The 115343-nt window shown below is 56.7% G+C and carries 96 protein-coding genes, 1 tRNA gene, 3 rRNA genes, 4 pseudogenes and 1 riboswitch (1 of these 105 running past the window's edge); of the genes and pseudogenes, 39 read left to right on the plus strand and 65 right to left on the minus strand.

Annotated elements, in window-relative coordinates; genetic code table 11:
* The first annotated feature begins 347 nt into the window (after positions 1 to 347).
* Complete coding sequence (locus B8P98_RS25820; RefSeq protein ID WP_025712555.1) at positions 348 to 1034, plus strand: tetratricopeptide repeat protein; 687 nt, start codon at positions 348 to 350, stop codon at positions 1032 to 1034.
* A gap of 36 nt (positions 1035 to 1070) precedes the next feature.
* On the opposite strand, the gene gltP is transcribed toward B8P98_RS25820, so the two are convergent.
* Complete coding sequence (gene gltP / locus B8P98_RS25825; protein ID WP_012543161.1) at positions 1071 to 2384, minus strand: glutamate/aspartate:proton symporter GltP; 1314 nt, start codon at positions 2382 to 2384, stop codon at positions 1071 to 1073.
* 111 nt (positions 2385 to 2495) lie between these two features.
* Positions 2496 to 2696: pseudogene (locus B8P98_RS31280) on the minus strand (hypothetical protein).
* A gap of 100 nt (positions 2697 to 2796) precedes the next feature.
* Between B8P98_RS31280 and acs the strand changes: the two are divergent.
* The 3 genes from acs to actP all read left to right on the plus strand — a co-directional run bounded on the left by acs (position 2797) and on the right by actP (position 6903).
* Positions 2797 to 4755: an acetate--CoA ligase gene (gene acs, locus B8P98_RS25835; RefSeq protein WP_095033556.1), complete on the plus strand. Its 1959-nt coding sequence runs from the start codon at positions 2797 to 2799 to the stop codon at positions 4753 to 4755.
* Between the two features lie 184 nt (positions 4756 to 4939).
* Positions 4940 to 5251, plus strand: a complete 312-nt coding sequence (locus tag B8P98_RS25845) for a DUF485 domain-containing protein (RefSeq protein ID WP_080924784.1) — start codon at positions 4940 to 4942, stop codon at positions 5249 to 5251.
* Complete coding sequence (gene actP, locus B8P98_RS25850; RefSeq protein WP_080924785.1) at positions 5248 to 6903, plus strand: cation/acetate symporter ActP; 1656 nt, start codon at positions 5248 to 5250, stop codon at positions 6901 to 6903. Before B8P98_RS25845 ends, actP begins: the two co-directional genes overlap by 4 nt.
* A gap of 54 nt (positions 6904 to 6957) precedes the next feature.
* On the opposite strand, the gene B8P98_RS25855 is transcribed toward actP, so the two are convergent.
* From B8P98_RS25855 to B8P98_RS25885, 7 genes are all read right to left on the minus strand, one after another.
* Positions 6958 to 8055: a type 1 fimbrial protein gene (locus tag B8P98_RS25855; RefSeq protein WP_095033558.1), complete on the minus strand. Its 1098-nt coding sequence runs from the start codon at positions 8053 to 8055 to the stop codon at positions 6958 to 6960.
* Between the two features lie 19 nt (positions 8056 to 8074).
* On the minus strand, positions 8075 to 8620 hold the full coding sequence (locus B8P98_RS25860) for a fimbrial protein (protein ID WP_370511766.1): 546 nt from the start codon (positions 8618 to 8620) through the stop codon (positions 8075 to 8077).
* A gap of 43 nt (positions 8621 to 8663) precedes the next feature.
* Entirely contained in the window at positions 8664 to 11243 is a 2580-nt protein-coding gene (locus B8P98_RS25865; protein ID WP_095033559.1) for a fimbria/pilus outer membrane usher protein, read from the minus strand.
* Positions 11197 to 11886, minus strand: a complete 690-nt coding sequence (locus B8P98_RS25870) for a fimbrial assembly chaperone (RefSeq protein ID WP_095033560.1) — start codon at positions 11884 to 11886, stop codon at positions 11197 to 11199. Before B8P98_RS25870 ends, B8P98_RS25865 begins: the two co-directional genes overlap by 47 nt.
* A gap of 60 nt (positions 11887 to 11946) precedes the next feature.
* Entirely contained in the window at positions 11947 to 12504 is a 558-nt protein-coding gene (locus B8P98_RS25875; RefSeq protein WP_167382685.1) for a fimbrial protein, read from the minus strand.
* Between the two features lie 509 nt (positions 12505 to 13013).
* Positions 13014 to 13703 (minus strand): LrgB family protein, encoded by a 690-nt coding sequence (locus tag B8P98_RS25880; RefSeq protein WP_095033562.1) that lies wholly within the window; start codon positions 13701 to 13703, stop codon positions 13014 to 13016.
* Positions 13700 to 14107, minus strand: coding sequence for a CidA/LrgA family protein (locus B8P98_RS25885; RefSeq protein ID WP_025713512.1), 408 nt, complete (start codon positions 14105 to 14107; stop codon positions 13700 to 13702). Before B8P98_RS25885 ends, B8P98_RS25880 begins: the two co-directional genes overlap by 4 nt.
* 104 nt (positions 14108 to 14211) lie before the next feature.
* On the opposite strand from B8P98_RS25885, the gene B8P98_RS25890 reads away from it, so the two are divergent.
* Positions 14212 to 15093, plus strand: coding sequence for a LysR family transcriptional regulator (locus tag B8P98_RS25890; RefSeq protein WP_025713513.1), 882 nt, complete (start codon positions 14212 to 14214; stop codon positions 15091 to 15093).
* 162 nt (positions 15094 to 15255) lie between these two features.
* Here B8P98_RS25890 and B8P98_RS25895 read toward each other — a convergent pair whose 3' ends face one another.
* From B8P98_RS25895 to soxR, 4 genes are all read right to left on the minus strand, one after another.
* Entirely contained in the window at positions 15256 to 16902 is a 1647-nt protein-coding gene (locus B8P98_RS25895; protein ID WP_004206334.1) for a Na+/H+ antiporter, read from the minus strand.
* 147 nt (positions 16903 to 17049) lie between these two features.
* On the minus strand, positions 17050 to 18399 hold the full coding sequence (locus tag B8P98_RS25900) for an NCS2 family permease (protein ID WP_025713514.1): 1350 nt from the start codon (positions 18397 to 18399) through the stop codon (positions 17050 to 17052).
* Positions 18400 to 18789: 390 nt separating this feature from the next.
* Positions 18790 to 19458, minus strand: coding sequence for a glutathione S-transferase family protein (locus B8P98_RS25905; RefSeq protein WP_025713515.1), 669 nt, complete (start codon positions 19456 to 19458; stop codon positions 18790 to 18792).
* A gap of 259 nt (positions 19459 to 19717) precedes the next feature.
* Positions 19718 to 20176 carry a redox-sensitive transcriptional activator SoxR gene (soxR, locus tag B8P98_RS25910; RefSeq protein WP_004206331.1) on the minus strand — a complete coding sequence of 153 codons (459 nt, stop codon included), beginning with the start codon at positions 20174 to 20176 and terminating at the stop codon, positions 19718 to 19720.
* A gap of 84 nt (positions 20177 to 20260) precedes the next feature.
* On the opposite strand from soxR, the gene soxS reads away from it, so the two are divergent.
* A complete protein-coding gene (soxS, locus tag B8P98_RS25915) occupies positions 20261 to 20590 on the plus strand; it encodes a superoxide response transcriptional regulator SoxS (RefSeq protein WP_004151738.1) in 330 nt (109 codons plus the stop codon).
* On the opposite strand, the gene B8P98_RS25920 is transcribed toward soxS, so the two are convergent.
* Positions 20575 to 22179, minus strand: coding sequence for an EAL domain-containing protein (locus B8P98_RS25920; protein WP_095033563.1), 1605 nt, complete (start codon positions 22177 to 22179; stop codon positions 20575 to 20577). The genes soxS and B8P98_RS25920 overlap by 16 nt on opposite strands.
* 506 nt (positions 22180 to 22685) lie before the next feature.
* On the opposite strand from B8P98_RS25920, the gene B8P98_RS25925 reads away from it, so the two are divergent.
* On the plus strand, positions 22686 to 22964 hold the full coding sequence (locus B8P98_RS25925) for a YjcB family protein (RefSeq protein ID WP_025713517.1): 279 nt from the start codon (positions 22686 to 22688) through the stop codon (positions 22962 to 22964).
* 46 nt (positions 22965 to 23010) lie between these two features.
* Here the strand turns inward: B8P98_RS25925 and B8P98_RS25930 are convergent, their stop codons facing one another.
* Genes B8P98_RS25930 through B8P98_RS25945 form a run of 4 tightly spaced genes read right to left on the minus strand, consistent with a single transcriptional unit; the run spans position 23011 to position 26959 of the window.
* Entirely contained in the window at positions 23011 to 23868 is an 858-nt protein-coding gene (locus tag B8P98_RS25930) for an ABC transporter permease (RefSeq protein ID WP_025713518.1), read from the minus strand.
* Positions 23865 to 24698, minus strand: a complete 834-nt coding sequence (locus tag B8P98_RS25935; RefSeq protein ID WP_025713519.1) for an ABC transporter permease — start codon at positions 24696 to 24698, stop codon at positions 23865 to 23867. The genes B8P98_RS25930 and B8P98_RS25935 overlap by 4 nt, the downstream gene beginning before the upstream one ends.
* A 60-nt stretch (positions 24699 to 24758) precedes the next feature.
* Positions 24759 to 25898 carry an ABC transporter substrate-binding protein gene (locus tag B8P98_RS25940; protein ID WP_025713520.1) on the minus strand — a complete coding sequence of 380 codons (1140 nt, stop codon included), beginning with the start codon at positions 25896 to 25898 and terminating at the stop codon, positions 24759 to 24761.
* A gap of 29 nt (positions 25899 to 25927) precedes the next feature.
* A complete protein-coding gene (locus tag B8P98_RS25945) occupies positions 25928 to 26959 on the minus strand; it encodes an ABC transporter ATP-binding protein (RefSeq protein WP_025713521.1) in 1032 nt (343 codons plus the stop codon).
* 162 nt (positions 26960 to 27121) lie between these two features.
* On the opposite strand from B8P98_RS25945, the gene B8P98_RS25950 reads away from it, so the two are divergent.
* Genes B8P98_RS25950 through B8P98_RS25960 form a run of 3 tightly spaced genes read left to right on the plus strand, consistent with a single transcriptional unit; the run spans position 27122 to position 29674 of the window.
* Entirely contained in the window at positions 27122 to 27892 is a 771-nt protein-coding gene (locus B8P98_RS25950) for an MBL fold metallo-hydrolase (protein WP_095033564.1), read from the plus strand.
* On the plus strand, positions 27889 to 28902 hold the full coding sequence (locus B8P98_RS25955) for a LacI family DNA-binding transcriptional regulator (RefSeq protein ID WP_080924789.1): 1014 nt from the start codon (positions 27889 to 27891) through the stop codon (positions 28900 to 28902). The genes B8P98_RS25950 and B8P98_RS25955 overlap by 4 nt, the downstream gene beginning before the upstream one ends.
* A gap of 10 nt (positions 28903 to 28912) precedes the next feature.
* Positions 28913 to 29674: an inositol monophosphatase family protein gene (locus tag B8P98_RS25960; RefSeq protein ID WP_025713524.1), complete on the plus strand. Its 762-nt coding sequence runs from the start codon at positions 28913 to 28915 to the stop codon at positions 29672 to 29674.
* A 38-nt stretch (positions 29675 to 29712) separates the two neighbouring features.
* Here B8P98_RS25960 and iraM read toward each other — a convergent pair whose 3' ends face one another.
* The gene (gene iraM / locus B8P98_RS25965) at positions 29713 to 30066 is read right to left on the minus strand and encodes an anti-adapter protein IraM (RefSeq protein ID WP_025713525.1); all 354 of its coding nucleotides are present in this window, start codon (positions 30064 to 30066) and stop codon (positions 29713 to 29715) included.
* A gap of 414 nt (positions 30067 to 30480) precedes the next feature.
* Positions 30481 to 32499 (minus strand): annotated as a pseudogene (bamA, locus tag B8P98_RS25970) (outer membrane protein assembly factor BamA); the annotation flags it as partial.
* Between the two features lie 57 nt (positions 32500 to 32556).
* Here bamA and B8P98_RS25975 point away from each other — a divergent pair.
* Positions 32557 to 33254 (plus strand): IS1 family transposase gene (locus tag B8P98_RS25975; RefSeq protein ID WP_223174630.1). Its coding sequence is split into 2 segments (ribosomal slippage): positions 32557 to 32806 and positions 32806 to 33254, totalling 699 coding nucleotides; the frame shifts between segments, so codons are not numbered across the junction.
* A gap of 15 nt (positions 33255 to 33269) precedes the next feature.
* On the opposite strand, the pseudogene B8P98_RS30565 reads toward B8P98_RS25975, so the two are convergent.
* Positions 33270 to 33680: pseudogene (locus B8P98_RS30565) on the minus strand (POTRA domain-containing protein); the annotation flags it as partial.
* Between the two features lie 626 nt (positions 33681 to 34306).
* Here B8P98_RS30565 and B8P98_RS25985 point away from each other — a divergent pair.
* Both B8P98_RS25985 and B8P98_RS25990 read left to right on the plus strand, forming a co-directional pair.
* Positions 34307 to 36067, plus strand: a complete 1761-nt coding sequence (locus tag B8P98_RS25985) for a tannase/feruloyl esterase family alpha/beta hydrolase (protein WP_095033565.1) — start codon at positions 34307 to 34309, stop codon at positions 36065 to 36067.
* Positions 36068 to 36100: 33 nt separating this feature from the next.
* Positions 36101 to 36469, plus strand: a complete 369-nt coding sequence (locus B8P98_RS25990) for a helix-turn-helix transcriptional regulator (protein WP_095033566.1) — start codon at positions 36101 to 36103, stop codon at positions 36467 to 36469.
* A gap of 264 nt (positions 36470 to 36733) precedes the next feature.
* Here B8P98_RS25990 and B8P98_RS25995 read toward each other — a convergent pair whose 3' ends face one another.
* Complete coding sequence (locus B8P98_RS25995) at positions 36734 to 38992, minus strand: TonB-dependent siderophore receptor (RefSeq protein ID WP_025713529.1); 2259 nt, start codon at positions 38990 to 38992, stop codon at positions 36734 to 36736.
* Between the two features lie 588 nt (positions 38993 to 39580).
* Between B8P98_RS25995 and B8P98_RS26000 the strand changes: the two genes are divergently transcribed.
* A complete protein-coding gene (locus B8P98_RS26000; protein WP_080897962.1) occupies positions 39581 to 41161 on the plus strand; it encodes an MltF family protein in 1581 nt (526 codons plus the stop codon).
* A 130-nt stretch (positions 41162 to 41291) separates the two neighbouring features.
* Here B8P98_RS26000 and ssb1 read toward each other — a convergent pair whose 3' ends face one another.
* Complete coding sequence (gene ssb1, locus B8P98_RS26005; RefSeq protein ID WP_025713817.1) at positions 41292 to 41816, minus strand: single-stranded DNA-binding protein SSB1; 525 nt, start codon at positions 41814 to 41816, stop codon at positions 41292 to 41294.
* A gap of 250 nt (positions 41817 to 42066) precedes the next feature.
* Here ssb1 and uvrA point away from each other — a divergent pair, with 250 nt between their 5' ends.
* Positions 42067 to 44892: an excinuclease ABC subunit UvrA gene (gene uvrA / locus B8P98_RS26010; RefSeq protein ID WP_025713816.1), complete on the plus strand. Its 2826-nt coding sequence runs from the start codon at positions 42067 to 42069 to the stop codon at positions 44890 to 44892.
* Here the strand turns inward: uvrA and B8P98_RS26015 are convergent, their stop codons facing one another.
* The 7 genes from B8P98_RS26015 to B8P98_RS30570 all read right to left on the minus strand — a co-directional run bounded on the left by B8P98_RS26015 (position 44893) and on the right by B8P98_RS30570 (position 50879).
* The gene (locus B8P98_RS26015) at positions 44893 to 45249 is read right to left on the minus strand and encodes an MmcQ/YjbR family DNA-binding protein (protein WP_025713815.1); all 357 of its coding nucleotides are present in this window, start codon (positions 45247 to 45249) and stop codon (positions 44893 to 44895) included.
* A 3-nt stretch (positions 45250 to 45252) separates the two neighbouring features.
* The gene (locus B8P98_RS26020; RefSeq protein WP_025713814.1) at positions 45253 to 45669 is read right to left on the minus strand and encodes a secondary thiamine-phosphate synthase enzyme YjbQ; all 417 of its coding nucleotides are present in this window, start codon (positions 45667 to 45669) and stop codon (positions 45253 to 45255) included.
* A 130-nt stretch (positions 45670 to 45799) separates the two neighbouring features.
* Entirely contained in the window at positions 45800 to 46513 is a 714-nt protein-coding gene (aphA, locus tag B8P98_RS26025; protein ID WP_025713813.1) for an acid phosphatase AphA, read from the minus strand.
* Positions 46514 to 46707: 194 nt separating this feature from the next.
* Positions 46708 to 47901 carry an aromatic amino acid transaminase gene (gene tyrB, locus B8P98_RS26030; RefSeq protein ID WP_095033567.1) on the minus strand — a complete coding sequence of 398 codons (1194 nt, stop codon included), beginning with the start codon at positions 47899 to 47901 and terminating at the stop codon, positions 46708 to 46710.
* Between the two features lie 177 nt (positions 47902 to 48078).
* On the minus strand, positions 48079 to 49158 hold the full coding sequence (alr, locus tag B8P98_RS26035) for an alanine racemase (RefSeq protein WP_087804917.1): 1080 nt from the start codon (positions 49156 to 49158) through the stop codon (positions 48079 to 48081).
* A 31-nt stretch (positions 49159 to 49189) separates the two neighbouring features.
* The gene (dnaB, locus tag B8P98_RS26040; protein WP_002884942.1) at positions 49190 to 50605 is read right to left on the minus strand and encodes a replicative DNA helicase; all 1416 of its coding nucleotides are present in this window, start codon (positions 50603 to 50605) and stop codon (positions 49190 to 49192) included.
* 97 nt (positions 50606 to 50702) lie between these two features.
* Entirely contained in the window at positions 50703 to 50879 is a 177-nt protein-coding gene (locus tag B8P98_RS30570; protein WP_157738380.1) for a hypothetical protein, read from the minus strand.
* Positions 50880 to 51021: 142 nt separating this feature from the next.
* On the opposite strand from B8P98_RS30570, the gene B8P98_RS26045 reads away from it, so the two are divergent.
* Positions 51022 to 52005 carry a quinone oxidoreductase gene (locus B8P98_RS26045; protein WP_025713810.1) on the plus strand — a complete coding sequence of 328 codons (984 nt, stop codon included), beginning with the start codon at positions 51022 to 51024 and terminating at the stop codon, positions 52003 to 52005.
* Positions 52006 to 52186: 181 nt separating this feature from the next.
* On the opposite strand, the gene pspG is transcribed toward B8P98_RS26045, so the two are convergent.
* The 3 genes from pspG to B8P98_RS26060 form a co-directional block, all read right to left on the minus strand.
* Complete coding sequence (gene pspG, locus B8P98_RS26050; RefSeq protein ID WP_012543188.1) at positions 52187 to 52429, minus strand: envelope stress response protein PspG; 243 nt, start codon at positions 52427 to 52429, stop codon at positions 52187 to 52189.
* A gap of 141 nt (positions 52430 to 52570) precedes the next feature.
* Positions 52571 to 53569, minus strand: a complete 999-nt coding sequence (gene dusA, locus B8P98_RS26055) for a tRNA dihydrouridine(20/20a) synthase DusA (protein WP_087804920.1) — start codon at positions 53567 to 53569, stop codon at positions 52571 to 52573.
* Positions 53570 to 53669: 100 nt separating this feature from the next.
* Positions 53670 to 54158 (minus strand): cupin domain-containing protein, encoded by a 489-nt coding sequence (locus B8P98_RS26060; RefSeq protein WP_002884935.1) that lies wholly within the window; start codon positions 54156 to 54158, stop codon positions 53670 to 53672.
* A gap of 250 nt (positions 54159 to 54408) precedes the next feature.
* Between B8P98_RS26060 and zur the strand changes: the two genes are divergently transcribed.
* Positions 54409 to 54924 carry a zinc uptake transcriptional repressor Zur gene (gene zur, locus B8P98_RS26065; protein ID WP_002884931.1) on the plus strand — a complete coding sequence of 172 codons (516 nt, stop codon included), beginning with the start codon at positions 54409 to 54411 and terminating at the stop codon, positions 54922 to 54924.
* A gap of 95 nt (positions 54925 to 55019) precedes the next feature.
* Here zur and B8P98_RS26070 read toward each other — a convergent pair whose 3' ends face one another.
* The 4 genes from B8P98_RS26070 to B8P98_RS26085 all read right to left on the minus strand — a co-directional run bounded on the left by B8P98_RS26070 (position 55020) and on the right by B8P98_RS26085 (position 57951).
* On the minus strand, positions 55020 to 55229 hold the full coding sequence (locus B8P98_RS26070; protein ID WP_004206293.1) for a CsbD family protein: 210 nt from the start codon (positions 55227 to 55229) through the stop codon (positions 55020 to 55022).
* Positions 55230 to 55464: 235 nt separating this feature from the next.
* A complete protein-coding gene (gene dinF / locus B8P98_RS26075; RefSeq protein ID WP_025713808.1) occupies positions 55465 to 56781 on the minus strand; it encodes an MATE family efflux transporter DinF in 1317 nt (438 codons plus the stop codon).
* Positions 56782 to 56851: 70 nt separating this feature from the next.
* Positions 56852 to 57460 carry a transcriptional repressor LexA gene (gene lexA, locus B8P98_RS26080; RefSeq protein WP_025713807.1) on the minus strand — a complete coding sequence of 203 codons (609 nt, stop codon included), beginning with the start codon at positions 57458 to 57460 and terminating at the stop codon, positions 56852 to 56854.
* A gap of 122 nt (positions 57461 to 57582) precedes the next feature.
* The gene (locus tag B8P98_RS26085) at positions 57583 to 57951 is read right to left on the minus strand and encodes a diacylglycerol kinase (protein WP_095033568.1); all 369 of its coding nucleotides are present in this window, start codon (positions 57949 to 57951) and stop codon (positions 57583 to 57585) included.
* A 129-nt stretch (positions 57952 to 58080) separates the two neighbouring features.
* Between B8P98_RS26085 and plsB the strand changes: the two genes are divergently transcribed.
* Positions 58081 to 60504 (plus strand): glycerol-3-phosphate 1-O-acyltransferase PlsB, encoded by a 2424-nt coding sequence (gene plsB, locus B8P98_RS26090; protein ID WP_025713805.1) that lies wholly within the window; start codon positions 58081 to 58083, stop codon positions 60502 to 60504.
* 57 nt (positions 60505 to 60561) lie between these two features.
* On the opposite strand, the gene ubiA is transcribed toward plsB, so the two are convergent.
* From ubiA to malK, 5 genes are all read right to left on the minus strand, one after another.
* Positions 60562 to 61428, minus strand: a complete 867-nt coding sequence (gene ubiA / locus B8P98_RS26095) for a 4-hydroxybenzoate octaprenyltransferase (RefSeq protein ID WP_025713804.1) — start codon at positions 61426 to 61428, stop codon at positions 60562 to 60564.
* Positions 61429 to 61441: 13 nt separating this feature from the next.
* The gene (ubiC, locus tag B8P98_RS26100) at positions 61442 to 61939 is read right to left on the minus strand and encodes a chorismate lyase (RefSeq protein WP_025713803.1); all 498 of its coding nucleotides are present in this window, start codon (positions 61937 to 61939) and stop codon (positions 61442 to 61444) included.
* 187 nt (positions 61940 to 62126) lie between these two features.
* A complete protein-coding gene (gene malM / locus B8P98_RS26105; protein WP_012543193.1) occupies positions 62127 to 63059 on the minus strand; it encodes a maltose operon protein MalM in 933 nt (310 codons plus the stop codon).
* A gap of 114 nt (positions 63060 to 63173) precedes the next feature.
* Positions 63174 to 64463, minus strand: coding sequence for a maltoporin (locus tag B8P98_RS26110; protein ID WP_002884747.1), 1290 nt, complete (start codon positions 64461 to 64463; stop codon positions 63174 to 63176).
* A gap of 85 nt (positions 64464 to 64548) precedes the next feature.
* A complete protein-coding gene (gene malK, locus B8P98_RS26115; RefSeq protein WP_025713802.1) occupies positions 64549 to 65658 on the minus strand; it encodes a maltose/maltodextrin ABC transporter ATP-binding protein MalK in 1110 nt (369 codons plus the stop codon).
* A 370-nt stretch (positions 65659 to 66028) separates the two neighbouring features.
* Between malK and malE the strand changes: the two genes are divergently transcribed.
* From malE to malG, 3 genes are all read left to right on the plus strand, one after another.
* On the plus strand, positions 66029 to 67219 hold the full coding sequence (gene malE / locus B8P98_RS26125) for a maltose/maltodextrin ABC transporter substrate-binding protein MalE (protein ID WP_002884740.1): 1191 nt from the start codon (positions 66029 to 66031) through the stop codon (positions 67217 to 67219).
* A 117-nt stretch (positions 67220 to 67336) separates the two neighbouring features.
* Positions 67337 to 68881, plus strand: a complete 1545-nt coding sequence (malF, locus tag B8P98_RS26130; RefSeq protein WP_095033570.1) for a maltose ABC transporter permease MalF — start codon at positions 67337 to 67339, stop codon at positions 68879 to 68881.
* A gap of 156 nt (positions 68882 to 69037) precedes the next feature.
* Entirely contained in the window at positions 69038 to 69928 is an 891-nt protein-coding gene (malG, locus tag B8P98_RS26140; protein ID WP_025713350.1) for a maltose ABC transporter permease MalG, read from the plus strand.
* A 192-nt stretch (positions 69929 to 70120) separates the two neighbouring features.
* Here the strand turns inward: malG and psiE are convergent, their stop codons facing one another.
* Positions 70121 to 70531 (minus strand): phosphate-starvation-inducible protein PsiE, encoded by a 411-nt coding sequence (psiE, locus tag B8P98_RS26145; protein WP_025713351.1) that lies wholly within the window; start codon positions 70529 to 70531, stop codon positions 70121 to 70123.
* Positions 70532 to 70675: 144 nt separating this feature from the next.
* On the opposite strand from psiE, the gene B8P98_RS26150 reads away from it, so the two are divergent.
* Both B8P98_RS26150 and B8P98_RS26155 read left to right on the plus strand, forming a co-directional pair.
* Positions 70676 to 71185 (plus strand): GNAT family N-acetyltransferase, encoded by a 510-nt coding sequence (locus B8P98_RS26150; protein ID WP_025713352.1) that lies wholly within the window; start codon positions 70676 to 70678, stop codon positions 71183 to 71185.
* 8 nt (positions 71186 to 71193) lie between these two features.
* A complete protein-coding gene (locus B8P98_RS26155; protein ID WP_025713353.1) occupies positions 71194 to 71649 on the plus strand; it encodes an acyltransferase in 456 nt (151 codons plus the stop codon).
* 49 nt (positions 71650 to 71698) lie between these two features.
* On the opposite strand, the gene pgi is transcribed toward B8P98_RS26155, so the two are convergent.
* A complete protein-coding gene (gene pgi, locus B8P98_RS26160; RefSeq protein ID WP_012543196.1) occupies positions 71699 to 73348 on the minus strand; it encodes a glucose-6-phosphate isomerase in 1650 nt (549 codons plus the stop codon).
* Between the two features lie 349 nt (positions 73349 to 73697).
* Positions 73698 to 73933, plus strand: a riboswitch (Lysine riboswitch).
* Between the two features lie 179 nt (positions 73934 to 74112).
* Between pgi and lysC the strand changes: the two genes are divergently transcribed.
* Both lysC and panS read left to right on the plus strand, forming a co-directional pair.
* Positions 74113 to 75462, plus strand: a complete 1350-nt coding sequence (lysC, locus tag B8P98_RS26170) for a lysine-sensitive aspartokinase 3 (RefSeq protein WP_025713354.1) — start codon at positions 74113 to 74115, stop codon at positions 75460 to 75462.
* A gap of 139 nt (positions 75463 to 75601) precedes the next feature.
* Complete coding sequence (gene panS / locus B8P98_RS26175; protein WP_002884627.1) at positions 75602 to 76531, plus strand: ketopantoate/pantoate/pantothenate transporter PanS; 930 nt, start codon at positions 75602 to 75604, stop codon at positions 76529 to 76531.
* A gap of 36 nt (positions 76532 to 76567) precedes the next feature.
* On the opposite strand, the gene B8P98_RS26180 is transcribed toward panS, so the two are convergent.
* Both B8P98_RS26180 and B8P98_RS26185 read right to left on the minus strand, forming a co-directional pair.
* Positions 76568 to 76906: a helix-turn-helix domain-containing protein gene (locus B8P98_RS26180; protein WP_025713355.1), complete on the minus strand. Its 339-nt coding sequence runs from the start codon at positions 76904 to 76906 to the stop codon at positions 76568 to 76570.
* Positions 76903 to 77258: pseudogene (locus tag B8P98_RS26185) on the minus strand (type II toxin-antitoxin system RelE/ParE family toxin). The gene B8P98_RS26180 and the pseudogene B8P98_RS26185 overlap by 4 nt, the downstream one beginning before the upstream one ends.
* Positions 77259 to 77457: 199 nt before the next feature.
* Here B8P98_RS26185 and B8P98_RS26190 point away from each other — a divergent pair.
* Positions 77458 to 77730, plus strand: coding sequence for a YjbD family protein (locus B8P98_RS26190; protein ID WP_002884625.1), 273 nt, complete (start codon positions 77458 to 77460; stop codon positions 77728 to 77730).
* Here B8P98_RS26190 and rluF read toward each other — a convergent pair.
* Complete coding sequence (rluF, locus tag B8P98_RS26195; RefSeq protein WP_002884619.1) at positions 77727 to 78602, minus strand: 23S rRNA pseudouridine(2604) synthase RluF; 876 nt, start codon at positions 78600 to 78602, stop codon at positions 77727 to 77729. The two genes, B8P98_RS26190 and rluF, sit on opposite strands and share 4 nt — an antisense overlap.
* Before the next feature lie 349 nt (positions 78603 to 78951).
* Between rluF and B8P98_RS26200 the strand changes: the two genes are divergently transcribed.
* The 8 genes from B8P98_RS26200 to B8P98_RS26235 all read left to right on the plus strand — a co-directional run bounded on the left by B8P98_RS26200 (position 78952) and on the right by B8P98_RS26235 (position 85492).
* Positions 78952 to 79899 (plus strand): sugar-binding transcriptional regulator, encoded by a 948-nt coding sequence (locus tag B8P98_RS26200; protein ID WP_095033671.1) that lies wholly within the window; start codon positions 78952 to 78954, stop codon positions 79897 to 79899.
* 70 nt (positions 79900 to 79969) lie between these two features.
* A complete protein-coding gene (locus tag B8P98_RS26205; protein WP_025713358.1) occupies positions 79970 to 80773 on the plus strand; it encodes an SDR family oxidoreductase in 804 nt (267 codons plus the stop codon).
* Between the two features lie 9 nt (positions 80774 to 80782).
* Positions 80783 to 81190: a mannose/fructose/sorbose PTS transporter subunit IIA gene (locus B8P98_RS26210; protein WP_025713359.1), complete on the plus strand. Its 408-nt coding sequence runs from the start codon at positions 80783 to 80785 to the stop codon at positions 81188 to 81190.
* A complete protein-coding gene (locus tag B8P98_RS26215; RefSeq protein ID WP_025713360.1) occupies positions 81190 to 81684 on the plus strand; it encodes a mannose/fructose/sorbose PTS transporter subunit IIB in 495 nt (164 codons plus the stop codon). Before B8P98_RS26210 ends, B8P98_RS26215 begins: the two co-directional genes overlap by 1 nt.
* Before the next feature lie 64 nt (positions 81685 to 81748).
* On the plus strand, positions 81749 to 82549 hold the full coding sequence (locus B8P98_RS26220; protein WP_025713361.1) for a PTS mannose/fructose/sorbose transporter subunit IIC: 801 nt from the start codon (positions 81749 to 81751) through the stop codon (positions 82547 to 82549).
* Positions 82550 to 82560: 11 nt separating this feature from the next.
* Positions 82561 to 83385, plus strand: a complete 825-nt coding sequence (locus B8P98_RS26225; protein ID WP_002884590.1) for a PTS system mannose/fructose/sorbose family transporter subunit IID — start codon at positions 82561 to 82563, stop codon at positions 83383 to 83385.
* Positions 83386 to 83457: 72 nt separating this feature from the next.
* Entirely contained in the window at positions 83458 to 84690 is a 1233-nt protein-coding gene (sorE, locus tag B8P98_RS26230) for an L-sorbose 1-phosphate reductase (protein ID WP_025713362.1), read from the plus strand.
* Positions 84683 to 85492 carry a shikimate 5-dehydrogenase gene (locus B8P98_RS26235; RefSeq protein WP_025713363.1) on the plus strand — a complete coding sequence of 270 codons (810 nt, stop codon included), beginning with the start codon at positions 84683 to 84685 and terminating at the stop codon, positions 85490 to 85492. Before sorE ends, B8P98_RS26235 begins: the two co-directional genes overlap by 8 nt.
* 78 nt (positions 85493 to 85570) lie before the next feature.
* Here B8P98_RS26235 and B8P98_RS26240 read toward each other — a convergent pair whose 3' ends face one another.
* Together B8P98_RS26240 and metH are read right to left on the minus strand one after the other, a co-directional pair.
* Complete coding sequence (locus tag B8P98_RS26240; protein ID WP_025713364.1) at positions 85571 to 87202, minus strand: Na/Pi cotransporter family protein; 1632 nt, start codon at positions 87200 to 87202, stop codon at positions 85571 to 85573.
* A gap of 130 nt (positions 87203 to 87332) precedes the next feature.
* Positions 87333 to 91016, minus strand: coding sequence for a methionine synthase (metH, locus tag B8P98_RS26245; RefSeq protein WP_095033571.1), 3684 nt, complete (start codon positions 91014 to 91016; stop codon positions 87333 to 87335).
* 194 nt (positions 91017 to 91210) lie between these two features.
* Between metH and iclR the strand changes: the two genes are divergently transcribed.
* Positions 91211 to 92041, plus strand: a complete 831-nt coding sequence (iclR, locus tag B8P98_RS26250) for a glyoxylate bypass operon transcriptional repressor IclR (RefSeq protein WP_042929560.1) — start codon at positions 91211 to 91213, stop codon at positions 92039 to 92041.
* Between the two features lie 51 nt (positions 92042 to 92092).
* On the opposite strand, the gene aceK is transcribed toward iclR, so the two are convergent.
* From aceK to metA, 4 genes are all read right to left on the minus strand, one after another.
* Positions 92093 to 93877, minus strand: a complete 1785-nt coding sequence (gene aceK / locus B8P98_RS26255; protein ID WP_095033572.1) for a bifunctional isocitrate dehydrogenase kinase/phosphatase — start codon at positions 93875 to 93877, stop codon at positions 92093 to 92095.
* Positions 93878 to 93979: 102 nt separating this feature from the next.
* On the minus strand, positions 93980 to 95284 hold the full coding sequence (aceA, locus tag B8P98_RS26260) for an isocitrate lyase (RefSeq protein WP_004206828.1): 1305 nt from the start codon (positions 95282 to 95284) through the stop codon (positions 93980 to 93982).
* A gap of 79 nt (positions 95285 to 95363) precedes the next feature.
* Positions 95364 to 96965 carry a malate synthase A gene (aceB, locus tag B8P98_RS26265; protein WP_080897967.1) on the minus strand — a complete coding sequence of 534 codons (1602 nt, stop codon included), beginning with the start codon at positions 96963 to 96965 and terminating at the stop codon, positions 95364 to 95366.
* Between the two features lie 260 nt (positions 96966 to 97225).
* Positions 97226 to 98155: a homoserine O-acetyltransferase MetA gene (metA, locus tag B8P98_RS26270; protein ID WP_004206830.1), complete on the minus strand. Its 930-nt coding sequence runs from the start codon at positions 98153 to 98155 to the stop codon at positions 97226 to 97228.
* 156 nt (positions 98156 to 98311) lie between these two features.
* On the opposite strand from metA, the gene B8P98_RS26275 reads away from it, so the two are divergent.
* On the plus strand, positions 98312 to 98767 hold the full coding sequence (locus B8P98_RS26275; protein ID WP_095033573.1) for an acetyltransferase: 456 nt from the start codon (positions 98312 to 98314) through the stop codon (positions 98765 to 98767).
* Positions 98768 to 98987: 220 nt separating this feature from the next.
* Here B8P98_RS26275 and rrf read toward each other — a convergent pair.
* The 4 genes from rrf to B8P98_RS26295 all read right to left on the minus strand — a co-directional run bounded on the left by rrf (position 98988) and on the right by B8P98_RS26295 (position 104079).
* Positions 98988 to 99103: ribosomal RNA gene (gene rrf, locus B8P98_RS26280) — 5S ribosomal RNA — on the minus strand.
* Between the two features lie 191 nt (positions 99104 to 99294).
* Positions 99295 to 102196 (minus strand): 23S ribosomal RNA (locus tag B8P98_RS26285).
* A 182-nt stretch (positions 102197 to 102378) separates the two neighbouring features.
* A tRNA-Glu gene (locus B8P98_RS26290) sits at positions 102379 to 102454 on the minus strand.
* Between the two features lie 85 nt (positions 102455 to 102539).
* Positions 102540 to 104079, minus strand: a 16S ribosomal RNA gene (locus B8P98_RS26295).
* Together the 16S, 23S and 5S rRNA genes with 1 tRNA gene alongside form the textbook arrangement of a ribosomal RNA operon.
* Before the next feature lie 628 nt (positions 104080 to 104707).
* Between B8P98_RS26295 and purH the strand changes: the two genes are divergently transcribed.
* Complete coding sequence (gene purH, locus B8P98_RS26300) at positions 104708 to 106297, plus strand: bifunctional phosphoribosylaminoimidazolecarboxamide formyltransferase/IMP cyclohydrolase (RefSeq protein WP_080924952.1); 1590 nt, start codon at positions 104708 to 104710, stop codon at positions 106295 to 106297.
* A 15-nt stretch (positions 106298 to 106312) separates the two neighbouring features.
* Complete coding sequence (gene purD / locus B8P98_RS26305) at positions 106313 to 107608, plus strand: phosphoribosylamine--glycine ligase (RefSeq protein WP_025713278.1); 1296 nt, start codon at positions 106313 to 106315, stop codon at positions 107606 to 107608.
* Here purD and zraR read toward each other — a convergent pair.
* Positions 107598 to 108929, minus strand: a complete 1332-nt coding sequence (gene zraR, locus B8P98_RS26310; protein WP_025713277.1) for a sigma-54-dependent response regulator transcription factor ZraR — start codon at positions 108927 to 108929, stop codon at positions 107598 to 107600. The two genes, purD and zraR, sit on opposite strands and share 11 nt — an antisense overlap.
* The gene (zraS, locus tag B8P98_RS26315; RefSeq protein WP_080924954.1) at positions 108916 to 110310 is read right to left on the minus strand and encodes a two-component system sensor histidine kinase ZraS; all 1395 of its coding nucleotides are present in this window, start codon (positions 110308 to 110310) and stop codon (positions 108916 to 108918) included. Before zraS ends, zraR begins: the two co-directional genes overlap by 14 nt.
* A 256-nt stretch (positions 110311 to 110566) precedes the next feature.
* Between zraS and zraP the strand changes: the two genes are divergently transcribed.
* Positions 110567 to 111004: a zinc resistance sensor/chaperone ZraP gene (gene zraP, locus B8P98_RS26320; RefSeq protein WP_025713275.1), complete on the plus strand. Its 438-nt coding sequence runs from the start codon at positions 110567 to 110569 to the stop codon at positions 111002 to 111004.
* Positions 111005 to 111007: 3 nt separating this feature from the next.
* Here the strand turns inward: zraP and B8P98_RS26325 are convergent, their stop codons facing one another.
* The 6 genes from B8P98_RS26325 to nudC form a co-directional block, all read right to left on the minus strand.
* The gene (locus tag B8P98_RS26325) at positions 111008 to 111703 is read right to left on the minus strand and encodes a DUF1481 domain-containing protein (RefSeq protein WP_042929528.1); all 696 of its coding nucleotides are present in this window, start codon (positions 111701 to 111703) and stop codon (positions 111008 to 111010) included.
* 12 nt (positions 111704 to 111715) lie between these two features.
* Entirely contained in the window at positions 111716 to 111988 is a 273-nt protein-coding gene (hupA, locus tag B8P98_RS26330) for a nucleoid-associated protein HU-alpha (RefSeq protein ID WP_002884342.1), read from the minus strand.
* A 186-nt stretch (positions 111989 to 112174) separates the two neighbouring features.
* Positions 112175 to 112765 (minus strand): YjaG family protein, encoded by a 591-nt coding sequence (locus B8P98_RS26335; RefSeq protein ID WP_025713273.1) that lies wholly within the window; start codon positions 112763 to 112765, stop codon positions 112175 to 112177.
* A gap of 42 nt (positions 112766 to 112807) precedes the next feature.
* Entirely contained in the window at positions 112808 to 113479 is a 672-nt protein-coding gene (nfi, locus tag B8P98_RS26340) for a deoxyribonuclease V (RefSeq protein ID WP_025713272.1), read from the minus strand.
* Between the two features lie 12 nt (positions 113480 to 113491).
* Positions 113492 to 114556 (minus strand): uroporphyrinogen decarboxylase, encoded by a 1065-nt coding sequence (gene hemE, locus B8P98_RS26345; RefSeq protein WP_025713271.1) that lies wholly within the window; start codon positions 114554 to 114556, stop codon positions 113492 to 113494.
* A 40-nt stretch (positions 114557 to 114596) separates the two neighbouring features.
* Positions 114597 to 115343, minus strand: partial view of an NAD(+) diphosphatase gene (gene nudC, locus B8P98_RS26350; RefSeq protein ID WP_080898035.1) — the 3' portion only. 27 nt of this gene lie beyond the right edge of the window; only the last 747 of its 774 coding nucleotides appear in the window; the start codon falls outside the window, past its right edge; the stop codon is at positions 114597 to 114599.

Below are 115343 nucleotides of genomic sequence, written 5' to 3' on the forward strand. Positions count from 1 at the left end.
CCAAATCACACAACGCTGTAGCCCCGGTAAGCGGTAGCGCTACCGGGGATTTTCCCCGGAGGCGGCGCATTGCGCCTTCTCCGGGCTACCAAATCACACAACGCTGTAGCCCCGGCAAGCGGTAGCGCTACCGGGGATTTTCCCGGGAGGCGGTGCGTTGCGCCTTCTCCGGGCTACCAAATCGCACAACGCTGTAGCCCCGGTAAGCGGTAGCGCTACCGGGGATTTTCCCCGGAGGCGGTGCGTTGCGCCTTCTCCGGGTATTCACACCGCTAATTCCTGCCATTTTCTTCTTTTTCGCCTCCCTTTATACTGCGCGCTATGTTCCTTACTGATAATAAATACAAATGAAATACCTCTTTTTATTTTTACTGGTTTTCACCAGCGGCGCAGCGGTGGCCACCGAACCCGGCAGTCAGTATCAACAGCAGGCGGAAGCCGGCGATCGACGCGCACAATATTATCTTGCCGATACCTGGGTCAGCTCCGGCGATTATCAGAAAGCCGAATACTGGGCACAGAAAGCGGCCGCCCAGGGCGATGGCGATGCGCTGGCGCTGCTGGCGCAGCTCAAAATTCGCAACCCCCAGCAGGCGGACTATCCGCAGGCCCGCCAGCTGGCGGAAAAAGCCGTCGAAGCCGGCAGTAAATCCGGGGAGATCGTCCTCGCGCGGGTGCTGGTCAACCGTCAGGCTGGCCCCACCGATGTGGCGCACGCCATCACGCTGCTGCAGGATGCCGCCCGGGATAGCGAAAGCGATGCGGCGGTCGACGCCCAGATGCTGCTGGGGCTGATCTACGCCAGCGGCGTGCACGGCCCGGAAGATGATGTGAAAGCGAGCGAATACTTCAAAGGCAGCTCGGCGCTCTCGCGGACCGGCTATGCCGAATACTGGGCCGGGATGATGTTCCAGCAGGGAGAGAAAGGCTTTATCGAGCCGAATAAACAGAAGGCGCTGCACTGGCTCAACGTCAGTTGTCTGGAGGGGTTTGATACCGGTTGCGAAGAGTTTGACCGGATCAGTAAAGGATAAGAAAAAGCCCGGCGTACCAGCGCCGGGCTTTGTGTTTTATTGGGCGGTTTTATCAAACTTGCCCAGCACTTCGCGTTCATACGCCAGCGCTTTTTTGCGGTCGAACTTATGCTCCCACTTGGCGATAACCAGCACCGCCAGCGCATTACCCACCACGTTCAGCGCAGTACGCGCCATGTCGAGAATACGGTCGACGCCGGCAATAAAGGCGAGGCCTTCCAGCGGGATCCCGACGCTACCCAGGGTGGCCAGCAGCACCACGAAGGAGACGCCCGGCACGCCGGCGATCCCTTTAGAGGTCACCATCAGGGTCAGCACCAGGGTGATCTCCTGCCAGATGGAGAGGTCGATACCATACAGCTGGGCGATAAAGATCGCCGCGATGCTCTGATACAGCGTTGAGCCATCGAGGTTAAAGGAGTAACCGGTCGGCACCACAAAGCTGGTGATCGACGCAGGTGCGCCATAGGCTTCCATCTTCTCGATAATACGCGGCAGCACGCTCTCTGAACTGGCGGTGGAGTAAGCCAGAATCAGCTCATCCTTCAGGATGCGGATCAGGATCCAGATGCTCAGACCGCACAGACGCGCGACAATCCCCAGCACCACCAGCGCGAAGAACAGGATCGCGAAGTAAACCAGCAGCACCAGCTTGGCCAACGGCCACAGCGAGGCGAAACCAAAGGTGGCGACGGTCACCGAAATCAGAGCGAACACCCCGATCGGCGCATAGCGCATCACCATGTGGGTGACTTTAAACATGGTTTCGGAGATGGAGCGGAAGACCGTCACCAGCGGCTCACGGTGGGTCGCCGGCAGCGAGGAGAGCCCCAGACCAAACAGCACCGAGAAGAAGATAATCGGCAGCATATCGCCTTTCGCCATCGACGCCACGATGTTGGTCGGCACCAGCGACAGGATAGTGCCCATCAGGCCATGCGCATGGCTCTGCACCTCGGCAGTGGTGCTTTGGTATTTCGAAATATCGACCGCCGCCAGCTGCGACATATCAATGCCCGTTCCCGGCTGGAAAACGTTGGCCAGGGTAATACCCAGCACAATCGCCACCGTGGTGATCACTTCGAAATAGATAATGGTTTTGGCACCGATCCGGCCTAACTGTTTGGCATCGCCAACGCCGGCAATCCCGACCACCAGGGTCGAAATGACAATCGGGACCACGATCATTTTAATCAGATGGATAAAGATATCGCCCGCCGGCGTCAGCAAATTGCTAATTAACCAATCGCGACTTTCGGCGTGGTAATGCAGATAACTGCCCAGAAGGATACCCAGCACCAGGGCTAGCAAAATTTGCCAGGCCAGACTGACTTTTTTTGTTTTCTTCACTACTGACTTCCTCAATGAAAGGCACCATTCCTTTTCGTCATGGTACCCACTGCAGGGGGTATGAATTGTGTTGCGTTGCTTTGTAGGGTTATTTAACGCGCAATATCAGTATCATTTGCACGGCATGCTGTGCAAGCCTTTAAGAACAGGGCTTTCCTCTGCTTTTATGCATAAAGCAGCGAATTTCCCCCAGTTACATTGCATAAGTATTTGTAATAAAAAATATTTCACACCATCAGTTTCTATAAATTCATTTCCGTAATTATTTCACTTCAAAGTTTCATTTGATGAAATTTCACTCAGTTTAATCATTGCGTGATCTGCCCCCCAATTAACAAACAAAGCTGTCAGAACCCCTACTATTAACGTTTGTTTGACATATATTTAACAAGTTCAAAGGAGAAAAAAAGCCATGAGCCAAATACACAAACACCCTATTCCCGCTAATATTGCGGAACGTTGCCTGATTAACCCGGATCAGTACAAGGCGCAATACCAACAATCCATAACCGACCCTGATACATTTTGGGGCGAGCAGGGCAAAATCCTCAACTGGATACGCCCCTATACCCGCGTGAAGAACACCTCCTTCGCACCGGGTAATATTTCCATCAAATGGTATGAAGACGGCACCCTGAACCTCGCCGCCAACTGCCTCGATCGCCATCTCGCCGAGCGCGGCGATCAAACCGCCATCATCTGGGAAGGTGACGACGCCAGCCAGAGCAAGCATATCACCTACCGTGAACTGCATGCGGACGTGTGCCGCTTCGCCAATGCCCTGCTCGACCTTGGGATTAAAAAAGGCGACGTAGTCGCCATCTATATGCCGATGGTGCCGGAAGCCGCGGTGGCGATGCTGGCCTGCGCCCGCATCGGGGCGATCCACTCGGTCATTTTCGGCGGCTTCTCGCCGGAGGCGGTGGCCGGACGCATTATCGACTCCAGCTCGCGCCTGGTGATCACCGCTGACGAAGGGCTACGCGCCGGTCGCGCCATCCCGCTGAAGAAAAACGTCGATGACGCGCTGAAAAACCCGAACGTCAAAAGCATTGAGCACGTGGTGGTCCTGAAACGCACCGGCGGTAACATCGACTGGCAGGAAGGCCGTGACCTGTGGTGGAGCGATCTGATGGCGAACGCCAGCGCCGAACACCGGCCCGTCGAAATGAACGCCGAAGATCCGTTGTTCATCCTCTATACCTCCGGCTCCACCGGAAAACCGAAAGGGGTGCTGCACACCACCGGCGGTTATCTGGTCTACGCGGCCACCACCTTTAAATACGTTTTCGACTACCATCCGGGCGATATTTACTGGTGCACCGCCGACGTGGGCTGGGTCACCGGCCATAGCTATCTGCTGTACGGCCCGCTGGCCTGCGGCGCCACTACCCTGATGTTCGAAGGGGTGCCGAACTGGCCAACGCCGGCGCGTATGTGTCAGGTCGTCGATAAGCATAAGGTCAACATTCTCTATACCGCCCCGACGGCTATCCGCGCCCTGATGGCGGAAGGCGACAAAGCGATCGAAGGCACAGACCGCTCCTCCCTGCGTATTCTCGGCTCGGTCGGCGAACCGATTAACCCGGAAGCCTGGGAGTGGTACTGGAAGAAGATCGGCAACGAGAAGTGCCCGGTGATGGACACCTGGTGGCAGACCGAAACCGGCGGCTTTATGATCACCCCGCTGCCGGGCGCGATCGAACTGAAGGCCGGCTCCGCGACGCGTCCGTTCTTCGGCGTCCAGCCGGTGCTGGTGGATAACGAAGGCCTGCCGCTGGATGGCGCCACCGAAGGCAATCTTGCCATCGCCGACTCCTGGCCTGGCCAGGCGCGTACCCTGTTCGGCGATCATGAACGCTTTGAGCAAACCTACTTCTCCACCTTCAAAAATATGTACTTTAGCGGCGACGGCGCGCGCCGTGATGAAGATGGTTACTACTGGATCACCGGCCGCGTGGATGACGTCCTGAACGTCTCCGGCCACCGCCTGGGTACCGCCGAGATCGAATCGGCGCTGGTCTCGCACCCGAAAATCGCCGAAGCGGCGGTGGTGGGGATCCCGCATAACATCAAAGGCCAGGCCATCTACGCTTACGTGACGCTCAATCACGGCGAAGAGCCTACCCCGGAGCTGTATGCCGAAGTGCGTAACTGGGTGCGCAAAGAGATCGGCCCGCTGGCGACGCCGGATGTGCTGCACTGGACCGATTCGCTACCGAAAACCCGCTCGGGCAAAATCATGCGCCGCATACTGCGCAAGATTGCCGCGGGCGACACCAGCAACCTCGGCGATACTTCGACCCTCGCCGATCCTGGCGTCGTGGAAAAACTGCTCGAAGAGAAGCAGGCCATCACCATGCCATCGTAAGTAAGGACCGATTCCCTACACCCTCTCCCCCTTCCGGGGAGGGGATAAAAATAAGTCCCTCCCCCAGGATTTCACTCGCAGGAACGCCGTCAGCAAACCCTGCCCCGGCTACGTCGCCGGAGGGGTTGCTGCCGCCAGCGTCCGCCGTGTGGGTGACGAAAGGGAGACCTCTGGAGACGCTAAGATGAATGAACAACTTTGTCAGCGGATAGAAAATAGTGCGCATTTCAGGGAGTTAGTTGCATCACGGCAACGGTTTGCCGCCATTCTGTCAGTGATTATGTTAGTGATCTATGTGGGCTTTATTTTGCTTATCGCCTTTGCACCCGGCTGGCTCGGCACCCCGCTGCACGCCGGAACCAGCGTCACCCGCGGGATCCCGATCGGCATTGGCGTGATCGTCATTTCGTTTATCCTGACCGGTATTTATGTCTGGCGGGCCAATGGTGAATTCGATCGTTTGACCAAGAGTGTTCTGAACGAGGTAAAAGCATGAGCAAGAGAGTCCTGACGGCGCTCGCCGCCACGCTACTGCCCCTTGGCGCTCACGCCGCAGACGCGATAACCGGCGCGGTACAGCGCCAGCCGACCAACTGGCAGGCGATAGTCATGTTCCTGATTTTCGTCGCTCTGACGCTGTACATCACCTACTGGGCCTCAAAACGGGTGCGTTCGCGCAGCGATTATTATACCGCCGGCGGCAATATTACCGGCTTCCAGAACGGGCTGGCGATTGCCGGTGACTTTATGTCGGCGGCGTCGTTCCTCGGCATTTCCGCGCTGGTGTATACCTCCGGCTACGACGGGCTGATCTACTCGCTGGGCTTTCTCGTCGGCTGGCCGATTATCCTGTTTCTGATTGCCGAACGTCTGCGTAACCTTGGCCGCTATACCTTTGCCGACGTCGCCTCGTACCGCCTGAAGCAGGGGCCGATCCGCACCCTCTCCGCCTGCGGTTCGCTGGTGGTGGTGGCCCTGTATCTGATTGCCCAGATGGTGGGCGCCGGCAAGCTGATCCAGCTGCTGTTCGGCCTCAACTACCACGTTGCGGTGGTGCTGGTTGGCGTGCTGATGGTGCTCTATGTCCTGTTCGGCGGCATGCTGGCGACCACCTGGGTGCAGATTATTAAAGCGGTTCTGCTGCTGTGCGGCGCCAGCTTTATGGCCTTTATGGTGATGAAGCACGTCGGCTTCAGCTTCAATAACCTGTTTACCGAGGCGATGGCCGTCCACCCGAAAGGGGCGGCGATTATGAGTCCCGGCGGACTGGTGAAAGATCCGATATCGGCGCTCTCTCTGGGTCTGGGCCTGATGTTTGGTACCGCCGGCCTGCCTCATATCCTGATGCGTTTCTTCACCGTGAGCGACGCCAAAGAAGCGCGTAAAAGCGTGTTCTACGCCACCGGTTTTATGGGCTACTTCTATATTCTGACCTTTATCATCGGCTTTGGCGCCATCATGCTGGTCGGCGCGAACCCAGTGTTCAAAGACGCAGCCGGGCAGCTTATCGGCGGCAATAATATGGCGGCGGTGCATCTGGCGGATGCCGTCGGCGGTAACCTGTTCCTCGGCTTTATCTCGGCGGTTGCTTTCGCCACGATTCTGGCGGTGGTGGCTGGCCTGACGCTCGCCGGCGCGTCAGCGGTGTCGCACGACCTGTACGCCAACGTCTTCCGCAAGGGCGCGACCGAGCGCCAGGAGCTGAAGGTGTCCAAGATCACCGTGCTGATCCTCGGGGTGGTGGCCATTCTGCTGGGTATTCTGTTTGAAAATCAGAACATCGCTTTCATGGTCGGCCTGGCCTTCTCCATCGCCGCCAGCTGTAACTTCCCGATTATTCTGCTGTCGATGTACTGGTCGAAGCTGACCACCCGCGGGGCGATGATCGGCGGCTGGCTGGGCCTGTTGACTGCAGTGATCCTGATGATCCTCGGACCCACCATTTGGGTGCAGATCCTCGGCCATGAGAAAGCGCTGTTCCCGTATGAATATCCGGCGCTGTTCTCCATCGCCATCGCGTTCATCGGTATCTGGGTCTTCTCCGCGACCGATAACTCACCGGAAGGGTTGCGCGAGCGCGAGCAGTTCCGCGCCCAGTTTATCCGTTCACAAACCGGGATCGGTATCGAACGCGGCCAGGCGCACTAAGCGTCGCCTCCCCTTCCCCGACATCATCCGGGGAAGGGGGGTATTCTGGCCGACTCAGTTATAGGTAAATGTGATCACCCCAGTGGCGTTTGCCGAACCAGCGGTCACCGCGCTGCCTGTTTTATAATAGTTGGTGGTAAAGGTGAGCGTTTGCATGGCTGCCGCGCCACCAGGATTGTCGGGATTAGTAAAATAGCTATAGCTGGCATCCGCGCCGCTGTTGGTCACCGTCGTGCGGCCCGAGGAATAAAGACTGAGGTCAGTATTCAACGGCATCGCTTTGCCATCCATATTTAACTGAACCCCCACCCCGGTGGCAACATTCTCCTCTGCCGTTAAGGCCATCACCGTGTTGCCAGGATTATTGCCGCTCGCTTGCGTCGCCGCCACCCGCATTAAAACATTGGTCCCAGGCTCGCAGGAGAGGGTCAGGGGCTGTTGCGCACTCCCCACCTTTGTCGCGGTGTTAAACTCGCTGGCATTGATGCTACCCATGGCAAAACTGAGACTGTTGCTACTGACGATGCATCCCATCGGGATCATCTGGATGCTGGTGGTGCCGCTGATATGTAGCCGGGAAATGGAGATTGTCCCCTTACTATCCTTCGCCGATACGGTAGCCACCGGATCGCTGAACGATAATTGACTGTTGCTGGCGATAGCGCCGCCGGTGGCCACCAGCTGCAGCTGATATGCCGGGGTGTAATGGGTCGAGGCATAATAATCAAACAGGCCGGTGGGCTTACCGAGATAGTAGTTCACATCGCCGATATAATGTACCTGCGAGTCGGGGCTGAAATCATCTGTATCGTTGTCATATTCACCGCTGATATTGAGCCACACCTTGACGCGGAGGCCGATCCCCTGCACCGAGGTGGCATAGATATTATCCCCTATCAGCGCCCCGGCATTGTTCGAGGACCAGGCAAACACCGCGTAGGTGCTTCCCTCGCAGTTAAGCAGCTCCGTTTGCGCGCGGGTAATTTTCCCCGAGTCATACAGCACGGTACCCGCGGTGTAGCTCCCGGCGTTGACCAGAATCTTTTCCGGCAGGTTGGTCATTGAGACATCGCCATAGTTGGTTCCCGTGCAGGCCGCCCAGCTATAGACGGGACACACTACCAGCATGAACAAGAAGATCAGTTTTTTCATACCCATCCCTGTCGAAACATTATTTGTAAGCCACATCAAACGTGGCGGTAAAGCCGACGATACCGGGGCTCACCTGGCCATAGGGTGAATACATGCGCGCCACCATATTGAACGTATGGATATCTGCATCGTCCCCAAAGGTATAGAGATACTGGTCACCGGGGCCAAGGGGCTGCTGGTCGGCCATGCTCTGCAGCTGCAAACCGACGCCGCTGGCCCCATTGCTGCCTGTCTGGAAGTTTTTATAAATTGAAGCGTGGGTGCTATCGAAGCTGGTACCGCTAAATGCGATGGTCACCGCCGACGCATCGGCGGAACAGCTGGAAAAGACCAGATTAACCGGTACGCTGGCTCCGCTCGCCCCGGCATGCCCGGAGAACGTCTGCAAGGAAACGGTGCCTAAATCGATACTGTTCGACGGTTCCACCGCCACCTCGCAGGAGGGCGCCTCGATGGTGCCCGTGACGTTAAAATTAACCGTGCTGCTGCCCTCATAAGCCAGCGCCTGAAGGGAGAGCAGCAAAAGGCTAACCAGTGCAACCCCTGTTGTTCCACACCCTTTCATGTTCATATCAGCCTCTACTTTCCATGTTGACATCGTGCCTCCCTTAGCGGCATTCGGCCTGATAAAACAGAATATCGTCGCTCAACGTGGTGCTGGAGAAATCATAATGAACGGTGCATTGCTCACTGCTTTTTTCTCCCCAGCGCGCTAACAGCTGGCCTTTTTTCTGCAGCCCCGTCAGATAGACCTGCCCCTCATCACCAACGATATTGCTGCGCGACGCGCTGCCGTGATCATTATCGAGGGTCACCAGCGCGCCGAAAGGCACCACGCCATTGCGGGTACGCAGGGTGAGCATCGCCTTATAGCCAATTCGCGTGTCGTACTTCACTTTGACGATCGCGTTACGCGTCGGTACCACCGTTCTGGCAACGTTATCCACTTCAGCGCCAGGGACTTCCTGTTCATCCAGCGCCAGGCTGTTACGATGGTACGGACGGACGTAAGGCACCACCGCATAGCCGGCGGCATCCGTCGTCACGTTGGTCTGGCCACGCACCGTCACATCGCTGACGCCGGGCGTTTCAACCAGCGCAGAACTCTCGCCCAGAAAACGTGACAGCGTGAGTCCCCCCGAATGAGCGACCATGCCGCCGCGCAGCGAATAGTTGTAGTGATTGCTGTAGCGGTCGTAGCCATAGCCGCCGGCCACATCCCCTTTCGAACCCTGGTAGTTGACGCTGAGGTTACCGGAGGTGCTTTTATCCTGGGTGTTATAACCCTCCTGGAGGCTCCAGTTGAGGGAACGATCCTCGAACGCTGAGCCGTTGAGCCCCACGCTGTGCGTGGTGTCGTTATGGCGGCCATGGTTCATGCTGTAATTCGCCGAGAGCGTCTCGCCGAGCGGGATGCTTACCGTCAGGGAGATTATCGTATCGCTGGCAGGCCGCTTATTATCGCTGTCATCGGTACTTTGCACATTACGGTTATAGGAATAGTTAATAAAGTAGGAGGCCCTGCCAATCGACCCGCTATAGCCCACGCCCACCGACTCCATGCGCGAACTGTCCCAGTAGGTTTCATTGACCAGCGAAAGCGAGAGCGAACCATAGCCGAACAGCGTCTGCGACACCGAGGCGTCAAAACGGCCTTTCGTTCTGCCGCTCTGCGTACAGCAACCATATTGTGTGGAAGAGTTATCGACAAAGTCCTGGAACGAATAGTATCCCGCCGTGGAGTAACGATAGCCGGCCACGGAAAAGTTGGTGCCCGTCTGCAGAAAGCTTTTACTGAAACGGACGCGATAAGATTGCCCCTGTTCTTTATTTGTCGAGGAGGCCGTTTCGCTCGCTTTGACATCAGCCCACGACTGAGAACCATCAAACGAGAGCGCGCCGATGGTTCCGAGGTTAAAACCGGCGCCTAACAGCAAATTGGTGTACTTATCTTCCGCCTGCTGAAAGCCGGTGTAAAAGGTAACGTTACTGGTCGCCCCATAGGCCAGAGAAGACTGAATGAAATTATATTCTTTATCGTTGGAGCTGCCCGATCGCGTCCTGCCGCTGCTCACTGCGTAGTCCAGCTGGCCCTCGCGCTGGAGGATCGCCAGCGACGCGAAAGGCACCACAAAGTTTTGCTCGCTGCCGTCAGACTCCTTAATGTTAACGTACAGGTCGCCGGCGCTGCCGGTGGCGTACAGATCGTTAATTTCAAAGGCGCCGGGAGCCACAGTGGTTTTATAGATGCTGTAACCATTCTGATAAACCGAGACTTCGGCAGTCGTGCGCGCGATACCTCTGATCGTAGGAGCAAAGCCATGCAGACTATCCGGCAGCATCTCTTTATCCGAACTGAGCTGTAAACCGGTAAAGCTTAAACTATCGAAGATGCTGGAAGAGGTATAGGTATTACCAACCACCAGCTGGCTGCGCAGGGTATGAATATCGCGGGCAAGATAGGAGTAAACCGACTCCCAGCGGGAGTTGTTGTCGCTGTGGCTATAGGTGCTGTAGTTACGCAGGCGCCATGGTCCCAGATTCACCCCAGGCTGCAGGCTGACAAACTGACTGTCGATAGTGGTGCCGTTATGTCGCGGCGCATTGCGCTGCCCGGTGACGCTATAGTTGAGAAGACCGGCGTTGATCCCCTGCTGCCACTGGCTCTCCGGTACAAAATCCCGCGGACGGTTTAGCATGGCAGCCTGCGGCACGGTGAAATCTATCCGCTGCTGGGCAAGCGCCACCGTAAACACCATGCCCGGAATCGCCGACAATCGCGCGCAGGTTTCTCCTGCCTCGAACAGTTTCGGATAGGCCGTGGTATTAATGAGCCATGAATTAAGCAGCTCCCCGGAAAGGCAGGGAGAAACGACCGCGCTGGCGTCCTTTTCATTTTTCTCAAACGTCAGCGATTCTGAGCCGACATATTTATCATTGATGTACACATCAAGATGATAGGTTCCAGGCGGTACGCCATCTTGCGAAAAATAGGACAGATCAACCGAAGTCGCAGTATCCTCAGCGACTTCGAGTAAATTCGGGTTGAAATATTCGCCGGCCTCAGCGTGGGGAGGTAGGGTACTCAGGCACAGAACAACAACGACGCAGATACTTTTGGCTGAAAAAAGCAGCTCAACGCTACTGAATGATAGCGGTATATTTCTTCCCTGACATACCATAATCATTAATCACGCTCCATGTGATTTCTTTTTTTCCTGTCGTGGACAGGTTACTCTGCACGGGTATTTTTAAAGTGGAAAATGGGGCCGCGAACCATGCGCCAGAAATATTTTTACCGTTAAGGCTAACCTGTGAGAAATTCATATACAGCGGTGAGCTGTTTTTTACAGTCACGGAGGTTCCGTCTTTTCCCCACTGTAATTTGTCGGCATAGGCATCCGGTGTATTACCTTTTAACGCAGCGGGCCGATAAATCAATTTTATCTTCGAGTTAATTGCAAACTGTACGACATTTTTATCAGGTACATATTCCGTGGCCGGGATCCCTTTAATATTGAGCCAAAACATGGACTCGCGATCGTCGGGTAATGTCTTTCCTGATCGAACCACGCGGACAAATCCTTTCTCCCCGGCTTTGAGACGAAACAGCGGCGGCGTAATAATAAATGCGTCTTTTGCTGGCGAGGCGGCATCGACCACCGACAGCCAGGACTGAACGATATTGCTGTTATGATCTTTATTTTCAACCGTTATTGCCGCGTTATTTTTCGCACCATCAAACACCAGACGCGTGCCGCCTACGACCACACTGGCCTGCGCGATAGAAGATGACAGCAATAAACCAACCACAAAGAAAGGATATCTCATACGTTTAATTAAAGGGGAATAGCAGGCGACTCCCCTTTCTCCATTCAACAAAAAGCCGAATTAATGATAGGTCACGTTATAAGTCACGGTTGTCTGAACGGCACCTTTTGTCGGATCGGCATCACCCGATTTCACCATTTTAACGGTGAACGGAATGGTTGCTGCACCCGAAGAGATATCAACATCAGAACCTTCTTCGTTATTCTTCATCACATTGCCCGCTTCGTCGAAAAGGGCTACAGCAACGCCGGTTGCCGGCTCATCAGTCGCCTGGTTTTTAAAATAATCGCTGTTCGCGGTATCGGAAACACCGCCAAAAGTGACGCGGGCGATGCTGTTACCACCTTCTTCCGCGGTCGGGCAATCGGCTAAGCTAAAGGAGAAGTTCTTGGCAGCGCCGAAGGTATACGCTTTCAGATCCGCCACTGAGGTGGTGCCCATATCAATAGCCGTTACGCCGCCATCAATGGTCGCCGTACAGGTCGTATCGGAAACAATACCATTAAAGGTAATGGTGTTATCAGCCTGCGCAACGGTAGACAGCACGCTGCAGGCAGAGAAAATCAGGGCACCCGCCAGAAATTTTTTACTCATCTTCATATTTATTCCCATATCCATTATAAACGACAATCAGTCCGTCAATTGCTTTATGCAGCGATATTAGAGAATGAAATTCAAGCAGCGCGGCGTCATGCATGTATTTACATGACATATGGTTTATGATAATTAATATTATTCATAAATAACGACCAGCATTTGAATCCATTCAATAATACAAGCTCGCGTGAAAATAATAACTAGCATGAGGTAAGAACTCAATTATTAATGTAAAAATTGATTTTTCACGGCATAGCATCGCAACGTGCACGTGCTTATATAAAAACTCCTAAAAATCATAGTGATATCAAATTATAAAATTCGTATGAGCAATTTGATATTTATATAGTATTTACCCCATAATTAAATGCGGCCTCACCGAGAAACATTTAGTTACAAAGTCAAGGCGGATATAAGAATTGGCTTAATCCTTTATGATGATGCGTTAAGCAAATCGATAACAAAAAAAGGGAATAGCCGATAGCTATTCCCCTCCTCAATATTTCTTAACATTCACTCTGGCGATAATGTTAAAACATCAGCCACCGCACTAACGGCGCGGCCAGCACCACCACTACGCCAGACAGCATCATCACCAGGCTGGCCACCACACCCTCTTGTTGACCAAGCTCATAAGAGCGCGCCGTCCCGGCGCCGTGGGAAGCCGCGCCGAAACCGGCTCCTTTCGCCATCCCTTCCCGGATAGCAAGACGTAAAAACAGCATATCCCCCACCGCCATGCCAAACACGCCGGTGATCACCACAAACAGCGCCACCAGATCGGGCTGGCCTCCCAGCGGTTTCGCCGCCGCCAGCGCAAAAGGCGTGGTCACCGAGCGCACCGCCAGGCTACGCTGAATTTCATCGGACAACATCAATCCGCGCGCCAGCCACACAGAACTGGTGACGGCCACCACCACCGCCGTCACCACCCCGGCGCTGAGCGACATCCAGTGGCGTTTTATCACCGCGACATTCTCATAAACCGGCACAGCAAAGGCGATGGTCGCCGGGCCCAACAGCCACAGCAGCCAGTGGGTCTCCCCCATATAGCTCTGATAAGAGATATGGCCCAGCACCAGGATCAGCACCAGCAGGATCGGTGTGAACACCAGCGGCATCAGCGGCAGTTTATGAAAACGGCGATACAACTTTTTATTTGCGTAATAGAGGCCCAGCGTCGCCACCAGACACAGGATACTCAGCAGGGCATCGCTCATTTTTTAATCCTGCTCACTTCGTAACGATAGACCTTGTCAACGACCCAGGCCGTGGTGCCGAGCACCATCAACGTGCTTAAGGCAATCACCAGAAAAATACGCCAGCCGTCAACCATCAACAACTGAGCATAATTGACCACCGCCACCACCGCCGGGACGAAGAACAGCAACATCTCCGCCAGCAGCCAGCGGGCACCGGCCCGCACCCAGTTCAGGGGGATCACCCGACACACGATCAGCAGCAAGAGCATCACCATGCCCACCAGGTTAGCCGGTAGCGGCACCTGCCACCTGTTGACCAGATATTGCGCGAAGATGAATAGCCCGACGTAAAGCAGCACCTGCAGCGGGATCTGAAGACGTTGCGCCACGGCGGGGGCAACGCGAGCTGGCGCGAAGGCCATGAGCGATAATCCTGAAAAAAGAAGTCAGGCGTGCAGTATAGAGAGCCGCCGAAGCGGACAGAAATGAATTAAAATCATCGCAGGTATAGTCTCAGGGAATAATTATGGATATCCGAACGCTGCGCTATTTTGTTGAAGTGGTTCGTCAGCAGAGTTTTACTCGCGCGGCGGAAAAGCTGTTTGTCACGCAGCCCACCATCAGCAAAATGCTCAAAAATCTCGAAGATGAGCTGAACTGCACGCTGCTGATCCGCGATGGCCGTAAACTGCTGCTCACCGATACTGGACGCGTGGTCTTTGAACGTGGCCAGGCGATCCTGGATGAGTTCAGTCAACTGGAGTCAGAGCTGAGCGATATCAACCATCTGCATAAAGGGGTGCTGCGGCTTGGCATTCCGCCGATGGTCGGGACGCTGATGGCCGAGCCAATCAGCCGCTTCCGCCAGCGCTACCCCGGCGTCGAGCTGAAGATCGCCGAGTTTGGCGGCCTGACGGTCCAGCAGGCGGTCAGCAATGGCGAGCTGGATATGGCAATGACCGCCCTGCCCATCGAAGAGGGTAGCCACCTCACCACACTGCCGTTATTCAACCACCCACTGTGCGTCCTGACGCCAAGGACCGCGTCATGGGAAGGAATAACCTCGCTTTCACCGGCTGCGCTGGCGGCGCATCCGCTGGTTATCTATAACGAAGAGTTTGCTCTTAGCCAGCAGTTGATGCGCCTGTTTGCCGAGCATGACGTGAAGCCACGTATCGCCGTGCGCAGCGGCCAGTGGGATTTTCTCGCCGCGATGGTGCAGGCCGGTATTGGCGTGGCAATCCTGCCGGAACCGATTTGCCAGCGTCTCGACCCGCAGAATTTTTGCTGGATCCCGTTGCAAAGCGAGCTGCGCTGGGAGCTGGGGATGATTTGGCGGGAAGGCGTGTATATGTCGCGCAGCGCTGAGGCCTGGCTGGCATGCAGCAAAGCGTTCTGGCTGGAATAATTCCCTGGTGACAACGCGTTCCGCAGAGGAATGGGTAGCCCGGGTCAGGCGCTTGCGCCGCTGCCCGGGTTTTCCCCGGTCGCGCTAACGCTTACCGGGGCTACACATTTACTGCGGTCTCGCCAGTAGTCCGAATAAGCGTCGCGCTATCCGGATTACAGGTTATTGATCTTCGATTAACAGCGCTTCCAGCAGGTCGAGGTCGTGCAGCAGCTTCTGCAGCGTCTCGTTGCTGATCTGCCGGGTGGCGCGCAGATGATACAGCTCGCCGCGCTCAGAGCGCAGGGCCGCCAGACGGAAGCGGCGCTCCAGGCTCTCTTCGAGCATAGAGGTCTCCACGTCGTTACGGCCATCGGCGCGCCGGCGCAGGTTACCAATCACCCGCGAACTGACTTCGGTCAGCAGCTGATTATCGATATTCTCTTTGGTATCCGCCGCCAGGCGCTCTTCCATCTTCTGGATCGCCACAATCGCCACGTCTGCCGTTGCCGCGCGCGCCAGCCGCTCCTCTTTCCGCTGCTGCACATTGTCGCTCGACTCAATGTGACGCAGCAGGATCGGCAGCGCTATCACCCCGACGAACAGCGAGAAGAGGATCACGCCGGCGGCGAGGAAAATCAGCTCATAGCGTGCCGGGAAGACATTTCCGTCCGGCAGCAGCAGCGGAATTGAGAGCACACCGGCGAGGGTAATCGCCCCGCGCACCCCGGCAACAGAGGAGATCAACAGCTCACGGGTAGTCCAGGAGCCAAACTCCATCGGCTTCTTCTTCAGGAAGCGCTGGCTGAGCTTACGCATCGACCACAGCCAGCCAAAACGCACCAGCATCAGCGCGGCATAGATCAGGATAATGTCGGTAAACAGCATCCAGGTCTCGACGTTGGGGTCGGCTTCCGCCGCCACCAGCGAGCTGGAGAGGATATCCGGCAGCTGCAGGCCCAACAGCAGGAAGACCATGCCGTTAAAGACAAACTCCAGCATCGCCCAGGTGCTGTTGGCACGCAGGCGCATCGCCAGCGGCGCGGTACGCATTACGCCGGAGCGGGTGATGGTCATCCCTGCCGCCACCGCCGCCAGGATGCCGGAGACGCCGATATGTTCGGCAATCAGATAGGAGGCAAACGGCAGCAGGAATAGCAGGACGATCTGCGTAGCCGGTTCATCCCCACCCCAGCGGCTGAGGAAACGCATCGAGCGGCCATACGACCAGCTCACCACAAACCCGGCCAGCACGCCGCCGATCGCCACCTTCAGAAACTCTACGGTCGCGCCGCCAACGGTGAAGACCATGGTGCCCATCGCCACCGCGACGGCAAACTTGAGTGAGACCAGGCCAGAGGCATCGTTCATTAACGCCTCGCCCTGCAGAATACCCATGATTTTTTTCGGTATCCGCCCTTCCCCGACGATGCCGGAGAGCGCCACGGCATCGGTCGGCGAGAGTACGGCCGCCAGCGCGAACGCCGGGATCAGCGGAATGCCAGGCACAATCCAGTAGATCAGAAAGCCGATGCCGACCACCGTCACGACCACCAGCGCCAGCGCCAGACCAAGGATCTCCCGCCCGTGTTCAATAAATTCACGGGTCGGCGTTTTCCAGCCGTCGGCGAACAGCAGCGGCGGGATAAACAGGACCAGAAACAGCTCTGGATCAAATTCAACGTGCAAACCGAAGGTCGGCCATGCCAGAAGCGCGCCAATGGCGATTTGCATCAGTGGGAGTGGAACCTGAAAGGGCAGTACACGTGTCACTACCCCGGACAGTGAGACCACGAGGGTCATGATGAGGATGGTAAAGAATATTTCCATGTGTTCCCTGTTTGCTGCGTTTTCTTTTATACCTGTGAGGCGTCGTGCCTGTGAATCATACGCTACCCAGATTAACGCAAATGGAAACAGGATGTGGCTTAAAAATAAAACGGGCGGCCTGAGCCGCCCGTGAGGAGCACGAAGGGTTTAAATCGCCCAACCGCCCGCGTAAAACGCCACCAGCGCCACGGCGATAATTACCGTACCGAGGTTCAGCTTGCGCCACTCGCCGGAGACCAGACGGCCAATCACCAGGGTAGCGAAACCGATCATGATGCCGGTCACGATGTTACAGGTCAGCACGATAAACACCGCGGTGATCAGGCCAGCCATCGCGTCAACGAAGTCGTTGAAATCGATTTTTGCCACGTTGCTCAACATCAGCAGGCCGACGTACATCAGCGCCGGCGCGGTCGCGTAGGCCGGTACCAGATAAGAGAGCGGGGAGAGGAACAGGATCAGCAGGAACAGGACACCGACCGTCACCGCGGTCAGACCGGTTTTACCGCCGGCCGCGGTACCCGCCGCCGATTCGATATACACCGCCGCTGGCGCCGCGCCAACTAAACCGGAGAAGACGCTGCTCAGGGAGTCGGTGGTCAACGCTTTACCGCCGTTGATGATCTGTCCGTCTTTGTCCAGCAGGTTCGCCTGGCCGGCCACCGCGCGGATGGTACCGGTGGCGTCAAAGACCGCCGTCATCACCAGCGCCAGCACGCTGGGCAGCACAACCGGATTCAGCGCGCCGACGATATCGAGGCTGCCAATCAGCGAGTTGCCTTTATCATCGCTCAGGGATGGCATGGCGAAAATACCGGAGAAATGGACGTTGGGATCGAAAATCAGGCCGACAATCGACACGCCGATAATGGTCAGCAGAATACCGCCTGGTACTTTCATTTTTTCCAGACCGATGATCACCGCGAGGCCAATCAGCGTCATCACCACCGGGAAGCTGGCAAATTTGCCCAGCGCCACCGGCAGACCGTCCAGCGGGTTTTTGATCACCAGGCCAACGCCGTTGGCGGCGATCAGCAGCAGAAACAGGCCAATCCCGATCCCGGTACCGTGGGCCACGCCCTGCGGCAGATTGCGCAAGATCCAGCTGCGGATGCCGGTTGCCGAGATCACCGTAAACAGGACACCCATCAGGAATACCGCGCCGAGGGCCACCGGAATACTGATGTGCTGCCCCAGCACCAGGCTGAAGGCGGTAAAGGCGGTCAACGAGATAGCGCAGCCAATGGCCATCGGCAGATTCGCCCACAGCCCCATCGCCAGCGAGCCAATGCCCGCCACCAGACAGGTGGAAACAAATACCGCGGCCGGCGGAAAGCCCGCTTTACCGAGCATTCCCGGCACCACGATGACGGAATACACCATCGCCAGAAAGGTAGTAAGACCTGCAACAATCTCCTGACGCACGGTGCTGCCGCGCGCAGAAATTTTAAACCAGGCGTCTAATGAACCGCCGGTACGCGCTGAAGGCGTAGACATAGAAAACTTCCCCTGAAAATTTTTATCGTTCGTGGGTATGCGTGGTGGACCCTCCACTGCCAGTTAAACGCGATCTCCTTGTACCGAATCGCAGCGCCAGGGGGGCTGCAAAAAAGCAAACGTTTAACTCCGCGCATACACTACGGTGTGTCAACCTTATCTCCTCCCTCTGGATAGCAGAAAAAAGAGGGAGCAAAACAGAAAGGCAAACGATTATCCGGCCTTTAGATAACCCTTTTCAACCGATGTTTATCGTATTTCGCTAAATTTCGCTTATGACGAACAGAAAATAACCAGCAGATGCGCAAACGTTATCGTCTATGCGCAATCCGCTAACAATTTTTTAGTGAGTTGCTTTCATTTAGCCGGGTCATCGGATCCGCTAATACCTCAGGCACCGGGTAAAGAAAAGGGGCCGCCACGCTCGATGGCCCGTTGCCAGGCAGGTCGCTGTTCCACTCGCTGTCGCCAGGCCTCGATATGCACAAGATCATGCATACCGCCGCGGGCTAACAGCGCCATCACCGGGAAGCTCATCTGAATATCGGCCATACTCAGGCGCTCGCCGGCAAACCATGGCCGCGTGGCAAGATGGTCGTCAATAAACCGCGCATGGGTGGCCAGCTGGGGATCCAGCCACGCTTTCTGAATGCCCTTGCCCAATAGCGAGCCTAGCGAGCGGACGCCAAAGGGCACAGGGGGTTTACCCAGACTGGCGAACACCAGCTTCATTAACAGCAGCGGCATCAGCGAGCCTTCGGCATAGTGCAACCAGAAGCGGTACTGCAGTTTGTCCTCTATCGCCTGCGGCTTGAGCAGCCCACCGCTGTCCCAGGTCTCCTGCAAATACTCGAGTATGGCCCCGGACTCCGCCAGCACATAGCCGTTGTCTTCCAGCACCGGCGATTTCCCCAACGGATGGATTTTCTTCAGCGCCGCCGGCGCCAGCATCGACTTTTCTCGCTGATAGCGGACTATCTGATAAGGCAGCTGCAGCTCTTCCAGTGCCCACAGGACGCGTTGCGATCGTGATTGATTAAGATGATGTACCGTCAGCATGGGCCTCTCCCGTGGTTTGTTCAAATTAACTATAGGAACAAGCGCTCATTGCCGGGAAAATTTCGGCAAAACAGGGAGGAAAAAATGGCAGCAGCTGCCATAGTTAAGGTGTCGACGCAAACCGGAACCTCCATCAACAGATTGCGCAATACTGAGGGACGTCGACGTCGGGGGAAACCCTCTCGTGAACCAGCGAGATAATGCGAAAGACCAAGACCGGAAAACAACTAAAGCGCCCAGTTGTGGCGCTTTAGTTTTATTACTCCTCTTCCAGCAGACGGGCGCCGGTCCCCTCTTCCCCCAGCTTATCGCCCGGGTTGCGCAGCGGGCAGTCGCGCCGTGATAAACAGCCGCAGCCGATGCAACCGTCAAGCTGATCGCGCAGCGCCGTCAGGGTGTGAATCCGCCGGTCCAGCTCCTCACGCCACTGCGATGACAGCATCTTCCACTCTTTTGCGCTGAGATTGTGCCCTTCCGGCAGTACGCCAAACGCGTCGCCGATGGTCGCCAGCGGGATGCCGATGCGTTGCGCAATTTTGATAATCGCCACCGCGCGCAGGACATCGCGCCGGTAGCGCCGCTGATTACCGGCATTGCGCTGACTGTGGATCAGCCCTTTACTCTCATAGAAATGGAGAGCCGAGACCGCCACGCCGGTTCGTTTTGCCACTTCCCCGGGCGTCAGTAGCATTTTGATGCGGGGTGATTTCTTTTCCATAAAGCGCTTTACCTCAAGTTAACTTGAGGAATTATACTCGCCCGCAGACAAAACGACGAATCGAGAATTGAGAGAGGCCGCTTTATGTCCCATCAGGATATTATTCAAACACTGATTGAATGGATTGATGAACATATCGATCAACCACTTAACATTGATATAGTCGCCAGAAAGTCAGGATACTCGAAGTGGTATCTGCAGCGGATGTTCCGCACCGTGATGCATCAGACGCTGGGGGATTACATTCGTCAGCGCCGCCTGCTGCTGGCGGCGGAAGCGCTGCGCACCACCCAGCGGCCGATCTTTGATATCGCGATGGATCTGGGCTATGTCTCGCAGCAAACCTTCTCCCGGGTGTTCCGCCGGGAATTCGACCGTACCCCCAGCGACTACCGTCATCAGATCTCCGCGTGACGCGGCGGCTGAGGCACGCTCATCGGCGTGGGAGCATTGGCTAACCAATGCATAAACTCCCGCGCCGGCATCGCTTTCGCAAACAGCCAGCCCTGGCAAAACTGCACGCCGCGCCTGGAGAGCCAGCTTACCTGTTCCGGCGTCTCCACCCCCTCCGCGATAGTCTTTAAACGCAGCCCGCGCGCCATCTCGATGATGTGTTCTGCGATCAGATGACTGGTGTTGTTGGTGGTCAGCGTATCCACGAAGGTTTTATCGATTTTGAGGATATCGACGTTCAGGGCATGCAGATTATGCAGATTGGAGTAGCCGGTGCCGAAATCATCGATCGCAATTTCGTAGCCAGCTTCGCGGAACGCCTGGATCACCGGCGTGGTTTTCGCCACGTCGATAAACCCGCGCTCGGTCACTTCGATTTTGATCTGCCCAATGCACACCGCATAGCTTTGCGCTTTCTCACTAATCTGTGAAATGAGCCGCGCCGAATGGAAATCTGAAGCAGAGAGATTGATCGCCACGTACAGCTGCGGATGGCTGGCCAGAAACTCCCCCATTTCATAAAACAGTTCGTCCACCACATAGTCCGTGATCTGGGCGATCATGCCTTCATTTTCCGCCAGCGGGATAAACTCCGCCGGATTCATCACCGGGCCGTCAAACCCCGGCCAGCGCAGCAGCGCTTCCGCGCCGACGCAGCGGTTATTTTTAATATCGATAATCGGCTGGTAGTGCAGGCGCAACTGGCGGCAGCTCAGGGCCCGCTGCAGCATATTGCGCGGCGAATGATATTGCCGACGGGTACGCGACCACACCAACACCAGCAAAATACTGCAAATGATCCCCAGCGGCAGCGTCAGGCTGACCTGGTTACAGAAGTTGTGGTAGTAGCTGGCCCGCGAGGTAGACATGATGACCGCGATCGGCCGGATAGCGGAGCGGGCAATCGTGTAAACCCGACCATGTTGATGAAAAAATGTATCGCCTTCGCGAATTAGCCTCTGGAGTTCCGCGGGCTCAACATTATTACTCAGCGAGAAAAAGAGGTTAGTTTTAGTATCGAAAACGCCATAGGCCAAATCGCGATCGCTGGCGATCACTGAGCTATACGAGTAGGGGTTGACCACCACCACATAGGGCCCCTTCTGCATATAGTTCATGGCAAAGCCCGGGTAAAACGGCGTATCCCGATAGTAATAAATCGCCACGTCCGGCTTTTTGGTGTAATTCGCTGCCGGCATCCGCCAGCCGGTCTCTGGATGAACGGACGTCGAGCAGATAAAGCGCTGGCCATTGGCGTAGATCAGATCTTCCACATACAGCAGACCGCGCACGATATGCAGTAAATAACGCTGGTGATCCGCTGAACACAGTTCACCACGATACTCGCTGGCTTTTGCCCGTGCCTGATCCGCTTCCCGGATGACCATTTCCGTTTTTTGCAGCGCCAGTTGCGAAAATGAGTGTAATTGATCAATGGTTTCGGCTTTCGCCCGGATCTGGGCAAACCACAGTGCCAGCACCACCGGCAATAAAATAACCAACCCCATTCCGACGAGTCTTAGCGCCTTATGCGGCGCACTGTCACCCATTTACGCTTACATCCATGCGATATGCCTTAATTAAGGTAGCCCGAACACGTTAGCAATCGCGACTGCGATAGACATCAGCAGATATCTGCCAGCCCTTCAGGGCGTCAGCTTTTCAGCTGGTGGTGTTGAATAATACTTATTTATCAGGTATTCGAAAGATATTCTCGTCAGATTAAGAATAGACGCGCATCTGACTCGGTTTCTCCGTGTAATAAACAGGAACTGGTAATAAAACCCGCAGAATAATAATCATTAGCAAGAGAAGAAAATAAGGATCCGGACTTTACGGAACGATATCCACACAAATAACAGGCTTATTAAGCGCAGCGAAAGCTCATTTTTTGGCTGGTGAATAAAGCGACAAGTGTGATATAGTTCACACAAGTTGATGAAACAGAAATGACGTTTCATCACTCTCTCGTTTGCCAGTTGAGACCAGAGCGCTATGCCATCGTCAGTCGCGCCAGGTCATCTATGGCTCCCCGACTTTCTTTGAGGATAGGTAAATGGCCATTACTACCAGTGTTGTTTTATTGCGCTGGCCCCTGGTGAGCGCAGTACTGATGTTTCTCGCCAGCTCACTGAATATTCAGCTTCGCAAAAGCGATTATGCCGGTCTGGCGGTGATCTGTAGCTGCCTCGGCCTGGCCGCCGCCTGCTGGTTCGCCACCGGTTTGCTGGGCATCACCCTGCTCGATATTGCCAAAATCTGGGGCAATATCAAAGATGTGATGATTGAAGTCATGAGTCAGACGCCGCCAGAATGGCCAATGATGATGACCTGAGCGTAAAAAGCTTCCCACCGGGAAGCTTTTTCGTTTTTTATACGCCCTACTTCCCCAGTTTTGCCATCATCTCCGGACGCATAAATTTATGGATCACCGCCATAAAGAGCAGCGACGGCACCAGCAAAATCAGCGCGGTAATCGACGATACCTGATAGTTACCCGACATGCTGGCGTTATAGAGCAGTAGCGGCAGCGTAGTGATATCCGGCGCGCCGACGAAAAAGGTGCCGGTAAACTCATCCAGCGACTCCAGAAAAACAAAGATGCTGGCGGCAACGATCCCCGGCGCCGCCTGCGGCAGCACAATGTGCCAGAAGGTATACACCGGCCCGGCGCCAAGGTTACGCGATGCCCGCGCCAACAGCGGGTCGATAGACGAAAAGGCTGCTACACAAATCCACACCGAGTACATCAGGCCGTGCACGCTATGCACCAAAACCACCCCCGCGATACTGCCGTTCAATCCCCACTGATAAAACAAACGGGCAATGTTCATGTATACCGTCAGATTGGGAAAGGCCTGCGGGATGAGAAACAACAGCATAAACAGCACCCGTAGCGGCATTTTCCGCCGGGAAAGCGCATAGCCGGCAGGTACGGAAATCAGCAAACAGACCCCCACCGATAGCAGAGCGATCAGCACGCTGGTTAACAGCGAGCTGGAGACATCGCTGTACGGATTGAAGACCTGATACCAGTACTTCAGACCCCACTGGCTGGGCAGAGAATGGGGAAAATACCAGCTTTCCGCTACGGTCCAGATCAACAGGTTCAGCAGCGGACCAAACATCGCCAGCAGCATAAACAACAGCAGCAGGGTCTGCAGCACCGGGCTGGCGCGCACTTTACGGCGTCCTTTCACCCACCATGTCGGGGAGAAGGCGAGGCTCAGCGCTTTCATGATTCACCGCCTTTTTGCTGCAGGCTGTGGCGCAGGTAAAACCACGACAGCGCACCGCAGATCGCCAGCGACACCACGCCAAGCGCATTCGCCACCGCGTAATCACCGTAGGAATTAACGCGAAACGCCATATCCACGGTTAGCATCGTCGGGGTGCCTACGCCGATCATCAACGGTACCGATAGCACCGACATCATGGTCACCGTCGACAGCACCAGCGCCACGCCGATGGTCGGCAGAACCTGCGGCAGCATGATATCGAACAGGATCCGCGGCCGGGAGGCGCCAAGATTCCGTGCGGCGAGGATCTGCGACGACTCCAGCGCCGCCATCGCCCCGCAGATCAGCAGCGTGGCAAAGGCCAGTTGTTTCCAGACAAAGGTGATCACTATTCCTTTCCATCCTAACCAGGAGAGCGTCTCCAGCGGCGCGACCAGATCGGCCGCCACCAGCGCATTGTTCATCAGGCCATTTTTGGCGAGAAAAGTGCGCATCATCTGGGCGACAACGATAAAGGGAATAAACAGCGGTAAGCGATACAAAAAACCCAGCAGGCGGACAACCGGCCGGCAAGGCGAGAGCGCAATAACGGCCGACAGGGTAATGGCGATCAGCGCTAACAGCGCCACCGAGATCAGCACGATAATCAGCGAAAAGAGCACATCGCTGGCGTAAAGCGCATAGACCTTGCGGAAGTGATCGAGCGTGAACGGCTGTCCCGGCGCGGTAAATGCTGAGACCAGCGAGAACCCCAGCGGATACAAAAACAGGATCGCGATCATCAGCGCCGCCGGAGCAACCAGCAGCAGATATTTTAATGAACTGGACATAATGCACCTGGCGTCAGTACAAGAAAGCGCCCGGGCCGACAACCCGGGCGGGAGAAGGCGTTAGTTGGCCACCTGGCTTTCGTAACCCTCTTTGATGTCGTCAAAATAGGGAGCGATCGGGAAGCTTTTGCCATACTTCGCCAGCGCTTCCGGCGAGATTTCGGCAAACAGCTTTTGCCAGGTCGCCGCATCCAGCTTCGGCTTCACCTGCCCGGCGTCGATGCCCGGATACCAGTTAAACTGCTTGACGATCCCCTGCGCCTGCACCTCCGGACTGGTGGCCAGCGCGATGAAGTCGCGCGCCAGCTGCGGGTTCGCCGCCTTCGCCGGGATGACGTAATACATCGGCTGACCCGGCATGCCCGGCGCCAGTAAAGCAAGCTTGATCGACGGCGGCAGCTTGCCCTGATCTTTCCAGCTATAGAACATATCGACCCACACCGGGCCCATGGCGATTTCGCCCCGGCTCAGCATGTCGAGCGTGCCGGCATTGCCCGGGGTGAAGGTGACGTTTTTATTGAACACCTTCAGCTTCTCATAGGCCTGCTGCCAGCTCTTTTCGACGCTTTTATCATAAGGCGCGGCCGAGAGACGCTGGGCGTCGGTCCCGTAGGCGTAGATCCAGCCCACCACAAAGCTGACGCCGGACATGCCGTTCTTAATGCCGTTATAGCCAAAAGCCTGCGGATGTTTCTGCGTCCAGGCCACCAGCTCGTCATACGACGCCGGCGGGGTACTGACCAGATCGCTGTTCCAGGCGATGGCGGTCTGGCTTAAAAACATCGGCATCACGTACCCGTCGACGTTAACCCCCAGCGCCTGGGTGGCGCTCGGCGAACTCACCATGCCGCCGGTCTGAATATCCTGACGGTATTTTTGCAGTAATCCCTTTTCCACCTGCTCACCGCCCGCCTTCTGGTGTACTACCGCGACGTCGATATCCCACTGCTGCGCACCGCTCTCCTGCTGGGCCGTTAGCTTCTCGCTAATTTTATTCGACCCGGCGTCGCCGGGGCCGGTACCGATCACCCGCACCTTGACGCCGGGATGAGCGGCTTCAAATTTTGGCCCCAGCCAGGTTTTTACATAATCCACCATATTCTGATCGCCCGCGGTGGCGACGTTGAGAATGGTGTCGGCCTGTGCGCCAACGCTCAGGAAGAGGGTCGTTACGATTGCTGCTTTCGTTTTAGTAAACATGGACTGTCCCCAGAATAAACATACTGATGTCACGGTGATGGTGGTAAAGGAAAAATATGCAGAGCCGGCGTTGGCACGTGGAGTCGGACGCGGCTTTTCGTCGGCCAGCACTGCCCGGCATCGGCCAGCAGCAGGCGGTCATGGCAGCGCACGCTGTGGCGATACAGATTGCCCAGAAACGCGCTTTGCTCCACCACGCCCTCCAGAGCGAGTCCTCCCTGCGGCGCGGGCTGCGTTAATTCAACGAGCGCGGCATCGGCGCTGCGAAAATAAATAACTTTTTCACCCTGCTGAGCGGCGGATAAACCGGATATTGCGGCAACGGATAATTCACCGGAGGTTATTTTATTATCGGCCCCCATAAAATCCGCGACAAAGGGCGTCGCGGGGCGCTGATATATTTGTTCCGGGGTGCCAGTTTGCTCAATTCGCCCCTGATTTAATACCGCAATACGATCCGCCATCACTAAGGCTTCCTGCTGATCGTGGGTAACAATTAATGACGTAAAGCCCAGTTTCTTTTGCAGGGATTTAATTTCATGGCGCACATTCAGGCGCACTTTGGCATCCAGATTAGATAACGGCTCATCCAGCACCAGTACCTGGGGCTCTATGGCCAGGGCTCTCGCCAGTGCCACCCGCTGCCGCTGGCCGCCCGACAGTTCGGTGACTTTCACTTCGCCAAGCCCTTCAAGGTTCACTATTCGCAACAGCTCCGCCACTCGCCGCGCGATATCTGCCCCGCGCCATTTGCGCAGCTTCAGGCCATAGCCGATATTGCGCGCTACCGTCAGGTGCGGCCACAGGGCGTAGCTTTGAAACACCATGGTGATATTGCGCTGCTCTGGCGCAAGGTGGGTGATCGTTCGACTGGCAATCGCTATCTCGCCGCTTTGCACTGGAATAAAGCCGCAGAGCGCGTTCAGCAGGGTGGTTTTTCCGCATCCCGACGGGCCCAGCAGGGCAATCATCTCCCCCTGTTCAACCGCCAGATCGATATTATGTAAAACTACATTATCGCCATAACTAATTTTAAGGCCGGAAATCTGTAAATAACTCATATTGGCTACCTGGAAGCGCTGCTGCAGATATTTTTTATCAGGATGAACACGTGTTCATTTAGCGGTAAAAAAAATGCAACGTTAACTCGACATGATGTGAGCCTACTTTGTCGGGTATTTATGACAATTTAATTAAGCGGCAAAAATTTTTGGCGAGGGTCAATGAAAATCGATGTGCTTGGCTGCGGGAGCGCCTTTTCCTGCACACAAAATACCTCCGCGCTGCGGGTGATCGACGCGGACAACAAACAGTGGTTAATCGACTGCGGTCCCACCGTTCCCCGCGCGCTGTGGCAGCGCGGCGGCGGAGTCGATGATATCGATGCAATCTACTTCACCCACGTTCATCCGGATCACTGTACCGGCCTGACGGCGCTGCTGAATTACTGGAAAAGTGGCTCCCGTCAGAAGCCGCTAATTATCTACTGCCAGCCCGCGCAGCAGCCGGTGCTCATGCAGCTGGCCGCGCTGGCGAACTGGCCTCAGGCGGACCTCGGATTCACCATCGACTGGCAGGCATGCCGTGACGCCTGGACGTGGCGGGACTGGCAGATCCGCACCGCTGCCACGCAGCACGAGCTGAGCAATCGCGCCATCCGCATCACTATTGCCGGACAGACCCTGTTTTACAGCGGCGACGGGCGGCCGACCGCCGACTCGATGGCGCTGATGGCCGGCGCCGGGCTGGCCTTTCAGGAGTGTGCCTCGGTGACAGTCCTGGACGACGATGCCTCGCATGGCGACTTTCCCTCCTGTCTGATGCTGTTCAGAACGCTGCAGCTCCCGGCACTGGGGCTCTATCACTGTGAGGATGCTTCTCTGGCGGCGCTGAAGCAGGCCTGTCAGCCATGGCAGGGATTATTTGTATCGCAGGATGAGGACCACTTTACGCTGCCGCGTCCCACGCTCACTGACAAGGCGCAGATCCTATGAGCCCACGTAAACCCAGCGTTACCGCTCAGGACGTTGCCCGGCGAGCGGGCGTCTCCCGGGCGGTGGTGTCCAGGGCGCTGAGCAACAACGGCAGCATCTCTTCCCACGCCCGGGAGCGGGTGCTACGCGCCGCCGAGGAGCTGGGCTACCAGGTTAACTTTCTTGCCCAGGGACTTAATCGCCAGCGCAGCCACTTAATCGGCGTGATCGTCTCGCGTATCAGCGATCCTTTTCGCAGCGCTCTGCTTGATGCGCTGCTCAATGAGATCCAGCGCCAGGGCTTTCAGGCGCTGGTGAGCGAGATCCGTAGCGAGCAGGATCTGGCACACACCCTGCGCCGTTTCACGCAGTTTCGCGTCTCCGGGGTTATCGTCACCTCCGGCCAGCCGCCAGAAGCGCTGGTGAACGAGTGCGTCCAGCAGCATATTCCGGTCGTGGGCATTAATCGCCAGCCGACAAGCCCCGGGGTGGACTACGTCTGTTCTGACAACGCCGCCGGCGCCGAACTGGCGGCCGACCAGCTGTTGCGCAGCGGCTGCCAGCGGTTTGGCTGGCTCAACCACTCTCCTTCCACCTGGGCCGGGCGCATGCGCGGGGAAGCGTTCAGCCAGGCGCTGCAGGCGCGCGGAGTGAACGTCGAACGCGATCTGGCGATCCTCGCCTGCCCGGAAGAAGGTTACGCGGGCGGGTTGCAGGCCGCGGCGCTCGCCGACGAGGCGCTGGAGGGGATCTTCTGCGCCAACGCCCAGCTTGCCTGCGGCTTTCTCGATGGGATGCGCCAGCGCGGCAGAGAGGCGCCTGAGGATTTCCAGCTGATTGGTTTTGATAACACGCCGCCAACCGCGCAATATAGCTACCAGCTCACCACGCTACATCAGGATGTCGCGGCGATCTCTCGCCAGGCGCTCGCCCGACTGCTGGAGCGCGCCGCCGATCCTTTACAGCCTTCACGCACCACCTGGGTGGAGGTGACGTTAATTCACCGGCGCACGTCGCCCTTTGTTATCTGAGAGCAGGACCATGACGGAAACACAACGAGAGTCATTATGCGCCTTGATTCGCCGGGCTGGCGCCCACGCCCAGGCGTTGCGCGATGCGGGATTGCAGGTCGATAAAAAATCGCGCCAGGACTTTGTGTCGCAAGCGGATCTCGCGGTAGAACAAGAGATTAAGGGCTGGCTGAAAGCGCACTTTCCGCAGGAGGGTTTCCTCGGTGAAGAGAGCGGTTTCGCAGGTGACGACCAGACCGTCTGGGTGCTGGATCCCGTCGATGGCACCACCAACTTTATCCTTGGCATGGATTACTGGTGTATCTCGCTGGCGCGAGTATGCCGGGGCGAACTGACGCTTGGCATCATCTACGCCCCCGATCGCGATGAATTTTTCTTCGCCGCCCGCGGCGAAGGCGCGTATCTCAACGGTCGGCGCCTGACGCTACGCGAGCCGGATCCCGACGCGGTGGTGATCGGCATGGGGCGCTCCAGCCGGGCCCCGGCCAGCGACTACGCCCGGGCCATCGACACCCTGCTCGACGCCGGCCTGGAGTATCGCCGTTTTGGCGCAGGCGCCCTGATGCTGGCGCATGTCGCCGCCGGTCAGCTCCATGCCTATTATGAAGCCCATATGAACAGCTGGGACGCGCTGGCGGGTATGTTGTTGATTGAGGAGGCGGGCGGAACATGCAATGCGTTTCTCGCCGATGAGGGCCTGCGGCAAGGCAACCTTGTGCTGGCTGGCTGCACAAGTGTTCAGCCGCGACTGGCCGCCCTGCTGGCGAAATAACGCCGCGCCGCCGGCGGCTGACCGGCGGCTTTCATCGGCTAACGCCAGGGCTCGCCGCGGGGAATATTATTCGGGCAACGCTTAATCGTGCAAAAGGACTGGTAAAAACAGGAGTCAGATCGCTCGCCGCCGGCATGATACGGACACGACGGCCGCTCGCGTAATTTTTCCCACTGCGCCTCGTCGTACACCGTAATATTGTAGATTTTTAATGAATGATACCGGTCATTAATTAAAACTCTCGAGGAATAGAGTCTTATCGACTCACCGGGCAGGAGGATCACATCTGCCTCGTACCACATGATAAATTTTAAGAAACGCAGACTGGAAATTGCCGAGAAGGCGATACCGGATTGCGGACAGATTAGAGTATTAAGTATCGTCCATTTCATATTCCTTCCTTATAACAGAGGCTACGAATTATTATCGCATATAGTGATAGCATTCATTATCATAAATCGCAAGCCTCCCTGATAATTATGTGATTTAAGACAATTCCTAACAGGATAATCCATTATTGGTAACCTTTTTTCTTACCCGGAAGATTAATGATTAGCACCTATAAAAAAATAAACAAATTAACCCATGAAAAGAAAATATAATAAAAAATAAGATAATATAAACATAATTGACAAAACGTCTTAGTCCCTCTGGATGAGACCTCAGACATTGGTATCAGATGATGTAGCACTGAGCGTGACCCGAGCTTTCGCAGGCAGAGAGGACGACGGCAGCCAGCTATTTATTGCGCGGTTGCCTCGTCGTACATCAATAGACCGACGAGGCCAGCAGGCCGCGCTGGGGCCCTACCAGGTTTTGCCGATATTAAACTGAAACTGTTCTGCTTTATCACCATCGTACTTTTTAAACGGCTCCGCCCACGAGAAGACCAGGGGACCGAGGGGAGACATCCACTGCACGGCAATCCCCGCGGAGAGACGAATATGACTCGGATCGCCGTAATCAGGGATCCCTGCCGCCAGCGTCTGCGCGGTATTCTGCCAGGATGTGCTCCAGACCGTTCCTGCATCAACAAACAGCGAGGTTCGCAGACTATCGGCATATTTGTCATTCACAAAGGGGGTTGGAATAATAAATTCGCTGTTCAGCACCGCCATGGCATTCCCACCGACCGCATCAGACGAGGCGTCCAGCGGGCAGGCGCTATAGCTGCTTTCGCTACCATTGCAGCGATAATAGGCCGCTTTAGGCCCAATGGTGTTAGAAGAGAAGCCGCGCACCGACGACGAACCGCCGGCGTAAAAGTTATCGTAGAACGGCACACTTTTACCGTCTAACCCGCCGGCATAGCCTGCGCGCAGGCGTTCCATCCAGACCCAGCGCTTGTTCTCGCTCAGCGGCAGATATTGGGCGGTGTCAAAGGAAAGTTTGTAGTAGCTATTATCCGAACCGGGGAGGGTCACTTTGCCGCTCAGGCTGCTCTTGTTTCCCGCGCGCGGGAAGAAGCCGCGATCGAGATCGTTGTAGCCCCATCCAAGACTCACAAAATAATCGTTGGCGCTATATTTTGCGCCGCTGTCGCCATCTTTCGTCACCACGCTGGGCTCGATTCCCCGTGAGCTGAGGTAGCGCCAGGTCGTCAGCTCCGGATCCATATTAGTCAGGCGATTATGAACATAATCCAGTCCCAGGTTCAGGGAGTTATTTTCACTAATGGGAAACCCCAGCGTACTGCCTAAGCCATAGCTCTGCTGGTTGTAGCTCCCGGCATCCGCGTCGGAAGCATCATAACTGTTATAAAAAATCTTTCCGCCCAGGCTGATGCCATCGACGGTAAACCACGGGTTCGTCGCCCCCAGTTCAAGATAAGACTGGTAGCTGTTGCGCGTCCCGTTGAAGCTGACGCTATTGCCCGTTCCCAGCCAGTTATCCTGCGTCACGCCGAGCTGATAGCTCACGCCGCTGTCCGTACCAAATCCCAGGCCCACGTTGAATGAGCCGGTGTTGCGCTCCTTCACCTTGTAGACCACATCGACCTGATCCGCCGTCCCATTGACCGGAACGATCTGCTGTTCAACGTTCTCAAAAAAACCCGTTCGATCAAGACGTACTTTCCCTTGCTCGACTTTTTCGTTGTTAAGCCACGCCCCTTCCATTTGGCGCATTTCGCGACGCAGCACCGCGTCCCGGGAGGTGTCGTTACCGGAAAAGCGGATCTGGCGTACCGAGTAGCGGCGGCCGGCGTTGACCTGAATATGCAGCGTCACGCGGTGATGCGCATCATCGATTTCCGGCGTGGTCGTCACCTGCGGCCAGGCATAACCATACTTACCGAAACGTTTTTTGATCTCATTTTCTACGGTGGTGATTTGCGCCCCGCTGTACCATGCCCCCGCCAGCGGCCGGGAAAGGGCCTCGATCTCCGGCCCATGCTGCGCCAGGTCGCCTGTCACCTGAGTTCGGTCAACCCGATAACGTTCGCCTTCATTGAGGGTAATGGTGATGTACAGGGATTTTTTATCGGGCGTCATACTGACCTGCGTGGACTGAATAGCAAAGCGCGCATAACCGCGATCGAGATAAAAACTGCGCAGCGTTTCCAGATCGGCTTCCAGCTTCTGTTTCTGGTATTTTTTATCCGCTACCACGTTCCACCACGGCACATTATCACGTAGCTGTAGCTGGTCCACGAGCGTCTCTTCCCGAAACGCCTGGTTGCCGATAATATTAATTTGTGCGATTTTCGCCGATACGCCTTCCTGAAAGACGAACGTTAAGTCAACACGATTACGCGGTAACGGCGTCACTACTGCGTGAACCTGCGCACTGTATTTCCCCGCGCTGTAATAGAAATCCTGCAAACCCGGGTGATGCTACCAACTTGCTGATTTAGTGTATAATGGTGTTTTTAAGGTGCTCCCGTGGCTTCAGTCTCCGTCTGCTGTCCCTCCTGTTCCGCTACTGAAGGCGTGATGCGTAATGGCAAAAGTACTGCCGGGCATCAACGTTATCTCTGCTCTCACTGCCGTAAAACATGGCAGCTCACCTTCACTTATGCCGCTTCTCAGCCCGGTACACACCAGAAAATCATTGATATGGCTATGAACGGCGTCGGTTGCCGTGCCACCGCACGACTAATGGGCGTGGGCCTCAACACCATTTTGCGCCATTTAAAAAACTCAGGCCGCAGTCAGTAACCTCCCGGATACAGCCGGGCAGTGATGTCATTGTCTGTGCGGAGATGGACGAGCAATGGGGCTACGTCGGTGCAAAATCACGTCAGCGCTGGCTGTTTTACGCGTATGACAGGATACGCAGGGCGGTGGTAGCCCACGTTTTCGGTGAACGCACTATGGCCACACTGGAGCGTCTTCTGAGCCTGCTGTCAGTTTTTGACGTGGTGGTATGGATGACGGACGGCTGGCCGATGTATGAGTCACGTCTGAAGGGAAAACTGCACGTCATCAGTAAGCGTTACACGCAGCGAATTGAGCGACACAACCTGAATCTGAGACAGCATCTGGCAAGGCTGGGCAGGAAGTCCCTGTCGTTCTCAAAATCGGTGGAGCTGCATGACAAAGTCATCGGGCACTATCTGAACATAAAACACTATCAGTAAATTGGAGTCATTACCCAAACCCGTTTCTATTTCGCTAAGCGAATTTCTATCCAGTGCGCTACCGACAGAAATACCGGTCGCGGCGAGATTTTCCTTTAGCGCATCATCCTTCACCGACTTATTTCCGGAAAAACTGACGCTGGCGATAGTGGGCCTCTCCTTAACCTGCACCACCAGCGTTTTACCATCGCGCAGGATCTGCACGTTCTCGAAATTGCCGCTCGCATACAGCGCGCGCACTGCCTCGCTGACGTCCTCTGGCGTCACCGCATCTCCCGCGTGCAACGGCATACTTAATAGCGCCGCCCCGACGGTCACGCGCTGCAGCCCTTCAAAGCGGATATCATCAACTTGATAAGATGTTGCGGCGTACAACGTTAAGGGGGCAATCAATAATCCGTTGATGATATGGGTCTTTTTTAACATGAATGTGTCGTCTACGAGAGAATGAGCAATAGCAGTGTTCTGCTGGCGTTGAGCTTATTTGTTCAGGGTGCATATCTAAAATATGCGACAGAAAATAACCTGAGCGAGGCGCAGAATTACATGCAATTATGGCGACAAAATGGAGAAAAAATGGATGTTAAAGCATCTTTAAAAATATATTTAATGATGGAACTTTTTCTGAAACCCATGGTTCTAATGGCCAACACCAGGACTATATTTAGATTTACCTGAACGTTTTTATTAATAAAAAGCCCCCTTTCTTATTAATGGAAAGGGGGAAGGATCTCGTTAGGAATGATGCTCTCTGGGATCACCAGGAACAGGGAGAAAAATAACCTGCAACCCAGCAGATTTAATGAAGAGAAATTGAATAAATTATGCAATCGACATCACAACATTTTATTAGGCATTCATCGCCAGACGCCGTTAACGACCATCTCCATATTTTCCTCAAAATAGCAGAATACAGTAGGGTCGCCTTATCAAGGCATCAAGGAAAGTCTATCGTTATCTACAATAGCCAAGCAGTGGCGCCTCGCCAGGGAAGGTGAGGCATAGGCTTCGCCATCCTGCCGCCTCCCATCATCAGCCACAGGGAACTGCGTATGACACGCTTACTCAAGACAATCTTACCCGTCATCCTCTGCGCCCTCTTCGGGTTATCGTTCGCCTCTCCAGCGCAGGCTGCCGCCAGTCTGCCGATTGTTCTCCCCGCGCTAACATGCGATGCGCTAAGCGCTACCGACTTCAGCGCCGCCGTTGGCGCAAAGGTCACTATCGACCACACTGAAATGCAGACCTCCGCGCAGGGAAGCTGGTGCAAGGTGAGCGCCACTATCGCCCCCCAGATTGGCGTGCAGATTGCCCTGCCGACCCAGCGCTGGAGTCAACGTTTCTTGCAGGTCGGCTGCGGCGGACTGTGCGGGAGTATTAACCTGAGTCTGTCGAATGCCAGCGGCTGCCTGCCGGCAATGAACGGCGAATTCGTGGTGGCAGCAACCGATATGGGGCACCATGGCAGTATGATGGATGCATCATGGGCCGAAGATCCGCAAAAGCGCATCGATTTTGCCTGGCGCGCCAACCACCTGACCGCAGTGCTGGCCAAAGCGGTGATGCAGACGCTTTATCGCCAGCCGCCAAAGTACGCGTACTTTATGGGCTGCTCAGACGGCGGTCGCGAAGCATTGATGGAAGCGCAGCGCTTTCCGCAGGATTTTGACGGTATCAGCGCTGGCGCGCCAGCGGCCTTTTTCCAGTTTCAGAACTCCTTCTTTCACGGCTGGAATGTGGCCGCCAATCAGCGTCCGGACGGTACCGCTATCCTGCTGAAAGATCGCCTGCCGCTGATTCACCAGGCCGTGCTGGCCCACTGCCCAACGCTTTCCGGCGTGCAGGATGGCATCCTGCAAAATCCCTATGCGTGTCAGTTCTCTGAGACATGGCTCCCCCGCTGTCCTGCCGATGCTCAGAACCGTTCTGCCTGCCTGACGCAGGAAGAGATCGAGGTGGTGAAAAAGCTCTATCGCGGCGCTTACGACAGCCACGGCGCCCAGTTTGTCGCTGGCGGTCTGCCGATGGGCTCCGAGCTACGCTGGCCGGTGCCCGAGACGCCGAACGGCCACTCGATGTCGGAAATGATGGTACTGCCGGCTCTGCAATCCGTGCTCCTGCCGGGAGGAAAACAGAAGATCCAATCGATGCGGGATTTCCCGCTTAATCAGCAGAATTTTGACGCCGTCGCCCAACTGGCACCGCTCTATAACGCGGCAAATACCAATCTTCATGCCTATCAACAGCGCGGCGGCAAGCTTATCCTGTGGCACGGCCTGGCCGATGACTCCGTTAGTCCGGCCTTTTCAATCGCCTATTTCCGCGGCGTAGAGGCAGAGATGGGCCATACCGCAACGGATACCTTCCTGCGGCTGTTTCTGCTGCCAGGGGTGGCCCATTGCGGTAATGGCGAAGGTTACGATCAAATTGATCTCCTGACTCCGCTGATGCGCTGGACCGAGGAAGGCATCGCGCCGCAGGAAATTATGGCCGGCAAACGGGCAACAGCCGCTGCCGACCTGCCGCCGATGACAGAAAAAACCGATGCGCAGACGCAGTTTCACGGCGTGCAGAAAGTCAGTCAGCCTTACGCTGACGCCGCTCCGGCCGTTATCGCGACTCGCCCGGTGTACCCCTTCCCGGCCATTGCCCGGTATAACGGGCGCGGCGACGTGAATGACGGCGAAAATTACCATGCAGAGCAATCAACCACGTTTGATAATCTGCCGCTGGCAAAACCCGCCAGCGACTATATTGGCCCTGATAACCAAAAAAATTATCAGGTTCGCCACGGCGAACTCACTGTTCAATAAACCCCAGGGCTCCTCGCTGAGGAGCCATTCATTATGGGATTAGCTTCACTCATGCGTAGCAAAACGCTCCAGCAATCGGTATTAAACGACCTGCTCCTGTGGATCGATAATAATCTGGATAAGAAACTGACCGTCGACGATCTGAGCGATATCTCGGGTTATTCTCCCTGGCATTTGTTTCGGCTCTTCCGTCATTATTTTGATCGTTCGCCGATGGAATATATCCGTCAGCAGCGCATGTCGCTGTGTTGCCGTTTATTGCTGACGACGCCCGGTTACCGGATTGTCGATATTTGTATGATGGTCGGTTATGACGATCTCAGTGCGTTTAATCGTACCTTCAAAAAATATCATGCGCTCACGCCCACTCAGTATCGCTATCAGGTCACGCGGCAAAAATAAGGAAGGTCCCCCTCCTCCGCATTGCTGCGGTTGGGAATGGAAGGGGGACAGGGGATATTACAGAAGGGAAATAGCAGGACGCTATTATCGAACCCGGTCGGGATCAACGACCTTGCGCGACGGAAATCAGTATAAAAGGATATGTTGAGCTAATAATGTAGAGGGCGTGAAGATTTTGTCACCATTTATAACCGCCTCCTCCGCTTTCATCTGAAATAAAAAAACCGGGTCGCGCTGCACCCGGTTTACTCCTCATCAGCCCCATCAGAAGTGAGTATTAACGCTCACAAAGAAGGTCCGCCCCGATTCGTTATAGGTCTCCGCACCCGCGCCATACAGATAAGCTCCCGTCGTCGCGTTGCCGGTCGTTTGCGCATTCCCTGCCCGGTAGTGGCGGATATCAAACAGGTTATCTATCCCGCTGGTGAAGCTTAGATTTTTGTTCACGTCCCAGGTCGCACTGAAACCGACAATGCTGTATGGGCTGACTTCGTTTAGTTCACTGCCGCTAACCGCCTCGCCTTTGTAATTAAAGCGTTTTGGTTTCTGTCGGCCATACCAGGTAAAGGTGCTCTGCAGGGAGAGATCTTCACGAACCTGCCAGCTCAGCGTCGAGTTCAGGGTAAATTGCGGGATCACTGACAGTCGGTCGCCGGTCGTCTTATTCTTGCTCTGCAGCATCCATGTCAGGTTATTGCTCCAGTTAACCGTCTCCCCCACCGGAAGATTCAGCGTTCCTTCCAGGCCTTCCACTAACGCCTTTGGTACGTTTTCCCACTGATAGATATTGGTGGTACCGTTGCTGGCAGTACCCACCGCCGCATACCCTGACTCAATCTTGTTGTGATAGTCGTTACGGAACCAGGTGATCCCCGCCTGATAGCCATCATGCTTGTATTCAAGACCAATCTCTTTATTAACGCTGGTCTCCGCTTTCAGGTCGCTATTCCCCATCAGATAGCAGGCGGAACTACTGGCGTAACAACCCTGACCGTTGCTATAGAGAATATAGTTCGGGTTCAACTGGTAGAGGTTGGGTGCCTTGTAAGCGCGGGCAATGCCCAGCTTCAGCGTCCAGTCGTCCGTCAGTTCCTGGGACAGGTTCAGTGACGGGCTCCAGTTATTGCCGACGATGCTGTGATGATCGAAGCGCAGCGCGGGGGTCAGCATGGTACTGTCCGTTAGCGCCATGTTATCTTCGGTAAACAGCGAGAAGATCTCGGCGCTGGAGTACGGGCTACGACCAGTAGCCGACACACCGTCGATAGTCCCGTAAGAGAGCGCCTGGGTTGTCGATACGCCATCTTTCATCCGCTGCTGATTCCATTCGGTGCCCAGCGTCAGATTCTGATCGACCCCCAGCGTAAACGGAATATTCACTTCGCTATGTAGCAGGACATCGGCCAGATCGATATCTGAAAACTCGCTACTGGAGAAGATCCCTTCCGTACCGCCCGCCAGCCCTTCATCCATTCGCGAGTTACGGGTGTGTTCGTACTGGGCATAGCTGTTGCTGGTCACGCCATTATCCCAGCCGCCGGTCCATGTTACGCCGTAAGTTTGCCGGTAGAGACGGTTGGTCTCTTTCCCGTACATACTCTTCACCAGCGTACTGGTATTGGTGTTTTGCGTGTCGCCGGCATAGAGATTACCCTGGCGGCTGTAACCGGCCTCAAACTCCAGGGCCTGCATCGGGGCGAACGCCCAGCGCAGCTTACTGTGAATATCTTTGTTCACCACCCCTTCACGTCCGGCGGGATAAGAACCGGCGTAGGAACCGGTACGTTCCGCTTCATGCCCGGCGTTAATATCCTGAGCATCGGCCTGGGTTTTACTCAGATTCCCCCAAAGATTGAAGCTGACACTGTCCGACAGCGGACCATTGAGGCTAAAGTTGGTACGTTTCGTCGCCCCTTCTTTCCGGTGCTGCGGCGCATTCATATAGGTATTCCACGAACCGTGCCATTCAGGCGTGGTCGGCCTGGTCACGATGTTGACAACCCCGCCCATCGCGCCATTACCATAGCGCGCCGCCGCCGGGCCGCGGATCACATCGATATGATCGATCATCTCCGCTGGCACCCAACTGGTATCGCCACGGGAGTCACGATCGCCGCGCCAGCCATACCGCACCGAGTTACGGCTGGTGACCGGTTTACCATCGACCAGCACCAGCGTATTCTCGGGCCCCATGCCACGGATATCAATTTGCCGGTTATTGCCGCGCTGACCGCTGGTGGAGTTGCCGGTCAGGTTTACCCCTGGCTGTGTGCGAATTAACTCCGACACATCGCGGGCGGGGGGATGTTTGCGGATCTCCTCTGCGGTAATGGTCGACACGCCCGGTGCCTGCAGGTTCTGCCTGGCGGCGGTTATGACCATCGTCTCCTCGTGGTTTTCGGCAGTGCTTGCGCTTTCGTCAGGCGTCGATTGTTCGGTCACGTTCTCCGCCGCCTGCAGCGGCACGCTACAGGCGAGCAAAGGAATGACGATCCCCAGCGGGAAGTGAGATGTGTATTTCATAGAATATGCCCTGTTTTCTGATGCTGTCGGGCATAACGCCTTCCCCAATCGAAAAAACAATGGGATAAAACACTCGCCTCAGCGCCGCGCCAGATTTTGGCGCAGGTCAGCCCCTTCCCGGCATTAATGGGAATAAGAAAACAGCGTGAGGCAGAATAAAATTAAGTGCCCTGTTTCATCATTAGAGAAAAAGCGCTGCGCGCTATTCTTTGATAGCGTAATCCAGACAGCGAATAATAAGAGTTATGTGCCGTGTTACGGTAATAAAAATGAGATTCATTATCAAGATGATAATAAGCAATATCACAGAAAAATAAAACACACCTTAACAATCATAAAGTTACCAAAAAGAAAATAGAGAAGAAGAAAGTAAAAATATCATCATTCATTTCTACTTATCATAAAAAAACCACATTTCCGCCATATTATCTCCATAGTTAAATTAAAGATAAAAGCACATTAATAGTAAGCGCTAATATTGGAGAAAACTATTTGTCGGTATCGTTATGTTTTTTCATCCCTTGTCGTGCCCGGCTAACGGCGGCCGTTCTGCTAAAATAATCACATCCCCCTGCGGAGTGTTCCTCCATGAACGCAAACTTGCTATCACGCCGGTTTATCGCCAGGCTTATCTGCCTCGCGACGCTGTTATTCGCCCCTTTCCTGCTTGCGGCGGAGGCGGAAAAAACGCCGCCGTTAGCAAGCGAAGACAATACGCTGTCGATTCACATCGACGATATGCTGCAGCCATGGAAAGGCGATCTGCCCGGCATGACCGAGCGGCGTACCATTCGGGTATTAACCACCTACAGCAAAACCTTCTTTTTTATTGATAAAGGCACTCAGCGCGGAGCAACGCACGACATCTTTATCGCGCTGGAAAACGATCTGAATAAACAGCTGGCGAAGGATAAAAAGCTCAAACAGCGCCACCTGAAGCTGCATATCGTTTTTGTGCCGGTCAGCCGGGATAATCTCTTTATCGCGCTTAATGAAGGTAAAGGCGATATTGCGGCTGCCAATCTGACCATCACGCCCTCGCGGGAAGCCGTGGTCGATTTCGCCCAGCCGCTCTACAGCAACGTGAAAGAATTACTGATCTCCGGGCCGGCATCGCCGAAGGTCGACAGCCTGGAGCTGCTCTCCGGCCAAACCGTCTTTGTTCGCCGCTCCTCCAGCTATTATGACAGCCTGCAGGCGCTGAACGCCCGATTTGCCCGTGAGTCGCGCCCACCGGTGATACTGGAGGCGGCGCCGGAAGCGCTGGAGGATGAAGATCTGCTGGAAATGCTCAACGCCGGACTGGTGCCATTGATCGTCGTCGATCAGCATAAAGCGATGTTCTGGAAACAGGTGTTTCCAAAAATTCAGATCCATGACAACGTGGTGCTGCGCGACGGCGGTAACATTGCGTGGGCGGTACGCAAAGACAGCCCGCAGCTGCTGGCGGTGCTGAACAACTTCGTCAAAAAGAATCGTCAGGGCACCACGCTGGGCAATACCCTCCTGCTGCGTTACCTGAAAAATGCCAGCTATGTCAAAAATGCCGCGGCGAGTAAGGAGCGGCGCAAGTTCCTCGCCATGGTGGAAGTCTTCCGCAAATATGGCGATCGCTACGATGTCGACTGGCTGCTGATGGCGGCCCAGGGATACCAGGAGTCGCGGCTGAACCAGTCGGTGCGAAGCCACGTCGGGGCCGTCGGGGTGATGCAGGTGATGCCCAGCACCGGAAAAGAGCTGAAAGTGGGCGATATTAAACAGCTGGATCCCAACATCCATGCTGGCGTGAAATACATGCGCTGGATGATAGATCGCTACTATGCCGATGAGCCCATGACCCGGCTCGATAAGGCGCTGTTTGCCTTTGCCTCCTATAACGCGGGTCCGGCACGTATCGCCCGCCTGCGCACCATGACTAAACAGCGAGGATTTGACCCGAACGTCTGGTTCGGTAATGTCGAAAATCTGGCGGCAGAAAAAATTGGCGCCGAGACGGTCACCTACGTCAGTAATATCTATAAGTATTACATCGCCTATCGGCTGATCGTCGATGATATGGCCCGCAAACAGCAAGCGACGGCCGTACCGCGGCAGGAGCCGGTGGCGCAGCCAGCCAAACCACAGCCCGGCGTGGCGACGCCCGCCACCGCTAAGGTGCCCGTCATCTGAATCGCTCGTCACCGCTGGTCACCCCCCCCCCCCCCCCTGAAATGACGGTGCAGGAATGAGAAAGAAAAAGCCCCGGCGAAACCGGGGCTTTCTGTTTTTAGCTGCGCAGACAATGCGCTTAAGGCAAGCCTTAGAACGGAATGTCGTCGTCGAAGTCCATCGGCGGTTCGTTAGAAGGCGCTGCCGGCGCCTGCTGCTGCGGACGAGACTGTGCGCCGCCGCTGAACTGGCTGCCGCCCTGCGGCTGCTGAGGCTGACCCCAACCGCCCTGCTGCTGGCCGCCGCCTGCCGGTGCGCCGCCGCCCTGACGGCCGCCCAGCATCTGCATGGTGCCGCCCACGTTCACCACGACTTCGGTGGTGTATTTGTCCTGACCGGATTGATCGGTCCACTTGCGGGTACGCAGCTGGCCTTCAATGTACACCTGAGAGCCTTTGCGCAGATACTCTCCAGCGACTTCTGCCAGTTTGCCGAACAGCACAACGCGGTGCCACTCGGTCTGCTCTTTCATTTCGCCGGTCTGCTTGTCACGCCAGGATTCGGAAGTTGCCAGCGTGAAGTTGGCGACAGCGCCGCCACTTGGCATGTAGCGTACTTCCGGGTCCTGCCCCAGATTACCGACGAGAATCACCTTGTTTACGCCTCTGCTGGCCATGTTCGTGTCTCCTGAATACGTTTCTTAATAGTGTAAACGCGCGAGTGTACCATTTCCACGTAGCATTTTGATAGCTGCGAGGCTGATTCCAGAGATAGCACCCGATAAGACATTGTTGCACACTCCCCCTGAATTTGCATTCCGATACTGTATATTCATTCAGGTTAAATTGTGTCATAATTAGCCGTTTCTGCCGTTTGTCCTTCAAGCAAACCAGGCAATCCGTGTATCTACCTACCGGGAAAGGTGAATGGATAAGATCGAAGTTCGGGGCGCCCGCACCCATAATCTCAAAAACATCAACCTCGTCATCCCGCGCGACAAACTCATTGTCGTCACCGGGCTGTCCGGGTCTGGCAAATCTTCACTCGCTTTCGACACCCTGTATGCCGAAGGCCAGCGTCGCTACGTCGAATCGCTCTCCGCCTATGCGCGACAGTTCCTGTCGCTGATGGAGAAGCCGGACGTCGACCATATCGAAGGGCTGTCGCCGGCGATTTCCATCGAACAGAAATCAACCTCTCACAACCCCCGCTCGACGGTGGGTACCATTACCGAAATTCACGACTACCTGCGTCTGCTGTACGCCCGCGTCGGCGAGCCGCGCTGTCCGGATCACGATGTGCCGCTGGCGGCGCAAACCGTCAGCCAGATGGTCGATAACGTCCTCGCGCAGCCGGAAGGCCTGCGCCTGATGCTGCTGGCGCCTATTATTAAAGAGCGCAAGGGCGAGCACACCAAAACCCTGGAAAACCTCGCCAGTCAGGGCTACATCCGCGCGCGGATCGACGGCGAAGTCTGCGATCTTTCGGATCCGCCGAAGCTGGAGTTGCAGAAGAAGCACACCATTGAGGTGGTGATTGACCGCTTTAAGGTGCGCGACGATCTGGCGCAGCGCCTGGCGGAGTCGTTTGAAACCGCGCTGGAACTCTCCGGCGGGACCGCCGTCGTGGCCAATATGGATGATGAAAAAGCGGAAGAACTGCTGTTTTCCGCTAACTTCGCCTGCCCGATCTGCGGCTACAGCATGCGCGAGCTGGAGCCGCGTCTCTTCTCCTTCAACAACCCGGCGGGCGCCTGCCCGACCTGCGACGGTCTCGGCGTTCAGCAATATTTCGATCCCGACCGCGTGGTGCAGAATCCGGAGCTGTCGCTGGCGGGCGGCGCCATCCGCGGCTGGGATCGGCGTAACTTCTATTACTTCCAGATGCTGAAGTCGCTGGCGGAGCACTATAAATTCGACGTCGAAGCGCCGTGGGGCACCCTCAGCGCCAGCGTGCAGAAAGTGGTGCTGTACGGTTCCGGTAAAGAGAATATTGAATTCAAATACATGAACGACCGCGGCGACACCTCGGTACGCCGCCATCCGTTCGAAGGCGTGCTGCATAACATGGAACGCCGTTACAAAGAGACAGAATCCAGCGCGGTGCGCGAAGAGCTGGCGAAGTTCATCAGCAACCGTCCGTGCGCCAGCTGCGACGGCACGCGTCTGCGTCGCGAAGCGCGCCACGTGTTTGTGGAAAACACGCCGCTGCCGACCATTTCCGATATGAGCATCGGCCACGCGATGGATTTCTTCAACAATCTGAAGCTCTCCGGCCAGCGGGCGAAAATCGCCGAAAAAGTGCTGAAAGAGATTGGCGATCGCCTGAAGTTCCTCGTTAACGTCGGCCTCAACTACCTGACGCTCTCCCGTTCAGCGGAAACGCTTTCCGGCGGCGAAGCCCAGCGTATCCGTCTGGCGAGCCAGATTGGCGCCGGGCTGGTTGGCGTGATGTACGTCCTGGATGAGCCCTCCATCGGCCTGCACCAGCGCGATAACGAACGCCTGCTGGGTACCCTTATCCATCTGCGTAATTTAGGCAACACCGTGATCGTCGTTGAGCATGACGAAGACGCGATTCGCGCCGCCGACCATGTGATCGATATCGGCCCTGGCGCCGGGGTCCACGGCGGCCAGGTGGTAGCGGAAGGGCCGCTGGAGGCCATTATGGCGGTCCCGGAATCCCTGACCGGCCAGTTCATGAGCGGTAAACGCAAAATTGAAGTACCGAAGCAGCGCGTGCCCGCCAACCCGGAGAAAGTCCTCAAGCTGACCGGCGCGCGTGGCAACAACCTGAAAGACGTGACGCTGACCCTGCCTGTCGGCCTGTTTACCTGCATCACCGGCGTCTCCGGCTCGGGTAAATCGACGCTGATCAACGACACCCTGTTCCCGATTGCCCAGCGCCAGCTCAACGGCGCAACCATCGCCGAACCGGCGCCGTATCGCGACATCCAGGGGCTGGAACACTTCGATAAAGTGATTGATATCGACCAGAGCCCGATCGGCCGCACGCCGCGCTCCAACCCGGCAACCTATACCGGGGTGTTTACCCCCGTGCGCGAGCTGTTCGCCGGCGTGCCGGAGTCCCGCTCCCGCGGTTATACGCCGGGGCGCTTTAGCTTTAACGTCCGCGGCGGACGCTGCGAAGCCTGCCAGGGCGACGGAGTGATCAAGGTTGAAATGCACTTCCTGCCGGATATCTACGTGCCGTGCGACCAGTGCAAAGGCAAACGCTATAACCGCGAAACGCTGGAGATTAAGTACAAGGGTAAGACCATCCACGAAGTGCTGGATATGACCATTGAAGAGGCGCGTGAATTCTTTGATGCCGTACCGGCGCTGGCGCGTAAGCTGCAAACCCTGATGGACGTCGGCCTGACCTATATTCGTCTCGGCCAGTCGGCAACCACGCTCTCCGGCGGTGAAGCCCAGCGCGTGAAGCTGGCGCGCGAACTCTCCAAACGCGGAACCGGCCAGACGCTGTATATCCTCGATGAGCCGACCACCGGTCTGCACTTCGCCGATATCCAGCAGTTGCTGGAGGTGCTGCACCAGCTGCGCGATCAGGGCAATACCATCGTGGTGATTGAGCACAACCTTGATGTGATTAAAACCGCGGACTGGATTGTCGATCTCGGCCCGGAAGGCGGCAGCGGCGGCGGCGAAATACTGGTCTCCGGTACACCGGAAACCGTCGCCGAGTGCGAAGCCTCGCACACCGCGCGCTTCCTGAAGCCCATGCTGAAATAATTAGCGGGTAAGCTGCTGCCGGACCGGCTCCGGCAGCATTTTCACCGCCTGCTGGTAAGACGCATCGACCAGGTAATAGATTTGCGAATCCGGCAACGAGCCATCCAGATAGACCGTGCTCCAGTGCGCTTTATTAAGATGCTGGCTGGGCCGGACATCGCGGTGCTGCTGTCGCAGCAGCTCCGCCAGATCCGGGCTCGCCTTCAGCGCGACCGCCGGCCGCTGGTCCTCAACCTCCTTCACCATGGCAAACAGCACGTCTGAGACCTTAATCTGCGTGGCTTTCCAGTCGCTGTGGACGCTCTGCTCTGCTCCCGGTTTCGCCATGCAGTACTGCAATAACTCCGAAATTGTCATCTTTTATTCCCCCATGAGCGTCGCAACGATGCGCCGCGACCCGCCGTGTATCCGATGCTCCCCCAGCCAGATGCCCTGCCAGGTCCCCAGTTTGACGCGCCCGTCCTCGACCGGCAGCATCAGCGACGCGCCAAGCATCGATGATTTGATGTGCGAAGGCATATCATCAGGGCCTTCATAATCATGTTCGTACGGCGCGTTATCCGGCACGGCGTTGAGAAAATACTGCTCCATGTCATACCGAACGGTGGGATCGCAGTTTTCGTTGAGCGTCAGAGAAGCAGAAGTATGCTGGAGCAGGAGGTGCAGCAGGCCGACCTTCACCCCGGCCAACCCGCGGATCTGGCCGAGGATTTCGTCGGTGACCAGATGAAAACCACGGGATTTGGGCCCAAGCGTCAGGGTTTGCTGATACCACATCATCGACTCCTTTTGCGAATGAATCTCTCTAAGTGTGCAGCAATACGTGAAAAGGTAAAACCTTCCCCCCCTGATTTTGCATAAAAAAACGGCAGCGCTGCCGCTGCCGTTTATCCCGTTCAGGCGATCGTCAGTATTCAGAATTGACGATCACTTCTTCACCCAGCGCCCCGGCCATCGGCAGCGGCTTATAAGAGGAGTTGGCGGCCCGCAGCACGCGGATCCCGCGGGCGCCGGCCTCACGGGCGGCGGTGATGTCGTTATCCGAATCGCCGTAGAAAACCTTTATCTGCTTCGCCTGCAGCCACTGGGTCTTGGTGTTCTGGCCCGGCTTATCGCCGGCGAAAATCACCGGATTCATGCTGGCGGCCGGAATGAGGAAATCATCCTGCAGAGTCTTAGAAACGGTTTCTGTTGGGGTCTGGCTGCGGCCGGTGACGAACCAAATGCTATCGCCACGTTTTACATGCATTGCAATCAGCTGGCGCGCGACCTCTTTCGGCATGCTGAATTCATCCCAGCCGTTGTTCATTTTTTCCCAGAACTGCGGGTTTTTCAGGTAATCCTCACTGCCGGGGGAGAAGGTTTTTTGCCCGCGCCAGAAGCCCGGACTGGAGAAGAGGACGGTGTCATCGATATCAAAGCCGACGGCCATCGGCGGCCGCCCCAGCAGGCTGTTCTCGATTTGCGCCACCGAAACCCAGTGGATCGGCGCCTGCTCGGCCAGCTGGGCCACGTTGGTGCCCACCCACAGTGGCTGAGGCGTGGAGGCGCGCGCCACAACGGCGCTGTTCAGCGTGAACAGGAGAGAAGCCGCCGCAAGGGCGAGAGTAAGTTTGCGCATATTTATCCCTAAATCTATCAATCATTATTATTTTTAATAATGTGCATGCTTAGCAACGCCCGGACCTTACCCGCAGGTGGCATGGATGAAAAGCCTTTTTCGCGCAGATGTCATAGAAAAAGAGGATGATCACACTCAGAGGACGCGGTTGCCGCTGCCAGTTGACCGGCAGCGACAATCCACTGGAGAGCGGCTTACATCACCGCAGCAAAGGCTTTCGCCACTTGCTGAACATTACGTGAGTTTAACCCCGCCACGCACATGCGACCGCTGGCGATCAGGTAGACACCAAACTCGTCGCGCAGACGATCCACCTGCGCCGCACTGAAGCCGGTATAGCTGAACATCCCGCGCTGCTTAAGCAGATAATCGACTTTGCTGCCGGGAGCTACCTGCAGCAGTGCGTCGACCAGCGCCTGACGCATAGTCAGAATATGCGCGCGCATGGCGTCCACTTCCGCCTGCCAGGTGGCTTTCAGATCTGCATCGTTCAGCACCGTCGCCACCACCTGCGCGCCAAAGCTCGGCGGGCTGGAGTAGTTACGGCGCACGGTAGCCTTCAGCTGCCCCAGCACGCGGCCTGCGGTTTCGCTGTCTTCACAAACCACTGACAGGCCGCCGACGCGCTCCCCGTACAAGGAGAAAATTTTGGAGAACGAGTTGCTGACCAGCATCGGCATCCCGGCGCTGGCGATGGCGCGAATGGCGTACGCATCCTCTTCCAGCCCGGCGCCAAAGCCCTGGTAGGCGATATCGAGGAACGGGATCAGTTGACGCGCTTGCAGGATCTCCACCACCTGGTCCCATTGCTCCGGCGTCAGGTCGGCGCCGGTCGGGTTGTGGCAGCAGGGGTGCAGCAGCACGATGTCGCGTGCCGGCAGCGTTTGCAGTCTCGCCAGCAGGTCCGCAAAGCGCACGCCGTTGGTCGCTTCATCAAACCAGGGGTAAGTACTTACTTCGAAGCCAGCCCCTTCAAAGATGGCGATGTGGTTTTCCCAGGTCGGATCGCTGACCCAGACATGAGACTCCGGAAAGTAGCGTTTGAGGAAGTCGGCCCCGACCTTCAGCGCGCCCGAACCGCCGACCGTCTGAATGGAGGCAATGCGATTTTGCTTAAGCGCGGAATGCTCTGCGCCAAACAGCAGCGGCGCAATCGCCTGACGGTAGCCGCTCAACCCTTCCATCGGCAGATACAGCGAGGCGCCATGCGGTCCGGCGTTCAGGCGTGCTTCCGCTTCCGCCACCGCCTGCAGCTGCGGGATAATGCCGTCATCGTTGTAGTACAGCCCGATACTCAGGTTGACTTTGTCGCTTCGCGGATCTTCTTTGAAGCGTTCCATCAGAGAAAGAATAGGGTCGCCGGCGTAGGCGTCAACTTTTTGAAACACGCGATGTATCTCCAGGTTTACATAGGGCAGGTTCTTACACAATAAACCGGATATGACGGCAGGTCGAGAGGATGTTGAGGGGAAAATGACCGCAAGGTGGCATAACCCGCTTTTTCGCTCGCGGCTGTGCCGATGGCGTCCCGGATAACCATCAGGGTTATCCGGGACGGCTGGTGCTTAGTCGAGGTATTTCATGGCGACGCGGGAAGTCAGTCGCGTAATAAGTTCGTAAGCACTCACTTTCGTTATCTCGGCGATGCGCTCTACCGGAAGTTCCTCTCCCCACAGCACCACAGCGTCGCCGGCTTTATCCTGGGCCTGCGGTCCGAGGTCAACGCAGATCATATCCATCGCCACCCGACCGACAATCGGCACTTCGCGGCCATTGACTAGCACCGGCGTGCCCGACGGCGCGGCGCGCGGATAACCGTCGCCATAGCCCATCGCCACCACGCCGAGACGGGTGTCGCGTTCGCTGATCCAGGTGCCGCCGTAGCCGACCGGTTCCCCTGCTTTATGCTCGCGTACCGCAATCAGGCTGGACGTCAGGGTCATCACCGGCTGGCAGCCAAAATCTTTCCCGGTGGAACGATCGTCCAGCGGCGACACGCCGTACAGGATAATCCCCGGACGCACCCAGTCGTAATGCGACTGCGGCCACAGCAGAATGCCGCCCGAGGCGGCGATAGAGCGCAGCCCCGGCTTGCCTTCGGTAAAGGTGGTGAAGATATCCAGCTGGCGTTCGGTGGCGCCGCAGGTCGGCTCATCGGCGCGGGCGAAATGGCTCACCACGTTCACCGGCTGGCGGACGTTTTTACACTGGCTCAGACGCTGATAAAACGCCTCGGCTTCCTCCGGGCGCACCCCTAAGCGATGCATGCCGGTATCCAGCTTCATCCACACGGTCACCGGCTCGGGGAGGTCGGCTTGTTCCAGCGCCGCCAGCTGCTCGGGGCTATGCACCGCCGTATGCAGGCGCTGGGCAGCGATCACTGCCAGGTCTTCCGCCGCAAAAAAGCCTTCCAGCAGAAGAATAGGCTGGGCGATGCCGCCCGCTCGCAGGCGCAGCGCCTCTTCCAGGCGAGCGACGCCAAAGGCGTCGGCGTCGGTCAGCGTTCGCGCGGTCTCAAGAAGACCGTGTCCGTAGGCGTTCGCTTTCACCACCGCAACCAGTTTGCTGGCAGGCGCCAGTTCACGCAGACGTTGCAGGTTGTGTCGCAGAGCGCGGCGGTTGATAACTACAGTTGCCGCTTGCATTTGAATTCCTTAAAAAAAGACTGACAGAGGTTTACTCATCGTCATACTGAGGGCCGGCATAATTATCGAAACGCGACCACTGGCCGTTAAAGGTCAGTCGCACGGTGCCGATCGGGCCGTTACGTTGTTTACCAATGATAATTTCCGCGATGCCTTTTAAATCGCTGTTCTCGTGATATACCTCATCACGGTAAATGAACATGATCAAGTCGGCATCCTGTTCGATAGAGCCGGACTCACGCAGGTCGGAGTTGACCGGGCGCTTATCGGCACGCTGCTCAAGGGAGCGGTTCAGCTGCGAAAGCGCCACCACCGGCACCTGCAGCTCTTTCGCCAGCGCCTTCAGCGAGCGGGAGATTTCGGCGATCTCAAGGGTACGGTTGTCGGAGAGCGACGGCACGCGCATCAGCTGCAGGTAGTCGATCATAATCAGCCCGATACCGCCGTGTTCGCGGGCGATACGCCGGGCCCGAGAGCGCACCTCTGTCGGCGTCAGGCCGGAGGAGTCATCGATATAGATATTGCGTTTTTCCAGCAGGATCCCCATGGTGCCGGAGATCCGCGCCCAGTCTTCGTCATCCAGCTGGCCGGTACGAATGCGGGTCTGATCGACGCGCGACAGCGAGGCCAGAGAACGCATCATGATCTGTTCCGAGGGCATCTCGAGACTGAAGATTAATACCGGCTTATCCTGCAGCATCGCCGCGTTTTCCACGAGGTTCATCGCGAAGGTCGTTTTACCCATCGACGGACGGGCGGCGACGATGATCAGATCCGACGGCTGCAGGCCAGCGGTCTTTTTATTGAGGTCGTCATAGCCGGTATTCACCCCGGTGACGCCGTCATGCGGCTGCTGGAACAGCTGTTCGATACGGGCGACGGTGGCGTCGAGCACATCGGCGATGTTTTTCGGCCCTTCGTCTTTATTGGCCCGGCTTTCAGCGATTTTGAAAACCCGGGACTCGGCGAGGTCGAGCAGATCTTCGCTGGTTCGCCCCTGCGGGTCGAAACCGGCTTCGGCGATCTCGTTGGCCACCGAAATCATCTCGCGCACCACCGCGCGTTCGCGCACGATGTCGGCATAGGCGCTGATATTCGCCGCGCTGGGGGTGTTTTTGGAGAGTTCGGCCAGGTAGGCGAAGCCGCCGACGCTATCCAGTTGCCCCTGACGCTCCAGCGACTCGGCGAGCGTAATCAGGTCAATCGGGCTGCCGGACTCCTGCAGGCGCGCCATCTCGGTAAAAATATGACGGTGCGGACGGGTATAAAAGTCGTCGGCAACGACGCGTTCGGCGACATCGTCCCAGCGCTCGTTATCCAGCATTAAACCGCCCAACACCGACTGCTCCGCTTCAATCGAGTGCGGCGGGACTTTCAGCCCGGCGAGCTGCGGATCGCGTTCGCGGGTTTCTGTCTGTGGTTTGTTGAAGGGTTTATTTCCTGCCATAGCCTAACATTTCACCGATACGGAAAAGAGCGTGACAGTATAGCGAGAAACCCATTGCCGCTAAAGAACCGGACCGGGCAATACGTTCAATCTCGCCTCATCCACCGATGACGGCCAACGCCAGGAACATAAGCATTATCATGCAGATAAATATAAAAAATTTTCTGCCTGACCCTGCTTTCAACGAAAAAAATAACAGACAAATCAGGCCTGCCAGTGCCAGGCCTACCGCAATGGCCAGAATGACCAGGCCATCATACTGAAAATTCGTCATCCACTCTCCCTGTCCGCCCTACGGCGGCCCTCTCCTTTTTCCTTTCTATACGATCTGGCCCTGAGGCAGGTAAGAAAATCCGTCACCGCCGGCGCAGGCTGTTAAGCTTACTGGATAATCTCAGAACAACACAGGAGCGAACATGGCAACACGCATCGAATTTTCGAAACACGGGGGGCCTGAGGTGCTTCAGGCGGTCGAGTTTACCCCTCGCGATCCTGCGGAACATGAAATTCAGGTCGAAAACAAAGCCATCGGCATCAACTATATCGACACCTATGTTCGCAGCGGCCTCTATCCGCCGCCGTCGCTACCGAGCGGTCTGGGCACCGAGGCGGCCGGCATTGTCAGTAAAATTGGCCACGGGGTGACGCACATTAAAGTTGGCGATCGGGTGGTGTACGCCCAGTCGGCGCTCGGCGCCTACAGCACGGTGCACAATGTGCTGGCCGACAAAGCCGCAGTCCTGCCGGATGCTATCTCTTTCGAACAGGCCGCGGCATCGTTTCTTAAAGGGCTAACGGTCTGGTATCTGCTGCGCAAAACCTATGAAATTAAGCCTAATGAGGTGTTCCTGTTTCACGCAGCCGCTGGCGGCGTAGGGCTGATTGCCTGTCAGTGGGCGAAAGCGCTGGGCGCTAAACTTATCGGCACCGTCGGCAGCGCGCAGAAAGCGCAGCGTGCCAAGGAAGCTGGCGCCTGGCAGGTGATTAACTATCGCGAGGAGTCTATCGTGGAGCGGCTCAAGGCGCTCACCGACGGTAACAAAGTGGCCGTGGTTTACGATTCGGTGGGGAAAGATACCTGGGAGGCCTCTCTGGACTGCCTGCAGCGGCGTGGGCTGATGGTCAGCTTCGGCAATTCATCGGGCCCGGTCACCGGCGTCAATCTGGGGATCCTGAATCAAAAAGGCTCCCTGTACGTCACCCGCCCATCGCTACAGGGCTATATCACCAACCGGGAAGAGCTGGCGGAAGCCTGCAGTGAACTGTTTTCGCTGATCGCCAGCGGGGTGATCAAAGTGGACGTCCCCGAGAATCAGACCTACCCGTTGAGCGAGGCCCGTCGGGCGCATGAAGTTCTGGAAAGCCGGGTGACTCAGGGGTCCAGTCTGCTGCTGCCGTAAGAGGACAAAGGGACAAAAGTTTAGGGCTTCCACCTGGGAAGCCCTTACTTTTTTTTAGTTCGGCTGTATGTAGGGTACAGCGCGATGAATTCGTTAACGCGCTAATAGTGACAGATTTGCTCAGTAATGCCTACGCGGTTGTCAGCAAAATTGTTCAGGTTGTGACACACCCCTCAATACCTTAGTAACGCCAGCGGTTATTGTCGCGAAAAGCGTTTCCGTTCGGGGATTTCAGCGCCCGAATAATCCACACCACCACCACGGCGAGCAGCAGCCACGGCAGTAATTTGATCATCAAGGCGAACAACCCGCCGACGAACATCAGCGCCGTCGCCACAACGATAGCCGCGATAATCCCCAGCAGCGATACGCCGGTGACCAACAGCATGACAAAAAATCCAATAACAAATAATAGTTCCAGCATGGTTCTCTCCCCACAGTCATAAATCTTTCTCTACTGCAGGTATTACAAAAAACATGCCAACTCTAACAGACTGAATACAAAAGAAAACGCCCCTCGACGGTGCGCGGGGCGTGGTCAATTTCACCAGGTTTTCGTCAGAAATTAACGTTTATCGGCTACCAGCTTAAGCGCATGCTCCAGCACCGCAATATCGGCGCCAGCTTTATGCGCATTCTCGCTCAGGTAACGACGCCACTGGCGGGCGCCGGGGATCCCCTGAAACAGCCCCAGCATATGGCGGGTGATATGACCCAGATAGGTGCCCTTGCTGAGCTCACGCTCAATATAAGGATACATGGCCCGCACCACCGCCACCGGATCGGCATCCGCACCGGCGACGCCGAAAATTTCTCGGTCGACCGAAGCCAGAATGCCCGGGTTCTGATAGGCCTCGCGCCCGACCATCACCCCATCCATATGCTCAAGCTGCAGTCTGGCTTCGTCCAGCGATTTGATCCCGCCGTTAATCGCCATCGTCAGGTGGGGAAAGTCGCGCTTCAGCTGCCAGACGCGGGGGTAATCCAGCGGCGGGATCTCGCGGTTCTCTTTCGGGCTCAGCCCGGAGAGCCAGGCTTTGCGGGCGTGAATAATAAACATCTCACACTCGCCCTTGCCGGAGACCGTCTCAATGAAATCGCACAGAAACTCATAGCTATCCTGGTCGTCGATACCGATACGGGTTTTTACCGTGACCGGAATCGACACCACATCGCGCATCGCCTTGATACAGTCGGCCACCAGCTGCGCATTGCCCATCAGGCAAGCACCAAACATACCGTTCTGCACGCGGTCGGAGGGGCAGCCAACGTTGAGATTGATCTCATCATAGCCGCGCGCTTCGGCCAGCTTCGCGCACTGCGCCAGGGCCTGCGGATCGCTGCCGCCGAGCTGCAAAGCAACCGGGTGCTCTTCTTCGCTATAGGCCAGATAATCGCCTTTACCGTGAATAATCGCCCCAGTGGTCACCATTTCGGTATACAGCAGCGTATGCCGCGACAGCAGCCGCAGGAAGTAGCGGCAGTGTCTGTCGGTCCAGTCGAGCATCGGCGCGATGGAGAAACGGTGAGCCGGGAAAACGGAAGAGGTTGATTCAGGCATCATGGTGAATAAATAAGCATCCGGGTAAAAAGGGGCGCTACTATAGCATAAAGATACACCACAGGCGCATACTGCGCCGCGCTTCGCCCCTCACCTGCAACGACTACTTTTTCCGCGGCTTGCCGTCGTGTGGTCCGAAGAACTGCGGCGGATGGTCAACCCAACGATCCTGGCGCGTCGCGGCATAGCCGGGATTGAGCGGGTAATAAATGCGGTTGTACTTCTTGTTGGCTTCGCCCACCACCAGCAGGCGAACTTCCTGCTCGGTGTTATTGAGAAAGGTGTGGCAGATGCCGGTGCCGGCAGGAAACCCAACGCTGTCGCCCGGCTCCAGCTTCCAGAGATAGCCGTTTATCCACACTTCCGGATAACCCTCCAGCACATAGATGAACTCTTCTTCATCGCTCTCCGCATGCGGATAAGAGGTGCGCCGCCCCGGCGGCAGCCGCTCGTGGTGGATCCCCAGCCGGTTGAGCCGTAAACCGCGCCCCAGCGGCGCGCCTATGGAAAAACGCTCCGGGCTGTCGGGATAAGTGGCATCGTCGGGCCCTTCCAGTTCGCGCCAGTGGCGAATGCAATCAGGTCGTTTCATCGTTTTCTTCCGAAAATGAGACACTTCAGATATAGCATACCCCGGGCTATACGTGTTGCGTTTAAGTTCGGCATGGCGGTTTTAGGCAGCCTGCTAAAGCGCGTACTGAGCGGGTGTAAGCGGCCAGCGCCCGTGCCTGGCGCACGTTCCGACAATCTGAAGTATGACCTGTATCACCCGCCGGCTCTCGGTGTTTTACGCGGAACGTGATAAAGTAACAGATTCAAATTCACGCAACCTGAGGATGCTCATGGATAAGACCCCTTCGCAAGAGATGTTAGCGCATGCTGAAAAGCTTTGTGCGCAGCGCGGCGTACGCCTGACTCCACAGCGTCTGGAAGTGTTGCGCCTGATGAGCCTGCAGCAAGGGGCGATAAGCGCCTACGATCTGCTGGACCTGCTACGTGAGAAAGAGCCACAGGCTAAGCCGCCAACGGTCTACCGTGCGCTGGAGTTTTTACTTGAACAGGGCTTTGTTCACAAGGTGGAATCGACCAACAGCTATGTGCTGTGCCATCTGTTTGACCAGCCGACTCACAGCTCGGCCATGTTTATCTGCGACCGCTGTGGCGTGGTAAAAGAGGAAGCGGCGGAAGGGGTGGAAGATATCATGCATACGCTGGCGGCCCGCATGGGTTTTGCCCTGCGCCACAACGTGATTGAAGCCCACGGTCTCTGTGCGGGTTGTGTGGAAGTGGAAGCCTGCAGCACACCGGGACACTGCCAGCACGATCATACCATCCAGCTCAAAAAGAAAGCCCGCTGAGCGTGAGCCGCAGCGGGAAAAAGGGTTAACGGCGCGTCCCTGCGCCATTCAGACAGGCACTAACACAAATGCTTCACTCTTCGGGTCAGGGAACGCTACCAGCGGTAGTCGTTCTTATGCTCCCAGTCTGAGACTTCTTTCTCAGCCTGATCCTTCGCATAGCCGTAACGCTCCTGAATTTTGCCGACCAGCTGGTCGCGCTTCCCTTCGATTACGGTCATATCATCATCGGTAAGTTTGCCCCACTGTTCCTTGGCTTTACCTTTCAACTGTTTCCAGTTACCGCCGATTTCGTCTTTATTCATGATAACGTCCTCATCATTCGGTGGGTTTACAGCCCGTTTTGTGCCGGACATGGTATTAACTATAGATGAGAATGCTGGGGTGGATTCGTTATTCGGAATTTTTAACCATCCTACCGATTGATAAGGCTGAGGGGATTTTCCCGGCTTACGCTACCCTGAGCCGGGCCACTGAGCTGCCCCGGTAAGCGGCGCGCAACCGCGGGAATTCACGGCTAGCCGCGATGAACGGAAATGATTAGTTAAACCAGGTGCCGCGCCGCCAGTGGCGACGCCAGATCAGCGCCAGCGACAGGCCGCGCAGGGCGAGGAACACCGCCAGCGCCAGCCACAGACCATGGTTACCGAGCAGTGGGACCGAAAGCAGCGTTACAGCAAACCCCGCCGCGGCTACCGCCATACTGTTACGCATCTCTGCGCCGCGCGTGGCGCCGATAAACATGCCGTCCAGCAGATAGCACCAGACGCCGACCACCGGCAGGATGGCCTGCCAGATCAGATAGCGATCGGCCAGCTGCTGCAGAGAAGGCAGCGAGGTTAGCAGAGCGATGATGTACTCCCCCGCCAGGCTGTAAATCAGGGCAAACGCCAGCGCCACCATGCCAGACTGCCGGCAGGCCGCCCGCCAGACTTCCAGCAGCTGGCTACCGTCGCGGGCGCCGTAGGCCTGGCCGGAGTGGGCCTCCACGGCATAGGCAAAGCCATCCAGCGCATAGGCGGTAAAGGTCAGCATGGTCATCAGTACCGCGTTAACCGCCACAATGTCGCTGCCCAGACGGGCGCCGAACACGGTCAGTGCGCCAAAACAGAGCTGCAGCAGCAGAGAGCGCAGCATGATATCCCGATTCAACGCCAGCAGCCGGCGCAGATCCCCGCGCCAGGCATTTTTTAACATCAGCAGCGACACGCCGCGCAGCGTCAGCACTCGCTTCGCCATCACCAGGCCAATGATCAGGGTTGCGTACTCGGCGGTAACCGTGGCCAGCGCCGCCCCCTGGACGTTCATCCGCAGGCCCATCACCAGCCACAGGTCGAGCACAATATTGAGCAGATTACCCACCACCAGCAGAATCACCGGCGCCCGGGCGTACTGGACGCCCAGCAGCCAGCCGAGCAGCACCAGATTGGCCAGCGAGGCGGGTGCGCTGAGCCAGCGGATTTCGAGAAACCGTCTCGCCTGCTCAAGCACCGCCTCACTGCCGCCGACAATATGCAGGGCAAGGTTAATCAGCGGCAGGCGTAGCGCAATAATCAGCACCCCGGCACCCAGCGCCAGCGCCAGCGGCTGCACCAGCGCCCGCGCCAGGCGCTGCGGATCTTTGGCGCCCCAGGCCTGCGCGGTCAGCCCGGTGGTGCTCATACGCAGAAACAGCAGCAGCATGAAAAGGAAACTGGTGGCCGTCGCCCCGACCGCCACGCCGCCGAGGTATACCGGGCTGTCCAGGTGGCCAATCACGGCCGTATCCACCAACCCCAGCAGCGGAACGGTGATATTGGAGAAAATCATGGGTAGCGCGAGGCGCCACAGTGCTTTATCGGCGGCGTTGAGCAGCATGAAGAGGGACCAGACAGAGGAGAAACATCGCAGCGTCATGCATCATGATGACGCTGCGTTAAGACGGGAGTTACAGCCACTCCCCGTTACGGATCACGCCGACGGCCAGGCCTTCAATGGTGAAGCTCTGCTGGCGCAGATCGACGACGATCGGAGAAAACTCGCTGTTTTCCGGCAGCAGTTCGACGACGTTACCCTGTTTTTTCAGGCGTTTCACCGTCACTTCCTCGTCAATGCGCGCGACGACGACCTGGCCATTACGCACGTCCTGGGTTTTATGGACTGCCAGCAGATCGCCATCCAGAATGCCGATGTCTTTCATCGACATCCCGCTGACGCGCAGCAGGAAATCGGCGTTGGGTTTAAACATCGACGGGTCGACCTGATAGTGGCCTTCAATATGCTGCTGCGCCAGCAGCGGTTCACCGGCGGCAACGCGGCCGATCAGCGGCAGGCCGTGCTCTTCTTCCGTCAACAGACGAATACCGCGAGAGGCACCGGAGACGATCTCGATCGCGCCTTTACGCGCCAGCGCTTTCAGGTGTTCTTCCGCCGCGTTTGGGGAACGGAACCCCAAGCGCTGAGCAATTTCCGCACGCGTCGGCGGCATGCCCGTCTGGCTGATATGATCCCGAATGAGATCAAACACCTCTTGCTGCCTGGTCGTTAACGCTTTCATTCCGCCCCCTGGGTGTATATACAGTTATGCTGTGAGTATATACAGCTAACGGTGATTTTGGAACCACATGGCACACAAAAATCGGCAGATTGTTTAGATTTTGCGAGGGTTAGCGAAGAACGTTAGTGATAATGGCTCCACAGCAGCATCCCCCAGGTGATCAGCGCGATGATAATCGCCAGCAGAACCGCCGCCGACCCCATATCTTTGGCGCGCCCTGAAAGCTCGTGAAAATCCGAGCCGATACGATCCACAACCGCCTCAATCGCGCTGTTGAGAATTTCGACTATCATCACTAGCAGGACCGAGCCAATCAGCAATACGCGGGTGATGGCGTCGACGTCCAGCCAGCAGGCGATCGCGACGGCCACGATGGCGGCGACGCCCTCCTGACGAAACGCGGCCTCGTTGACCCACGCCGCGCGAAATCCTTTCCAGGAGTAACCTGCCGCTTTAATGATTCGGGTTAACCCGGTGGTATTATTGGCCATCACAAAACCTTTTTTATGTAAATGACGTCGATGAGTGTACGCGTTTGCCGCGCGGTAACGGAAATTTTGCCCGCTTTCTGTTATTCTTGCCGCGCATTTGCATGATTAACCAGAGGCTTCACATCGTTTATGTCCGGCTGGCAACGAATTTACTATAAATTACTGAATTTACCATTACGGGTGCTGGTAAAAAGCAAGTCTATTCCGGCAGAACCCGCCCAGGAATTAGGACTCGATACCTCGCGTCCGATCATGTACGTCCTGCCCTATAACTCGAAGGCGGACCTGCTGACGCTGCGCGCCCAATGCCTGGCGCATGATTTACCTGACCCGTTTGAACCGCTGGAGATCGACGGCACGCTGCTGCCGCGTTACGTATTCATCCACGGCGGGCCACGCGTGTTTACCTATTACACGCCAAAAGAAGAGTCCATCAAGCTGTTCCACGACTACCTCGATCTGCACCGCAACCATCCGGATCTCGATGTGCAAATGGTGCCGGTCTCGGTGATGTTTGGCCGCTCGCCGGGTCGCGAGAAAGGGGAAGTTAATCCGCCGCTGCGGATGCTCAACGGTATCCAGAAATTTTTCGCCGTCTCCTGGCTCGGCCGCGACAGCTTCGTGCGTTTCTCGCCTTCCGTGTCGCTGCGCCGCATGGCCGATGAGCATGGTACCGATAAGATCATCGCTCAGAAGCTGGCTCGCGTCGCCCGCATGCACTTTGCCCGCCAGCGCCTGGCCGCCGTCGGCCCGCGTCTGCCAGCCCGCCAGGATCTGTTTAATAAACTGCTGGCCTCGAAAGCGATCGCCCGCGCGGTAGAAGACGAAGCGCGCAGTAAGAAGATTTCCCACGAGAAGGCCCAGCAGAACGCTATCGCGCTGATGGAAGAGATTGCGGCGAACTTCTCATACGAGATGATCCGCCTGACCGATCGCATTCTCGGCTTCACCTGGAACCGTCTGTACCAGGGTATCAACGTGCATAACGCCGAGCGCGTACGCCAGCTGGCGCACGACGGCCATGAAATTGTCTATGTCCCCTGCCACCGCAGCCACATGGACTATCTGCTGCTCTCCTATGTCCTGTACCATCAGGGACTGGTCCCCCCACATATCGCGGCGGGCATCAACCTCAACTTCTGGCCAGCCGGGCCGATCTTCCGTCGCCTCGGCGCCTTCTTTATTCGCCGTACCTTTAAGGGCAACAAGCTCTATTCCACCGTGTTCCGCGAATACCTTGGCGAACTGTTCAGCCGTGGTTATTCGGTGGAGTACTTTGTGGAAGGCGGCCGCTCCCGTACTGGCCGGCTGCTCGATCCGAAGACCGGTACGCTGTCGATGACCATCCAGGCGATGCTGCGCGGCGGCACCCGACCGATCACTCTGGTACCGATTTACATCGGCTATGAGCACGTGATGGAGGTCGGAACCTATGCCAAGGAGCTGCGCGGCGCCACCAAAGAGAAAGAGAGTCTGCCGCAGATGGTGCGTGGCTTAAGTAAGCTGCGCAATCTTGGCCAGGGTTACGTTAACTTCGGCGAACCGCTGCCGCTGATGACCTACCTGAACCACCATGTGCCGGAGTGGCGGGAAGCAATCGACCCGATCGAAGCGGTCCGCCCTTCCTGGCTGACGCCGACGGTAAATAACATTGCCGCTGACCTGATGGTGCGCATCAACAACGCTGGCGCGGCCAACGCCATGAACCTGTGCTGTACGGCGCTGCTGGCCTCGCGTCAGCGTTCGCTGACCCGGGAGCAACTGACCCAACAGCTGGAGTGCTACCTCGCGCTGCTGCGCAATGTGCCCTATGCGCCAGATGCCACCGCGCCGTCCGCTTCGGCCAGTGAGCTCATCGACCACGCGCTGCAGATGAACAAGTTCGAGGTCGAGAAGGACACCATCGGCGATATCATCATTCTGCCGCGCGAGCAGGCGGTACTGATGACCTACTATCGCAACAACATCGCCCATATGCTGGTGATGCCGTCGCTGTTAGCCGCCCTGGTAACTCAGCATCGCCACCTCAGCCGCGCCGAAGTGCTGCGCCATGTCGAAACGCTCTATCCGTTCCTCAAAGCCGAGCTGTTCCTGCGCTGGGAAAAAGCGGAGCTGGCCGGAGTGGTGGATGCGCTGATTGCCGAGATGCTGCGTCAGGAGCTGATCGTCGTCGATGGCGATGTGATGAGCCTCAACCCGTCTCATTCGCGCTCCCTGCAGCTGCTGGCCGCCGGCGCGCGCGAGACGCTGCAGCGCTATGCCATCACCTTCTGGCTGCTGAGCGCCAACCCGTCGATCAACCGCAGTTCGCTGGAAAAAGAGAGTCGTACCGTGGCCCAGCGTCTGTCGGTACTGCACGGTATCAATGCGCCGGAGTTCTTCGACAAAGCGGTGTTCAGCACCCTGGTGTTGACCCTGCGTGATGAAGGCTATATCAGCGACACTGGCGACGCCGAGCCGGAAGAGACCCTGAAGGTCTACCGGATGCTGGCGGATTTGATTACATCGGATGTGCGTCTGACCATTGAAAGCGTCACGCAGGACGACGCGTAACGCGGCGGTTGCTGCCCTCACTTCCCCCCGCGATGCCGGGGGGAAGTAGACAGGGAGTTACAGGTAGCTCATCGCCAGGCCCAGGAACAGCACCAGCCCGACGTAGTTATTGTTCATAAACGCTTTAAAGCAGTTATCGCGGTCGCGATTGAAGATAAGCTTCTGCTGCCAGCCAAACAGGCCCGCCGCCACGAACAGCGACCAGTAATATTCCCAGCCCAGCCCATTCAGCCAACCCACCGCGCCCATCAGCGCCAGCACGGCTACCTGCAGAATACCGATAATCAGTCGATCGTTTTCGCCGAACAGGATCGCCGTCGATTTAATGCCGATCTTGAGGTCGTCATCGCGATCCACCATCGCATACTGGGTATCGTAGGCTACCGCCCACAGAATGTTGGCGAGGAACATCAGCCAGCAGCTCAGCGGCAGTGATTCACTGACGGCCGAGAAGGCCATCGGGATCGACCAGCCAAAGGCGGCCCCCAGCACCACCTGCGGCAGATGGGTGTAGCGCTTCATAAACGGGTAGACCCATGCCAGCGCCAGCGCCGCCACTGACAGCAGAATGGTCATGGTGTTGAGGGTGAGTACCAGCAGAAAGGAGAGCAGCACCAGCACGATAAACAGCGTTCGCGCCTCTTTCTCGGTGACATCGCCGCTCGGCAGCGGACGACGGGCGGTACGCTTCACGTGACCATCAAATTTTCGATCGGCATAGTCATTCACCACGCAGCCGGCAGCGCGCATCAGCCAGACGCCAGCGATAAATACCGCCAGGATCCACAGCGGCGGGACGCCCGGCGAGGCCACCCACAGCGCCCACAGCGTCGGCCACAGCAGCAGCAAGGCGCCGATCGGTTTGTCAGTGCGCATCAGGCGATGAAACGCCAACAGCTTATTCTGCGACAGACTCCACTCCATTTTTTTCTTCCTCTCAGTACAACGGCGACGCAGGCAAAAACAGCTCGGTCAGCAACAGGGGTTTGCCGCTCAGCCGCAGGCGGGAACGACGTCCCCACAGCGCTGCATCGCGACCAATTTCAATAAAATCGCGGGTTAACGTCGACGACGTGAACAGGTATCGGCCCAGCGGGGTCTGCCCGAGCTGCTGTAGCGCCAGCTCCGGACCACACAGCGTCGACTCCGGCACCACCGTGCGCCCGGCCAGCCAGGGCTCACCATCGGCATTGAGTATAATCTCCCGCAGCCAGTAGCGCGGCTCGGCGGGCAGCAGCGCCGCTTCATCAGCCAGCGCCTCACGTCCGATATACCCTTCGTTAACCAGGGTCACGGTGACCTGCTTTCCTTGTTGTTCAAAGCGCTGGGTCATTGAGTCCTCCAGCAGCAGCCAGTCACTCAGCGGCGGCGCCAGGGGGGGCATAACGGCAAAATAGCGCAGCGCACGCAGTCGCGTAAGCGCAGGATGGGACATGCCTGATTCTCCGGTACATAACGTGAAAGCATTGTATCGCAGAATAGGCGGTTGGTGGCGGGCAAACGTCAATATACGATCATTCACGCAACAGCCATGCAACAGGCTGCCGCGCGTGCAAAAAAAGGTGCATCCCGCGGGATGCACCTAAAGGCTGTGCCTAAACATCAGCATTGTGGGGAGACGATTACCCCTTGCCTTTTACACTGCTGATAAAGGTGGAACGAGCGGATTTCGAGCCGAGGCGCTCAGCTTCGTTCATCAATTTCAGGGCTTTGTCGATGTCACCTTGTTTCACCGCCTGCTTAATACCATTGTTGAAGTAGGTTTCGGTGTCGCTGAGCATCGGTTCGCTTTTGGCTGCCGGCGCCGCAGCGGCGGCTGCAGCGGCTGGCGCGGCTACCGGCGCCGCGGTGTTGCCGACGGTCACCGGCCCCGGGCCGGAGGAACCAAACAGCGGGCCCACCAGCACGCTGGAGGTACTGTTGGTTTTCACTTTCAGCTTCAGCACACCATCGGTGGTATGTTTGGCGATCGGGTCCGGGATATCCGGCGCCGCATTGCCTGCGCCTTTGGCATAGGCTTTCGCCGGATCCAGCAAGGTCGTGGTCTGCTGGAGATCTTTTTCAGTGGTAAATACCAGCACGTAGAGCTTCTGCTGGCCCAGCGCCGGGGTCAGGCGCATCACGCCGCCCAGGCGATCGGCGGTCATCACGCCCGGCTGCTGATAGGTAAAGTAGTTGCTGGGGAAGAACGCCGCGGGCGTCATGTTCTGATCGAGAATCAGCACGTTCGGCGCAAAAATCTGCTTGTGTTTGTTCAGTTCGCTGTCGAGGGTCAGAGTCAGCTCACCGATATTGGCCGGCACGCTCCAGGCGGCGACCGGCCCGACGATCCCCGGGACATCCAGGCGTTGACCGCCAGTGGTTAAATCAACGCTCTGCGTCTTTGATTGATCGGCAGGCGTCCAGATCAGCTGCTGCAGCGCACTGGCTGGAATAGACGGCGCAGCGCTGGTGTTCTGCGGTACAAAGTTAACATCGGCAAGGCTCATCCCCGGCACGCATGCCAACATCCCTGCGGATAAACACAGAGCGACGAGAGTTTTCTTCATTTTCATTCTTCTCACCTTGGATAGCATCGGTTTAGCGGTAGCCAGGCAATAGCGCGCTAACCCTGAATAATCAGGAGGGGCTGACGCCCCTCCCAGGTTACACTCGTCCTGCGGACGGTATTACCACCACACTTCCATCTGGGCACCGAAGGTAACTTCGCTGTCGTCACCACGGCTGGAGGTGAAAGCGCCGCTTCCGCTGCTGTCTTTTGTCTGCAGACCGGAGGTGTTGCTGTAACCCCAGTTTTCATCCCACTTCGCGTAGGTTGCGAAGATACGGATAGCCGGACGGGACCAGACGCTGTTACCTGCCTGCCATTGCTGAGCCAGGGTAATTTTGTACTGGTTGTTGTTTTCGCTGGTACGCTGGGATTTGACGTTATCGTAACCGATTTCCAGCTGGGTGCTCATGATCGGCGTCCATTTGTACATCGGACGGACACCCACGGTGTACCAGGTAGAACCGTTCTTGCTGTCCAGATCCACGTCCTGGTACATCGCCACGTACATCAGGCCCCAGTCATCGTTGAAGTCCATCGCGCCGTGATCCAGAACGCGGATCATGCTGCCGTTGTTATCAATGCTGGTCCCCTGAGAGTGACCGCTGTTCCAGGAGGTCATAGCGTCAGTGGCGTACTGAACGACAAATTTGTTGAAGCCGCCCCAGATAGACTGAGTATGTTCACCAGTCCACATCCAGCCGTCTTTCGACGCGCCGTCTTCCAGACGGTAATCATCCTGCGGGTTCGCACGGCCGTAATCGACACCTAACTCCAGCACGCCGCCCGGGTTGGTTTCCAGGCCCGCCAGACGGATGTCAAAGACGTCGTTGGCAGTTTTCGCGGCATATTTTTTGGTGTCATCACTGGAGAAGGTATAAGAACCGCCGCTTTCTGAGTTACGGGTAGCGGCCAGAGAGAGCTTACCGAAGCCAAGGTCAACGTTTTCCAGACCAGCACCCGGGCCGGAGATATCCCAGTAGTAGAAGTCGATCATGTGAACGTCATGACGCTGATAGAAGCGTTTACCCGCCCACAGCGTAGAGCCCGGCAGCCAGTCGATCAGGTTTTTACCCTGGATGTTGGCTTCACGGAACGCCGGAGAGGTGCTTTCCCAGTCATCTTCCTGATTCACGGAATAGGCAACGTTAGTATCGAAATAAAAACTCTTATCCCCTTCCTTCCACAGCTCCTGGCCCAGCTTCAGTTCCGCATAGGTTTCACATTCGTTACCAAGACGGTATTTACTTTGAGCACCGGTCGCTTTGAAGCACTGTTGCTCGCCGCCGCTACCGGTCCAGCCAATGCCGGAACGTGCGTAGCCATGGAAATCGACAGCCAGCGCCTGAGCAGACATCACGCCTGCTGCGACGGCGACCGCCAGAGGAAGTTTGCGCAGAGTAATCATCATTCTATCTCCTGAGATCATTGCTTTTCTTTGCACGCTTCGCCGGTGTACCGCCAGCCGGGTTCGCGCCTTTTTTTAATGGGAAGCCTTACACGCCCGGCTCTTTATGCAGCCGACGACAAGCGGTGCCATCCTCACGGAATAAGTGGCAACGTTCTGGCGGCAAACCGATGGCGAATGTGGCTCCCTCTTCTACCAACACCACGTCGTTCTGGCGGTAAACCAGGTTTTGACGGATGGCGGGGATCTGGATATGAATTTGCGTTTCGTGACCGAGCTGTTCGACGACCTGGACCTCACCTTCGAGGGTCACATCGGCGATGTCGCTGGGCAGTAAATGCTCCGGGCGGATACCTAAGGACATGTTGGCGCCCACCTGCACGTTGGCGCTGTCCACCGGCAGCCAGATTTGCTGACGGTTCGGCAGTTCAACCTGCACCTGATCGATAGCCGTTGCGGTAACTTTGACCGGCAGGAAATTCATCTTCGGTGAGCCAATGAAGCCTGCAACGAAGCGGTCAGCCGGATAGTGATAGAGCTCCAACGGTTTCCCAACCTGCGCCACCCGGCCGGCGTCGAGAACCACGATCTTGTCGGCGAGGGTCATCGCCTCCACCTGATCGTGGGTGACATAAATCATGGTGCGGCCCAGTCGCTTATGCAGACGCGAGATCTCAATACGCATCTGGACGCGCAGCGCGGCGTCGAGGTTGGAGAGCGGCTCATCCAGCAGGAAGACGCTTGGCTCTGCCACCAGCGTACGGCCAATCGCTACACGCTGGCGCTGACCGCCGGAGAGGGCTTTCGGTTTACGCTCCAGCAGATGGGCCAGCTGCAGCACTTCCGCAACCTGGGTCACCCGCTGGTTAATCAGATCTTTTTTCGCACCGGCCAGCTTCAGGCCAAACGACATATTTTCCGCAACGGAAAGGTGGGGATAGAGTGCATAAGACTGGAATACCATCCCAACGCCGCGTTCTGCCGGTGGGATTTCATTCATGCGGGTGTCACCGATAAACAGGTCCCCGCTGGTAATAGTTTCTAACCCGGCAATCATACGCAGCAGGGTAGATTTGCCGCAGCCCGATGGCCCGACAAACACGACGAATTCCCCTTCGTGGATATCGAGATTGATATCTTTCGATACCACCACGTCACCCCAGGCTTTCGTTACATTTCGCAGCTGTACGCTCGCCATGCCCTTCTCCCTTCGTTACAACCTGTCACTAACAGTCACATTCAAGATGGGTCGACTATGCGGCATTCATTGACCAGGCAAATCCTCCACCCCCCGGCTTTTTTATGGGGGAGGAGATGGGAGGATGAGAGATTGGCTCTCGCCACGGGGGATGGCGGCTGGCGGGTGATTTCGTGATGGAGGCAACAAAATTGGGCACTTTTTTCTGTGCTCCAGGACGCAATACGGCCGTTTTTGCAATGGAGATCACACAACCAGCGGGTGGGGCGTAGACCCGGGGAGGATGGAAAGGGGTTGTTAAAAAAGGAAACTCATCATCGTTAAGCCACCGAAGTGTATCCACGAGTACATCACCAAAAAGGACGGGTATATGAAAATCAAAACTGGCGCTCGCATCCTCGCGCTGTCGGCACTGACCACGATGATGTTTTCCGCCTCTGCCCTCGCGAAAATTGAAGAAGGTAAGCTGGTTATCTGGATTAACGGCGATAAAGGCTACAACGGCCTCGCTGAAGTGGGTAAAAAGTTTGAAAAAGACACCGGCATTAAAGTTTCCGTAGAACACCCGGACAAGCTGGAAGAAAAATTCCCGCAGGTTGCGGCAACCGGCGACGGCCCGGACATCATCTTCTGGGCACATGACCGTTTTGGCGGCTACGCGCAGTCCGGCCTGCTGGCGGAAATCACCCCGGACAAAGCGTTCCAGGACAAACTCTACCCGTTCACCTGGGATGCGGTTCGCTATAACGGCAAACTGATCGCCTACCCGATCGCGGTCGAAGCCCTGTCCCTGATTTACAACAAAGATCTGGTGCCGAACCCACCGAAGACCTGGGAAGAGATCCCGGCTCTGGATAAAGAACTGAAAGCGAAAGGTAAGAGCGCGCTGATGTTCAACCTGCAGGAACCGTACTTCACCTGGCCGCTGATCGCTGCCGACGGTGGATACGCGTTCAAGTTTGAAAACGGCAAGTACGATGTGAAAGACGTCGGCGTGGACAGCGCAGGCGCGAAAGCGGGCCTGACCTTCCTGGTTGACCTGATCAAGAACAAGCACATGAATGCCGATACCGACTACTCCATCGCCGAAGCGGCCTTCAACAAAGGCGAAACCGCGATGACCATCAACGGTCCATGGGCGTGGTCTAACATCGATAAGAGCAAGGTTAACTACGGTGTAACCCTGCTGCCAACCTTTAAAGGCAAACCATCTAAACCGTTCGTTGGCGTGCTGAGCGCGGGGATCAACGCCGCCAGCCCGAACAAAGAGCTGGCGAAAGAGTTCCTCGAAAACTACCTGATGACCGATCAGGGTCTGGAAGCCGTTAACAACGACAAACCGTTGGGTGCGGTAGCGCTGAAATCCTTCCAGGAAAAACTGGAAAAAGATCCGCGCATCGCTGCCACCATGGCGAACGCCCAGAAAGGCGAGATTATGCCTAACATCCCGCAGATGTCTGCCTTCTGGTATGCCGTTCGTACCGCGGTTATCAACGCCGCCAGCGGTCGTCAGACTGTCGATGCTGCACTGAAAGATGCACAGAGCCGTATCACTAAGTAAGAAAACGGCGGGTGGCGCTTGCGCTTACCCGCCCTACCACTACGGCTCGGACCGTAGGTCAGGTAAGCAAAACGCCACCTGACAAATAAGTTTTCACCGCTGTAGAGGATGATCCCCATGGATGCCGTTAAAAAGAGACACTGGTGGCAAAGTCCGCAACTCACATGGTCTGTGATTGGCTTACTGTGCCTGCTGGTGGGTTACCTTGTTGTTTTGATGTACGCCCAGGGGGAGTACCTGTTCGCCATCATGACGCTGATTTTAAGCTCAGTTGGCCTGTATATTTTCGCTAATCGCAAGGCGTATGCCTGGCGCTATGTCTATCCCGGCCTCGCCGGTATGGGCCTGTTTGTCCTGTTTCCGCTGATTTGTACTATCGCTATCGCGTTTACCAACTACAGCAGCACCAACCAGCTGACCTTTGAGCGCGCACAGCAAGTGCTGATAGATCGCTCCTTCCAGGCTGGCAAAGCCTATAATTTCACGCTGATCCCGGCGGGTGACGACTGGAAACTGGCGCTGATCGACGGCGAAAGCGGTAAAAATTACCTTTCTGACGCCTTTAAATTCGGCGGTGAGCAGAAGCTGACGTTAAAAGAAACCGACGCCCTGCCGGAAGGCGAGCGCGCCAACCTGCGCGTGATTACCCAGAATCGCACCGCGCTGAACCAGCTGACCGCGGTGTTGCCTGATGACAGCAAAGTCATCATGAGTTCGCTGCGCCAGTTCTCCGGTACCCAGCCGCTGTATACGCTGGGCGAAGATGGGGTACTGACCAACAATCAGACCCACGTCAAATACCGTCCGAACAACGATGTCGGCTTCTACCAGTCAATTAACGCCGACGGTAGCTGGGGCAATGAGAAGCTGAGTCCGGGCTACACTGTGACTATCGGCTGGGACAACTTTACCCGCGTCTTCCACGATGAAGGCATTCAGAAACCGTTCTTCGCGATTTTCGTCTGGACGGTGGTGTTCTCGGTCCTGACCGTAGTGCTGACCGTGGCAGTGGGGATGATCCTCGCCTGCCTGGTACAATGGGAAGCGCTGAAAGGCAAAGCGATTTATCGCGTCCTGCTGATTCTGCCGTACGCCGTACCGTCGTTTATTTCGATTCTGATTTTCAAAGGGCTGTTCAACCAGAGCTTTGGTGAAATCAACATGATGCTCAGCACCCTGTTCGGCATTAAGCCGGCCTGGTTTAGCGACCCGACCACCGCGCGCACCATGATCATCATCGTCAACACCTGGCTGGGCTACCCGTACATGATGATCCTGTGCATGGGGCTGCTGAAGGCGATTCCGGACGATCTGTACGAAGCGTCGGCAATGGATGGCGCCGGCCCGTTCCAGAACTTCTTTAAAATTACCTTCCCGCTGCTGATTAAGCCGCTGACGCCGCTGATGATCGCCAGCTTTGCCTTTAACTTTAACAACTTCGTCCTGATTCAGTTGTTGACCAACGGTGGTCCGGACCGTCTCGGCACCACCACCCCGGCCGGTTATACCGACCTGCTGGTGAGCTACACCTATCGCATCGCCTTTGAAGGCGGCGGCGGTCAGGACTTCGGCCTGGCGGCGGCTATCGCAACGCTTATCTTCCTGCTGGTTGGCGCGTTAGCGATTGTGAATCTGAAAGCCACGCGCATGAAGTTTGATTAATTGGAATTACCAGGCGTTATTGGCGCGGACAGTTTGGACTCGGCCAGCGCGGAAGAACCGGAGCGTACACGTAGTACGTGAGGATTCTGAGCACTGCCCGAGTTCAAAATGGCAAGCAAAATAGCCTGGAGCGAAGTCAAGGGGAGTAAAATTACAATGGCTATGGTCCAACCCAAATCTCAAAAGCTGCGTCTCTTTACCACGCATCTTCTGTTACTGATTTTCATCGCCGCGATTATGTTTCCGCTGCTGATGGTTATCGCTATCTCGCTGCGCGAAGGCAACTTCGCCACCGGCAGCCTGATCCCGGAGACCATCTCCTGGGAACACTGGCGCCTGGCGTTAGGCTTCAGCGTGGAGCATGCGGATGGCCGCGTCACGCCGCCGCCGTTCCCGGTGCTACTGTGGCTGTGGAACTCGATTAAGGTCGCCGGGATCACCGCGATCGGTATCGTCGCCCTCTCCACCACCTGCGCTTACGCTTTCGCCCGTATGCGCTTCCCGGGGAAAGCGACCCTGCTGAAAGGGATGCTGATTTTCCAGATGTTCCCGGCAGTGCTGTCGCTGGTAGCCCTGTACGCGTTGTTTGACCGCCTGGGCCAGTACATCCCGTTTGTCGGCCTTAACACCCACGGCGGCGTGATCTTCGCTTATATGGGCGGTATCGCGCTGCACGTCTGGACGATTAAAGGCTACTTCGAAACCATCGATGGTTCGCTGGAAGAAGCGGCGGCGCTGGATGGCGCGACCCCATGGCAGGCCTTCCGCCTCGTGCTGCTGCCGCTGTCGGTGCCGATTCTGGCGGTGGTGTTTATTCTGTCGTTCATCGCAGCCATCACCGAAGTGCCCGTCGCCTCGCTGCTGCTGCGCGATGTGAACAGCTATACCCTGGCGGTAGGTATGCAACAGTATCTCAACCCGCAGAACTATCTGTGGGGCGACTTCGCCGCCGCGGCGGTGCTCTCCGCCATCCCGATCACGGTGGTCTTCCTGCTGGCGCAGCGCTGGCTGGTTAACGGCCTGACGGCGGGCGGGGTGAAAGGTTAAGTTTTTTTGTAACACCGGCCCCAAATTTCAGAGGAGGGCCGACGGTCTAGCCGCAATACACGACCCCAACCGGGTATTGTTGCCGTCGCCCTCAGCTGAAAAAGTAAGGTCAATGCCACTGCTATCCTCAACTGGACCCTACATAAATTCTATTTGTGACTGTTGGTCAGCGGCCCTGGAGGCCGCTTTTTTTTATTCGCGTTTCAGGCGATTGGAGTTACACAGCCAGAGCGTAATCACCAGGATCAGGATCGCCGCGGAGTAAATGAGCACCGCCAGCGGCGATTCATGATCGATGATGATCAGACGCACAATCGCGGTGATACCGATATAGACGAAATAGCGCAGCGGAAAGTGGAACCCCGACTGAAAATACTTGACGATCAGCGCGATAAACTCGAAGTAGAGGAAGTAAACCACCAGACCTTCCACCAGCCGGTATTTACTGGTTGGCTCCGGGGTAAAGAGGACATCGGCCAGATGCAGCGTCTCTTTACCGAGGAAGACGATCAAAATAATCCCCAGACACAACAGCCCAAGATTTAAAACCGTTTGCATCGCAGTGGCGATAAAATTCACCAGAGGGCGATAAACCGACGACATACATTCACCTCATCATTATGATTCTTTGAGACCTGTATAACGCAAAAATGTGATCCAGATCGATATTATTCGCTAACTTTTTGCCACCCTCGGCCAGGATGTAACAATCACAGGCCAGACGGACGGGGTAAAAAGGAAACAACCATGCTAAAAATTCGTACCGCACTGGCAGAGGATGCGGCTTTGCTCAACGAAATGGGTAATGCCAGCTATCGCCATCACTTTGCTCACCACTGGCATAACGCCGATGAGCTGGCGCATTACCTGCAACAAGAGTATTCCCTGGCCTCTTTGCAACGTAGCCTGACCGATTCGCAGTGCTGTTGGTTGATTGCTGAAGCCCCCCACCCTGTCGGCTTTGCTAAGTACACCTGTTGTCAGGCGTTGAGTGCCGAAGGTCCGTCCGGCACGCTGCTGCACAAGCTCTATCTGCTGCCGGGTGAGACCGGCCACCGCTACGGCGAGCAGATATTTCACGCCGTCGAGACGCGAGCAAAAACGGCCGGTGAAAGCTGGCTGTGGCTGGAGGTACTCGCTGATAATCCCGCCGCGCGCCGTTTTTACCAACGCCAGGGGATGCAGCACGTGAAAGATGTCACCTTTCATTCCGCCAGCCAGCAAAGCACCTTACATATTCTGGCCAAACCAATCTGAGAGGCAGTATGCATACCCTTCGGGAAACGGCGATCCGCAACGTCACCAGCGGCGAAAACGTGGTGATCTACCAGCCCGCCAACCTCTACGACTGTATCCTTGGCGATAACGTGTTCGTCGGGCCATTCGTTGAGATCCAGGGCAATACCCGCATCGGCGCAAACAGTAAAATTCAATCCCACACCTTTATCTGCGAGTACGTCACCATCGGCCAGCGCTGCTTTATCGGTCACGGCGTGATGTTTGCCAACGACCTTTTCCGCGATGGCAAACCAAACGCCGACCGCGCCAGCTGGGGGCGGATCGAGATTGGCGATGACGTGTCGATCGGCAGCGGCGCCACGATTCTGGCCGTCAGCATCTGCGATGGGGTGGTGATTGGCGCGGGCAGTGTGGTCACAAAGTCCATTACCGAGAAAGGGGTGTGGGCAGGGAATCCGGCAAGGCTGTTGCGGCGGCTATAAATAAGAATGCCGACCAAAGGGTCGGCATTCCGTCTTAGCTGCGCATGCGTTATGCGCGCCAGGCTTTATAACGGTTAATCAGGCCGTTAGTAGAGCTGTCGTGGCTGCTAACTTCGCTGCCGTCTTTCAGCTCCGGCAGGATGCGGTTAGCCAGCTGTTTGCCGAGCTCAACGCCCCACTGGTCAAAGGTGAAGATGTTGAGGATCGCGCCCTGGGTGAAGATTTTGTGCTCGTACAGGGCAATCAGCGCCCCGAGGCTGAACGGGGTGATCTCACGCAGCAGGATGGAGTTGGTCGGGCGGTTGCCTTCGAACACTTTGAACGGCACCACGTGCTCCAGAGTCGCCGGATCTTTACCCTGATCGCGATATTCCTGCTCGACCACTTCACGGGATTTACCGAAGGCCAGGGCCTCGGTCTGGGCGAAGAAGTTGGACAGTAGCTTCGGATGATGGTCGGACAGCGGGTTGTGGGTGATAGCCGGAGCGATGAAATCGCACGGTACCATTTTGGTCCCCTGGTGGATCAGCTGATAGAACGCGTGCTGGCCGTTGGTGCCCGGCTCGCCCCAGATGATCGGGCCAGTCTGGTAGTCCACCGCGTGGCCGTTACGATCAACATACTTACCGTTGGACTCCATGTTGCCCTGCTGGAAGTAAGCGGCAAAGCGGTGCATGTACTGGTCGTACGGCAGAATCGCTTCGGTTTCTGCACCGAAGAAGTTGTTGTACCAGATACCGATCAGCGCCAGCAGTACCGGCAGGTTTTTTTCCGCCGGGGTGGTGGAGAAGTGCTTATCCATTGCATGCGCGCCGGACAGCAGCTCAACGAAGTTGTCGAAGCCCACGGAGAGAATAATGGACAGGCCAATCGCTGACCACAGGGAGTAACGGCCACCCACCCAGTCCCAGAATTCGAACATGTTGGCGGTGTCGATACCGAATTCGCCAACCGCTTTCGCGTTGGTGGAGAGCGCGGCGAAGTGTTTTGCCACGTGCTTGTCGTCGCCCGCGGTCGCCAGGAACCAGTCGCGCGCGCTGTGGGCGTTGGTCATGGTCTCCTGAGTGGTGAAAGTCTTGGACGCCACCAGGAACAGGGTGGTTTCCGGGTTGACGTTCTTCAGCACTTCGGCGATGTGGGTGCCATCGACGTTAGAGACAAAGTGCATGTTGAGGTGGTTTTTGTACGGACGCAGCGCTTCGGTCACCATAAACGGACCAAGATCGGAGCCGCCGATACCGATATTCACCACGTCGGTGATCGGTTTGCCGGTATAGCCTTTCCAGCTACCGGAGATAATCGCTTCGGAGAAGGTTTTCATCTTCTCCAGCACGGCGTTCACTTCCGGCATCACATCTTTACCATCAACCACAATCGGCGTATTGCTGCGGTTGCGCAGCGCGACGTGCAGTACCGCACGGTCTTCCGTACGGTTGATCTTCTCGCCAGAGAACATCGATTTAATGGCGCCTGCCAGGTCAGTCTCTTTCGCCAGGTCCTGCAGTTTAGCCAGCGTCTCTTCGGTGATGCGGTTTTTGGAGAAATCCACCAGCATCAGATCGTCGAACGTCGCGGAAAACTTGGAAAAACGGTCGCTATCTTTAGCGAACAGCTCGCTGATAGTGACATCTTTCATTTCGTCGAAGTGTTTCTGTAATGCCTGCCAGGCAGAGGTCTGCGTTGGGTTGATGTTTTTCATTAGCAATACTCTTCTGATTTGAGATTGTGACTTCGGTCGATTGTAGCGCCGGTGACGGAAAATTGTGATGATTTTTGTGACTTGTCCCTGACGCGGGTCAGGAATCGGGTCAAAACGGAGTAAAAAGCCCCATTAGTATAGCTATCATAAGGCTTTTTTCTGTTAGCCGCAGGGGCATGAAAAATCCGCATAACCGCAGCGTTGACATAGCTGGTGTTAAGCCTTTATATATCCGCAGTGCCTACGTATTAGTAGGTATCTATTGCTCGCGCATTTCACGCTACAGCGAAAGGGTATTCGTGGGGGATATAATGTCCCGGCTCCCCCGGCCAGGTGAAAGACGTCGGTAATTGCCAGAAGAGGTGCGTTGCCCAGGTAACCGTATTGGAGGAACCAGTCCGGGGAAAATACGTGAGGGGGAGCAACGCCGAGGTGAAAGAGCGTCTGGTCGCGCTCCTCACCGGCCACAGGGGCTGAATCCCCTGGGTTGTCACCAGAAACGTTCGCAGTCGGGCGTTTCATACCCGAACACCTCAGCGCCCAGAGCGGTGAGTCGGGTCTACAAGGTGGAGCACTTCTGGGTGACATCGTAGTTGTTTATCACTCTGCGCCACCCTGTTTATCGCTCTTCCCTTGTGCCATGGCTGAATAATTTGGCCTGGCTTATTAAGACATTTTGTTGCGATCCGGCGGCGTCCAGCCCCTGCCAGGATCGGTGGTCAGGAATCGTTTTAATAAGTCAGGCCCCCTGACACGAGGTTGTTATGACAGATCTAGTCGTCGCCAAATTTGGCGGCACCAGCGTTGCTGATTTTGACGCGATGAACCGCAGCATTGATGTGGCGCTGCTCGATGCCAATACCCGTATTGTTGTGCTCTCCGCCTCTGCCGGCGTGACCAACATTCTGGTGGCCTTAGCGGGCGGGCTGGAACCCACCGAACGTTTTTCCCAGCTGGATGCCCTGCGCCAGATCCAGTTCAATATTCTGGAGCGTTTGCGCTATCCCAACGTGATCCGCGAAGAGATTGAGCGCCTGCTGGAAAATATCACCACGCTGGCAGAAGCCGCCGCGCTCGCCTCCTCCACCGCCCTGACCGACGAACTGGTCAGCCATGGCGAACTGATGTCCACCCTGCTGTTTGTGGAAATTCTGCGTGAGCGCGGTATCCAGGCGCAGTGGTTTGACGCCCGTAAGGTGCTGCGTACCAACGATCGTTTTGGCCGCGCCGAACCGGATATCGCCGCCGTCGCCGAACTGACCCAGCAGCAGCTGGCGCCACGCCTGGCGGAAGGCCTGGTGGTAACCCAGGGCTTTATCGGCAGCGAAGCGAAAGGCCGCACCACCACTCTCGGCCGCGGCGGCAGCGATTATACCGCCGCTCTGCTCGGCGAAGCGCTGCATGCCACCCGTGTCGATATCTGGACCGATGTCCCGGGGATCTATACGACCGACCCGCGCGTCGCGCCAGCGGCGAAACGCATCGACGTCATCGCCTTTGAAGAGGCGGCGGAAATGGCCACCTTTGGCGCCAAAGTGCTGCACCCGGCGACCCTGCTGCCTGCCGTGCGCAGCGATATCCCGGTGTTTGTCGGCTCCAGTAAAGAGCCTAAAGCGGGCGGTACGCTGGTATGTAAAACCACCGAGAACCCGCCGCTGTTCCGCGCGCTGGCGCTGCGTCGCCGCCAGACGTTACTGACGCTGCACAGCCTGAATATGCTGCACTCCCGCGGCTTCCTCGCCGAAGTGTTCGGTATTCTGGCGCGCCATAACATCTCCGTCGATTTGATCACCACCTCCGAAGTGAGCGTGGCCCTGACCATGGACACCACCGGCTCAACCTCTGCGGGCGATACCCTGCTGACCCAGGCGCTGCTGACCGAGCTCTCCTCGCTGTGTCGCGTGGAAGTGGAGGAAGACCTGGCGCTGGTGGCCCTGATTGGCAATGAGCTGTCGAAAGCCTGCGGCGTAGGCAAAGAGGTCTTTGGCGTCCTCGAGCCGTTTAACATCCGCATGATTTGCTATGGCGCCTCCAGCCACAACCTCTGCTTCCTGGTGCCTGGCGCCGATGCGGAGAAAGTTGTGCAGAAGCTGCATCATAATTTGTTTGAATAAAATTCATTAGCACGATAAACAATACCTATAGCCGGGCTCGAACCCGGCTTTTTTATAACAACATCAACACAACCAGCTGACCTGCTCGCCGCCCCATCGGGATGGCGCGGCCCGGTTCGCGTATCGCAAGGAACACAACATGCTCGCAACTTTGACGCGGCTGTTCCCGTTATGGGCACTGCTGCTCTCCGTTCTGGCCTATTACACCCCCACCACCTTCACCCCGATTGGCCCATGGGTCACCACCCTGCTGATGCTGATCATGTTCGGTATGGGCGTCCATCTGAAGCTGGAAGATTTCAAACGCGTCCTGTCGCGCCCGGCGCCGGTCGCTGCGGGGATCTTTCTCCATTATCTGGTGATGCCGCTCGCCGCCTGGCTGCTGGCGCTGCTGTTTCATATGCCGCCGGAGCTTTCCGCCGGGATGGTGCTGGTCGGCAGCGTCGCCAGCGGAACCGCCTCCAACGTCATGATCTTTCTGGCAAAAGGGGATGTGGCGCTGTCGGTAACCATCTCCTCAGTTTCCACGCTGGTTGGCGTGGTCGCGACACCGCTGCTCACCCGTCTGTACGTCGACGCGCATATTCAGGTCGACGTCATGGGCATGTTGCTCAGCATTCTGCAGATTGTGGTCATCCCCATCGCGCTGGGACTGATTGTCCATCATCTGCTGCCGAAGGTGGTGAAAGCGGTGGAGCCGTTCCTGCCCGCCTTCTCGATGGTGTGCATTCTGGCGATCATCAGCGCGGTGGTGGCGGGTTCCGCCGCCCATATTGCCTCCGTCGGCCTGGTGGTGATTATCGCGGTGATCCTGCATAACACTATTGGTCTGCTTGGCGGGTACTGGGGCGGACGTCTGTTTGGTTTTGATGAATCCACCTGCCGTACGCTGGCGATCGAGGTGGGGATGCAGAACTCCGGCCTGGCGGCCGCGCTGGGTAAAATTTACTTCGGCCCGCTGGCGGCGCTGCCGGGCGCGCTGTTCTCCGTCTGGCATAACCTGTCCGGTTCGCTGCTGGCCGGGTACTGGTCAGGAAAGCCCATCGCCAAAAAAGCCGACAAGCGCTGAGCGTGATACGTCCGGGCGCAGGCCCGGACGTGTGCGTTATCCAATCTGCAAACGTACTGGTTTACCTAACTTCATTAACATCATGACTAACGCATCCAGGGTAAACTTACTGGTTTTCTGGTTGACCACATCTGAAATACGCGGGCGCGAAATGCTCAACTTCGCGGCAGCATCGGCCTGCTTCAATTGATGTTCATCTATCCACTCAGCGATTTCCTGCATTAACTGTCGTTTAAGCGCTATCAACTGCTCAACTTCTTTTTCCGCTTGTCCCCGAAGCTGCTCTGCGTCAGCATCATCAAAGCCCAGTTCACTGAATATATTGCTCTCTTCAGAGGTCACATGACGGATACCATCCACACTCTTACGATTCATTTATGACTCCTGTGTTCCTGCTGTATAACCTGCAAACGGCTTCTGACAATCTGTTTTCGTGTTCGGCGGTACGCCGCGTCTTTTTGTTAAAACAGTGCAGGACATATATCGCCTCTGCAAAACGGGCCAGATAAATTACCCGATATGCACCGGAAAAGTGGCGCAGGCGGATTTCTTCAACGCCCCGCCCCAGTTGAGGCATCGCTTTCCAGTCCGCAGCCTCTAAACCCGACTGTAAACGATAAAGCTGGAATCCGGCATCTCTGCGGACATCCTCAGGAAACTGGCGCAGATCGTCAAAGGAAGAGCCCATCCAGACGATACGCCTTAATCTCTGTTGCTGATTGAGCATACCACATCCTTGTATAAAATTTTATACATCACCCGCCCAAAATTTGTCGTCGTTGGACGGGAGACGTGCCATTACCCTAAGCCAGACCCGTTCACTGGTCACGAACGAGGGAAATATTCTGCGAGGCGCTTTCCGGATGCGTTCTATTTTGCGCTGATTGCCGTACACTGGGTGCTCTGGTCTGACTGAGGGCACCACCATGGCACTCCCCCGTATTACACAAAAAGAGATGACCGAGCGCGAACAGCGCGAATTGAAAACGCTGCTTGACCGCGCGCGTATTGCGCATGGCCGCCCGCTGAGCAATGCGGAAACGAACAGCGTGAAAAAGGAATATATCGATAAGCTGATGGCGCAGCGTGAAGCGGAAGCGAAGAAAGCCCGCCAGGTGAGAAAACAGCAGGCTTACAAAACGGACAAGGAAGCGACCTTTTCCTGGTCGGCGAATACGCCGACCCGCGGCAGGCGTTAACGCCCTTTCTTTTTACGTCCCGGCTGGGTGAAACGTTTCCCGTTACCAGCCGGGCGACCCTTATCGTTGCTATTTTCCATCTTCACCACCGGGCGCTTGATCCCGGGAGTCGCCGCTTTGGCCTTCGGCCTGGCTTTCGGCTTCGCTTCGGAAGAGGAATTTTCAATCAGCTTGAACAGGTCGATCAGCTCGTCATCGGTTAGATCACGCCATTCACCCAAGGGGATCCCCGTCAGGCTCACGTTCATGATCCGCGTACGCTCAAGCTTCGTCACTTCATAGCCAAAGTGCTCGCACATACGCCGGATCTGGCGATTCAGCCCCTGCACCAGAGTGATGCGGAAAACGAACGGCGCCTCTTTCTTCACCTTACATTTTTTCGTCACCGTCCCGAGAATCGGCACCCCTGCGCCCATGCCGCGAATAAACTCATCAGTCACCGGCTTATCGACCGTCACCAGATACTCTTTTTCATGGTCGTTGCCGGCGCGCAGGATCTTGTTCACCAGATCGCCGTGGTTGGTGAGGAAGATCAGCCCCTGAGAATCTTTATCCAGACGGCCGATAGGGAAGATACGCTTGCTGTGGTTGACGAAGTCGACAATGTTGTCACGCTCGCCATCTTCGGTGGTGCTCACAATACCGACCGGCTTATTCAGCGCAATCAGCACCAGATCATCCGCTTCACGCGGCTCAATCAACCGTCCGTTCACTTTGACCAGGTCACCAGGCTTCACCTGATCGCCAATAGTGGCGCGCTTGCCATTGATAAAGACGTTGCCTTGTTCAATAAAGCGGTCCGCTTCGCGACGCGAGCAGATGCCGCTTTCACTGATGTATTTATTTAATCGGGTTGATGAGTCGGGCAGCATAGATTCTCCTGTAAAAGCGAAATATACCCTACCTTGTGGGCGAGAAAAAAGATGTGCCTTTGCGCCCTCCGGCGCAAGGTGTGATCGACTACGCCTTTTTTCACAAAAGTGTCCCGCTCAACGTCTGGCAACTTTGCGTAATGAAATATCACAGAATCAGCGGCTTAGCGCGCAATGCACAAAGGTGCCAACAACCCACTATTGATAACGCAAATGTGCAAGATTATTCGCCAGATTAGGGTGATGAAATAAAAGAAAATCCCTTTAAACGGCGGCTCTAATAGGGTTATATCAGATCAACAGCACAAACCCGCGATTTGCACAAATGTGCAGGAGCCAGCAGATGACTATGGAAAATAGCGATGATATCCGGTTGATTGTCAAAATCGCCCAGCTCTATTACGAGCAGGATATGACCCAGGCGCAAATCGCTCGCGAGCTGGGGATCTATCGCACCACCATTAGTCGCCTGCTGAAGCGCGGCCGCGAGCAGGGCATTGTCACCATTGCCATCAACTATGACTACAACGAGAACCTGTGGCTCGAACAACAGCTCAAGCAAAAATTTGGTCTGAAAGAGGCGGTGGTTGCCAGTAGCGATGGGCTGCTGGAAGAAGAACAGCTGAGCGCGATGGGCCAGCATGGCGCCCTGCTTGTCGATCGGTTGCTGGAACCCGGCGATATTATCGGTTTTTCATGGGGCCGCGCCGTGCGTTCGCTGGTGGAGAACCTGCCGCAGGCCAGCCACTCACGCCAGGTGATCTGCGTCCCCATCATCGGCGGGCCTTCCGGTAAACTGGAGAGCCGCTACCATGTGAACACGTTAACCTACGGTGCGGCAGCCAGGCTGAAAGCGGAATCCCACCTTGCCGATTTTCCAGCCCTGCTGGATAACCCGCTGATCCGCAACGGCATCATGCAGTCCCAGCACTTTAAAACCATCTCATCCTACTGGGACAGTCTGGATGTCGCGCTGGTGGGTATTGGTTCACCGGCCATTCGCGACGGCGCAAACTGGCACGCCTTCTACGGCAGCGAAGAGAGCGACGATCTCAACGCCCGCCACGTCGCCGGGGATATCTGCTCGCGTTTCTACGATATTAACGGCGGGTTAGTCGATACCAATATGAGCGAAAAAACGCTGTCGATCGAAATGGCGAAGCTGCGCCAGGCGCGTTATTCCATCGGCATCGCCATGGGGCAAGAGAAATACTCGGGCATTCTTGGCGCATTGCACGGACGCTATATTAATTGTCTGGTGACAAACAGAGAAACAGCTGAATTATTACTGAAATAACACACAGGATATGATTTCACGCAGCACGCGCTGCGGGGGATCCCTTTATCTAAAGAAATGGGAGAGCATAATGAATACCTGGTTAAATTTAAAAGATAACGTCATTATCGTAACCGGTGGCGCCTCAGGAATTGGGCTGGCCATTGTCGATGAATTATTATCCCAAGGCGCTCATGTCCAGATGATTGATATTCACGGCGGCGATCGCCATCACAATGGCGATAATTATCATTTCTGGCCGACGGATATTTCCAGCGCGACAGAGGTACAGCAGACTATCGATGCCATTATTCAGCGCTGGTCGCGTATTGATGGCCTGGTCAATAACGCCGGCGTGAATTTCCCACGTTTATTAGTCGACGAAAAAGCACCGGCCGGCCGCTATGAATTAAACGAAGCCGCTTTTGAAAAAATGGTCAATATCAACCAGAAAGGGGTGTTTTTCATGTCGCAGGCGGTGGCACGTCAAATGGTCAAACAGCGCGCCGGGGTGATTGTCAATGTTTCGTCGGAGAGCGGTCTGGAAGGCTCTGAAGGTCAAAGCTGCTACGCCGCCACCAAGGCCGCGCTCAATAGCTTTACCCGCTCCTGGTCTAAAGAATTGGGTAAATATGGGATCCGTGTGGTCGGCGTTGCGCCGGGGATCCTCGAAAAAACCGGCCTGCGGACGCCGGAATATGAAGAGGCGCTGGCCTGGACGCGCAATATCACCGTCGAGCAACTTCGCGAGGGATATACCAAAAACGCCATTCCCATCGGGCGGGCGGGAAAACTCTCGGAAGTCGCTGATTTTGTTTGCTATCTCTTGTCATCACGCGCCAGCTACATCACCGGAGTCACCACTAACATTGCCGGCGGAAAAACGCGCGGTTAAGGAGGCAGTATGGTTCACGCTATCTTCTGCGCCCACGGCCAGCTGGCCGGGGCCATGCTTGATTCGGTACGCATGGTCTACGGCGAGGTTAACGTCAGCGCCGTCGCGTTTGTCCCCGGCGAAAACGCGGCGGATATCGCCATTAACCTGGAAAAGTTAGTAAGCGCACACATCGATGAGGAGTGGGTCATCGCGGTAGATTTGCAGTGCGGAAGCCCATGGAATGCCGCAGCCGGTCTGGCAATGCGTCACCCGCAGATCCGGGTGATTAGCGGCCTGTCGCTGCCGCTGGCGCTTGAGCTGGTGGATAACCAGCATACCCTGAGCGCCGATGACTTATGTCAGCATCTGCAAACCATTGCCAGCCAGTGCTGTGTGGTCTGGCAGCAGCCAGAAACCGTTGAGGAGGAGTTCTGATGCATATTACGCTCGCCCGTATTGATGACCGACTCATTCATGGGCAGGTCACCACCGTCTGGTCAAAAGTCGCTAACGCCCAGCGGATAATTATCTGCAATGACGAGGTATTTAACGATGAAGTTCGCCGGACCCTGTTGCGCCAGGCGGCACCGCCAGGCATGAAGGTAAATGTTGTCAGTCTGGAAAAGGCGGTAGCGGTCTATCATAACCCGCAATATCAGGATGAGACCGTCTTTTATTTATTTACCAATCCACACGATGTTTTAACGATGGTGCGCCAGGGCGTGCAGATCGCCACGTTAAATATTGGTGGTATGGCCTGGCGCCCCGGAAAAAAACAGCTAACCAAAGCCGTTTCTTTGGATCCGCAGGATATTCAGGCATTCCGTGAACTCGATAAACTGGGCGTAAAACTCGATTTACGCGTGGTCGCATCAGACCCGTCAGTTAATATTCTCGACAAAATTAACGAAACGACTTTCTGCGAATAAAAAATAGCGCCTGTTGTGATATGCCGTAGCAGGCAGGATAACTCACACCTTAAAGGTCAAAATTATGGAAATTAGTACCCTACAAATAATAGCCATATTTATTTTTTCCTGTATTGCCGGAATGGGCAGCGTGCTGGACGAATTTCAGACCCATCGACCCCTTATCGCCTGTACCGTAATTGGCCTCATCCTGGGTGATTTAAAAACCGGGGTTATGCTCGGCGGCACGCTGGAGTTGATCGCCCTCGGCTGGATGAACGTGGGGGCTGCACAGTCACCAGATTCGGCGCTGGCCAGCATTATCTCCGCCATTCTGGTGATTGTGGGCCACCAGAGCATTGCCACCGGCATCGCCATTGCCCTGCCGGTGGCCGCCGCCGGGCAGGTGCTGACCGTTTTCGCTCGCACCATTACCGTGGTGTTCCAGCACGCCGCGGACAAAGCGGCCGAGGAGGCGCGCTTTCGCACCATCGACCTGCTGCATGTCTCCGCGCTGGGGGTGCAGGCGCTGCGCGTGGCAATTCCGGCGCTGGTGGTCTCTCTGTTCGTTAGCGCGGACATGGTCAGCAGTATGCTTAGCGCGATCCCGGAATTCGTCACCCGCGGTCTGCAGATTGCCGGCGGTTTTATTGTCGTCGTGGGCTACGCGATGGTGCTGCGAATGATGGGCGTGAAGTACCTGATGCCCTTCTTTTTCCTCGGTTTTCTCGCTGGTGGTTATCTCGACCTCAGCCTGCTGGCTTTCGGCGGCGTGGGCGTCATCATCGCGCTGATCTACCTCCAGCTCAATCCGCAGTGGCGTAAGGCTGAACCCGCCGCCTCCACCGCCCCCTCTGCACCCGCCCTTGACCAGCTTGACGACTAACGGAGCCGAAAATGGAACAGAAAAAAATCACGCAAGGCGACCTGGTGAGCATGTTTCTCCGCTCCAACCTCCAGCAGGCCTCCTTTAACTTCGAACGTATTCATGGCCTGGGATTTTGCTACGACATGATCCCGGCGATCAAACGCCTGTATCCGCTCAAAGCCGATCAGGTCGCGGCGCTGAAGCGTCATCTGGTGTTCTTTAATACCACGCCGGCGGTATGCGGCCCGGTGATCGGCGTCACCGCCGCCATGGAGGAGGCTCGGGCCAACGGCGCGGCCATTGACGATGGCGCTATTAACGGCATCAAGGTGGGTCTGATGGGCCCGCTGGCAGGCGTCGGCGACCCGCTGGTCTGGGGCACGCTGCGGCCGATTACCGCGGCCCTCGGCGCCTCGCTGGCCCTCTCCGGCAATATTCTGGGGCCTTTGTTATTTTTCTTTATTTTCAACGCGGTGCGATTGGCAATGAAGTGGTACGGCCTGCAGCTGGGCTTCCGTAAGGGGGTCAATATCGTCAGCGATATGGGCGGTAACCTGCTGCAGAAGCTGACCGAAGGCGCCTCCATTCTCGGCCTGTTTGTCATGGGGGTGCTGGTGACCAAATGGACCACCATCAATGTGCCGCTGGTGGTCTCCCAAACGCCCGGTGCTGACGGCGCCACCGTCACCATGACCGTCCAGAACATCCTCGATCAGCTCTGCCCCGGCCTGCTGGCGCTGGGCCTGACGCTACTGATGGTGCGTCTGCTGAATAAGAAAGTGAATCCAGTCTGGCTGATTTTCGCCCTGTTCGGCTTAGGCATTATCGGCAACGCTCTCGGCTTTCTGTCCTGATTATTCCGCCCCGGCGATGCCGGGGTGACGTCAACAACATAGCCCCGAAAGATGAAGGGGATGAGGTGGTTTATGCAAACAACAACGGCCCTGCGCCTGTATGGCAAACGTGACCTGCGCCTGGAAACCTTTACCCTCCCGGCGATGCAGGACGATGAGATCCTCGCCCGGGTGGTCACTGACAGCCTGTGCCTTTCTTCATGGAAAGAGGCCAATCAGGGTGCCGCTCATAAAAAGGTGCCAGATGATGTGGCCACCAGGCCCATTATTATCGGCCATGAATTCTGCGGCGAAATCCTCGCCGTCGGTAAAAAGTGGCAGCATAAGTTTCAGCCTGGGCAGCGCTACGTGATCCAGGCCAACCTGCAGTTGCCCGACCGGCCCGACTGCCCCGGCTACTCATTCCCATGGATCGGTGGCGAAGCCACCCATGTGGTGATCCCCAATGAGGTGATGGCGCAGGATTGCCTGCTCACCTGGGAGGGGGATACCTGGTTTGAAGGATCGCTGGTCGAGCCGCTCTCCTGCGTCATTGGCGCCTTCAACGCCAACTATCATCTGCAGGAGGGGAGTTACAACCACGTGATGGGGATCCGTCCGCAGGGGCGCACCCTGATCCTGGGCGGGACGGGGCCAATGGGGCTGCTGGCCATCGACTATGCGCTACACGGCCCCATCAATCCTTCACTACTGGTAGTGACCGATACCAATAAGCCGAAGCTCAGCTACGCCCGCCGTCATTACCCCTCTGAGCCGCAGACGCTGATCCACTATCTCGACGGCCATGAGGCCAGTCGCGATACGCTGCTGGCGCTCAGCGGCGGCCATGGCTTCGACGATATCTTCGTGTTTGTGCCAAACGAACAGCTGATCACTCTGGCCTCCTCGTTGCTGGCCCCGGACGGCTGCCTGAATTTCTTTGCTGGCCCCCAGGATAAGCAATTCAGCGCCCCGATCAACTTCTACGACGTGCACTACGCCTTTACCCACTACGTCGGCACCTCCGGCGGCAATACTGACGATATGCGCGCCGCGGTGGCGCTGATGCAGGCGAAAAAGGTCCAGACGGCGAAAGTGGTCACCCATATTCTCGGCCTGAACGCCGCGGGCGAAACCACCCTCGATCTGCCTGCCGTCGGCGGGGGGAAAAAGCTGGTATATACCGGAAAAGCCTTCCCGCTCACGCCGCTTGGCGAGATCGCCGATCCCGAACTGGCAGCGATTGTGGCACGTCACCATGGGATCTGGTCCCAGGAGGCTGAAGCGTATCTGCTGGCCCACGCGGAGGATATTACGCATGATTAACCGCGATACGCTGCTGTGTATCTCTCTGGCGGGTCGCCCCGGCAACTTCGGCACCCGCTTTCATAACTATCTGTATGAAAAGCTGGGGTTGAACTATCTCTACAAAGCCTTTACGACAACGGATATTGAGGCGGCGGTAAAAGGGGTTCGCGCATTGGGTATCCGCGGCTGTGCGGTCTCCATGCCGTTTAAAGAGAGCTGCATACCGTTTCTTGACGCGATCGACCCGTCGGCAAAAGCCATCGACTCCGTCAACACCATCGTCAATGACGACGGGAAGTTAACCGGGCTAAACACCGATTACATCGCGGTTAAAAGCCTGATCGCCAGCCATCGGCTCGATACCAACGCCAGAGTGATGATTCAGGGTAGCGGCGGCATGGGGAAAGCCGTCATTGCCGCCTTCCGTGATGCCGGTTTTCGCGATGTGATCATTGCGGCCCGCAATCGCCAGCGCGGCCTGGCGCTGGCAAAACAGTATGGCTTTCAGTGGCAGCCCCTGCCGGAAGGGATCGCAGCTGAGATTCTGGTCAATGTTACACCGCTGGGCATGGCAGGGGGAGCGGAAAGCAACACGCTGGCGTTCAGCGAGGCCATGGTGGCCCAGGCCAGCGTCGTGTTTGACGTGGTCGCGTTGCCGGCGGAAACTCCGCTGATTCGCCTGGCGCAGCAACGGGGTAAGCAGACCATCAGCGGTGCGGAAGTTATTGCCCTGCAAGCCGTCGAGCAGTTTGCCCTTTATACCGGCGTACGGCCGGATAGCGCGCTGGTGGCAGAGGCCTCGGCGTTTGCCAGAAGCTAGTATGTCCCTCCCGGGAAGGCGTCAGCCACGTCCCGGGAGGGCTACCTCGCCAGAAAAGAAGCGACATAAACGGAAATCTCAGTAGTCATCTCGTTCGTCGTCTTCATCCGGCTGCTCCATCACGCTGTAGGCCACCGAGCAGAACAGGCTGTTCAGACGCTTCATATCCCCCAGCAGCGCCAGGTGCAACGTACTGGTTTCGATACTCTGCACGTTCTGCTGATGCAGACGGTCAACGTGCGCATGCGAGTAACGGCGGTTAAGAATGCGGAACCGGTGTTTGCTGCGCCGCAGACGGCGGGCGCTGGGTACATCGCTGGAGAAGAAGACCGACATCGCCAGCTGCAGATTGCTGAGCAGCAGATCGTACAGCGCATCCAGCTCCTTTAACCCTTCCACCGAGAAGGCGCGTCGTGCCGCCAGTGATTTATCGGCGATCTCGCTGCCCATCCGCTCGACGATATCGGACGCCTGCTCGAGGTTTAACGACATTTCAATGATTTCCGCCCAGCGCCGGGATTCCTCTTCCGCCAGCTCATCCTTTGGCATTCGCGCCAGATAGAGCTTAATGGCGGTGTAGAGTACGTTGATATCGTCCGCCATGCGGCGCAGCTCTTTCTCCTGACGCGGTTCGCCATGCATCACCTTATGCAGGCTCTCCAGCATCTGCTCCATCGCATCACCAATGCGCAGGGTCTCACGCGCGGCATTGGCCAGCGCCAGCGCCGGGGTGTCCAGCGCCGACGGGTCGAGATGCTTGGGTTTGAGATGGTTATCCAGCTCGGGCTCATCGTGAATCAGACGCTGGCACAGCTTCGCCATCGGCCCGGCGAAGGGCACCATCGCGATGCAGCGCAGCAGGTTGTAAAAGACGTGGAAGTAGATGACCAGTTCAGACTCCGCCAACGGCAGCTTGTGCATCACCGCGGCCAGCGGATGGACAAACGGCAGAATAATCAGGCTCCCCACCAGCTTAAACAGCAGGCTACCCAACGCCACGCGGCGCGCTGCCGCGTTCGCCGCGCTGTTGTTGAGCATCGCCAACAGCCCCGATCCCAGGTTGGCGCCAATCACCAGGCACAGCGCCACCGGGAAAGAGATCGCTCCCGCCGCGGTCAGCGTCGCGGTCAACAGCACTGCCGCCAGACTGGAGTAGCTGATGATCGCGAATACGGCGCCAATCAAGGCATCCAGCATGATATCGCCGGTCAGCGAGGCAAAAATCACCTGCACGCCGTTGGCCTGAGTAATGGGGTGGACGGCCTGAACAATCAGCTCCAGGGCCAGCAGGATCAGCCCCAGGCCGATCCCCACCCGCCCCAGCTGCCCGGCACGGGTTTGCTTGCGGCCAAGGAAGAAGATCACCCCGATAAATATCAGCAGCGGCGACAGCCACGACAGGTCGAAGGTCAGCACCCTCGCCATCAGCGCCGTCCCGACGTCAGCCCCCAGCACCATCACCAGCGCCGGCGTCAGGCCCACTAAATCCTGGGCAACAAACGAGGTCACCAGCATGGTGGTGGCATTGCTGCTTTGCACCAGCGCAGTGACGCCAAGACCCGCGCAGAAGGCGAGCGGCTTTTTCTCTACGCTGCTACTGAGAACGGTACGCAGGCGAGCGCCATAGACGCGCATCACCCCGGTACGCACGATATGCGTGCCCCACACCAGCAGAGCAACCGCGGACAACAGGTGTAGCAGAGTTAACACGGAATCAGCTTCTCCTTATCGTTATAGGTGTTCCGACGTTCTGGAACCTCTCTCAGTATAAGGGGTTAACCTCAATAAAGAGACAAGGCGCTCACAGAGCGCCTTGTTTGTTGTAAGGAAAGGTGACGATTTAGTCGGCATCATAGCCCAGATTAGGCGCTAACCAGCGTTCGACTTCCGCCGGGGTCATCCCTTTACGCAGCGCGTAGTCTTCGACCTGGTCGCGCTGGATCTGCGCCACGGCGAAGTACTTGCTGTCCGGATGGCTGAAATACCAGCCGGAAACCGATGCGCCCGGCCACATGGCGAACGATTCGGTGAGCTTCATGCCGGTATGGGCTTCCACGTCCAGCAGTTGCCAGATGGTGCCTTTTTCGGTGTGCTCCGGACAGGCCGGATACCCCGGCGCAGGGCGGATCCCCTGGTAGTTCTCACGGATAAGCTCCTCATTGCTGAGGTTCTCATTGGCCGCATACCCCCAGTAGACCTTGCGTACTTTCTCATGCAGATACTCGGCAAAGGCCTCCGCCAGACGATCGGCGATGGCCTTGATCATGATCTTGTTATAGTCATCATGCTGCGCTTCATAGGCGTCCGCCAGCGCGTCCTCTTCCAGGCCGCCGGTGACGGCGAAGGCGCCGATATAGTCCGCTTTGCCGCTCAGCTTCGGCGCGACGAAGTCGGCGAGGCAGTAGTTGGCGAAGCCGACCTTCTCCGTCTGCTGGCGCAGATGATGGCTCACCGTCAGCACGTGAGTGCGGGTTTCGTCGCGATAAATTTCAATATCGTCGCCGACGCGGTTGGCCGGGAACAACCCGACCACGCCACGCGGGTTCAGGGTTTTCTCTGCGCTGAGTTTATCCAGCAGCTCGTTGGCGTCTTTGAACAAGCGCTGTGCCTCTTCACCGACCACTTCATCTTCCAGAATCCGCGGGTATTTGCCCGCCAGCGACCAGGTCATGAAGAACGGCGTCCAGTCGATGTAGTTACGCAGCGTCTCGATGCTCGCTTCCACCTCCTGTATCCCCAGGCGATGGGCCACCGGCGGCGTGTAGCTCTCCCAGTCGAAGGCCAGATCGTTTTCCCGCGCCGCGGCCAGGGTTACCGGCGGGGTGCGCGGTTTTTTACGCCCATGCTGGATACGCACGGTCTCATACTCTTTGCGCGTGCGGGCGACAAAATCATCGCGCTGCGTCTCCGAGAGCAGCGCAGCCACCACCCCGACGGTGCGCGAGGCGTTCTGTACGTAAACGGTCGGTCCGCTGTAGTTCTGCTCGATTTTCACCGCCGTATGCGCTTTCGAGGTAGTCGCGCCGCCTATCAGCAGCGGGATGGTAAAGCCCTGGCGCTCCATCTCTTTCGCCACGTTGACCATCTCGTCCAGCGACGGGGTAATCAGCCCGGAGAGACCGATCAGATCCGCATTCACCTCTTTGGCGGTTTTGAGAATTTTGTCCGCCGGGACCATCACGCCAAGATCGATAATTTCGTAGTTATTGCACTGCAGCACCACGCCGACGATGTTTTTGCCAATGTCGTGAACGTCGCCTTTTACCGTGGCAATCACCATTTTACCGTTACTGGAGCCCTGCTCTTTGCTGGCTTCGATATAAGGTTCGAGGTAGGCCACCGCCTGTTTCATCACGCGGGCGGATTTCACCACCTGCGGCAGGAACATTTTGCCTTCGCCGAACAGATCGCCGACCACGTTCATGCCGTCCATCAGCGGCCCTTCAATCACCTCGATAGGACGTTCGGCCTGCTGACGCGCTTCTTCGGTGTCCTGTTCGATAAATTCAGTAATGCCCTTCACCAGCGAATATTCGAGACGCTTTTTCACCTCCCAGCTGCGCCATTCCGCCTGCTGGGCATTCGCGCCGTCGTCCGCTTTGCTGCCGCGATATTTTTCCGCCAGCTCAAGTAACCGTTCGGTACTGTCATCACGGCGATTCAGGATCACGTCTTCGACCGCGTCGCGCAGCTCGCCCGGGAGGTCATCATAGATGGCCAGCTGGCCGGCGTTGACGATCCCCATATCCATGCCGTTACGGATCGCATAGTAGAGGAACACGGCGTGGATCGCCTCACGTACCGGGTCATTGCCGCGGAACGAGAACGACACGTTGGAGACCCCGCCGGAGATCAGCGCATGCGGCAGCTCGCGTTTGATGTCTTCGCAGGCGCCGATAAAGTCCTGGGCATAGTTATTGTGCTCTTCAATACCGGTCGCCACCGCGAAGATATTCGGGTCAAAGATAATATCTTCCGGCGGGAAGCCGACCTCTTCGGTGAGAATTTTGTAGGCGCGACGGCAAATCTCAATTTTGCGTTCGCGGGTGTCGGCCTGGCCCACTTCGTCAAAGGCCATCACCACCACCGCGGCGCCGTAGCGGCGCACCAGCTTCGCATGGTGGATAAAGGATTCGACGCCCTCTTTCATCGAAATCGAGTTAACGATGCCTTTGCCCTGAATGCATTTCAAACCCTTTTCAATGACTTCCCACTTGGAGGAGTCGATCATGATCGGTACGCGGGCAATGTCCGGCTCGCCGGCAATCAGGTTGAGGAAGCGCACCATCGCCGCTTCCGCGTCGAGCATCCCCTCGTCCATGTTGATATCGATAATCTGCGCGCCGCTTTCCACCTGCTGACGGGCAACGTCCAGCGCTTCGCTGTACTTTTCTTCTTTAATCAGGCGCTTAAATTTCGCCGAGCCGGTGACGTTGGTACGTTCGCCGACGTTAACGAACAGGCTGTCGTCGCCGATGTTTAGCGGCTCCAGACCGGCGAGGCGGCAGGCCACCGGAATTTCCGGCAACTGACGCGGCGGCAGGCCCGCTACCGCCCGGCTCATGGCGGCGATATGTTCCGGAGTCGTACCGCAGCAGCCGCCAACGATATTAAGGAAACCGGCTTCCGCCCATTCGCGGATCTGCGCCGCCATGGTGTCGGCATCCAGATCGTATTCGCCGAAAGCGTTGGGCAGACCGGCGTTCGGATGCGCGGTGACATAGCATTCGGCGATGCGCGACAGCTCCTGAACATACTGGCGCAGCTCGTCCGGCCCGAGGGCGCAGTTCAGACCAAACGATAAGGCTTCGGCGTGGCGCAGCGAGTTATAGAAAGCTTCGGTGGTCTGCCCGGAAAGCGTGCGGCCGGAGGCGTCGGTAATGGTGCCGGAGATCATTAGCGGCAGGTCAACGCCCAGCGCCTCCAGCTCCTCTTTCACCGCATAGATGGCCGCTTTGGCGTTCAGGGTGTCAAATACCGTTTCAATCAGGATCAGATCCACACCACCTTCCACCAGCGCCCGGGTGGATTCGCGATAGGCGGCCACCAGCTGGTCAAAGGTAATATTACGGAACGCCGGATCGTTCACATCAGGCGAGATAGAGGCGGTACGGTTGGTCGGGCCAAGCACGCCCGCGACGTAGCGCGGTTTTTCCGGCGTGCGGGCCGTCCAGGCGTCGGCGCTGGCGCGGGCCAGCTTCGCCGCGGCAAAGTTGATCTCGGCCGACAGGGATTCCATCTGGTAATCCGCCATCGCGATGGTCGTCGAGTTAAAGGTGTTGGTCTCGATGATATCCGCGCCGGCCTCGAAGTAGGCGTCGTGGATCTCGCGGATCACCTCAGGCTTGCTGAGCACCAGCAGGTCATTGTTGCCTTTCAGGTCGCACGGCCAGTCAGCAAAGCGCTCACCGCGAAAGTCCTGCTCACTCAGACGATAGCCCTGGATCATGGTGCCCATGCCCCCATCCAGGACCAGAATACGTTCTTTTAACTGCTGATGCAGTTGCTCAACTTTGCTGCTCACACTTGCTCCCGACAACGCTCAACTCAGGCCAAATAGCCAACGAACCATACTGGCACAAACCACCGGAGCGGAAAAGACAACAACGGGCAATATGAGACATGTTCAGCTTCACTCCTCCGATGAGTCTGGTTGTGATTGCATTCTCGCCAAATAAAACGAAAATTATTTCCACGATACAGAAAAAGGAGACCGCGATGGCCATTACCCCCGTTCCCGCGAAACGCGGCAGAAAACCCGCGGCAGCCACCGCCCAGCAGGCTGGCGGTCAGGTTCAGTCGCTGACCCGCGGCCTGAAATTGCTCGAATGGATTGCCGAGTCCCACAGCAGCGTCGCGCTAACCGAACTGGCGCAGCAGGCGGGTCTGCCCAATTCAACCACCCACCGTCTGCTGACCACCATGCAGCAGCTGGGCTTCGTCCGCCAGGTGGGCGAGCTGGGCCACTGGGCCGTCGGGGCGCATGCTTTCGTGGTCGGCAGCAGCTTTCTACAAAGCCGCAATCTGCTGGCGATTGTCCATCCGATCCTGCGCCAGCTGATGGAAGATTCCGGTGAAACGGTGAATCTGGCGGTGCTCGACCAGAGCGACCATCAGGCGATCATTATCGACCAGGTGCAATGCACCCAGCTGATGCGGATGTCGGCGCCAATCGGCGGTAAACTGCCGATGCACGCTTCCGGCGCCGGGAAGGCGTTTCTCGCGCAACTGAGCGAAGAGCAGGTCACCAGTTTGCTGCATCGTAAAGGGCTTCATGCCTATACGCATGCCACGCTGGTCTCCCCGCTGCATCTGAAGGAAGATTTAGCCCAGACCCGCAAGCGGGGCTACTCTTTCGATGATGAGGAACACGCGCTCGGCCTGCGCTGTGTCGCCGCCTGCATTTACGATGAACATCGCGAACCGTTCGCGGCAATCTCCATCTCAGGCCCCATCTCGCGTATGACCGATGATCGGGTGACTGAGCTGGGCGCGCTGGTCATTAAGGCCGCGAAAGAGGTCACGCTGGCATACGGCGGGGTTAAATAAAGAAAATGCCCCAGAGGGGCATTTTAAGTAGGCCTGATAAGCGTAGCGCCATCAGGCAGATCGGCGCACCTTGCCGGATGGCGGCGTAAACGCCTTCTCCGGCCTACTGTCGGCGCCATAGCGCACGCTAAACCGCTGCTTGCGCCGGTAGGCGTAGACATCTTCCACATGGCCGTTTTTAATCCGCGTCTGCAGTTCACGCCAGTAGTCGGCGCGCAGCAGGTCGGCATGCATCTCCTCAAACAGCGGTCCAATGCGCGGGTCAGCGCACAGCCAGTGGCGGAACTCCTCCGGGAAAACATCGCCCGGCGAGACGCTATACCACGGCTCGCTGGCCAGCTCATCCTCCGGATAGCGCGGCGGCGGGATATGACGGAAATTCACTTCCGTCATATAGCAGATTTCATCATAGTCGTAGAACACCACCCGGCCATGGCGGGTGACGCCGAAGTTTTTAAACAACATATCGCCAGGAAAGATATTGGCGGCGGCCAGCTGGCGGATAGCATTGCCATACTCTTCTACCGCATCACGTAATGCCTGACCGTTAACCTGCTCCAGCCACAGGTTGAGCGGCACCATTCGCCGTTCAATATACAGATGGCTGATGACGATGCGGTCGCCAAGATCGGTGAGTTTGTTCCCCGCTTCCGCCTGCAGCAGCGCCAGCAGCGCTGGCGCGATTTGCCGTTTATCCAGCACGAAATTTTCAAACTCCTGGGTATCCGCCATCCGCCCGACGCGGTCATGCTCCTTTACCAGCTGATAGCAGGCGCGCACGTGGGCGGCGGTCATCTCTTTCTGCGGCGCGAAGCGGTCTTTGATCACCTTAAACACCCGGTCAAACCCCGGCAGGGTAAACACCAGCATCACCATCCCGCGAATGCCCGGCGCTTCAATAAACTGCTCATCGCAGCGAGTAATGTAATGCAGATATTCGCGATAACTTTCGGTTTTGGCGTGCTTCTGACAGCCAATCGCCATATACAGCTCGGCCGTCGTTTTACCCGGCAGGATCTCGCGCAGCCATTCCACCAGGGCGCCGGGCAGTGGCGCATAAACCATAAAATAGGAACGCGCGAAGCCAAAAACGATGCTCGCTTCGGCATGGGTTGTGAGGCAGGTGTCAACAAACAGCTCACCCTCATCGCTGCGGTGGATCGGCAGCAAAAAAGGCAGCGTCGCCATCGGCATGACCAGTTTGCCCACCAGCCAGGCGGCTTTATTCCGGTAGAACAGCTCATTGGCGACCTGCAGATGACAGCTGGCGAGCAGTTCCTCCCCCAGCGCCTCCTGCAGACTGGCAATGATATAGCCGATGTCCCGCGCTTTATTCTGCCACGGCAGCCGCAGCGGCAGATCGGACAGCACTTTGCCCAGCAGGTGCGACCAGCCGCGTTCCGGAAAGAAATCTTTCGCCAGCGGTCGCGGGAGAGTGCGAAAGGGGCGCTCAGGCTGCGAACTGAAAATAAAGAGCCGCTCGGGGGTCAGCGAGCGGTGGTCAAACAGGCGGCAGTAGACCGAATTGAAAAAGCTCTCGGCAATTTCAAAGCGTGGGTAATCCGGCAAAAGTTGGGTGTACTGCTGTTTCACCCGCAGAAGAAAATCGACGTCGGTACTTTTCCCTTCGGTAATGCAGCGCAGCTGCTCTACTACCAGGCCAACGTGGTGATCGTAGAGATGGATGCGCTGCTTCATCGCCTGCTGCACCGCGTGCCAGTCAGCCTGTTCAAAGCGCTGCTGCGCGCCGGAGGTCACCTCGAGGAAACGCCCGTACTGGGCGTCGAATCCCTGTAATATCGTTTGGGCAATCAGTAATTCCAGACCACGCGTCATCGCTCTCCCCCATCCGGCACCACGTCATGCCGGATGGCGCACTCGCTTATCCGGCCTGCGTCCCTTCACAGGCCCGGTCAGCGTCGCGCCGCCGGGCATGGCTCAAAACTGATCTTCTTCGGTCGAGCCGGTCAGCGCCGTCACCGACGAGGCGCCGCCCTGGATAATCGTGGTGACTTTATCGAAGTAGCCGGTACCCACCTCCTGCTGATGCGAGACGAAGGTGTAGCCTTCCGGCCCGGCGGCGAATTCCGGCTGCTGCACTTTCTCAACATAGTGGCGCATCCCTTCCCCCTGAGCGTAGGCATGGGCGAGGTCGAACATGTTAAACCACATGCTGTGGATCCCGGCGAGGGTAATAAACTGGTATTTGTATCCCATGTCCGACAGCTGCTGCTGGAAGCTGGCGATGGTTTTATCGTCGAGATTTTTCTTCCAGTTAAACGACGGGGAGCAGTTATAGGCCAGCAGTTTGCCCGGGAAACGTGCATGGATAGCCTCGGCAAAGCGGCGCGCCTGCTCAAGATCCGGTTTCGACGTTTCGCACCACACCAGATCGGCATACGGCGCATAAGCCAGCCCGCGACTGATCGCCTGCTCGATCCCGGCGTGGGTGCGGAAGAACCCTTCGCTGGTGCGATCCCCGGTAATAAACTCACGATCGTATGGATCGCAATCAGAGGTAATTAAATCGGCCGCATCGGCATCGGTACGGGCGATCACCAGCGTCGGGACCCCCATCACGTCGGCCGCCAGACGCGCCGCCACCAGCTTCTGAATCGCCTCCTGGGTCGGGACCAGCACTTTACCGCCCATATGGCCGCACTTCTTCACCGATGCCAGCTGATCTTCGAAGTGAACAGCCGCTGCACCGGCTTCAATCATCGATTTCATCAGCTCAAAGGCATTAAGGACGCCGCCAAAACCGGCTTCCGCATCCGCCACGATCGGCAGGAAGTAGTCGATAAAGCGCGGATCGTTCGGCTCAATCCCGGCTGACCACTGGATCTGATCGGCGCGGCGGAAGGTATTGTTGATCCGATCCACCACCGCCGGTACCGAGTTGGCCGGATACAGCGATTGATCCGGATACATGCTGGACGCCAGGTTAGCATCCGCGGCAACCTGCCAGCCGGAGAGATAAATGGCTTCGATGCCGGCCTTCGCCTGCTGCAAGGCCTGGCCGCCGGTCAGCGCGCCGAGACTGTTGATGTACCCTTTCTTCGCCTCACCGTGCAGCAGACGCCACATTTTCGCCGCGCCAAGCTGCGCCAGCGTGCATTCCGGATTCACCGAGCCGCGTAACTTCACCACCTCTTCCGCGCTGTACGGGCGGGTAATACCTTCCCAGCGCGGGTTCGTCCACTCTTTGTTTAATTCTTCGATTTGTTGGGTACGGGTTTTCATGTGCAGATGCTCCATATAATTTCCTGGCTCCCCAGGCTCATTGGTGAAGGACTAAATGGCGAACCACACCATCTGGCGATCAGGCCAGCAGGCGGTAGCCCGGTAATGTCAGAAAATCAATCAGTTCGTCAGAGGTGGTGATCTGCTCCATCAGCCGCGCCGCATCGTCAAAGCGGCCGTGGCTGAAACGGTGCTCTCCCAGCTCCTCCTGAATCACCATCAGCTCTTCCGCCAGCCACTGGCGGAACAGCGCCTTCGTGACCGGGGTGCCGTCGTTCAGGGTTTTCTGATGATGGATCCATTGCCAGATAGAGGTGCGCGAGATCTCGGCCGTCGCGGCGTCTTCCATCAGGCCATAAATCGGCACACAGCCGTTACCGGAGATCCAGGCTTCGATGTACTGCACCGCCACGCGAATGTTGGCGCGCATCCCGGCTTCCGTGCGCTCGCCCTCGCAGGGAGCCAGCAGCTGTTCAGCGGTAATTGGCGCATCCTCGCTTCGGGTGACCGAGAGCTGATTCGGCTTATCGCCGAGCACGCGGTCAAACACCGCCATGGCGGTATCTGCCAGCCCCGGATGGGCGATCCAGGTGCCATCGTGACCGTTGTTCGCCTCCAGCTCTTTATCGGCGGTGACTTTATTCAGCACCTGACGGTTACGTTCAGCCTCTTTGCTCGGGATAAAGGCCGCCATGCCGCCCATCGCAAAGGCTCCGCGTTTGTGGCAGGTCTTAATCAATAACCGTGAGTAGGCGCTGAGGAACGGTTTATCCATCGTCACCACCTGACGGTCAGGCAGGACGCGATCCGGATGGTTTTTCAGCGTCTTGATATAGCTGAAGATGTAGTCCCAGCGGCCGCAGTTGAGGCCGACGATGTGGTCGCGCAGCGCATGCAGGATTTCGTCCATCTGGAACACCGCCGGCAGCGTCTCAATCAGCAGCGTGGCCTTGATGGTGCCGCGCGGCAGGTCAAAACGATCTTCCGTAAAGCTGAAGACATCGTTCCACCATGCCGCTTCCTGCCAGGCCTGGGTTTTAGGCAGATAGAAGTAGGGACCACTCCCTTTCGCCAGCAACGCCTGATAGTTATGAAAGAAATAGAGCGCAAAATCGAACAGGCTGCCGGGGATAGCCTCATTACGCCAGGTGACATGCTTTTCCGGCAGGTGCAGGCCACGCACTCGGCATACCAGCACGGCGGGATTAGGCTGCAGCTGGTAGATTTTGCCGGCCTCGTTGGTGTAGCTGATGGTCCCGTTCACGGCATCGCGCAGGTTGATTTGGCCATCAATGACTTTGCGCCAGTCAGGCGCCAGCGAATCCTCAAAGTCAGCCATAAAGACTTTGACGTTGGCATTCAGCGCGTTAATGACCATCTTGCGCTCGACGGGGCCGGTGATTTCAACGCGGCGATCCTGCAAATCCGCAGGAATACCGCGGATAGTCCAGTCGCCATTTCTAATGGAAGCAGTTTCCGAAATAAAGTCTGGAAGTACACCTTCATCAATGGCCTGCTGCTGCTGCTGACGCGCGGCCAGCAGCTTATTACGCGCCGGCGCAAAGCGGCTCACCAGTTCGGTCAGAAATTCTACCGCCTCAGGCGTTAAGATCTGTTTCTCCTGCTCGCCATAGGGCTGATTAAAGGCCAGTTCATCGGTGATTGTCGCCTGCTGCGTCATTGTGCTGCTCCTCGTGGTTGATCCGCTGGAAGCGAGCGAAAGATCGTTGTGTAGTTTTCGCTCAGCACAATTAAGACTACTCAATTAATTTCTAAAATCAAAAACAATTTCCATTTTAATTTTAAATTGTCATTAACATATTGATAACAATGAAATTAAAGTTATCATCGTGTGTGAAGTGAATTTCGGAAATAAAAAAGGCACCCGAAGGTGCCAGAGGCAAAATGCTGAAACGCTTTAGGATCGTCTCGCGTAGAGTATTATTCCAGCGTCGGATTCATATGACGCAGATCGTATGGCGTAATCTGGTAGACGTAATAGTTAAGCCAGTTAGCGAACAGCAGGTTGCCGTGGCTGCGCCAGGTGGCGCGCGGTTTGTTCTGCGGATCGTTTTGTGGGAAATAGTTGTGAGGAACCTCAGGGTTCAAACCGGCTTCCACATCGCGGAAATATTCACTTGCCAGGGTATTGGCATCGTACTCCGGGTGGCCGGTGACAAAGGCGATGCGCTTATCTTTACTGGCAAACAAATACGCATCGCCCTCTTCCGTCTCCGCGAGGATCTCAAGATCGGTATAGTCACGGATAAGTCCGGCCGGAAAATCAGCATAGCGTGAGTGTGGGGCGAGGAAAGAGTCGTCGAAACCACGGGTCAGTAAGGCGTGCGGATGAAGAATATGGTGTTCATAGACGCCGGAAATCTTTTCGGCGCGGGTCTGCTTGGGAATGCCGTACAGAATGTTCAGCGCGGCCTGAACCGCCCAACAGACGAACAGCGTCGAAGTGACGTGATCCTTGGCCCACTCCAGCACCTGTTTGATCTGCGGCCAGTAAGCAACATCGTTAAACTCAACCAAACCTAAGGGAGCGCCAGTGACGATCAGGCCGTCAAAGTTCTGATCGCAGATCTCATCGAAATTACAGTAAAAGTTATTCAGATGCTCCGCTGGGGTATTACGTGACTCGCGCGCATCGATACGTAATAACTGGATATCCACCTGCAGCGGAGAGTTCGACAGCAGACGCAGGAACTGATTCTCCGTCTCGATTTTCTTCGGCATCAGGTTGAGGATTAACACCTTCAGGGGGCGAATTTCCTGAGTCGTTGCGCGTGTTGTCGTCATCACAAAGACGTTTTCATTGCGCAAGAAATTGACGGCTGGTAGCTCGTCCTGCACCCGAATTGGCATAACTCTATTACCTCATAGCATACGTATAAACGTTTAGACATCCAGATAGCTGAAGATAACCAGGAATCGGGTGAATGTCGAGTCTGCATGTTCACGGTGAGAAAATTTCACGGCGCGCGTTGAGTTAGAATATAAGAACGAAGAAAAGGAGAAAATATGGTTATTAGCATCCGCCGTTCCCGGCCTGATGAAGGGAACAAACTGATTGCGATCTGGTGTCGGTCGGTCGACGCCACGCATGATTTTCTGTCAAAAGCGTATCGAAAGGAGCTGGAGGAGATGGTACGCGCATTTTTACCGGAGGCTCCACTGTGGGTGGCGGTTAACACCGAGGACCAGCCGATCGCCTTTATGCTGCTGACCGGAGAGCATATGGACGCGCTGTTCGTCGATCCGGATGTCCGCGGCTGCGGTGTGGGGAAATTGCTGATTGAGCATGCGCTGTCGTTAACGCCGAAGCTGACGACCAACGTAAATGAGCAGAATGAACAAGCGGTCGGGTTTTATCAGAAGATGGGTTTCACAGTGACAGGTCGCTCTGAAACAGACGATCTGGGGCAACCGTATCCGTTATTGAATTTGATACATGAGCAGCAGGCTGAAACAGACTAAGATTGACGTCGGTAACTGCTGACCCATAGACAGGGACCTCCCCGGAGGCGGTGCTACGCACCTTGTCCGGGCTACGGATCCGTAGCCCCGGTAAGCGCAGCGCCACCGGGGAGATATACCCCACACCGCAAAAAACCCCGCACCTTTCGGGACGGGGTTCTTGTTAAAACGCAAAAACAAAAAGCTCAGTCTTCCGACTGAGCTTTCTGCTTTATTTGATGCCTGGCAGTTCCCTACTCTCACATGGGGAGACCCCACACTACCATCGGCGCTACGGCGTTTCACTTCTGAGTTCGGCATGGGGTCAGGTGGGACCACCGCGCTAGTGCCGCCAGGCAAATTCTTTGTGCTCGTCCTGTGTCTTTTGCGCTCATACTGCGTTGGCTGCTCTCGCGAATGTCAGTCACATACTTCAGTATGCTCCTTCCATCGCGTCGTTTGCCGCCTTGTCTCAGCGCAAAATCCTTCGGACTCTGAATCTGAGCTGAAAATCTTCTCTCAAATCGCCAAAACATCTTCGGCGTTGTAAGGTTAAGCCTCACGGTTCATTAGTACCGGTTAGCTCAACGCATCGCTGCGCTTACACACCCGGCCTATCAACGTCGTCGTCTTCAACGTTCCTTCAGGAGACTTATAGTCTCAGGGAGAACTCATCTCGGGGCAAGTTTCGTGCTTAGATGCTTTCAGCACTTATCTCTTCCGCATTTAGCTACCGGGCAGTGCCATTGGCATGACAACCCGAACACCAGTGATGCGTCCACTCCGGTCCTCTCGTACTAGGAGCAGCCCCCCTCAATTCTCCAGCGCCCACGGCAGATAGGGACCGAACTGTCTCACGACGTTCTAAACCCAGCTCGCGTACCACTTTAAATGGCGAACAGCCATACCCTTGGGACCTACTTCAGCCCCAGGATGTGATGAGCCGACATCGAGGTGCCAAACACCGCCGTCGATATGAACTCTTGGGCGGTATCAGCCTGTTATCCCCGGAGTACCTTTTATCCGTTGAGCGATGGCCCTTCCATTCAGAACCACCGGATCACTATGACCTGCTTTCGCACCTGCTCGCGCCGTCACGCTCGCAGTCAAGCTAGCTTATGCCATTGCACTAACCTCCTGATGTCCGACCAGGATTAGCTAACCTTCGTGCTCCTCCGTTACGCTTTGGGAGGAGACCGCCCCAGTCAAACTACCCACCAGACACTGTCCGCAACCCCGATAAGGGGCCAACGTTAGAACATCAAACATTAAAGGGTGGTATTTCAAGGTTGGCTCCACGCAGACTGGCGTCCACGCTTCAAAGCCTCCCACCTATCCTACACATCAAGGCTCAATGTTCAGTGTCAAGCTATAGTAAAGGTTCACGGGGTCTTTCCGTCTTGCCGCGGGTACACTGCATCTTCACAGCGAGTTCAATTTCACTGAGTCTCGGGTGGAGACAGCCTGGCCATCATTACGCCATTCGTGCAGGTCGGAACTTACCCGACAAGGAATTTCGCTACCTTAGGACCGTTATAGTTACGGCCGCCGTTTACCGGGGCTTCGATCAAGAGCTTCTCCTTACGGATAACCCCATCAATTAACCTTCCGGCACCGGGCAGGCGTCACACCGTATACGTCCACTTTCGTGTTTGCACAGTGCTGTGTTTTTAATAAACAGTTGCAGCCAGCTGGTATCTTCGACTGGTCTCAGCTCCGTCCGCAGGGACTTCACCTACACACCAGCGTGCCTTCTCCCGAAGTTACGGCACCATTTTGCCTAGTTCCTTCACCCGAGTTCTCTCAAGCGCCTTGGTATTCTCTACCTGACCACCTGTGTCGGTTTGGGGTACGATTTGATGTTACCTGATGCTTAGAGGCTTTTCCTGGAAGCAGGGCATCTGTCACTTCAGTACCGTGGTACCTCGTCATCACACCTCAGCCTTGATTATCCGGATTTGCCTGGATAACCAGCCTACATGCTTAAACCGGGACAACCGTCGCCCGGATGACATAGCCTTCTCCGTCCCCCCTTCGCAGTAACACCAAGTACAGGAATATTAACCTGTTTCCCATCGACTACGCCTTTCGGCCTCGCCTTAGGGGTCGACTCACCCTGCCCCGATTAACGTTGGACAGGAACCCTTGGTCTTCCGGCGAGCGGGCTTTTCACCCGCTTTATCGTTACTTATGTCAGCATTCGCACTTCTGATACCTCCAGCATGCCTCACAGCACACCTTCACAGGCTTACAGAACGCTCCCCTACCCAACAACACATAGTGTCGCTGCCGCAGCTTCGGTGCATGGTTTAGCCCCGTTACATCTTCCGCGCAGGCCGACTCGACCAGTGAGCTATTACGCTTTCTTTAAATGATGGCTGCTTCTAAGCCAACATCCTGGCTGTCTGGGCCTTCCCACATCGTTTCCCACTTAACCATGACTTTGGGACCTTAGCTGGCGGTCTGGGTTGTTTCCCTCTTCACGACGGACGTTAGCACCCGCCGTGTGTCTCCCGTGATAACATTCTTCGGTATTCGTAGTTTGCATCGGGTTGGTAAGTCGGGATGACCCCCTAGCCGAAACAGTGCTCTACCCCCGAAGATGAGTTCACGAGGCGCTACCTAAATAGCTTTCGGGGAGAACCAGCTATCTCCCGGTTTGATTGGCCTTTCACCCCCAGCCACAAGTCATCCGCTAATTTTTCAACATTAGTCGGTTCGGTCCTCCAGTTAGTGTTACCCAACCTTCAACCTGCCCATGGCTAGATCACCGGGTTTCGGGTCTATACCCTGCAACTTAACGCCCAGTTAAGACTCGGTTTCCCTGCGGCTCCCCTATACGGTTAACCTTGCTACAGAATATAAGTCGCTGACCCATTATACAAAAGGTACGCAGTCACACCCGAAGGTGCTCCCACTGCTTGTACGTACACGGTTTCAGGTTCTTTTTCACTCCCCTCGCCGGGGTTCTTTTCGCCTTTCCCTCACGGTACTGGTTCACTATCGGTCAGTCAGGAGTATTTAGCCTTGGAGGATGGTCCCCCCATATTCAGACAGGATACCACGTGTCCCGCCCTACTCTTCGAGTTCACAGCCTGTGCATTTTGGTGTACGGGACTATCACCCTGTACCGTCGGACTTTCCAGACCGTTCCACTAACACACAAGCTGATTCAGACTCTGGGCTGCTCCCCGTTCGCTCGCCGCTACTGGGGGAATCTCGGTTGATTTCTTTTCCTCGGGGTACTTAGATGTTTCAGTTCCCCCGGTTCGCCTCGTTAACCTATGTATTCAGTTAACGATAGTGTGACGAATCACACTGGGTTTCCCCATTCGGACATCGCCGGCTGTAACGGTTCATATCACCTTACCGACGCTTTTCGCAGATTAGCACGTCCTTCATCGCCTCTGACTGCCAGGGCATCCACCGTGTACGCTTAGTCGCTTAACCTCACAACCCGAAGATGTTTCACTTCTGATTGCGAAAATTTGAGAGACTCGAACACACTTAAACAGTGTGTCGTTTCAATTTTCAGCTTGATCCAGATTTTTAAAGAGCAAATATCTCAAACGTCACCCGAAGATGAGTTTTGAGATATGTCGGCACGCGTCTTTCACTCACGAACCAGCAAGTGGCGTCCCCTAGGGGATTCGAACCCCTGTTACCGCCGTGAAAGGGCGGTGTCCTGGGCCTCTAGACGAAGGGGACACTGAAGTCTCAATCGCAAGACGCCTTGCTTCTCTACTTTCATCAGACAATCTGTGTGAGCACTACAAAGGCAGGTTCTTTAAGGTAAGGAGGTGATCCAACCGCAGGTTCCCCTACGGTTACCTTGTTACGACTTCACCCCAGTCATGAATCACAAAGTGGTAAGCGCCCTCCCGAAGGTTAAGCTACCTACTTCTTTTGCAACCCACTCCCATGGTGTGACGGGCGGTGTGTACAAGGCCCGGGAACGTATTCACCGTAGCATTCTGATCTACGATTACTAGCGATTCCGACTTCATGGAGTCGAGTTGCAGACTCCAATCCGGACTACGACATACTTTATGAGGTCCGCTTGCTCTCGCGAGGTCGCTTCTCTTTGTATATGCCATTGTAGCACGTGTGTAGCCCTGGTCGTAAGGGCCATGATGACTTGACGTCATCCCCACCTTCCTCCAGTTTATCACTGGCAGTCTCCTTTGAGTTCCCGGCCTAACCGCTGGCAACAAAGGATAAGGGTTGCGCTCGTTGCGGGACTTAACCCAACATTTCACAACACGAGCTGACGACAGCCATGCAGCACCTGTCTCACAGTTCCCGAAGGCACCAATCCATCTCTGGAAAGTTCTGTGGATGTCAAGACCAGGTAAGGTTCTTCGCGTTGCATCGAATTAAACCACATGCTCCACCGCTTGTGCGGGCCCCCGTCAATTCATTTGAGTTTTAACCTTGCGGCCGTACTCCCCAGGCGGTCGATTTAACGCGTTAGCTCCGGAAGCCACGCCTCAAGGGCACAACCTCCAAATCGACATCGTTTACGGCGTGGACTACCAGGGTATCTAATCCTGTTTGCTCCCCACGCTTTCGCACCTGAGCGTCAGTCTTTGTCCAGGGGGCCGCCTTCGCCACCGGTATTCCTCCAGATCTCTACGCATTTCACCGCTACACCTGGAATTCTACCCCCCTCTACAAGACTCTAGCCTGCCAGTTTCGAATGCAGTTCCCAGGTTGAGCCCGGGGATTTCACATCCGACTTGACAGACCGCCTGCGTGCGCTTTACGCCCAGTAATTCCGATTAACGCTTGCACCCTCCGTATTACCGCGGCTGCTGGCACGGAGTTAGCCGGTGCTTCTTCTGCGGGTAACGTCAATCGGTGAGGTTATTAACCTCACCGCCTTCCTCCCCGCTGAAAGTGCTTTACAACCCGAAGGCCTTCTTCACACACGCGGCATGGCTGCATCAGGCTTGCGCCCATTGTGCAATATTCCCCACTGCTGCCTCCCGTAGGAGTCTGGACCGTGTCTCAGTTCCAGTGTGGCTGGTCATCCTCTCAGACCAGCTAGGGATCGTCGCCTAGGTGAGCCGTTACCCCACCTACTAGCTAATCCCATCTGGGCACATCTGATGGCATGAGGCCCGAAGGTCCCCCACTTTGGTCTTGCGACGTTATGCGGTATTAGCTACCGTTTCCAGTAGTTATCCCCCTCCATCAGGCAGTTTCCCAGACATTACTCACCCGTCCGCCGCTCGTCACCCGAGAGCAAGCTCTCTGTGCTACCGCTCGACTTGCATGTGTTAGGCCTGCCGCCAGCGTTCAATCTGAGCCATGATCAAACTCTTCAATTTAAGTTTGATGCTCGTGAATTAAACTTCGTAATGAATTACGTATGTTCACTCAGAGACTTGGTATTCATTTTTCGTCCGAGGACGTTAAGAATCCATGTCACTTTGAGTGCCCACACAGATTGTCTGATAAATTGTTAAAGAGCAGTTGCGACGCGCTTTAGCGCTCTGTCGCGAGGTGGCGTATATTACGCTTTCCTCTTTCAGAGTCAACCCTGAATTTCAGGATTTTTCTCTTCAACCGAACCGGCTGTTTGTGTGAAGTGATTCACATCCGCCGTGTCGATGGAGGCGCATTATAGGGAGTTCTCGAGCGCCCGCAACAGAAAAATGGCAGAAAAATGACTGACTGCTGCATTCCCCAGCAAAACCCCGCTTTATACCTCTTTACACACAGAATTATCCACAGGAGAGCGACAAAACACGACCGCAAGCCCCGCGGATCGCCAGCTATATAGAAGGAGATTCATCGGCCTGGAGAGAAAGATAAAAATTCGCGAGCGTTGCGCAAACGTTTTCGTTACAATGCCGCGCTATGACACGGATGCCCGGTTGGGTGCGTTAGGTGAGTTTTTAGGCAAAAACTCACCTAACGCTCTCTGTAATGTTCAAATCCTGGGGATTTAATACCATGCAACAACGTCGTCCAGTCCGCCGCGCCCTGCTCAGTGTTTCTGACAAGGCCGGTATCGTCGAATTCGCGCAGGCGCTTTCCGCTCGTGGTGTCGAGCTGCTGTCCACCGGCGGCACCGCTCGCCTGCTGGCAGATAAAGGCCTGCCGGTTACCGAAGTCTCTGACTACACCGGTTTCCCGGAAATGATGGATGGACGCGTGAAGACCCTGCATCCGAAAGTACACGGCGGCATCCTCGGTCGTCGCGGTCAGGATGACGGTATCATGCAGCAACACGGTATCGCGCCTATCGATATGGTTGTCGTTAACCTCTACCCGTTCGCCCAGACCGTCGCTCGTGAAGGATGCTCACTGGAAGACGCGGTGGAAAACATCGATATCGGCGGCCCGACGATGGTGCGCTCCGCGGCGAAGAACCATAAAGATGTCGCTATCGTAGTGAAGAGCAGCGACTACGAGGCCATCATTAATGAGATGGACGCTAACGACGGTTCCCTCACGCTGGACACCCGCTTCGACCTCGCAATTAAAGCCTTCGAACATACTGCCGCTTACGACAGCATGATCGCTAACTACTTCGGCAGCATGGTTCCGGCCTATCACGGCGAAAGCAAAGAAGCCGCAGGCCGCTTCCCGCGCACCCTGAATCTGAACTTTATTAAGAAACAGGATATGCGCTATGGCGAAAACAGCCACCAGCAGGCTGCCTTCTATATAGAAGAGAATGTAAAAGAAGCCTCCGTAGCGACCGCCACCCAACTGCAGGGCAAAGCGCTCTCCTATAACAACATTGCCGATACCGATGCGGCGCTGGAGTGCGTGAAAGAGTTCAATGAACCGGCCTGCGTGATCGTTAAGCACGCCAACCCATGCGGCGTTGCCGTCAGCGACTCAATCCTCGACGCCTACGATCGCGCTTACAAAACCGACCCAACCTCCGCCTTCGGCGGCATCATCGCCTTTAACCGCGAGCTGGATGCGGAAACCGCGCAGGCGATCATCTCTCGCCAGTTCGTCGAAGTGATCATTGCGCCGTCCGCCAGCGAAGAAGCGCTGAAGATCACCGCCGCGAAGCAGAACGTCCGCGTACTGACCTGCGGTCAGTGGGATGCTCGCGTTGCCGGCCTCGATTTCAAACGTGTTAATGGCGGCCTGCTGGTTCAGGACCGCGATCTCGGCATGGTCACCGCGGGTGAACTGCGAGTGGTCAGCAAACGCCAGCCAACCGAGCAAGAGCTACGCGATGCGCTGTTCTGCTGGAAAGTGGCGAAATTCGTCAAATCCAACGCCATCGTGTATGCCAAAGACAACATGACCATCGGGATAGGCGCCGGTCAGATGAGCCGCGTCTACTCGGCGAAAATTGCCGGGATTAAAGCCGGTGACGAAGGTCTGGAAGTGAAAGGCTCCGCCATGGCTTCTGACGCCTTCTTCCCGTTCCGCGACGGCATTGATGCCGCAGCCGCAGTGGGCATCACCTGTGTGATCCAGCCGGGCGGCTCTATCCGCGACGACGAAGTGATTGCCGCCGCTGACGAACATGGTATCGCCATGATCTTCACCGACATGCGCCACTTCCGCCATTAATTCACGGAGCTACAGATGAAAGTATTAGTAATCGGCAACGGCGGGCGTGAGCACGCCCTGGCCTGGAAAGCGGCCCAGTCGCCGCTAGTTGATACCGTCTACGTCGCGCCGGGCAACGCCGGTACCGCCCTGGAGCCGTCGCTGCAAAACGTCGCCATCGGCGTTACCGATATTCCGGCCCTGCTGCGCTTCGCCCAGGATGAGAACATCGATCTGACCATCGTGGGCCCGGAAGCGCCGCTGGTCATTGGCGTAGTCGACGCGTTTCGTGCCGCAGGGCTGACCATCTTCGGGCCAACCGAAGGCGCCGCGCAGCTGGAAGGTTCAAAAGCCTTCACCAAAGATTTCCTCGCTCGTCATCATATTCCGACGGCGGAATACCAGAACTTCACCGAAGTGGAGCCTGCGCTGGCTTACCTGCGCGAGAAAGGCGCGCCGATCGTCATCAAAGCCGACGGTCTGGCGGCGGGTAAAGGCGTTATCGTGGCGATGACCCTTGACGAAGCCGAAGCGGCGGTCAAAGATATGCTGGCCGGTAACGCTTTTGGCGATGCAGGCCACCGCATCGTGATTGAAGAGTTCCTCGATGGCGAAGAAGCCAGCTTTATTGTGATGGTTGACGGCGAGCACGTCCTGCCAATGGCCACCAGCCAGGATCACAAGCGCGTCGGCAACGGCGATACCGGCCCGAACACCGGCGGGATGGGCGCGTACTCCCCGGCGCCGGTGGTCACTGATGAAGTCCATCAGCGCACCATGAAGCGGATCATCTGGCCAACCGTGAAAGGCATGGCCGCTGAAGGCAACACCTATACCGGTTTCCTGTATGCCGGTCTGATGATCGACAAGCAGGGCAACCCGAAGGTGATTGAGTTCAACTGCCGCTTTGGCGACCCGGAAACCCAGCCGATCATGCTGCGCATGAAGTCCGACCTGGTCGAGCTGTGCCTCGCCGCCTGCGCGGGCAAGCTGGACGAGAAAACCTCCGAGTGGGATGACCGCGCGTCGCTGGGCGTGGTGGTTGCCGCCGGCGGCTATCCGGGCAATTACAACACGGGTGATGAGATCTTCGGCCTGCCGCAGCAGGAAGCCGCAGATGGTAAAGTCTTCCACGCCGGCACCAAACTGGCAGACGACCAGCGCGTCGTCACCAACGGCGGGCGCGTACTGTGCGTGACCGCGCTGGGCGACTCCGTGGCGCAGGCGCAGCAGCGCGCCTATCAACTGCTGACCGACATTCGCTGGGACGGCAGCTTTAGCCGTAGCGATATCGGCTGGCGCGCCATCGAACGTGAAAAGGCTAACGGCTAAGTTTCGCCAGCAGCGTTTTGCGCGTAATGCCTAACTGACGGGCGGCTTCGGTTTTGTTGCCGCCCGTTTTTTCCAGCGCCGCCAGAATCACCTCTTTCTCCACTTCCACTAACGGCTGGATCCCCCCCTCCTCGCTCCCGCCTGACGGCAGCGGCGTACCAGCGATCGCCAGTGGCAGTTCTCGCTCAGAAATGTATTCTCCGGTCAGTAGCACCACCGCCCGCTCCACCGCGTTTTCCAGCTCTCGAATATTGCCCGGCCAGGCATAGTGGATCAGCCGGTCCATCGCCTGCGGCGTAAATCCCTTTACCGTCTTACGATTGCGTCCGGCATAGCGCTGGAGAAAGTGCTGCGCCAGCTGCGGGATATCTTCCCGTCGCTGGCGCAGCGGCGGCATCTCGATGGTCACGACGTTGAGGCGGTAATAGAGATCCTGGCGAAAGCGTCCGGCGCTCACCTCCTCCGCCAGATTGCGATGGGTGGCGGCGATAAGCCGCACATCAACGGCAAGCGTCTGGTTGCTGCCGACCCGCTGCACCTCGCGTTCCTGAATCGCCCGCAGCAGACGCACCTGCATCAGCGGCGAGATATCGCCTATTTCATCAAGGAACAGCGTGCCGCCATCCGCTTCGACAAAGCGCCCTTCCCGCCGCCGATCCGCGCCGGTAAAGGCCCCTTTTTCATGGCCGAACAGCTCGGACTCCAGCAGCGACTCATTCAGCGCCGCGCAGTTTAGCGTCACCAGCGGCTTCTCACGGCGCTCGCTGCAGGTATGGATCGCGCGCGCCACCAGTTCCTTACCGGTTCCCGATTCGCCGCAGATCAGTACCGTCGCGTCCGAAGGAGCCACCAGCGTAATATTGTTGATAAGCGCCTGCATCGCCGGACTGTCGCCAATCATGCCCCAGTGTGAACCCGACGCGGCGGGGAGGTCGCCCTCGCTCTGCTGCGTGTGCGCCAATGCCTGAACCAGCGTCTGCTGCAGGGTGTCAAAATCGAGCGGTTTAATCAGATAATCCAGCGCCCCGGACTTAATGGCCTCCACCGCCGTATCGACGCTGGAGAACGCCGTCATGATCAGCACCGGGATCGCCGGGTTATAGGCTTTAATCTCTTTTAACGTCGCGATACCGTCCATCTCCGCCATCCGGATATCGCACAGCACGAGGTCGAAGACCTGCCGATGGACCTGTTCCAGCGCCTGCAGGCCGTTGTGAGCCAACGCCACCTGATAGCCCCAGCCGCGCAGCAGCGCCTGCAGGATCGTGCAGTGGCTGATGTCATCATCGACAACCAGAATCTGTACCTTATCGCAGCTCATCTTCCCTCCGTTGAGCGTTCACCGGCAGCCAAAGCGTAAAGACCGCGCCATTCCCCGGCTGACTTTCGGCGCGGATTGTCCCGCCATGTTGTTCGATAATATTCTGCACTACCGCCAGCCCCAGCCCGGTGCCGTCCGCCTTGGTGGTGAAATACGGCGTGAAGATAGCCTGCAGCTCTTCATCGCTCATCCCCTTACCGCTATCCGTGACGACGATTTTCACTCGCTGACGATCGGCTTCGCTTGCTGATACGCGAATGACGCCATCACGGCCAATCGCCTGCATCGCGTTCAGGTACAGATTCAACAGCACCTGATTCAGGCGATCGGGGTCGGCGCTGATCGTGGTTAACGCCGGGCGCGGCGTAAACTGCAGCGCGATCCCGCGACTCTGCGCATCCTGACTTACCAGCTGCAATGAGTGGCGGATAAGCGCATTGAGATCCACCGGCTGGTAGTTTAAATGGGCAGGGCGGACCAGCTCCAGTAGCTCGCTGACGACCCGGTTCAGGCGGTCGGCCTCTTGCGCCATCACCTGCGCTAACTGATGGGACTCACCGCCAGGCGGCGTGCGCTCGGCAAAATACTTCGCCAGCCCCTTAATTGAAGAGAGCGGATTGCGGATCTCATGCGCGACCCCCGCCGCCAGATGGCCAAGCGCCACCAGCTTTTCCTTGCGGGCCATCGCCTCCAGCAGCTGTTTCCGCGAGCGACGATAGCGGCGGAACCAGAACTGAGCGAGGATCGTCGCCGCTGTCACCAGCGCCGCGGCGCCCAGCATGATCATCATGTTACGCTGGCCGCGGGCCTGCGCCGCATCCAGCTCGCGACTATCAAAGGCGATAAAAATCACCTGCGGGACAGTGGGCTGAGCCAGCGCGCTGTTGCCGCGATTCATCATACCCCTATGATGGCCGCGGGCAGGATTGAGCGGGCGGAACTGGCGATAGATCTCCAACGCCGGCTGCGGCTCACTTAGCCGCCGCCACCGGGCCTGTTCGTCAGCCGCCAGCGCACGCATCTGCGCAGGGCTGTAGAGCGTCCTATCCACCTGCTGCGGATCGCTATGGGCGATGATATGGCCATTTTCATCAGTGACCGCGAACCACAGGACGCCCGGCTGCCAGGCCATCTCTTCCAGCAGCGCCTGCAGCTGCGCATGATGCATACGCATTCCCATCCCGACGCGCGTACCTGACTCCAGCGCGCGAATAAGCACGCCCCCCTTCTCCTCAATGGTTTGCCGGGCGGCAGCCGTCTCACGACCGTAGTCGCGGACGATCATCGCGGAGAACAGCATTACCAGCACCACCACCGTGCCGGTCAACAGCCAGCTCAGGGCGCCAGCCGCGGCGTCCCGGGAGAGAGGTTTGATCTTCATCGGCCAGTCCTTGTTATATCCTTTTTATCTTCAGGATCCTTCAGCAGAAATCATGCCATGTTTCCACGCGGCTAATCCTGCTCTCAGACATATCGCCCGCGGTTTAGCGAGTAAAAATGACTCGCCTGTTCCGGGCAAAACGGGTCATTTTTACTCGCTCTTCTCTACAACGGCGTCGGCAGCCCCGTACGGGCGGACTTTTTCAGGCTGGCATGGAAGATGCAGTACAGAGAGAAACCACACAGGAGAAAATGCCATGAAACGGAACCGTACCTTACCTCTCACCCTTGTCACCCTTGCCGCGCTGACCTTCGCCAGCAACGCGGCCTGGGCCAACCACCACTGGGGCAACAATAATGGGATGGGTAACCAGGGTTACAGCCAGCTGACCCAGGAGCAGCAGACTACCGCGCAAAAACTGCATAACGATTACTATGCGCAGACCAGCGCTCTGCGCCAGCAGCTGCAGTCCAAACGCTATGAGTACAATGCGCTGCTCACGGCGCAAAAGCCGGACAGTGGAAAGATTGAAGCTGTCGCTCAGGAGATGGAAGGCTTACGTCAGAAGCTGGATCAACAGCGGGTAAAATTTGATGTTGCCCTGGCTGAGGCAGGCGTTCCCCGCGGCGCAGGCATGGGATACAACGGCTGTCGCGGTAACGGCGGTGGGCATATGGGCATGAACCACTGGTAAGTATTAGAAGCTTTTCTCCGTCGGCTGCCAGGTACAGAAGTTTTCATTGGCGACCAGCAGCAGTTGAGAGCCTTCCGGCGCCTCCAGCCAGGCAATGCTCACCGCGGCGGAGGCATGGCTCTGGCGGCGTTCAATATGCGCCAGGGCCCGGCTATCGAGGTCAGGCTTTACCGTTTGCCCTTCACAGGTCAGCACGGTATGCGCGGCGGCATTCCAGCGCCCCTGGCGCAGGACGACGCGTCCCTGCCGGAGAGCATCGCTGGTCTGGCGGATCTGCTCGGCGCGATAACGGTACAGCGCGACCTGGTCGCTGGAGAGCTGCTGCTTCTGCCCGTCGACTTCCCGCTGCATAAAGCTGAGATCGCCCTGCGCGTCGAAGCGGGCGCGGATATGTTCCGGCGGTTTGCCGTAGACATTGAGTTCGATGAGCGTCAATTGATCGCCCTGCCAGCGATATTCGCTGGTCGAGGTATCCCCGTGACGCCACGGGCTGAAGGCGGCGAGAAGATGGACCTCATCGCCTGAATCTTTACGCCAGATGCGCATCGCCCCCTGATTGTCCGCATAACCACTGGCGGTAAACGGTGGTAGCGACGCATTATGGCTACAGGCAGTGAGCAACAGGATGCCCGCCAGCGCCAGAGGCCGGCGCCAGACAGACAAAAGGGGCTTAATAGCCCCTTCGATAAAACTGTTCACTGCCACGCGGTCTTACTTAACTGCGTCTTTCAGTGCTTTGCCAGAAACAAATGCCGGCACGTTAGCTGCAGCGATTTTGATCTCTTTACCGGTCTGCGGGTTGCGGCCAGTACGCTCAGCGCGGTGGTTCACTTTGAAGGTACCGAAACCAACCAGTTGAACAGCATCACCTTCTTTCAGAGACTCAGTAATTGCAGCCAGGGTAGATTCCAGGGCAGCTTTAGCCTGTGCTTTGGACAGGTCAGCTTTGTCCGCAATTACATCAATCAGTTGAGTCTTGTTCATAAGTTATCCTTACAATGTGTTTATCGCTTGCTAAGCATCGAGTGCGACGGAAATGCCAAAAAAGCACCCTCCTGCATACACGCACCGATAGCCACTTTTTTTCGCCCTCCAAATGTAGACCAGACGGGGGGCGGAATGGAAGCCTTCAGACGCTACAATTCAGGCGGTAAATCACGTTTTCTGGTCTCACTGCTGAAAATTTATACCAATATTGCTCTCACCAGCCTCGCGCAGGTCCGCGCGCAGGCCTTTTATCAGCTCAAGGTCACGCTCTTCGCAGTCGGCCAGCAGGCGGAAAATTTCCCACTGAATGTCCCATTCCTGCTCTACCGCCGGGTTCGCTTTAAGCTCGTCGTCGGTCATTTCGCGACCTTCCTGGGTCATTTCCAGCATCGCCACGGTGGTGATGGACGTCTTGCTCACTTCGATCGCGTGCTCAAGCGTTTCACCACTCAGACGCGAATGGATCAGTTCGCTCAACGCCACGCAGGCGTCTATGGCCGGATAAACACCGTACAGGTCGAAATCATCTGCCGCCGGGATCGCCTCTTCCAGCTTCTCCAGCTGACTGTCGAAATTCACCTTTGCATCTTTGACCGTCAGCGTTTCCCAGATCAGATCCAGGATACGGCGGTATAACTGGCCGTCGCCGAACTCGGTTTGCTTGCAGAACATCGCGTAGTTGGGGTACATACGCTCGCACAGGCAGGCCATAAAGGTGACATGCTGCCAGCTTTCCAGCTTCTCCAGGCGCAGGTGAATCGGATTTTGTAACATGATGAATTCTCGAAGTCAGAAATGAGGCGCAGTGTACCTGAATCAGCCGTGATTTGCTTGCCAACGCACAAACGACGGACGGCGGGACGCCACCGCATCGGCCCAGCGCGTCGGCTCGGGCAGACGGTAGCCTCGCATACAGCGCTCGACCCACATTAACGCGCTATCCATACCCACCCGGTGACCAGTGCTAATAAACAAAGGGTTGCAACGCACTTTACTGCGCCAGACCCAGGCCAGTTGCTCATTTTTATCCATCAGCGGGGCCAGCGCGCCGGGCTCATCACCCAGTTCGCCGATTTTGCCGCACAGGCGTTTTTTCGCCACCCCGATGGTCGGCACATCAATCATCAGACCAAAATGGCTGGCGACGCCGAGCCGCCGGGGGTGGGAAATGCCGTGGCCGTCAACGAAGAGCAGGTCCGGCTTTTGCGAAAGCTGCTCCCACGCCGCCAGCAGCGCAGGCGTTTCACGAAACGAGAGAAAGCCGGGAATATACGGCATGGAGGTGGCGACGCGCGCCACCTGATACTCCACCAGCTCAAGTTCAGGCCAGGTCAGCACTACCATGGCGGCCCGGGTGACTTCCCCTTCCTGCTCAAATCCGACATCCGCGCCGCCGATCAACGTCGGCGGGTCGCGATCCAGTCGATCCGCACGCTCGACCGACGCGGCTAACTGATGCTGTTGGGTACGGAGTGCGGCTAAATCCATAGGGCTTATCTCCTACTGATGATAGGGTGCGGAAAGACGATGCACCGCCTCAACAAAGACGCCCGCATGTTCGGGGTCAACATCCTGATGAATACCGTGACCAAGGTTAAAGACATGCCCTTCACCCTGGCCAAATCCGGCGAGAATAGTCGCCACTTCCTCTTCAATACGCGGAGCGGGCGCATAGAGCATCGACGGGTCCATATTGCCCTGGAGCGCCACTTTGTGACCTACGCGACGGCGAGCGTCGGCGATATCGGTGGTCCAGTCGAGACCCAGCGCATCGCAGCCGGTCTCCGCCATCGCTTCCAGCCACTGACCGCCGCCTTTGGTGAACAGGGTCACCGGCACGCGGCGGCCTTCGTTCTCCCGCAGCAGGCCATCGACGATTTTGTGCATGTAGTAGAGGGAGAACTGCTGGTAATCGCGGCCGGTCAGCACCCCGCCCCAGGTGTCGAAAATCATCACCGACTGCGCACCGGCTTTGATCTGCGCGTTGAGATACAGGGTGACGCTCTTCGCCAGCTTATCCAGCAGCGCATGCAGCGCCTGCGGTTCGGCGTACATCATCTTTTTGATCACGGTGAACGCTTTGCTGCTGCCGCCTTCCACCATGTAGGTCGCCAGCGTCCACGGACTGCCGGAAAAACCAATCAGCGGCACTTCGCCTTTCAGTTCGCGGCGAATGGTGCGCACAGCGTTCATGACATAGCCCAGTTCCTGCTCCGGATCCGGGATCGGCAGCTTGTCGACGTCGGCTTTGCTTTTTACCGGCGAGGTGAAGCGCGGACCTTCGCCTGCCTCAAAGTACAGCCCCAGGCCCATGGCGTCCGGGATGGTCAGGATGTCCGAAAAGAGGATCGCCGCGTCCAGCGGGTAACGGTGCAGCGGCTGGAGCGTCACTTCGCAGGCCAGCTCGGCATTTTTACACAGCGACATAAAGTCGCCCGCTTGCGCACGGGTGGCTTTGTACTCCGGTAAATAGCGGCCCGCCTGGCGCATCATCCACACCGGGGTGACATCAACCGGCTGACGCAGCAGCGCGCGCAGGTAACGATCGTTCTTCAGTTCGGTCATTTTTACATTCCTTTAGCGTTGATACGCCCAGTGTAACATGTCACTCGAACTCTGCCCGACACATCGCGACGGTATCTTCGATAAGCCGGCGCGCCACCGTCCCCGGCGGTGGCAGAAGCGGTAGATCGTCATAGCGATACCAGTCCGCGGTCAGTAACTCTTTTTTGTCGACCACGATATCGCCATCTGCGTAATCCGCCATAAAGGCGGTCATCAGCGACTGCGGGAAAGGCCACGGTTGCGAGGTCACGTAGCGCAGGTTTTTCACCCGGATACCGCTCTCCTCCATCACCTCGCGGGCCACCGCCTGCTCAAGAGTTTCGCCAACCTCAACAAACCCGGCCAGCACGGTGTGTATCCCGTTGCGATGTCGGGTGTGCTGCGCCAGCAGGATCGAATCGTCGCGACGGATAGCGACGATAATGCAGGGGGCAATTTGCGGGTAGTAGCGTTCACGGCAGTGGCTGCACAGCATCGCCCATTCGCTTTTGCTGGCATGCATCGGATGGCCGCAGTAGCCGCAAAATTTATGCGATCGATAAAATTCGGCGAGCTGGATCCCCCGACCTGCCAGCTGGAAAAGGCCCGGATCCTGATCCAGCACTTGGCGCAACGATCCCATGTCATGACGGCGATCCTGACGCACCATCCACACGGACTCGCCCTGCCACTCGCCAATATGCAGCGCATGCTGGCCGACAAGATCGAAATTAACCGCTTCGCCATGTGGTAATTCTCCACCAGGCAACCATAATTTTTGTTCGTGACTGACAACCCACCAGCCGCG

Source organism: Klebsiella quasivariicola, from assembly GCF_002269255.1.
GTDB classification, from domain to species: Bacteria; Pseudomonadota; Gammaproteobacteria; order Enterobacterales; family Enterobacteriaceae; genus Klebsiella; species Klebsiella quasivariicola.

What these genes read in the sequence shown, in the direction of transcription:
- zraS (WP_080924954.1), bottom strand. Translation starts at nt 110,310, where the DNA reads ATGAAGATCAAACCTCTCTCCCGGGACGCCGCGGCTGGCGCCCTGAGC.
- B8P98_RS25855 (WP_095033558.1), bottom strand. Translation starts at nt 8,055, where the DNA reads ATGAAAAAACTGATCTTCTTGTTCATGCTGGTAGTGTGTCCCGTCTAT.
- B8P98_RS25875 (WP_167382685.1), bottom strand. Translation starts at nt 12,504, where the DNA reads ATGGATATGGGAATAAATATGAAGATGAGTAAAAAATTTCTGGCGGGT.
- malE (WP_002884740.1), top strand. Translation starts at nt 66,029, where the DNA reads ATGAAAATCAAAACTGGCGCTCGCATCCTCGCGCTGTCGGCACTGACC.
- B8P98_RS26150 (WP_025713352.1), top strand. Translation starts at nt 70,676, where the DNA reads ATGCTAAAAATTCGTACCGCACTGGCAGAGGATGCGGCTTTGCTCAAC.
- B8P98_RS26060 (WP_002884935.1), bottom strand. Translation starts at nt 54,158, where the DNA reads ATGAAACGACCTGATTGCATTCGCCACTGGCGCGAACTGGAAGGGCCC.
- malF (WP_095033570.1), top strand. Translation starts at nt 67,337, where the DNA reads ATGGATGCCGTTAAAAAGAGACACTGGTGGCAAAGTCCGCAACTCACA.
- B8P98_RS26155 (WP_025713353.1), top strand. Translation starts at nt 71,194, where the DNA reads ATGCATACCCTTCGGGAAACGGCGATCCGCAACGTCACCAGCGGCGAA.
- B8P98_RS25930 (WP_025713518.1), bottom strand. Translation starts at nt 23,868, where the DNA reads ATGAAAGCGCTGAGCCTCGCCTTCTCCCCGACATGGTGGGTGAAAGGA.
- aceA (WP_004206828.1), bottom strand. Translation starts at nt 95,284, where the DNA reads ATGAAAACCCGTACCCAACAAATCGAAGAATTAAACAAAGAGTGGACG.
- B8P98_RS26275 (WP_095033573.1), top strand. Translation starts at nt 98,312, where the DNA reads ATGGTTATTAGCATCCGCCGTTCCCGGCCTGATGAAGGGAACAAACTG.
- B8P98_RS26085 (WP_095033568.1), bottom strand. Translation starts at nt 57,951, where the DNA reads ATGGCCAATAATACCACCGGGTTAACCCGAATCATTAAAGCGGCAGGT.
- sorE (WP_025713362.1), top strand. Translation starts at nt 83,458, where the DNA reads ATGCAAACAACAACGGCCCTGCGCCTGTATGGCAAACGTGACCTGCGC.
- B8P98_RS25940 (WP_025713520.1), bottom strand. Translation starts at nt 25,898, where the DNA reads ATGTTTACTAAAACGAAAGCAGCAATCGTAACGACCCTCTTCCTGAGC.
- plsB (WP_025713805.1), top strand. Translation starts at nt 58,081, where the DNA reads ATGTCCGGCTGGCAACGAATTTACTATAAATTACTGAATTTACCATTA.
- B8P98_RS25920 (WP_095033563.1), bottom strand. Translation starts at nt 22,179, where the DNA reads ATGGGTGACAGTGCGCCGCATAAGGCGCTAAGACTCGTCGGAATGGGG.
- ubiA (WP_025713804.1), bottom strand. Translation starts at nt 61,428, where the DNA reads ATGGAGTGGAGTCTGTCGCAGAATAAGCTGTTGGCGTTTCATCGCCTG.
- B8P98_RS26215 (WP_025713360.1), top strand. Translation starts at nt 81,190, where the DNA reads ATGCATATTACGCTCGCCCGTATTGATGACCGACTCATTCATGGGCAG.
- dinF (WP_025713808.1), bottom strand. Translation starts at nt 56,781, where the DNA reads ATGCTGCTCAACGCCGCCGATAAAGCACTGTGGCGCCTCGCGCTACCC.
- aphA (WP_025713813.1), bottom strand. Translation starts at nt 46,513, where the DNA reads ATGCGCAAACTTACTCTCGCCCTTGCGGCGGCTTCTCTCCTGTTCACG.
- B8P98_RS25925 (WP_025713517.1), top strand. Translation starts at nt 22,686, where the DNA reads ATGGCCATTACTACCAGTGTTGTTTTATTGCGCTGGCCCCTGGTGAGC.
- B8P98_RS25890 (WP_025713513.1), top strand. Translation starts at nt 14,212, where the DNA reads ATGGATATCCGAACGCTGCGCTATTTTGTTGAAGTGGTTCGTCAGCAG.
- B8P98_RS25885 (WP_025713512.1), bottom strand. Translation starts at nt 14,107, where the DNA reads ATGGCCTTCGCGCCAGCTCGCGTTGCCCCCGCCGTGGCGCAACGTCTT.
- malK (WP_025713802.1), bottom strand. Translation starts at nt 65,658, where the DNA reads ATGGCGAGCGTACAGCTGCGAAATGTAACGAAAGCCTGGGGTGACGTG.
- aceK (WP_095033572.1), bottom strand. Translation starts at nt 93,877, where the DNA reads ATGACGCGTGGTCTGGAATTACTGATTGCCCAAACGATATTACAGGGA.
- B8P98_RS25935 (WP_025713519.1), bottom strand. Translation starts at nt 24,698, where the DNA reads ATGTCCAGTTCATTAAAATATCTGCTGCTGGTTGCTCCGGCGGCGCTG.
- malG (WP_025713350.1), top strand. Translation starts at nt 69,038, where the DNA reads ATGGCTATGGTCCAACCCAAATCTCAAAAGCTGCGTCTCTTTACCACG.
- B8P98_RS25995 (WP_025713529.1), bottom strand. Translation starts at nt 38,992, where the DNA reads ATGAAATACACATCTCACTTCCCGCTGGGGATCGTCATTCCTTTGCTC.
- panS (WP_002884627.1), top strand. Translation starts at nt 75,602, where the DNA reads ATGCTCGCAACTTTGACGCGGCTGTTCCCGTTATGGGCACTGCTGCTC.
- malM (WP_012543193.1), bottom strand. Translation starts at nt 63,059, where the DNA reads ATGAAAATGAAGAAAACTCTCGTCGCTCTGTGTTTATCCGCAGGGATG.
- B8P98_RS26110 (WP_002884747.1), bottom strand. Translation starts at nt 64,463, where the DNA reads ATGATGATTACTCTGCGCAAACTTCCTCTGGCGGTCGCCGTCGCAGCA.
- iclR (WP_042929560.1), top strand. Translation starts at nt 91,211, where the DNA reads ATGGCCATTACCCCCGTTCCCGCGAAACGCGGCAGAAAACCCGCGGCA.
- lexA (WP_025713807.1), bottom strand. Translation starts at nt 57,460, where the DNA reads ATGAAAGCGTTAACGACCAGGCAGCAAGAGGTGTTTGATCTCATTCGG.
- B8P98_RS26205 (WP_025713358.1), top strand. Translation starts at nt 79,970, where the DNA reads ATGAATACCTGGTTAAATTTAAAAGATAACGTCATTATCGTAACCGGT.
- B8P98_RS25950 (WP_095033564.1), top strand. Translation starts at nt 27,122, where the DNA reads ATGAAAATCGATGTGCTTGGCTGCGGGAGCGCCTTTTCCTGCACACAA.
- B8P98_RS26015 (WP_025713815.1), bottom strand. Translation starts at nt 45,249, where the DNA reads ATGACAATTTCGGAGTTATTGCAGTACTGCATGGCGAAACCGGGAGCA.
- B8P98_RS25905 (WP_025713515.1), bottom strand. Translation starts at nt 19,458, where the DNA reads ATGCTGACGGTACATCATCTTAATCAATCACGATCGCAACGCGTCCTG.
- pspG (WP_012543188.1), bottom strand. Translation starts at nt 52,429, where the DNA reads ATGCTGGAACTATTATTTGTTATTGGATTTTTTGTCATGCTGTTGGTC.
- B8P98_RS26225 (WP_002884590.1), top strand. Translation starts at nt 82,561, where the DNA reads ATGGAACAGAAAAAAATCACGCAAGGCGACCTGGTGAGCATGTTTCTC.
- B8P98_RS25845 (WP_080924784.1), top strand. Translation starts at nt 4,940, where the DNA reads ATGAATGAACAACTTTGTCAGCGGATAGAAAATAGTGCGCATTTCAGG.
- zur (WP_002884931.1), top strand. Translation starts at nt 54,409, where the DNA reads ATGGATAAGACCCCTTCGCAAGAGATGTTAGCGCATGCTGAAAAGCTT.
- B8P98_RS30570 (WP_157738380.1), bottom strand. Translation starts at nt 50,879, where the DNA reads ATGACGAATTTTCAGTATGATGGCCTGGTCATTCTGGCCATTGCGGTA.
- hupA (WP_002884342.1), bottom strand. Translation starts at nt 111,988, where the DNA reads ATGAACAAGACTCAACTGATTGATGTAATTGCGGACAAAGCTGACCTG.
- hemE (WP_025713271.1), bottom strand. Translation starts at nt 114,556, where the DNA reads ATGACCGAACTGAAGAACGATCGTTACCTGCGCGCGCTGCTGCGTCAG.
- B8P98_RS26180 (WP_025713355.1), bottom strand. Translation starts at nt 76,906, where the DNA reads ATGAATCGTAAGAGTGTGGATGGTATCCGTCATGTGACCTCTGAAGAG.
- ubiC (WP_025713803.1), bottom strand. Translation starts at nt 61,939, where the DNA reads ATGTCCCATCCTGCGCTTACGCGACTGCGTGCGCTGCGCTATTTTGCC.
- B8P98_RS25945 (WP_025713521.1), bottom strand. Translation starts at nt 26,959, where the DNA reads ATGAGTTATTTACAGATTTCCGGCCTTAAAATTAGTTATGGCGATAAT.
- acs (WP_095033556.1), top strand. Translation starts at nt 2,797, where the DNA reads ATGAGCCAAATACACAAACACCCTATTCCCGCTAATATTGCGGAACGT.
- B8P98_RS26235 (WP_025713363.1), top strand. Translation starts at nt 84,683, where the DNA reads ATGATTAACCGCGATACGCTGCTGTGTATCTCTCTGGCGGGTCGCCCC.
- B8P98_RS25955 (WP_080924789.1), top strand. Translation starts at nt 27,889, where the DNA reads ATGAGCCCACGTAAACCCAGCGTTACCGCTCAGGACGTTGCCCGGCGA.
- B8P98_RS25880 (WP_095033562.1), bottom strand. Translation starts at nt 13,703, where the DNA reads ATGAGCGATGCCCTGCTGAGTATCCTGTGTCTGGTGGCGACGCTGGGC.
- B8P98_RS26020 (WP_025713814.1), bottom strand. Translation starts at nt 45,669, where the DNA reads ATGTGGTATCAGCAAACCCTGACGCTTGGGCCCAAATCCCGTGGTTTT.
- B8P98_RS25820 (WP_025712555.1), top strand. Translation starts at nt 348, where the DNA reads ATGAAATACCTCTTTTTATTTTTACTGGTTTTCACCAGCGGCGCAGCG.
- iraM (WP_025713525.1), bottom strand. Translation starts at nt 30,066, where the DNA reads ATGAAATGGACGATACTTAATACTCTAATCTGTCCGCAATCCGGTATC.
- B8P98_RS26200 (WP_095033671.1), top strand. Translation starts at nt 78,952, where the DNA reads ATGGAAAATAGCGATGATATCCGGTTGATTGTCAAAATCGCCCAGCTC.
- B8P98_RS25960 (WP_025713524.1), top strand. Translation starts at nt 28,913, where the DNA reads ATGACGGAAACACAACGAGAGTCATTATGCGCCTTGATTCGCCGGGCT.
- B8P98_RS25990 (WP_095033566.1), top strand. Translation starts at nt 36,101, where the DNA reads ATGGGATTAGCTTCACTCATGCGTAGCAAAACGCTCCAGCAATCGGTA.
- aceB (WP_080897967.1), bottom strand. Translation starts at nt 96,965, where the DNA reads ATGACGCAGCAGGCGACAATCACCGATGAACTGGCCTTTAATCAGCCC.
- nfi (WP_025713272.1), bottom strand. Translation starts at nt 113,479, where the DNA reads ATGGATTTAGCCGCACTCCGTACCCAACAGCATCAGTTAGCCGCGTCG.
- zraP (WP_025713275.1), top strand. Translation starts at nt 110,567, where the DNA reads ATGAAACGGAACCGTACCTTACCTCTCACCCTTGTCACCCTTGCCGCG.
- zraR (WP_025713277.1), bottom strand. Translation starts at nt 108,929, where the DNA reads ATGAGCTGCGATAAGGTACAGATTCTGGTTGTCGATGATGACATCAGC.
- B8P98_RS25865 (WP_095033559.1), bottom strand. Translation starts at nt 11,243, where the DNA reads ATGATTATGGTATGTCAGGGAAGAAATATACCGCTATCATTCAGTAGC.
- B8P98_RS26210 (WP_025713359.1), top strand. Translation starts at nt 80,783, where the DNA reads ATGGTTCACGCTATCTTCTGCGCCCACGGCCAGCTGGCCGGGGCCATG.
- purH (WP_080924952.1), top strand. Translation starts at nt 104,708, where the DNA reads ATGCAACAACGTCGTCCAGTCCGCCGCGCCCTGCTCAGTGTTTCTGAC.
- B8P98_RS26045 (WP_025713810.1), top strand. Translation starts at nt 51,022, where the DNA reads ATGGCAACACGCATCGAATTTTCGAAACACGGGGGGCCTGAGGTGCTT.
- B8P98_RS25895 (WP_004206334.1), bottom strand. Translation starts at nt 16,902, where the DNA reads ATGGAAATATTCTTTACCATCCTCATCATGACCCTCGTGGTCTCACTG.
- purD (WP_025713278.1), top strand. Translation starts at nt 106,313, where the DNA reads ATGAAAGTATTAGTAATCGGCAACGGCGGGCGTGAGCACGCCCTGGCC.
- actP (WP_080924785.1), top strand. Translation starts at nt 5,248, where the DNA reads ATGAGCAAGAGAGTCCTGACGGCGCTCGCCGCCACGCTACTGCCCCTT.
- B8P98_RS26070 (WP_004206293.1), bottom strand. Translation starts at nt 55,229, where the DNA reads ATGAATAAAGACGAAATCGGCGGTAACTGGAAACAGTTGAAAGGTAAA.
- pgi (WP_012543196.1), bottom strand. Translation starts at nt 73,348, where the DNA reads ATGAAAAACATCAACCCAACGCAGACCTCTGCCTGGCAGGCATTACAG.
- dnaB (WP_002884942.1), bottom strand. Translation starts at nt 50,605, where the DNA reads ATGGCAGGAAATAAACCCTTCAACAAACCACAGACAGAAACCCGCGAA.
- uvrA (WP_025713816.1), top strand. Translation starts at nt 42,067, where the DNA reads ATGGATAAGATCGAAGTTCGGGGCGCCCGCACCCATAATCTCAAAAAC.
- B8P98_RS26000 (WP_080897962.1), top strand. Translation starts at nt 39,581, where the DNA reads ATGAACGCAAACTTGCTATCACGCCGGTTTATCGCCAGGCTTATCTGC.
- rluF (WP_002884619.1), bottom strand. Translation starts at nt 78,602, where the DNA reads ATGCTGCCCGACTCATCAACCCGATTAAATAAATACATCAGTGAAAGC.
- B8P98_RS25860 (WP_370511766.1), bottom strand. Translation starts at nt 8,620, where the DNA reads ATGAAAGGGTGTGGAACAACAGGGGTTGCACTGGTTAGCCTTTTGCTG.
- B8P98_RS25985 (WP_095033565.1), top strand. Translation starts at nt 34,307, where the DNA reads ATGACACGCTTACTCAAGACAATCTTACCCGTCATCCTCTGCGCCCTC.
- B8P98_RS25870 (WP_095033560.1), bottom strand. Translation starts at nt 11,886, where the DNA reads ATGAGATATCCTTTCTTTGTGGTTGGTTTATTGCTGTCATCTTCTATC.
- alr (WP_087804917.1), bottom strand. Translation starts at nt 49,158, where the DNA reads ATGCAAGCGGCAACTGTAGTTATCAACCGCCGCGCTCTGCGACACAAC.
- dusA (WP_087804920.1), bottom strand. Translation starts at nt 53,569, where the DNA reads ATGATGCCTGAATCAACCTCTTCCGTTTTCCCGGCTCACCGTTTCTCC.
- lysC (WP_025713354.1), top strand. Translation starts at nt 74,113, where the DNA reads ATGACAGATCTAGTCGTCGCCAAATTTGGCGGCACCAGCGTTGCTGAT.
- metA (WP_004206830.1), bottom strand. Translation starts at nt 98,155, where the DNA reads ATGCCAATTCGGGTGCAGGACGAGCTACCAGCCGTCAATTTCTTGCGC.
- soxS (WP_004151738.1), top strand. Translation starts at nt 20,261, where the DNA reads ATGTCCCATCAGGATATTATTCAAACACTGATTGAATGGATTGATGAA.
- soxR (WP_004206331.1), bottom strand. Translation starts at nt 20,176, where the DNA reads ATGGAAAAGAAATCACCCCGCATCAAAATGCTACTGACGCCCGGGGAA.
- B8P98_RS26335 (WP_025713273.1), bottom strand. Translation starts at nt 112,765, where the DNA reads ATGTTACAAAATCCGATTCACCTGCGCCTGGAGAAGCTGGAAAGCTGG.
- psiE (WP_025713351.1), bottom strand. Translation starts at nt 70,531, where the DNA reads ATGTCGTCGGTTTATCGCCCTCTGGTGAATTTTATCGCCACTGCGATG.
- B8P98_RS26220 (WP_025713361.1), top strand. Translation starts at nt 81,749, where the DNA reads ATGGAAATTAGTACCCTACAAATAATAGCCATATTTATTTTTTCCTGT.
- ssb1 (WP_025713817.1), bottom strand. Translation starts at nt 41,816, where the DNA reads ATGGCCAGCAGAGGCGTAAACAAGGTGATTCTCGTCGGTAATCTGGGG.
- B8P98_RS26190 (WP_002884625.1), top strand. Translation starts at nt 77,458, where the DNA reads ATGGCACTCCCCCGTATTACACAAAAAGAGATGACCGAGCGCGAACAG.
- B8P98_RS25900 (WP_025713514.1), bottom strand. Translation starts at nt 18,399, where the DNA reads ATGTCTACGCCTTCAGCGCGTACCGGCGGTTCATTAGACGCCTGGTTT.